General features: G+C 71.5%; 83 protein-coding genes and 1 riboswitch. Of the genes, 56 read left to right on the forward strand and 27 right to left on the reverse strand.

Features of this window, described 5'->3' with window-relative positions; genetic code table 11:
- Positions 1-510: 510 nt before the first annotated feature.
- Entirely contained in the window at positions 511-2,322 is a 1,812-nt protein-coding gene (locus tag ACZ63I_RS33825; protein WP_469343285.1) for an AMP-dependent synthetase/ligase, read from the reverse strand.
- Positions 2,323-2,554: 232 nt separating this feature from the next.
- Between ACZ63I_RS33825 and ACZ63I_RS33830 the strand changes: the two genes are divergently transcribed.
- The 6 genes from ACZ63I_RS33830 (at position 2,555) to ACZ63I_RS33855 (ending at position 7,470) form a co-directional block, all read left to right on the forward strand.
- Positions 2,555-3,322, forward strand: coding sequence for a metallophosphoesterase family protein (locus tag ACZ63I_RS33830; protein WP_469343286.1), 768 nt, complete (start codon positions 2,555-2,557; stop codon positions 3,320-3,322).
- 56 nt (positions 3,323-3,378) lie between these two features.
- Positions 3,379-3,825 carry an SRPBCC family protein gene (locus ACZ63I_RS33835; RefSeq protein ID WP_469343288.1) on the forward strand — a complete coding sequence of 149 codons (447 nt, stop codon included), beginning with the start codon at positions 3,379-3,381 and terminating at the stop codon, positions 3,823-3,825.
- A complete protein-coding gene (locus tag ACZ63I_RS33840; protein ID WP_469343289.1) occupies positions 3,825-5,012 on the forward strand; it encodes an ArsA family ATPase in 1,188 nt (395 codons plus the stop codon). Before ACZ63I_RS33835 ends, ACZ63I_RS33840 begins: the two co-directional genes overlap by 1 nt.
- A 90-nt stretch (positions 5,013-5,102) precedes the next feature.
- Entirely contained in the window at positions 5,103-5,585 is a 483-nt protein-coding gene (locus ACZ63I_RS33845) for a DUF5304 domain-containing protein (RefSeq protein ID WP_469343290.1), read from the forward strand.
- 65 nt (positions 5,586-5,650) lie between these two features.
- Positions 5,651-6,592, forward strand: coding sequence for an ROK family glucokinase (locus tag ACZ63I_RS33850; RefSeq protein ID WP_041990624.1), 942 nt, complete (start codon positions 5,651-5,653; stop codon positions 6,590-6,592).
- A 125-nt stretch (positions 6,593-6,717) separates the two neighbouring features.
- Positions 6,718-7,470 (forward strand): endonuclease/exonuclease/phosphatase family protein, encoded by a 753-nt coding sequence (locus ACZ63I_RS33855; protein ID WP_469343291.1) that lies wholly within the window; start codon positions 6,718-6,720, stop codon positions 7,468-7,470.
- Between the two features lie 32 nt (positions 7,471-7,502).
- Here the strand turns inward: ACZ63I_RS33855 and ACZ63I_RS33860 are convergent, their stop codons facing one another.
- Positions 7,503-8,150, reverse strand: a complete 648-nt coding sequence (locus ACZ63I_RS33860; RefSeq protein ID WP_469343293.1) for a hypothetical protein — start codon at positions 8,148-8,150, stop codon at positions 7,503-7,505.
- On the reverse strand, positions 8,143-8,922 hold the full coding sequence (locus ACZ63I_RS33865; protein ID WP_469343294.1) for an alpha/beta hydrolase: 780 nt from the start codon (positions 8,920-8,922) through the stop codon (positions 8,143-8,145). The genes ACZ63I_RS33860 and ACZ63I_RS33865 overlap by 8 nt, the downstream gene beginning before the upstream one ends.
- 194 nt (positions 8,923-9,116) lie before the next feature.
- On the opposite strand from ACZ63I_RS33865, the gene ACZ63I_RS33870 reads away from it, so the two are divergent.
- The 4 genes from ACZ63I_RS33870 to ACZ63I_RS33885 all read left to right on the forward strand — a co-directional run bounded on the left by ACZ63I_RS33870 (position 9,117) and on the right by ACZ63I_RS33885 (position 12,867).
- Positions 9,117-9,842 (forward strand): lysophospholipid acyltransferase family protein, encoded by a 726-nt coding sequence (locus ACZ63I_RS33870; protein WP_469343388.1) that lies wholly within the window; start codon positions 9,117-9,119, stop codon positions 9,840-9,842.
- A gap of 28 nt (positions 9,843-9,870) precedes the next feature.
- Positions 9,871-11,052: a MacS family sensor histidine kinase gene (macS, locus tag ACZ63I_RS33875; protein ID WP_469343296.1), complete on the forward strand. Its 1,182-nt coding sequence runs from the start codon at positions 9,871-9,873 to the stop codon at positions 11,050-11,052.
- Entirely contained in the window at positions 11,049-11,714 is a 666-nt protein-coding gene (locus ACZ63I_RS33880; RefSeq protein ID WP_469343298.1) for a response regulator, read from the forward strand. Before macS ends, ACZ63I_RS33880 begins: the two co-directional genes overlap by 4 nt.
- 124 nt (positions 11,715-11,838) lie before the next feature.
- Positions 11,839-12,867: a 6-phosphofructokinase gene (locus ACZ63I_RS33885; protein ID WP_041990636.1), complete on the forward strand. Its 1,029-nt coding sequence runs from the start codon at positions 11,839-11,841 to the stop codon at positions 12,865-12,867.
- Between the two features lie 111 nt (positions 12,868-12,978).
- On the opposite strand, the gene ACZ63I_RS33890 is transcribed toward ACZ63I_RS33885, so the two are convergent.
- The gene (locus ACZ63I_RS33890; RefSeq protein WP_469343299.1) at positions 12,979-14,922 is read right to left on the reverse strand and encodes an anthranilate synthase family protein; all 1,944 of its coding nucleotides are present in this window, start codon (positions 14,920-14,922) and stop codon (positions 12,979-12,981) included.
- Between the two features lie 267 nt (positions 14,923-15,189).
- Here ACZ63I_RS33890 and ACZ63I_RS33895 point away from each other — a divergent pair, with 267 nt between their 5' ends.
- Both ACZ63I_RS33895 and ACZ63I_RS33900 read left to right on the forward strand, forming a co-directional pair.
- Positions 15,190-16,551 carry a class II 3-deoxy-7-phosphoheptulonate synthase gene (locus ACZ63I_RS33895; RefSeq protein ID WP_469343389.1) on the forward strand — a complete coding sequence of 454 codons (1,362 nt, stop codon included), beginning with the start codon at positions 15,190-15,192 and terminating at the stop codon, positions 16,549-16,551.
- 179 nt (positions 16,552-16,730) lie between these two features.
- Positions 16,731-17,012, forward strand: coding sequence for a (2Fe-2S)-binding protein (locus ACZ63I_RS33900; protein WP_469343301.1), 282 nt, complete (start codon positions 16,731-16,733; stop codon positions 17,010-17,012).
- Between the two features lie 22 nt (positions 17,013-17,034).
- Here the strand turns inward: ACZ63I_RS33900 and bfr are convergent, their stop codons facing one another.
- Complete coding sequence (gene bfr, locus ACZ63I_RS33905; protein WP_469343302.1) at positions 17,035-17,514, reverse strand: bacterioferritin; 480 nt, start codon at positions 17,512-17,514, stop codon at positions 17,035-17,037.
- Between the two features lie 156 nt (positions 17,515-17,670).
- Here bfr and ACZ63I_RS33910 point away from each other — a divergent pair, with 156 nt between their 5' ends.
- Entirely contained in the window at positions 17,671-18,303 is a 633-nt protein-coding gene (locus ACZ63I_RS33910; RefSeq protein ID WP_469343303.1) for a sulfite oxidase-like oxidoreductase, read from the forward strand.
- A gap of 29 nt (positions 18,304-18,332) precedes the next feature.
- On the opposite strand, the gene ACZ63I_RS33915 is transcribed toward ACZ63I_RS33910, so the two are convergent.
- From ACZ63I_RS33915 to thiO, 6 genes are all read right to left on the reverse strand, one after another.
- The gene (locus tag ACZ63I_RS33915) at positions 18,333-18,830 is read right to left on the reverse strand and encodes a DUF4396 domain-containing protein (RefSeq protein ID WP_469343304.1); all 498 of its coding nucleotides are present in this window, start codon (positions 18,828-18,830) and stop codon (positions 18,333-18,335) included.
- 85 nt (positions 18,831-18,915) lie between these two features.
- A complete protein-coding gene (locus tag ACZ63I_RS33920) occupies positions 18,916-19,770 on the reverse strand; it encodes a deoxyribonuclease IV (RefSeq protein WP_469343305.1) in 855 nt (284 codons plus the stop codon).
- Between the two features lie 38 nt (positions 19,771-19,808).
- Complete coding sequence (gene pknB, locus ACZ63I_RS33925; protein ID WP_469343306.1) at positions 19,809-21,785, reverse strand: Stk1 family PASTA domain-containing Ser/Thr kinase; 1,977 nt, start codon at positions 21,783-21,785, stop codon at positions 19,809-19,811.
- A 534-nt stretch (positions 21,786-22,319) separates the two neighbouring features.
- Positions 22,320-23,117 carry a thiazole synthase gene (locus ACZ63I_RS33930; protein ID WP_469343308.1) on the reverse strand — a complete coding sequence of 266 codons (798 nt, stop codon included), beginning with the start codon at positions 23,115-23,117 and terminating at the stop codon, positions 22,320-22,322.
- 6 nt (positions 23,118-23,123) lie between these two features.
- Entirely contained in the window at positions 23,124-23,348 is a 225-nt protein-coding gene (gene thiS, locus ACZ63I_RS33935; protein ID WP_469343310.1) for a sulfur carrier protein ThiS, read from the reverse strand.
- Complete coding sequence (gene thiO, locus ACZ63I_RS33940; protein WP_469343312.1) at positions 23,345-24,544, reverse strand: glycine oxidase ThiO; 1,200 nt, start codon at positions 24,542-24,544, stop codon at positions 23,345-23,347. The genes thiS and thiO overlap by 4 nt, the downstream gene beginning before the upstream one ends.
- Positions 24,542-24,653: riboswitch (TPP riboswitch) on the reverse strand. Its footprint overlaps the gene before it by 3 nt.
- Before the next feature lie 651 nt (positions 24,654-25,304).
- Here thiO and ACZ63I_RS33945 point away from each other — a divergent pair.
- The 5 genes from ACZ63I_RS33945 (at position 25,305) to ACZ63I_RS33965 (ending at position 29,808) form a co-directional block, all read left to right on the forward strand.
- Positions 25,305-26,525, forward strand: a complete 1,221-nt coding sequence (locus ACZ63I_RS33945) for an NAD(P)/FAD-dependent oxidoreductase (RefSeq protein WP_469343314.1) — start codon at positions 25,305-25,307, stop codon at positions 26,523-26,525.
- A gap of 169 nt (positions 26,526-26,694) precedes the next feature.
- Positions 26,695-27,060, forward strand: coding sequence for an Rv2175c family DNA-binding protein (locus tag ACZ63I_RS33950; protein ID WP_041990658.1), 366 nt, complete (start codon positions 26,695-26,697; stop codon positions 27,058-27,060).
- 97 nt (positions 27,061-27,157) lie between these two features.
- Positions 27,158-27,808, forward strand: a complete 651-nt coding sequence (thiE, locus tag ACZ63I_RS33955; RefSeq protein ID WP_469343315.1) for a thiamine phosphate synthase — start codon at positions 27,158-27,160, stop codon at positions 27,806-27,808.
- A gap of 65 nt (positions 27,809-27,873) precedes the next feature.
- Complete coding sequence (metF, locus tag ACZ63I_RS33960) at positions 27,874-28,788, forward strand: methylenetetrahydrofolate reductase [NAD(P)H] (protein WP_469343316.1); 915 nt, start codon at positions 27,874-27,876, stop codon at positions 28,786-28,788.
- 51 nt (positions 28,789-28,839) lie between these two features.
- Positions 28,840-29,808, forward strand: a complete 969-nt coding sequence (locus ACZ63I_RS33965; protein WP_469343317.1) for a hypothetical protein — start codon at positions 28,840-28,842, stop codon at positions 29,806-29,808.
- Between the two features lie 220 nt (positions 29,809-30,028).
- Here ACZ63I_RS33965 and ACZ63I_RS33970 read toward each other — a convergent pair whose 3' ends face one another.
- Positions 30,029-31,540 carry a phytoene desaturase family protein gene (locus ACZ63I_RS33970; RefSeq protein WP_469343318.1) on the reverse strand — a complete coding sequence of 504 codons (1,512 nt, stop codon included), beginning with the start codon at positions 31,538-31,540 and terminating at the stop codon, positions 30,029-30,031.
- A gap of 10 nt (positions 31,541-31,550) precedes the next feature.
- Entirely contained in the window at positions 31,551-32,162 is a 612-nt protein-coding gene (locus ACZ63I_RS33975) for a DUF4126 domain-containing protein (RefSeq protein ID WP_469343320.1), read from the reverse strand.
- Between the two features lie 557 nt (positions 32,163-32,719).
- Here ACZ63I_RS33975 and ACZ63I_RS33980 point away from each other — a divergent pair.
- The 3 genes from ACZ63I_RS33980 (at position 32,720) to ACZ63I_RS33990 (ending at position 34,866) form a co-directional block, all read left to right on the forward strand.
- A complete protein-coding gene (locus tag ACZ63I_RS33980; RefSeq protein ID WP_469343322.1) occupies positions 32,720-33,262 on the forward strand; it encodes an SAV_6107 family HEPN domain-containing protein in 543 nt (180 codons plus the stop codon).
- Positions 33,263-33,407: 145 nt separating this feature from the next.
- The gene (locus tag ACZ63I_RS33985) at positions 33,408-34,193 is read left to right on the forward strand and encodes a methyltransferase (RefSeq protein ID WP_469343323.1); all 786 of its coding nucleotides are present in this window, start codon (positions 33,408-33,410) and stop codon (positions 34,191-34,193) included.
- Positions 34,194-34,467: 274 nt separating this feature from the next.
- On the forward strand, positions 34,468-34,866 hold the full coding sequence (locus ACZ63I_RS33990) for a DUF3040 domain-containing protein (RefSeq protein WP_469343325.1): 399 nt from the start codon (positions 34,468-34,470) through the stop codon (positions 34,864-34,866).
- 204 nt (positions 34,867-35,070) lie between these two features.
- Here the strand turns inward: ACZ63I_RS33990 and ACZ63I_RS33995 are convergent, their stop codons facing one another.
- The 4 genes from ACZ63I_RS33995 to ACZ63I_RS34010 all read right to left on the reverse strand — a co-directional run bounded on the left by ACZ63I_RS33995 (position 35,071) and on the right by ACZ63I_RS34010 (position 40,775).
- Positions 35,071-37,578, reverse strand: a complete 2,508-nt coding sequence (locus ACZ63I_RS33995; RefSeq protein ID WP_469343327.1) for a transglutaminase TgpA family protein — start codon at positions 37,576-37,578, stop codon at positions 35,071-35,073.
- Entirely contained in the window at positions 37,575-38,930 is a 1,356-nt protein-coding gene (locus ACZ63I_RS34000) for a DUF58 domain-containing protein (protein WP_469343329.1), read from the reverse strand. The genes ACZ63I_RS33995 and ACZ63I_RS34000 overlap by 4 nt, the downstream gene beginning before the upstream one ends.
- A complete protein-coding gene (locus ACZ63I_RS34005) occupies positions 38,930-39,976 on the reverse strand; it encodes an AAA family ATPase (RefSeq protein ID WP_469343330.1) in 1,047 nt (348 codons plus the stop codon). The genes ACZ63I_RS34000 and ACZ63I_RS34005 overlap by 1 nt, the downstream gene beginning before the upstream one ends.
- Positions 39,977-40,211: 235 nt before the next feature.
- The gene (locus tag ACZ63I_RS34010; RefSeq protein WP_469343331.1) at positions 40,212-40,775 is read right to left on the reverse strand and encodes a beta-class carbonic anhydrase; all 564 of its coding nucleotides are present in this window, start codon (positions 40,773-40,775) and stop codon (positions 40,212-40,214) included.
- Positions 40,776-41,199: 424 nt separating this feature from the next.
- Here ACZ63I_RS34010 and rsmH point away from each other — a divergent pair, with 424 nt between their 5' ends.
- The 16 genes from rsmH (at position 41,200) to ACZ63I_RS34090 (ending at position 59,078) form a co-directional block, all read left to right on the forward strand.
- The gene (gene rsmH / locus ACZ63I_RS34015; protein ID WP_469343332.1) at positions 41,200-42,129 is read left to right on the forward strand and encodes a 16S rRNA (cytosine(1402)-N(4))-methyltransferase RsmH; all 930 of its coding nucleotides are present in this window, start codon (positions 41,200-41,202) and stop codon (positions 42,127-42,129) included.
- A complete protein-coding gene (ftsL, locus tag ACZ63I_RS34020) occupies positions 42,126-42,707 on the forward strand; it encodes a cell division protein FtsL (RefSeq protein ID WP_469343333.1) in 582 nt (193 codons plus the stop codon). Before rsmH ends, ftsL begins: the two co-directional genes overlap by 4 nt.
- Positions 42,708-42,711: 4 nt before the next feature.
- Entirely contained in the window at positions 42,712-44,694 is a 1,983-nt protein-coding gene (locus ACZ63I_RS34025) for a peptidoglycan D,D-transpeptidase FtsI family protein (RefSeq protein WP_469343334.1), read from the forward strand.
- A 43-nt stretch (positions 44,695-44,737) separates the two neighbouring features.
- Entirely contained in the window at positions 44,738-46,447 is a 1,710-nt protein-coding gene (locus ACZ63I_RS34030; protein ID WP_469343336.1) for a UDP-N-acetylmuramoyl-L-alanyl-D-glutamate--2,6-diaminopimelate ligase, read from the forward strand.
- Positions 46,448-46,451: 4 nt separating this feature from the next.
- Positions 46,452-47,882 carry a UDP-N-acetylmuramoyl-tripeptide--D-alanyl-D-alanine ligase gene (locus tag ACZ63I_RS34035; RefSeq protein ID WP_469343337.1) on the forward strand — a complete coding sequence of 477 codons (1,431 nt, stop codon included), beginning with the start codon at positions 46,452-46,454 and terminating at the stop codon, positions 47,880-47,882.
- Entirely contained in the window at positions 47,879-48,949 is a 1,071-nt protein-coding gene (mraY, locus tag ACZ63I_RS34040) for a phospho-N-acetylmuramoyl-pentapeptide-transferase (RefSeq protein WP_469343339.1), read from the forward strand. Before ACZ63I_RS34035 ends, mraY begins: the two co-directional genes overlap by 4 nt.
- Positions 48,946-50,379: a UDP-N-acetylmuramoyl-L-alanine--D-glutamate ligase gene (gene murD / locus ACZ63I_RS34045; protein ID WP_469343341.1), complete on the forward strand. Its 1,434-nt coding sequence runs from the start codon at positions 48,946-48,948 to the stop codon at positions 50,377-50,379. The genes mraY and murD overlap by 4 nt, the downstream gene beginning before the upstream one ends.
- Positions 50,380-50,423: 44 nt before the next feature.
- Positions 50,424-51,827 carry a putative lipid II flippase FtsW gene (ftsW, locus tag ACZ63I_RS34050; RefSeq protein WP_469343343.1) on the forward strand — a complete coding sequence of 468 codons (1,404 nt, stop codon included), beginning with the start codon at positions 50,424-50,426 and terminating at the stop codon, positions 51,825-51,827.
- Positions 51,828-51,833: 6 nt separating this feature from the next.
- On the forward strand, positions 51,834-52,928 hold the full coding sequence (gene murG / locus ACZ63I_RS34055; protein ID WP_469343344.1) for an undecaprenyldiphospho-muramoylpentapeptide beta-N-acetylglucosaminyltransferase: 1,095 nt from the start codon (positions 51,834-51,836) through the stop codon (positions 52,926-52,928).
- Between the two features lie 20 nt (positions 52,929-52,948).
- Positions 52,949-53,740 carry a cell division protein FtsQ/DivIB gene (locus ACZ63I_RS34060; RefSeq protein WP_469343346.1) on the forward strand — a complete coding sequence of 264 codons (792 nt, stop codon included), beginning with the start codon at positions 52,949-52,951 and terminating at the stop codon, positions 53,738-53,740.
- Between the two features lie 276 nt (positions 53,741-54,016).
- On the forward strand, positions 54,017-55,225 hold the full coding sequence (gene ftsZ / locus ACZ63I_RS34065; protein ID WP_469343348.1) for a cell division protein FtsZ: 1,209 nt from the start codon (positions 54,017-54,019) through the stop codon (positions 55,223-55,225).
- Positions 55,222-55,968, forward strand: a complete 747-nt coding sequence (pgeF, locus tag ACZ63I_RS34070; protein WP_469343350.1) for a peptidoglycan editing factor PgeF — start codon at positions 55,222-55,224, stop codon at positions 55,966-55,968. The genes ftsZ and pgeF overlap by 4 nt, the downstream gene beginning before the upstream one ends.
- Before the next feature lie 7 nt (positions 55,969-55,975).
- Positions 55,976-56,695 (forward strand): YggS family pyridoxal phosphate-dependent enzyme, encoded by a 720-nt coding sequence (locus ACZ63I_RS34075; RefSeq protein ID WP_469343351.1) that lies wholly within the window; start codon positions 55,976-55,978, stop codon positions 56,693-56,695.
- A gap of 123 nt (positions 56,696-56,818) precedes the next feature.
- Positions 56,819-57,427, forward strand: a complete 609-nt coding sequence (locus ACZ63I_RS34080; RefSeq protein ID WP_469343353.1) for a cell division protein SepF — start codon at positions 56,819-56,821, stop codon at positions 57,425-57,427.
- Between the two features lie 69 nt (positions 57,428-57,496).
- A complete protein-coding gene (locus tag ACZ63I_RS34085) occupies positions 57,497-57,793 on the forward strand; it encodes a YggT family protein (protein WP_469343355.1) in 297 nt (98 codons plus the stop codon).
- Positions 57,794-57,842: 49 nt separating this feature from the next.
- Positions 57,843-59,078 (forward strand): DivIVA domain-containing protein, encoded by a 1,236-nt coding sequence (locus ACZ63I_RS34090; RefSeq protein WP_041990711.1) that lies wholly within the window; start codon positions 57,843-57,845, stop codon positions 59,076-59,078.
- 650 nt (positions 59,079-59,728) lie between these two features.
- On the opposite strand, the gene ileS is transcribed toward ACZ63I_RS34090, so the two are convergent.
- Positions 59,729-62,920 (reverse strand): isoleucine--tRNA ligase, encoded by a 3,192-nt coding sequence (ileS, locus tag ACZ63I_RS34095; RefSeq protein WP_469343356.1) that lies wholly within the window; start codon positions 62,918-62,920, stop codon positions 59,729-59,731.
- A gap of 1,164 nt (positions 62,921-64,084) precedes the next feature.
- Here ileS and ACZ63I_RS34100 point away from each other — a divergent pair.
- From ACZ63I_RS34100 to ACZ63I_RS34120, 5 genes are all read left to right on the forward strand, one after another.
- Positions 64,085-64,243 carry a TraR/DksA family transcriptional regulator gene (locus ACZ63I_RS34100; protein ID WP_469343390.1) on the forward strand — a complete coding sequence of 53 codons (159 nt, stop codon included), beginning with the start codon at positions 64,085-64,087 and terminating at the stop codon, positions 64,241-64,243.
- 103 nt (positions 64,244-64,346) lie between these two features.
- Positions 64,347-64,907, forward strand: coding sequence for a signal peptidase II (gene lspA, locus ACZ63I_RS34105; RefSeq protein WP_469343357.1), 561 nt, complete (start codon positions 64,347-64,349; stop codon positions 64,905-64,907).
- A 17-nt stretch (positions 64,908-64,924) separates the two neighbouring features.
- Positions 64,925-65,866, forward strand: a complete 942-nt coding sequence (locus tag ACZ63I_RS34110; protein WP_469343358.1) for an RluA family pseudouridine synthase — start codon at positions 64,925-64,927, stop codon at positions 65,864-65,866.
- Entirely contained in the window at positions 65,863-66,351 is a 489-nt protein-coding gene (locus ACZ63I_RS34115) for a GNAT family N-acetyltransferase (protein WP_469343359.1), read from the forward strand. The genes ACZ63I_RS34110 and ACZ63I_RS34115 overlap by 4 nt, the downstream gene beginning before the upstream one ends.
- Before the next feature lie 95 nt (positions 66,352-66,446).
- On the forward strand, positions 66,447-68,033 hold the full coding sequence (locus ACZ63I_RS34120) for a Na+/H+ antiporter (protein WP_469343361.1): 1,587 nt from the start codon (positions 66,447-66,449) through the stop codon (positions 68,031-68,033).
- Positions 68,034-68,325: 292 nt separating this feature from the next.
- Here ACZ63I_RS34120 and ACZ63I_RS34125 read toward each other — a convergent pair whose 3' ends face one another.
- Positions 68,326-69,462 (reverse strand): mechanosensitive ion channel family protein, encoded by a 1,137-nt coding sequence (locus tag ACZ63I_RS34125; protein WP_469343362.1) that lies wholly within the window; start codon positions 69,460-69,462, stop codon positions 68,326-68,328.
- Positions 69,463-69,508: 46 nt separating this feature from the next.
- On the opposite strand from ACZ63I_RS34125, the gene ACZ63I_RS34130 reads away from it, so the two are divergent.
- The gene (locus tag ACZ63I_RS34130) at positions 69,509-70,078 is read left to right on the forward strand and encodes a dienelactone hydrolase family protein (RefSeq protein WP_469343392.1); all 570 of its coding nucleotides are present in this window, start codon (positions 69,509-69,511) and stop codon (positions 70,076-70,078) included.
- A 58-nt stretch (positions 70,079-70,136) separates the two neighbouring features.
- Here the strand turns inward: ACZ63I_RS34130 and ACZ63I_RS34135 are convergent, their stop codons facing one another.
- The 3 genes from ACZ63I_RS34135 to ACZ63I_RS34145 form a co-directional block, all read right to left on the reverse strand.
- The gene (locus ACZ63I_RS34135) at positions 70,137-70,952 is read right to left on the reverse strand and encodes a thioredoxin domain-containing protein (protein ID WP_469343363.1); all 816 of its coding nucleotides are present in this window, start codon (positions 70,950-70,952) and stop codon (positions 70,137-70,139) included.
- Between the two features lie 80 nt (positions 70,953-71,032).
- Entirely contained in the window at positions 71,033-71,716 is a 684-nt protein-coding gene (locus tag ACZ63I_RS34140; protein WP_469343365.1) for a hypothetical protein, read from the reverse strand.
- Positions 71,717-71,803: 87 nt separating this feature from the next.
- The gene (locus ACZ63I_RS34145) at positions 71,804-73,147 is read right to left on the reverse strand and encodes a DUF2252 domain-containing protein (protein WP_469343366.1); all 1,344 of its coding nucleotides are present in this window, start codon (positions 73,145-73,147) and stop codon (positions 71,804-71,806) included.
- Between the two features lie 170 nt (positions 73,148-73,317).
- On the opposite strand from ACZ63I_RS34145, the gene dnaE reads away from it, so the two are divergent.
- On the forward strand, positions 73,318-76,854 hold the full coding sequence (dnaE, locus tag ACZ63I_RS34150; protein ID WP_469343368.1) for a DNA polymerase III subunit alpha: 3,537 nt from the start codon (positions 73,318-73,320) through the stop codon (positions 76,852-76,854).
- 88 nt (positions 76,855-76,942) lie between these two features.
- Here the strand turns inward: dnaE and ACZ63I_RS34155 are convergent, their stop codons facing one another.
- On the reverse strand, positions 76,943-77,122 hold the full coding sequence (locus ACZ63I_RS34155; RefSeq protein ID WP_469343369.1) for a hypothetical protein: 180 nt from the start codon (positions 77,120-77,122) through the stop codon (positions 76,943-76,945).
- A gap of 223 nt (positions 77,123-77,345) precedes the next feature.
- Here ACZ63I_RS34155 and ACZ63I_RS34160 point away from each other — a divergent pair, with 223 nt between their 5' ends.
- Genes ACZ63I_RS34160 through ACZ63I_RS34175 form a run of 4 tightly spaced genes read left to right on the forward strand, consistent with a single transcriptional unit; the run spans position 77,346 to position 81,247 of the window.
- Positions 77,346-78,611 (forward strand): NYN domain-containing protein, encoded by a 1,266-nt coding sequence (locus ACZ63I_RS34160; RefSeq protein WP_469343371.1) that lies wholly within the window; start codon positions 77,346-77,348, stop codon positions 78,609-78,611.
- 45 nt (positions 78,612-78,656) lie between these two features.
- Positions 78,657-79,628, forward strand: coding sequence for an ABC transporter ATP-binding protein (locus tag ACZ63I_RS34165; RefSeq protein ID WP_469343393.1), 972 nt, complete (start codon positions 78,657-78,659; stop codon positions 79,626-79,628).
- A gap of 22 nt (positions 79,629-79,650) precedes the next feature.
- On the forward strand, positions 79,651-80,487 hold the full coding sequence (locus ACZ63I_RS34170) for an ABC transporter permease (protein WP_469343372.1): 837 nt from the start codon (positions 79,651-79,653) through the stop codon (positions 80,485-80,487).
- 34 nt (positions 80,488-80,521) lie between these two features.
- Entirely contained in the window at positions 80,522-81,247 is a 726-nt protein-coding gene (locus ACZ63I_RS34175) for a hypothetical protein (RefSeq protein WP_469343373.1), read from the forward strand.
- Positions 81,248-81,413: 166 nt separating this feature from the next.
- Here ACZ63I_RS34175 and ybaK read toward each other — a convergent pair whose 3' ends face one another.
- The 4 genes from ybaK to ACZ63I_RS34195 all read right to left on the reverse strand — a co-directional run bounded on the left by ybaK (position 81,414) and on the right by ACZ63I_RS34195 (position 85,423).
- The gene (gene ybaK, locus ACZ63I_RS34180; protein WP_469343375.1) at positions 81,414-81,914 is read right to left on the reverse strand and encodes a Cys-tRNA(Pro) deacylase; all 501 of its coding nucleotides are present in this window, start codon (positions 81,912-81,914) and stop codon (positions 81,414-81,416) included.
- Positions 81,915-81,942: 28 nt separating this feature from the next.
- Positions 81,943-82,683: an LON peptidase substrate-binding domain-containing protein gene (locus tag ACZ63I_RS34185; RefSeq protein WP_469343376.1), complete on the reverse strand. Its 741-nt coding sequence runs from the start codon at positions 82,681-82,683 to the stop codon at positions 81,943-81,945.
- Between the two features lie 5 nt (positions 82,684-82,688).
- Complete coding sequence (locus tag ACZ63I_RS34190) at positions 82,689-83,717, reverse strand: hypothetical protein (RefSeq protein ID WP_469343377.1); 1,029 nt, start codon at positions 83,715-83,717, stop codon at positions 82,689-82,691.
- Between the two features lie 104 nt (positions 83,718-83,821).
- On the reverse strand, positions 83,822-85,423 hold the full coding sequence (locus ACZ63I_RS34195) for an oxidoreductase (RefSeq protein WP_469343378.1): 1,602 nt from the start codon (positions 85,421-85,423) through the stop codon (positions 83,822-83,824).
- A 137-nt stretch (positions 85,424-85,560) separates the two neighbouring features.
- Between ACZ63I_RS34195 and hisD the strand changes: the two genes are divergently transcribed.
- From hisD to hisF, 8 genes are read left to right on the forward strand one after another with little or no spacing between them, the layout of a single operon-like run.
- Entirely contained in the window at positions 85,561-86,892 is a 1,332-nt protein-coding gene (gene hisD / locus ACZ63I_RS34200) for a histidinol dehydrogenase (RefSeq protein ID WP_469343380.1), read from the forward strand.
- Positions 86,889-87,995: a histidinol-phosphate transaminase gene (locus tag ACZ63I_RS34205; RefSeq protein WP_469343381.1), complete on the forward strand. Its 1,107-nt coding sequence runs from the start codon at positions 86,889-86,891 to the stop codon at positions 87,993-87,995. Before hisD ends, ACZ63I_RS34205 begins: the two co-directional genes overlap by 4 nt.
- Positions 87,992-88,585: an imidazoleglycerol-phosphate dehydratase HisB gene (gene hisB / locus ACZ63I_RS34210; RefSeq protein WP_041990762.1), complete on the forward strand. Its 594-nt coding sequence runs from the start codon at positions 87,992-87,994 to the stop codon at positions 88,583-88,585. The genes ACZ63I_RS34205 and hisB overlap by 4 nt, the downstream gene beginning before the upstream one ends.
- The gene (locus ACZ63I_RS34215; RefSeq protein ID WP_041990764.1) at positions 88,582-88,752 is read left to right on the forward strand and encodes a hypothetical protein; all 171 of its coding nucleotides are present in this window, start codon (positions 88,582-88,584) and stop codon (positions 88,750-88,752) included. The genes hisB and ACZ63I_RS34215 overlap by 4 nt, the downstream gene beginning before the upstream one ends.
- Positions 88,749-89,384: an imidazole glycerol phosphate synthase subunit HisH gene (hisH, locus tag ACZ63I_RS34220; protein ID WP_469343382.1), complete on the forward strand. Its 636-nt coding sequence runs from the start codon at positions 88,749-88,751 to the stop codon at positions 89,382-89,384. The genes ACZ63I_RS34215 and hisH overlap by 4 nt, the downstream gene beginning before the upstream one ends.
- 27 nt (positions 89,385-89,411) lie before the next feature.
- Positions 89,412-90,146 (forward strand): bifunctional 1-(5-phosphoribosyl)-5-((5-phosphoribosylamino)methylideneamino)imidazole-4-carboxamide isomerase/phosphoribosylanthranilate isomerase PriA, encoded by a 735-nt coding sequence (gene priA, locus ACZ63I_RS34225; protein ID WP_469343383.1) that lies wholly within the window; start codon positions 89,412-89,414, stop codon positions 90,144-90,146.
- On the forward strand, positions 90,143-90,541 hold the full coding sequence (locus ACZ63I_RS34230) for a RidA family protein (RefSeq protein WP_469343384.1): 399 nt from the start codon (positions 90,143-90,145) through the stop codon (positions 90,539-90,541). The genes priA and ACZ63I_RS34230 overlap by 4 nt, the downstream gene beginning before the upstream one ends.
- On the forward strand, positions 90,538-91,293 hold the full coding sequence (gene hisF / locus ACZ63I_RS34235) for an imidazole glycerol phosphate synthase subunit HisF (RefSeq protein ID WP_469343386.1): 756 nt from the start codon (positions 90,538-90,540) through the stop codon (positions 91,291-91,293). Before ACZ63I_RS34230 ends, hisF begins: the two co-directional genes overlap by 4 nt.
- Positions 91,294-91,525: the final 232 nt, after the last annotated feature.

The raw sequence follows: 91,525 nt of genomic DNA on the forward strand, positions 1-91,525 counted from the left end.
CGGCGCATGTCCGGGTGCACCGCGTGTGGGACGAGTACGCGCCGTAAATCGTGCAGCGCAGGACACGACCCCGGAACGGCCCCCGGCGACAACCGCAACCCAGACCGGTCACCCCGGCCGCCCCCGCCGGACGGCGACACCGCCCCCGGCAACCACCGCAACCCAGACCGGTCACCCCGCCGGACGGCGACACCGCAGCGCAGGAGGCCACCCCGGAACGGCCCCCGGCGACAACCGCAACCAAGACCCGCAACCACAAACCGCGCCGGACGGCGACACCGCAGCGCAGGAGGCCACCCCGGAACGGCCCCCGGCGACCACCGCAACCACACCCCGCAACCCCGAACCGCGCCGGACGGCGACACCGCAGCGCAGGACACCATCCCGGAACGGCCCCCGGCGACAACCGCAACCAAGACACGTGAACCCCGCCGGACGGCGACACCGCAACCACGGCCGTCAGTCGACCACCGGCCGGACTGCAAACGTCCGCCGGGACAGTCCCCCGCGTCAGCCCTGATAGATCGCTTCGATTTCGTCGGCGAAATCCTTCGCCACCACGTTCCGCTTCAGCTTCAGCGACGGCGTGACGTGCCCCGACTCCTCCGTGAACCGCGCCGTCAGGATGCGGAACTTGCGTACCGACTCCGCCTTCGACACCGCCGCGTTCCCCTCGTCCACCGCCCGCTGCACCTCCGCCAGCAGCTCCGGGTCCAGCCGCAGCGTCGCCGGTGTCGAGCCCGGCTGCTTGCCGTGGTCGGTGGCCCAGCGGGTCAGGAACTCCTCGTCCAGGGTGATCAGCGCGCCCACGAACGGGCGGCCGTCGCCGACGACCATGCATTCGGCGACCAGGGCGTGCGCGCGGATCCGGTCCTCGATGACCGCGGGGGCGACGTTCTTGCCGCCGGCGGTGACCAGGATCTCCTTCTTCCTGCCGGTGATCGCGAGGTAGCCGTCCTCGTCCAGCGTGCCGATGTCGCCGGTGTGGAACCAGCCGTCCGCCAGCGCCTCGGCCGTCGCCGGTTCGTTGTTCCAGTAGCGGGTGAACAGGTGCTCGCCGTGCAGCAGCACCTCGCCGTCGTCGGCGATCCGTACGACGGAGCCCGGCAGGGGCTGGCCGACCGTGCCGATCTTCTGCCGGTCCCAGGGGTTGAAGGCGCTCGCCGCGCAGGACTCGGTGAGGCCGTAGCCCTCCAGGACCGTGAAGCCGATGCCCCGGTAGAAGTGGCCGAGCCGCTCGCCCAGCGGGGCGCCGCCGGAGATGGCGTACTCGCCGCGGCCGCCGAGCACCGCGCGGAGTTTGCCGTAGACGAGGCGGTCGAAGAGCTTGTGGCGGAGTCTGAGGCCGAGGGAGGGGCCCTGCGGGGTCGACAGGGCGCGGCTGTAGGCGATGGCGGTGTGCGCGGCCTGGTCGAAGACGCGGCCCTTGCCGTCCTCGTGGGCCTTGGCGCGGGCCGAGTTGTAGACCTTCTCGAAGACGCGCGGGACGCCCAGGATCAGCGTGGGCCGGAAGGCGGCCAGCTCGTCGGTGAGGTTCTTGATGTCGGGGACGCAGCCGAGCTTGATGGGCGCCATCACGGACGCCACCTCGACCAGCCGGCCGAAGACGTGCGCGGCCGGGAGGAAGAGCAGGACGGAGCACTCGCCCGTACGGAACAGCGGCTTGAGGCGCTCGACCACGTTGCCGCACTCGGCGAAGAAGCTGCGGTGGGTGAGCACGCAGCCCTTGGGGCGGCCCGTGGTGCCCGACGTGTAGACGATGGTCGCCGGGTCGTCCGCCTTCGCGGACGCGGACCGCTCGTCCACCGTCTCGTCGCTGACCCCGGCACCGGCCGAGGTGAGCTGGTCGACGGCGCCGTCGACGGCGGCGCCCCTGTCGATCTGCCACACGTCCCGCAGGGCCGGCAGCCCGTCCCGTACCGACTCGACCGAGGCCGCGTGCTCCGCGCTCTCCACGATCACGGCGACCGCGCCCGAGTCGCCCAGGATCCACTGGATCTGCTCGGCCGAGCTGGTTTCGTACACGGGGACCGTGACCGCGCCGGCGCTCCAGATCGCGAAGTCGAGCTGCACCCATTCGAAGCGGGTGCGCGACATCAGGCCCACCCGGTCGCCGGGGCCGATGCCCGCGGCGATCAGGCCCTTGGCCGCCGCCCGCACCTCGGCGAGGAACTGCTCGGCCGTGACATCCGTCCAGGTGCCGCCGACCTTTCGGGCGAGGACCGCCACCTCGGGGTGGTGCGTGGCGTTGCGGCGGATGAGATCCGTCAGATTGCCGTCCGAGGGGACCTCGTACAGGGCCGGAAGACTGAACTCGCGCAAGACTGCTGCTCCTCATCGGGCGCCGGCGCCACGGCTGTATGAGCACGGCTGGACTGCCCGGACGTTACCCATCGGTACTGGCGCACGATAGGGGGTCCAGACCAGATGTTTCCCGCGTCACACGATTCTTCACGTACTCCGCGCAGAGTAGTCCACCCCGCTGACACCCCGGCAGAAGTCGCAGGTCCGGAGGTCTCTACCCGGGTAGGGGAGGGGAGTTAGGCTGATCGTCATGCGGGTGAACGTGGTGAGTGACGTACACGGGAACGTGCGGGATCTCGCGCGGGCCGGCGAGGGTGCCGACGCGCTGATCTGTCTCGGCGACCTGGTTCTCTTCCTCGACTACGCGGACCACTCGCGCGGCATCTTCCCCGACCTCTTCGGCGTCGCGAACGCCGACCGGATCGTGGAGCTGCGCACCGCCCGCCGGTTCGAGGAGGCCAGGGAGTTCGGCCGCGGGCTGTGGGCGGAGCTGGGGGTCGAGCCGGCGGCCGCCATCGAGGGCGCCGTGCGCAGGCAGTACGCCGAGATGTTCGCCGTGCTGCCCACCCCGACGTACGCCACGTACGGAAACGTCGACATGCCGCCGCTCTGGCGGGAGTACGCCGGCCCCGGCACCACCGTCCTGGACGGCGAGCGCGTCGAGATCGGCGGCCTGGTGTTCGGCTTCGTCGGCGGCGGGCTGCGCACCGCCATGAGCACGCCGTACGAGATCTCCGACGAGGAGTTCGCCGCCAAGGTCGAGGCGCTCGGCGATGTCGACGTGCTCTGCTCGCACATCCCGCCGGAAGTACCCGAGTTGATCTACGACACGGTGGCCCGCCGCTTCGAGCGCGGCAGCCGCGCGCTGCTGGCCGCCGTGCGCCGTACGAAGCCGTGCTACGCCCTCTTCGGCCATGTCCATCAGCCGCTGGCGCGGCGGATGCGGGTCGGTGTGACGGAATGTGTGAACGTAGGACACTTCGCCTCGACAGGACGGCCGTGGGCCCTGGAATGGTGAGCCCCGCGCACGCGATAGCCTGCACGCGGCGTACCCAGTCCTGGAGGAGCACGGCGATGGCGGAACACACCAGTTCGAGCATCACGATCGAGGCGGCCCCGGCCGACGTCATGGGCGTGATCGCCGACTTCGCGCGCTATCCCGAATGGACCGGCGAGGTCAAAGAGGCCGAGGTGCTCGCCACCGACGCCGAGGGCCGCGCCGAGCAGGTCAGGCTGGTGCTCGACGCCGGGGCGATCAAGGACGACCACACCCTCGCCTACACCTGGACCGGCGCGCACGAGGTGAGCTGGACGCTGGTGAAGTCCCAGATGCTGCGCTCCCTCGACGGCTCGTACCTGCTGGCGCCGCTGGGCACCGACCGCACCGAGGTCACCTACCGGCTGGCCGTGGACGTGAAGATCCCGCTCCTCGGCATGATCAAGCGCAAGGCCGAGAAGGTCATCATCGACCGGGCACTCGCAGGCCTGAAGAAGCGCGTCGAATCCACCCCCGGAGTCTGATGCGTACGGTCCTGGTCACCGGCCCCGGCGGGGCCGGCCGGACCACCGTGGCCGCGGCGACCGCCCTGGCGGCGGCCCGGCGCGGCAGCCGTACGCTGCTGCTCTCCGCCGACCCCGAGGGCGAGCCGCTGCCGCTGCCCGCAGGGCCGCGGCCCGACGAGCCCGCCGAGGTCGCGGAAGGGCTGTGGGCGGCACGCACCGACTCGGCGGGGCACTTCCGCACCGAGCTGCTCACCCTCCAGGAGCGGGTGGGGGCCGGGCTCGATCTGCTCGGCGCCCGCAGGCTGGCCGGCGAGGAGCTGACCGAACTGCCCGGCAGCGAGCAGTTCGCCCTGCTGCACTCCCTGAGCGCGGCGGCGAAGGGGGACTGGGACGTCCTCGTCGTCGACATGCCGCCCCTGCGGGACGCCATCGCCGTACTGGCCCTGCCCGAGCAGCTCCGCCGCTACCTGCGCCGGCTGCTGCCTCCCGAGCGGCAGGCGGCCCGCGCGCTGCGGCCGATGATGGCCCAGCTCGCCGGCGTACCGATGCCCGCGCAGTGGCTGTACCGCACGGTCGAGCACCGGGACACGGAGCTGGCGGGGGTGCAGTCGCTGATCGAGGACAGGACGACGACGGTACGGCTCGTCGCGGAGCCAGGACCGGCCGCCGACGAGGCCCTGCGCTCGGCCCGGGTGGGGCTCGCCCTGTACGGGATCCGGGTCGAGACGCTCGTGGCGAACCGGCTGGTCCCCGGTGACCAGGCGGACCCGTGGGCGGCCGGGCTCGCCGCCCAGCAGCAGAAGAGCCTCGACGGCTGGCACAAGAGCTGGGCGCCCGACGTCCCCGTACGGGAGAGCGCGCATCTGGGCCGGGACCCGCACGGCACCGGCGATCTCGCCGCCCTCGACGTACCCGAGCCCGACGAGCGGCCCGAGGGCCGGGCGGCCGACCCCTGGTGGACCGAGGACCGGCTCGCCGACGACGGTCTGCTCGTGTGGAGCCTGCCGCTGCCCGGGGTGTCCAAGAAGGACGTCAACCTCGTGCGCAAGGACGACGAACTCCTGCTGACCGTCGGCCCGTTCCGCCGGATCGTGCCCCTGACCTCGGCACTGCGCCGCTGCACCGTCACCGGCGCCGCCCTCACCGACGAGGTGCTGCGGGTCAGATTCACCCCGGACCCCGCGGTCTGGCCGCACGCCGACTGAACGTAATACGGCCGTTCGGGTACCGTCGGATACAAGCACCCTTTCGCCGTGCTCGGTGAGAGGCCCCTGTCACTGACGCGGGAGTACCCCATGAGCGATGCAACCGAGCGCCCCGCCGCCGACTCGGACGCCTGGGCCACGGCATGCGCGGAAGACCTGGCCGCCGAGAAGGCCAGGCGCCGGGCCGTCTACGGACCGCCGCCCGCCTCCGCCTCCGACGAACTGCGTAAATTCGTCGACGCCGTCTCCGACAAGGTCTCCTCGCTGCAGACCCCGCTGTTCGGCATGGCCGCGCAGGGCGCCGTCCAGCAGTTCATCAACCAGGCCAGGTCGGCCGTCGAGCCCGTCATCGAGCGCAACCCCGGCGTCTTCGACCATCTCGCGGCAGCGGGCAACGAACTCCTCGCCGCGTACCGCTCGGCGGTCGAAGGCCAGGAGAGCCGCTGGACCCAGGGCCCGGTCACCCCGCCGACCGGCCCCGTCGACCTCTCGGCCGATCTGAAGAAGTCGGACGACCCCTCGGACCCCCGTGACGAACGGCCAGGTCCGGACGGTCATATCGACCTGGACTGAGGGGAGAAGCCCCGCCCTCGGGTACGGTTGCCCTTAGCGGGGCTCGACCGAAAACTGAGGGACACATGGGACTCACCATCGGCGTCGACATCGGCGGCACGAAGATCGCGGCCGGCGTGGTCGACGAAGAGGGCACCATTCGGGGGATGCACAAGGTGGCCACCCCGCAGACGGCCGAAGGAATTGTCGACGCGATTTGCGCTGCCGTATCGGGCGCGGGCGAGGGACACCAGATCGAGGCGGTCGGCATCGGCGCCGCCGGCTACGTCGACGACAAGCGCGCCACCGTCCTCTTCGCGCCGAACATCAACTGGCGGCACGAACCGCTCAAGGACAAGGTCGAACAGCGCATCGGCCTGCCCGTCGTCGTGGAGAACGACGCCAACGCGGCGGCGTGGGGCGAGTACAAGTTCGGGGCAGGACAGGGCCACGACGACGTCATCTGCATCACGCTCGGCACCGGACTCGGCGGCGGCATCATCATCGGCAACAAGCTGCGCCGCGGACGCTTCGGTGTGGCAGCCGAGTTCGGGCACATCCGGGTCGTGCCCGACGGGCTGCTGTGCGGTTGCGGCAGCCAGGGCTGCTGGGAGCAGTACGCCTCGGGGCGCGCCCTCGTCAGGTACGCGCGCCAGCGCGCGCACGCGACACCGGAGAACGCCGAGCGGCTGCTCGCGCTCGGCGACGGCACGGTGGAGGGCATAGAGGGCAGGCACATCAGTGCCGCGGCCCGCGACGGCGACCCCGTCGCCGTCGACTCCTTCCGGGAACTGGCCCGTTGGGCGGGTGCCGGGCTCGCCGACCTGGCGTCGCTCTTCGACCCTTCGGCCTTCATCGTCGGCGGCGGGGTGTCGGACGAGGGCGAGTTGGTCCTCGACCCGATCCGCAAGTCGTTCCGGCGCTGGCTGATCGGCGGCGAATGGCGTCCGCACGCCCAGGTGCTCGCGGCCAAACTCGGCGGTGAGGCAGGGCTGGTGGGAGCGGCCGACCTGGCCCGCCAGGGCTGACAGCGGCAGCAGGATTCACCGGCGGTGCCCGTCGTATCCCATGTCCGGGGTACGGCGGGCACAGCCGTTTCCGGGGGCACCGGGCGGTGCGCCGACACGCCGCCGGGCTCACGTATCGTGTGCGCATGGCGATGTCCCCACTGCCCGACTCCCGTACCGAGCCGGACGGTTCGGCCGTGATCCGGGTGCTCAGTTACAACATCCGCTCGATGCGCGACGACCGTGCGGCGCTGGCCCGGGTGATCCGGGCCTGCGCACCCGACCTGGTGTTCATCCAGGAGGCGCCGCGCTTCTTCCGCTGGCGCAAGAAGGCCTCACGGCTGGCGATGGCGACCGATCTCGTGGTGCTCGGCGGCGGTGCGACCGCCGCAGGACCGCTGCTGCTGTGCTCACTGCGCGCGACGGTGGAACACACCGAGGACGTCCTGCTGCCGCTCACCCCCGGACTGCACCGGCGCGGCTTCGCCACGGCGGTCGTACGGTTCGGCGGCGCCAGGCTCGGTGTCCTCAACTGCCATCTGAGCCTCCAGGACGACGAGCGGTACGCCCAGGCCGGGCAGGCGCTCGACCGGCTGAAGGCGCTGGACGCACCGCACGCGATCCTCGCGGGCGACCTCAACGAACCTCCGACGGGACGCGCCTTCCGGCTGCTCACCGGCACCCTGCGGGACACCTGGGCGGCGCGGCCCTGGGGCGGCGAACACACCTACCCGTCGACCGGGGCCCACCGCCGTATCGACGCGATCCTCGCCACCGAAGGCGTGGAAGTCCTCGGCTGCGGGGTGCCCCGCGACCTGCCGGGGCTCAGCGAGGCGGACCTGCGGGCGGCGACGGACCATCTGCCCGTACTCGCCGCCCTGCGCGTACCCGCCTCCTGACCCGGCCGGGCCGCTGACCCGGCCGCGCGGCGCTACACCACCGCGCCGCGCCCCGGGTCGTCGTGCTCGTCGTCCTCGTCATGCTGCATACGCGCCACCAGCGTGGCAAAGCCGCCGAGGAAGCCGCCGATGCTCAGCGTCGTCAGCCACCACGTCATGTCCCACTGCAACAGGATCACGATCAGCATCAGCAGCGGACCGCCGATCACGGCGAGCCACGCGAACCTCGTCGTGACGTCCGCCTCGGGCAGCGGCGGCGGCTCGGGCGGTACGAAATGGCCCTCGCCGTCGTCATCGTCGTCGATGCCGTCGTCATGGGGCTCGTCGAGCGCGTAGTCACGGGGGCCGCCCACACCCGGGGCGAACACCACCGAGCCGCCCAGCGGCGGCTTCACAGCCTCCGGCGCCGGGGCGGCAGGGGCGGCGTCGGCGGTATCGGCGGCCGGGCCCTCGGGCTCCGAGCCGGGCTCCGCCCCGGACTCCGGCTCACCGCCCTGCTCGCCGCCGGACCCCTTCGTCTTGTTGCGCTCACCCTCCAGCACCGCCAGACCGTCGACGGACTTGAAGGGCTTCGCGCCGGGCGGGTCGGCCGGCTCCTCGCCGTACCCCGCCACGATCGCCGCCCACGCGGCGTCCTCGTCGATCGGCTGCGGCTCGCGGTCCGCGTCATGCTCAGCCACCGGTGCTGCTCCCCTTCTTCCCGACGCTCGGAGCGAGGCGGCCGATGAACGCGTGACTCTCCTCGAAAATCCGCTCCGCGTCATGGTCCAACGTCGCCACGTGGTAGCTCTGTTCCAACAAGACCTCACGGACATCGAGCGACGAGACGCGCGCGAGCACCCGGGCCGAGTCGGCCGGCGGCACGACATGGTCCCGCACGCTGTGCAGCAACAGCAGCGGCTGCGTGACCTGCGGCAGCGCCGCGTCCACCAGCCGGAAGAACTTCCGCACCGAGTGCGCCGCGTGCAGCGGCACCCGGTCGTACCCGATCTCGTCACCGCCGGCCTTCGCGATGTCGTTCGTCAGGCCCTTCGTGCTGGGGATCAGATGACGGGCCACCGGAAGCGCGTGCGCCGCCAGTCCGTGCACCTTCAGACCGGGGTTGACCACGATCACCCCGCTGATCGCGGGTCCGTGCTTCGAAGCGAGCCGCAGCGCCAGCGACCCGCCCATCGAGAGCCCGGCCACGAAGACCTGCTCGCACCGGTCCAGGAGCTGCCGCAGCGCCAGGTCCACCTCCGCGTACCAGTCCTGCCAGCCGGTGACCTGCATGTCCTGCCAGCGGGTGCCGTGCCCCGGCAGCAGCGGCAGGGACACGGTCAGACCGCGCTCGGCCAGATACTCCGCCCACGGGCGCAGCGACTGCGGCGATCCGGTGAATCCATGACAGAGGAGGACGCCGACGTCACCGCCCTCATGGCGGTACGGCTCGGCTCCAGGAACGACCGGCACCGGGGTCTCCTGTTCGTAAGAGGGGGGTTCGGGCAGTAGAGGGGTGTGCGGCGACGCTCAGAAGGTGTACTTCACCGTACGCGACCGGACCGACACCGACCAGGTCCGTCGGACCCCCTACGCAGATGAGCGCAGGTCTCGTCGGCCCCCGCACGGGTTATGGTCAGTCGGAGCGCACACAGGAGGCAGTCGAGTTGATCTACGGCGCAATGAAGTTCTCCATCGGGGGGTCGTTGAAGCTCGCCTTCCGGCCCTGGGTGGAGGGCCTTGAGAACGTTCCCGCCGAGGGACCGGCGATCCTCGCGAGCAACCACCTGTCGTTCTCCGACTCCTTCTTCCTGCCGGCCGTCCTCGACCGCAAGGTCGTCTTCATCGCCAAGGCCGAGTACTTCACCTCCCCCGGAGTCAAGGGAAAGCTGACGGCGGCCTTCTTCAAGGGTGTCGGACAGCTCCCGGTCGACCGGTCGGGCGCGCGCGGCGCGGGCGAGGCCGCGATCAACAGCGGGGTCAAGGTGCTGGCCGGCGGCGAGCTGTTCGGCATCTACCCGGAGGGCACCCGCTCGCCCGACGGCCGGCTCTACCGGGGCAAACCCGGCGGCCTGGCGCGGGTGGCGCTCGCCAGCGGAGCGCCCGTCATCCCCGTCGCCATGATCGACACGGAGAAGATCCAGCCGCCAGGACAGGTGATGCCGAAGCTGATGCGGCCGGGGATCAGGATCGGCAAGCCGCTGGACTTCAGCCGCTACCGGGGCATGCAGGGCGACCGGTTCATCCTGCGGGCGGTCACCGACGAGGTCATGTACGAGATCATGAAGCTGTCCGGCCAGGAGTACGTGGACATCTACGCGACGGCGGCGAAGCGCCAGCTCGCCGAGGCGGGCAAGAACGCCGCCGAAGGGGCCGCGGCGCCCCGGGGGTAGCCGAGCGCGCACGGGGGAGCGGGGGACGATGAAGAGCGAGCGGGTCGTGAGGATGTCGGTCGAGCAGCCGCTGTGGCGCGCGCTGACCGCGTACCGGCTGCTGACCATGGTCTACGCCGCGCTGCTCTTCGTCTTCGAACGGGACAGGTTCGAGCGGGCCTGGGTGGCGGTGGCCTATCTCGCCGTGATGAGCGTGTGGACGCTGGTCACCCTCCCGAGGGTCGCCAACGCCGCGAAGTGCACCAGGCCCTTCCTGGCCTGCGACCTCGCCGTGGCGCTCGCCGGCATCCTGCTCACCCCGCTCGCCGACGAACAGGCCCAGCACATCGACGGGCCCACCCTGCCGTCGATATGGACTGCCGGTGTGGTGCTCGCCTTCGCGGTCAAGGGCGGCTGGCGGTGGGCCTGCGTCGCTTCGACCTTCGTCGCCGTCGCCAACCTCGTCGAACGCGGCAACCCCAGCAGGGACACGCTGCACAACGTGCTGCTGGTCTGGGTGGCCTCCATCGCCATCGGCTACGTCGTCGAGGTCGCCCGCGCGTCCGAGCGCACCCTCGCCCAGGCCATGGAGATCGAGGCGCGGACCAGGGAGCGGGAGCGGCTGGCCAGGGACATCCACGACAGCGTGCTCCAGGTGCTGGCGATGGTGCAGCGGCGCGGTACGGCGCTGGGCGGCGAGGCCGCCGAGCTCGGCCGGATGGCGGGCGAGCAGGAGGTCGCCCTGCGCACGCTGGTCTCCAGCGGTCTCGTACCGCCCGCGCGCACCGACGACGGCGGCCCCGGCGAGCCGCCCGGCGCGGCGGAACCGGCCGAGATCGATCTGCGGACGCTGCTCGCCCCGTACAGCGGGTCCAAGGTCAGCTTCGCCGAGCCGGGCGCCCCGGTGCCGCTGGCTCCGGCCGCCGCGCGGGAGACGGCGGCGGCTGTCAGCGCCGCCCTGGACAATGTCCGCAGGCATGCCGGCGCCGAAGCCAGCGCCTGGATCCTGGTCGAGGACTGGCCGGACGAAGTGGTCGTGACCGTACGGGACGACGGCCCCGGCATCCCGGAAGGCCGGCTCGCGCAGGCCGAGGGCGAGGGGCGGCTCGGCGTCGCCCTGTCGATCCGCGGCAGGCTGCGGGAGCTGGGCGGCACGGCTGAGTTGATCTCCGTGCCGGGGCAGGGCACAGAAGTCGAATTGCGGGTTCCACGGGGGAAGGCGGAGCGATGACCGAAGCGATCAGGGTGATGGTGGTCGACGACCATCCGATGTGGCGCGACGCGGTCGCCCGCGATCTCGCCGAATCGGGGTTCGACGTCGTCGCGACGGCGGGGGACGGCGCGCAGGCCGTAAGGCGCGCCAAGGCCACCGTCCCCGAGGTGCTCGTCCTCGACCTCAATCTGCCCGGCATGCCGGGCGTCCAGGTCTGCAAGGAACTCGTCGGCGCCTTCCCCGCCCTGCGGGTGCTCGTGCTGTCGGCGAGCGGGGAGCACGCCGATGTCCTGGAGGCGGTGAAGTCCGGCGCCACCGGCTATCTGCTCAAGTCGGCCAGCACGGCCGAGCTGATCGACGCGGTGCGCCGCACGGCGGCGGGCGACCCGGTGTTCACGCCCGGCCTCGCCGGGCTCGTCCTCGGCGAGTACCGGCGGCTGGCGTCCGACCCCGCTCCGGCGGCTCCCGACGAGCCCAAGGCGCCGCAACTCACCGACCGGGAGACCGAGGTGCTGCGGCTCGTCGCCAAGGGCCTCTCGTACAAGCAGATCGCCGAGCGGCTGGTCATCTCGCACCGCACCGTGCAGAACCATGTGCAGAACACGCTCGGCAAGCTCCAGCTCCACAACCGCGTCGAGCTGGTCCGTTACGCCATCGAGCGCGGCCTCGACGACGTCTGAGTTTCACCCGCTTCCAACCGCCCTCTGGCGCAACGGAATTCGGGCTGCGCACCATGCGGGAGTGACCTGTGTCACTTCACCGGTGGCCCGGGTACCTCACCGACGGCGAAGGGAAGTGTTTTCCATGCGAGTCGGAGTACTGACCGGGGGCGGCGACTGCCCCGGACTCAACGCGGTCATCCGAGGCATCGTGCGCAAGGGCGTCCAGGAATACGGGTACGCGTTCACCGGGTTCCGGGACGGCTGGCGCGGGCCGCTGGAAGACGACACCGTACGGCTCGACATCCCCGCCGTGCGCGGCATCCTGCCGCGCGGCGGGACCATTCTCGGATCTTCGCGCACCAATCCTCTCAAGGAGGAGGACGGGATACGGCGGATCAAGGAGACCCTGGCCGCCCACGAGGTCGATTCGCTGATCGTGATCGGCGGCGAGGACACGCTGGGTGTCGCCGCCACCCTCTCCGACGAGCAGGGCATCCCCTGCGTCGGAGTTCCCAAGACCATTGACAACGACCTCTCGGCCACCGACTACACCTTCGGCTTCGACACGGCGGTCGGTATCGCGACCGAGGCCATCGACCGGCTGCACACCACCGCCGAGTCCCATATGCGGGTCCTGGTCTGCGAGGTGATGGGCCGTCACGCCGGCTGGATCGCCATGCACTCGGGTCTGGCCGGCGGTGCCAATGTCATCCTCATCCCGGAGCAGCGCTTCGACGTCGAGCAGGTCTGCGCCTGGGTGACGTCACGGTTCAGAGCGTCGTACGCCCCCATCGTCGTCATCTCGGAAGGCGCGATGCCCAAGGACGGCGACCTGGTACTCAAGGACGGCACCCTCGACTCCTTCGGCCATGTCCGGCTCTCCGGCATCGGCGAGTGGCTGGCCAAGGAGATCGAGCGGCGCACCGGCAACGAGGCGCGGACGACCGTCCTCGGACATGTGCAGCGCGGCGGCACCCCGAGCGCCTTCGACCGGTGGCTGGCGACCCGGTTCGGGCTGCACGCCATCGAGGCCGTACGGGACGGCGACTTCGGCAAGATGGTCGCCCTGCGCGGGACGGACGTCGTACGGGTCCCCATCGCGGAGGCGGTCGCCGAGCTGAAGACGGTCCCGTCGGAACTGTACGAGGAGGTCAGTGTCTTCTTCGGCTGACGGAGTCCCGCTGACGAATTCCCCGGTCGGGCCGACCGGTTCGCCGGCCGGGCGGACCCGGCGCCCGGGATCACCACGGAAGGCTCGCGATGATCCCCGGCGCCCGGTGCCTCAGTTCCGCTCGATCCGCGCCCCCGCCCGCCGTTCCGACTGCGTCCCCTTCATCGCGTCGGCCAGCGACTCCCGTACGATCCGGGGCCCGTTGAGGGTCAGTACGGACTCCGCGTGGAACTGAAGCGAGGCGAACCCCGCGCCGCGCAGTGCGAACACCTCGTCGTTCGCCGCGTCCCTGCTCACCTCGATGCCGTGCGCGGCCAGTTCGCGCGCCGTCTCCTCGTCGCAGCGTGCGGTGAAGCTGTTGTAGAAACCGACCGTCTCCGCCCTGCCGAACAGCGGGATCCGCGTCTGCGCGCCCTGGTACGGGACCTGCTTGCGCACCGTCTCCAGGCCGAGTTCGGCGGCGATCAGCTCATGGCCGAGGCAGACCCCGAGCAGACCGTGCCGGTGGTCGCGGAGCAGCTCGGCGGTCAGCGCGCGCAGCAGCCGCATCTTCGGATCCGCCGCGTCGGCCGGGTCGCCGGGTCCCGGGCCCAGCACCACGGGACCCGGGTGCGCCAGCGCCGCTTCGCGCAGTCCCGGTGCGTCGAACCGCCGTACCGTCACGTCGAGTCCCGACGAGCGCAGCAGATGGGCGAGCATCGCGGTGAACGTGTCCTCGCCGTCGACGACCAGCGCATGGCCGGTGAGCGAGGCGGGATCGGTCTGCATCTTCAGCCAGAACGGCGCGAGCCCCGCCCGGCGTCCGTCCAGCGCCGCCCGCACCCGGGGGTCGTCGGCCAGCCGGGGACCGGCCGACTCGGCGCGCGGGCGGGCCGGCCGCACGCCGAGGGCCGCCAGCACCCCCGCCGCCTTGGCGTGCGTCTCGGCGACCTCGGCCGCCGGGTCGGAATGGCGTACGAGCGTGGCGCCGACCGGCATCCGCAGCCGGCCGTCGGCCGCGATGTCGGCGGTGCGGATCAGAATGGGCGAGTCGAGGGTCTGCGCCCCGCCGGCGTCGAGCCCGACGAGCGCCAGCGCCCCCGCGTAATAGCCGCGCCCCCGCCCGTCGGGCCCGAGCGGTTCGTGCCGCTCGATCACCCGGCAGGCGTTCTGCACGGGCGATCCGGTGACGGTCGCCGCGAACATCGTCTCCTTCAGCACCTCGCGCACATCCAGCGAGGACCGGCCGCGCAACTCGTACTCGGTGTGCGCGAGATGCGCCATCTCCTTGAGCCGGGGGCCGATCACCACCCCGCCCCTGTCCCCGACGGTGCACATCATCTTCAGCTCCTCGTCCACGACCATGGACAGTTCCTCGGTCTCCTTGCGGTCGGCGAGGAACGCCAGCAGCCCCTCCGGGGTGGGTCCCTCGGGCGGATAGCGGAACGTGCCGCTGATCGGATTCATCACGACCGTCCCGCCGCTCATCCGGACATGCACCTCGGGGCTCGCGCCGACCAGGGTGCGCTCCCCGGTGTGCACGGCGAACGTCCAGTAGGCGCCGCGCTCGGCGGTGAGCAGCCGCCGGAACAGGGCGAGCGCGTCGGCGCGGCCGAAGCCGGGGATGCGGCCCTCGAAGGTCCGCTTGATCACGAAGTTCGCGCCCTCGCCCCGGCCGATCTCGTCCTCGACGACCCGCCGCACGACGGCCGCGTACCGCTCGTCGCCGATGTCGAAGGCGCCGCCCTCGACCCGTACCGCGTGGTCGGGCAGCAGCGCGGTCAGTTCGGCCAGCGGCAGTTCGTACGTCTCGTCGGCGACCAGGACGGCCAGCGGCGTCCCGTCGTCGTGCGCGTCGAAGCCGCGCTCCCTGATCTGCCGGAACGGCACCAGGGCGAGCGAGGGACGGCTGCCGACCGGGATGTCGGCGAGCCGGTCCGCCTCGTGCACGGCTCCGATCAGCAGTTCCACGGTGTCGTGGTCGCGTCCGGGGGTGCGGCGGCGGAGCAGGGCGAAGGGCGGGCAGTCGGAGTCGAGGAGACGGGCGAGCAGGCTGCGCGCCGACGGCTGAGACATGGGCGGTGTTCCTTCCGGGGTGCGGGCGGGGGCGGAGCGGGAGGGCCGCCCCCGCTTCCCGCCCGGAGATCCCGGGCCCGGAAAACACCGAAGGCCGCCCTCGGGCGGCCTTCGCGATGCTGACGCTCGCGACGAATCAGGGGGCCGCCGGATGATCCGGCCACCACCAGCTCTGATTCGAATGCGCGAACATGGCTGGGACCTTACCGCACACGAGCCGTTCCACACTGTGAGCCGGGCGGTTGTCACGCGCCGCGAGCGCGTAATCTGGGCGCCGTGACCGTGAAAGCTGAGAACCCCGCGACCCCTGTGCCGACCTGGAAAGATCTTCCCGCTGCCCAGCAGCCGGAGTATCCCGACCGGGAAGCCCTGCGCGAGGTCGTGGCGGACCTGGAGTCCTTTCCGCCGCTGGTCTTCGCGGGCGAGTGCGACCAACTGCGCTCCCGGCTGGCCGCCGTCGCGAAGGGCGAGGCGTTCCTGCTCCAGGGCGGCGACTGCGCCGAGGCGTTCGACGCCGTGTCCGCCGAACACATCAGGGCGAAGCTGAAGACCCTGCTCCAGATGAGCGCGGTGCTCACCTACGCGGCGTCCGTGCCCGTGGTGAAGGTCGGCAGGATCGCCGGCCAGTACTCGAAGCCGCGCTCCAAGGGGACCGAGACCCGCGACGGTGTGACGCTGCCCACCTACCGGGGCGACTCCGTCAACGGCTTCGCCTTCGACGAGAAGTCCCGGATCCCGGACCCCGACCGGCTGAAGCGGATGTACCACGCGTCTGCCTCGACGCTCAACCTGGTCCGCGCCTTCACCACCGGCGGCTACGCGGACCTGCGCCAGGTGCACGCCTGGAACCAGGACTTCGTGAAGTCCTCCCCGTCCGGGCAGCGTTACGAGCAGCTCGCCCGCGAGATCGACAACGCGCTCAACTTCATGAAGGCGTGCGGCACCGACCCGGCCGAATTCCGCGCCGTCGAGTTCTTCGCGTCGCACGAGGCGCTGCTGCTGGACTACGAGTCGGCGCTGACCCGTACCGACTCGCGCACGAACAAGCTGTACGACACCTCGGGCCACATGGTCTGGGTCGGTGAGCGCACCCGACAGCTCGACGGCGCGCACATCGAGTTCGCCTCGAAGATCCGCAACCCCATCGGGGTCAAGCTCGGCCCGTCGACGACCGTGGACGACGCGCTCAGCTACATCGACCGGCTCGACCCGGACCGGGAGCCGGGCCGGCTGACCTTCATCGTCCGGATGGGCGCCGACAAGGTCAGGGACAAGCTGCCGCAGCTCGTCGACAAGGTCACCGCCTCGGGCGCGACGGTGGTCTGGGTGACGGACCCGATGCACGGCAACACCTTCGAGGCGGCCTCCGGGCACAAGACGCGCCGCTTCGACGACGTCCTGGACGAGGTCAAGGGCTTCTTCGAGGTGCACAAGGACCTCGGTACGCACCCGGGCGGCATCCATGTGGAGCTGACGGGTGACGACGTCACGGAGTGCGTGGGCGGCGGTGACGAGATCTTCGTGGACGATCTGCACCAGCGCTACGAGACGGCCTGCGACCCCAGGCTCAACCGCAGCCAGTCGCTCGACCTGGCCTTCCTGGTCGCGGAGATGTACCGGGACCAGTAGGGCCCTCGTGATCGGCGAGGGGATGGGGCGTGGATCCGTGTGATCCGCGCCCCATCGCCGTGCGCGGGGCTTCTGTGTGCGGAAGCCGGTGGGTAAGGTTAGGTTAGCCTCACCGATTCTTCGGGACGGCCCGCCGTCGCTACGGCCCCACCATCGATCCCGCCGGGAGGTGAACCCGCGTGTACGTCTGCTCGTGCTTCGGAATCACCGATAAGCAGATCAAGGAACACGCGGACGCCGGAGCGTGCACCCCCCGGCAGATAGCGTCGGCCAGCAAGGCCGGCACCGACTGCGGCTCGTGCGTACGCCACATCCAGTCGCTGCTCGGCCGGGGCGGCTGCCCGCGCCGCGAGCTGCTGGATTCGGTCGCACCGTCGGCGGGCAGCGTGGCCGCGCCTGCGGCCGCCTCTGTACTGCCGGGAGCGACGGCCGTGACCGTCGGTCTGGACGAGGCCGCCTAGCCCCTGCCGCTCGGATCGGGCCCTAGCTCTCCGGCTGCTCGATGAGCTGGGCGATGTACAGCGCCTCGCCGAGCTTCTCGACCAGATCGAGCTGGGTGTCGAGGTAGTCGATGTGGTGCTCCTCGTCCTCCAGGATCGATTCGAAGATCCGCCGGGACGTGTGGTCGCCCTTGCCCCGCATGACGTCGATACCGCGCTTGAGGCGGTCGATGGCCTCCACCTCGACCTCGCGGTCGGCCTTGAACATCTCCGTGACGGTCTGGCCCACCCGCACATGGAAGAGCCGCTGGTAGTTCGGCAGACCGTCCAGGAAGAGGATCCGGTCGGTGAGCAGCTCGGCGTGCCGCATCTCGTCGAACGACTCGGCGCGGGTGTTCTTCGCGAGTTTCGTCCAGCCGAAGTTCTCCTGCATCTTCGCGTGGAGAAAGTACTGGTTGATCGCGGTCAGCTCGGCGGTCAACTGCTCGTTGAGGAATTCGAGGACCTCGGGGTCGCCCTGCATCGCGGCGGCTCCTTCCAGGCGTGTGAGCGGGCAGAATGCTTCGGATCCTCGCACCGTGGTGATCAGCCGTCCAGTAAGGGGCTACTTAGTCACAGTTGCCCGAATCCGGGCAGACCTGGTCATGACCACCCCTCCCGGTCTGTCACCATTGACAGCATGGGTCAGCCGGAGAACCGGGGGTTTCGGGAGCCGGAGGAGTCCGAGCTTCCACCAGGTCAGCGCCTCCAGCGCGGCTGGCCGGTGACCCATTACGGACCGGTGCCCAAATTCAAACCGGATCGCTGGGAATTCCGGGTCTTCGGGGCCACGGCCGACGGTGAGAAGCACTGCTGGAATCACGAGCAGTTCTCGGCGCTGCCGTTCTCGACCGTCGTCGCCGATCTGCACTGCGTCACGAAGTTCTCCATGCGGGGAGCCGAATGGGGCGGCGTCCCCGCCCGTACGGTCCTGGATCTCGCCCCGCCCGCGCCGGGCGTCACGCATGCCATGGTCTGGGCCGAGTACGGCTACAGCGCCAATCTGCGGCTGGCCGACTTCGGCTCCGACCGGACGATATTCGCCACCCACCGGGACGGTGAGCTGCTCACCGCCGAGCACGGCTTCCCGCTGCGGCTCGTCGTGCCGCAGCTCTACGCCTGGAAGGGGCCCAAATGGGTCCGTGGCGTGGAGTACATGACAGCCGACCGCCGGGGTTTCTGGGAGGAGCGCGGCTACCACAACGTCGGCGACCCCTGGCGTGAGCAGCGCTACTCGTACCAGGAGCTGCCGGGGGACGGGCCGGAGCTGTAACCCGCCGAGATGGCCGGTGGTGGTGCTGGTCAGTGGTGGTACTGGTGCACGACGGCGTGGCCCTTGCCCCGGCCGATCAGCCACTTGTTGACGGGGGTGGTGACGACGAAGGCGATGACCAGCGAGAGCGCGAGGCTGACCCAGAACAGCAGATCGGCCAGACCCGCCTCCATCGCGCCGGGCCAGAGGGCGATCACGCCGTTGTCGATCAGTTCCATCACGGCGATCGAGAGCGTGTCGGCGGCGAGCGCCACCCGGAAGGCCGCCTTGAAGGCGACGCCGGCGGTGAGGATGCCGCGCAGGGTGAGCGCGTAGCCGAAGAAGAAGGCCAGGACGACGGCCAGGACCGTGGTCTCCACGTTGCCCCAGCCGAAGGCCGTGCCGATGACCATGCCGAGGATCTCGCCGATGGCGCAGCCGGTGAGGCAGTGCAGGGTCGCGCGGGCGGCCATGGGCCAGTCGGCGCGGGTGCGGCTGCCGGGCGGGTGCTGGCCGGTGTGCTGATCGGTGCCGTGATCGTGATCCATCGGAACCCCCGGTGACGGGACGACGTGCTCTGCCGACTCCTCGAACGGTATACCCTGGTGGGGTATTCCCTCTTGTGTGTCGCGGCTATCCGTCGCGCAGCTTCTTCAGCCGCTCCACATCCGCCGCGTGCCCCTCCTTGCCGCCCGGGGTCTCGATCACCAGCGGCACCCTCTCGGTCGCCGGATGCCGGAACAGCTCGCGGAACGGCTCCTCGCCGATCCGCCCGGAGCCGATGTTCTCGTGCCGGTCCTTGTGCGCCCCCGCCACGTCCTTGGAGTCGTTGGCGTGGATCAGCCGCAGCCGCCCGGGACCGACCGCGTGCACCAGCAGGTCCAGCGTCCGCCGCGTGCCGTGCGGGGCTGCGAGGTCGTGCCCGGCGGCGAAGATGTGGCAGGTGTCCAGGCAGATGCCCAGCTTGGGGTGTGAGTCGAGCGCGGCGAAGTACGCGGCGTAGTCGTCGGCCGTCGAGCAGAGCGAGAAGCCCTGGCCGGCCGTCGACTCCAGCAGCAGATACGGGTCGTCGTCATGGGTCAGCTCGTCCAGCAGCGGCAGCAGCAGCCGCCGTACCTGCGCGAGAGCCACCTCGCGCGCGCGGCCGCCGGTCGCCGAGCCGGTGTGCACCACCACGCCCCGCGCACCGATCTCCCGGCCCCGCCGCAGGCTGTGCCGCAGGGAGTCGACCGACATCCGCGCCGTCGCCTCGGTGTGCGAGCCGAAGTTGATCAAGTACGGCGCGTGGACGAACACCGGGATCGCGTCGGCGGCGCACCGGGCCCGGAACGCCTCGTCCTGGGCCGGGTTGCCGTCGGGGGTCGCCCAGCCGCGCGGGTTGGCGACGAAGACCTGCACGGCCTCGGCGGCCAGCTCGTCGGCGTACGCGAGCCCCACCTTGGCGAGACCGCCGGCCACAGGGACATGGGCGCCGACCGGGTTACGCATGTGGATCACGATACGTCGCTGCGGCGCGGACGCCCGACCTAGAGCCCCTCGGTCTTGATCGTGATCGTGCTGCCCTCGGGCGCCGTGTCGCCGCCCTCGACGGACTGCTCGGCGACGGTGTCGTCGATGAACGGGAAGCTGTGCTTGACGCGGACGTCGAAGCCCGCGCCCTCCAGCGTGCTCTGCGCTTCGTCGATCGACTGGCCCGTGACATCGGGGACGGTGATCAGCTTCGGCCCCTTGGAGAGCGTGAGCGTCACGGTGTCGCCCTCGGCGAGCTGAGCGCCCTCGCCGGGGGACTGCCGGGCCACCGCGCCCTCGTCGTCGTCCGAGTTGACCCGCTCCGCCGCGACCTTGACCTTGAGCCCGTTGTCCGCCAGCTCCGCCGTCGCGTCCTCGACGGACTCGCCGGTCACATCGCTGACGTCGATCGCGCTGCCCTTGCTGACGTTGATCGCGATGCCCTTGTCGGGCCGTACCTCCGTGCCCGGTTCGGGGTCCGAACCGATGACCGTGCCCTGGTCGTGGTCGTCGTCGAAGGACCGCGAGACGGTCCCCGAGGCCAGCCCCACCTTCTTCAGCGCCGCCCTGGCCTCGGCCAGGGTCATCCCCTCCAGGTCGGGGACGTCGACGATCTCCGGGCCGCGCGAGACGACGATCGTCACCGGGCCGTCACCGCGGATGCGCGAGCGCGGCTCCGGATCGCTCTTCATGACCGTGCCGCGCTTGAACGTGTCGCTGAAGTCCCGGTCGACCTTGGCGTCGAGCCCGGCGTCCGAGAGTCTGTTCTTCGCCGTCTGCTCGCTCTGGCCCAGCAGCGCGGGGACCCGGGTGAACTGGCCCGAGTTGATGTACCAGACACCGGCGCCCACCCCCACCACCAGCAGCGCGGCGACGATCATCGCGATCAGCCCGCGCCGGGGCACCCCGGCGCGGCCCGCCCGGCCCGCCCCGCCGCGACCGCGCCCCGCGCCACGGCCGCGCGGCGGCCGGGCCGGCGGCGGCCCCTCGGGGGACGCCATCTCCAGCCTGCTGGTCCGGTTGACCCCGCCGACGCCCGCGACACCGCCGGCCGGGAACGCGCGCGGCAGCACGGACGTACGGTTCTCGGCGCCCGACTGCCCGTCGGGCACCGGCCTGGCCCGCGGCGGTACGGCGTCGAGCTGCGCGTCGTCGAGCGCGGCACGCGCCTGCCGCACCAGCGCGAGCATCGCCACCGCGTCGGCCGGCCGGCCCCTCGGATCGCGGACGGTGGTGGCGGCGACCAGCTCGTCCAGCTCGACGGCGAGAGCCGGCACCAGCGCCGAAGGCGGCGGCACGTCCTCGTTCAGATGCTGGTACAGCACCTGCGCGGGCGACCCGCCGCCGTGCGGCTTCGCGCCGGTCAGCATCTCGTACAGGACCACCCCGCACGCGTACACGTCGACCCCGGCGTCGGACGCGTCCGACTCGATCTGCTCGGGAGCGAGATACGACACCGTGCCGAGCACGGTCCCGGTCGTGTTCGTCACGTCCCCCGCGGTCCTGACCAGACCGAAGTCGGCGACCTTCACCCGGCCATCGTCCCCGATCAGCACGTTCTCCGGCTTCATGTCCCGGTGCACGAACCCCGCGCGGTGCGCGGCCCCGAGCGCGGCGAGCACCGGCTCCAGGATGTCCAGCGCGGCCCGCGGCTGAAGCGCCCCGCGCTCCCGCAGGACGTCGCGCAGCGTGCACCCCGCGACGTACTCCATCGCCAGATACACGTACGCGCCCTCGGCGCCCTGGTCGAAGACGGCGACCACATTGGGATGCGCGAGCCGGGCCACGGACTTGGCCTCGCGGATGAAACGCTCCACGAACGTCACGTCGGTGGCGAGGGCCGGATGCATCACCTTGAGGGCGAGCACCCGGTCGAGCCGGGTGTCGACCGCACGGTAGACCGTCGCCATACCGCCGACGGCGATGCGCGCGTCGACGCGATAGCGGCCGTCGAGCACCTGTCCGACAATCGGGTCGTTGAGGGTCGTATCCACGCCGCGAGTCTACGATCAGGGCCGGACGAAGCCCCAGCCGCGCGCAAAGCGGTCGCAATACTGCAGCCGTCCCGTGACTGTATTTTTTGAGGCTCGGTTCGCCTCCGGGGCGCTGCAAGCCACTGTCGACGGTCGACCGTGCTCGCCCCGCTCGTTCCTCACGGGCCTGCGCGCGCTCTCTCTTACGACAGCGGCGCGCCCCTTTGGCTCACTCGCCGAGAACTGGGCCGGGGCGTTCAGCGGGCCTTTTGCGCCCCCTGCGGACGGTCGGCCGTGCTCGGTTCGCTCGTACCTCGCGGGCCTGCGCGCGCTCTCCCTTTCGACAGCGGCGCGCGCACCTCTTTTTTGGGGCTCGGTTCGCCTCCGGGGCGCTTTGAGCCCCTGTCGACGGTCGACCGTGCTCGGTTCGCTCGTTCCTCGCAAACCTGCGCGCGCTCTCCCTTTCGACAGCGGCGCGCCCCTTCGGCTCACTCGCCGGGGCGACCGGGACGGGGCTGGCCGGGGGGCAGGTGAACCACGGGGCGGGCCGGGGGGTCAGGTGAAGGCTGGGCGTTCTGGGTCGAGGGTTGCCCGGCCCGTTGTCGGGGACGACGCTTCGGCGAAGTGGCGGCGGGGGATGCGGCCCGCTCGGTGGGCCAGGCGGCCCGCTTCGACCGCGTGGCGCATCGCCTCCGCCATCAGCACCGGCTCGCGCGCGCGGGTCACCGCCGACGCCAGCATTACCGCCGCGCAGCCCAGTTCCATCGCCAGCGCCGCGTCGGACGCGGTTCCCGCGCCCGCGTCCAGGATGACCGGTACGCGCGCGTGCTCCACGATGAGCTGGAAGTTGTGCGGGTTGCGGATGCCGAGACCCGAGCCGATGGGCGAGCCGAGCGGCATGATCGCCGCGCAGCCCACGTCCTCCAGCTTCCGCGCCAGCACCGGGTCGTCGTTCGTGTACGGCAGGACGGTGAAACCGTCGTCCACCAACGTCTCGGCCGCTTCGAGCAGTTCGATCGGGTCGGGCAGCAGCGTGCGCTCGTCCGCGACGACCTCCACCTTCACCCAGTCCGTGCCCAGCGCCTCACGGGCCAGCCGGGCCGTCAGGACCGCCTCGCCCGCCGTGAAGCAGCCCGCCGTGTTCGGCAGCGCCCGGATGCCGAGGGAACGCAGCACGGACAGCACGGAACCCTGCACGGTCGGGTCGAGGCGGCGCATCGCGACCGTGGTCAGCTCCGTGCCCGAGGCGACCAGGGACCGTTCCAGGACGTCCAGGCTGGGCGCGCCGCCGGTGCCCATGATCAGGCGGGAGTTGAACGTGGTGCCGCCGATGGTGAGTTTGTCGTCCGCCATGTGCGATCAGCCTCCCTGGACGGCGGTGAGGATCTCGACCCGGTCGCCGTCTCCGAGGAGCGTGGACGACCACCGGCCGCGTGGCACCACCGTCTCGTTGACGGCGGCCGCCACACCGGACGGCGCTGTCGTGAAGCCGGCCACCAGCGCCGCGAGACTCATGGCGGCCGGGATGTCCCGCTGCTCGCCGTTGACGGAGACCGTGACGTCCGTTCGCGCGTCACCGCTCATGCGGGCTGCTCCTGACGTACGGCTGAGGCGGCCGGCGAGAACCGCAGCGGGGTGAACGGCGCCGCCTCGGGCGGCAGTTCACCCGTCGTCAGGGCGGCGGCCAGCGCGTCGCCGGTGACCGGCGCGAGGAGCACGCCGTTGCGGTAGTGCCCGGTGGCCAGATGCAGCCCCGGCAGCGCGGTCGGACCGAGCAGCGGCGCGTTGTCGGGGGACGCCGGCCGCAGACCCGCCCGGGTCTCGGTCAGCGGCAGTTCGGTGATGCCGGGGATCAGTTCGTGCGCGTCACGCAGCAGTTCGTACACCCCGCCCGCCGTGACCGTCGTGTCCCAGCCCTGCTCCTCGCTCGTCGCACCGACGACCAGCTCGCCGTTCTCACGCGGCACCAGATACACATCGCTGCCGCGCACCACGGCCCGTACGGTCCTGGACAGGAAGGGCGCGTACCGCTCCGGCACGGTCAGCCGCAGTATCTGGCCCTTGACCGGCCGCACCGGCGGCAGCACGTCCGCCGGGACCCCGGCGAGCCGCCCGCTGAGCGAGCCGGCCGCCAGGACCACCTGGTCGGCGGCGAGTTCGGTGCCGTCGTCCAGTACGGCGCCGACGGCCCGGTCGCCCGCCACCGCGAGCCGTTCGACCCAGCGGGGTCTGAAGACCACCCCGGCCCGCTCGCAGGCCGCCAGCAGCGCCGCGGTGAGCCGGCGGGGGTCGATCTGGTGGTCGCCGTCCACCCGCAGACCGCCCCGTACGCCCGGCGCGAGCATCGGTTCGAGGCGCCGGCACTCCCGGCCGCTGAGCCAGTCGGACGTCAGCCCCGAACCCTGCTGGAGCGCGTGCAGTTCCCGCAGATGGGCGCGGTCGTCGGCGTCGAGAGCGACGGCGAGCGTGCCGCAGGTGCGGTAACCGGTCTCCTGTCCGCTCGCCGCCTCCAGCTCGGCGACGAACTCCGGATAGCGCGCCACGGACGCCAGGTTGAGCCCGAGCAGCGTCTGCTCGCCGTAGTGGAGTTCGGTGACGGCGGCGAGCATCCCGGCGGCGACCTGCGCCGCGCCGCCGCCGGGGGCCGGATCGGCGACCGTGACACGCAGCCCGCGCTGCGCCGCGCGCCAGGCCGTGACCAGACCGATGACCCCGCCCCCGACGATCAGGACATCGGCACCGGCCGGGCAAATGGGGTGAGTTGGGTGAGACGACTGCATGGGCGTCCAGCCCCTCCCTTCGCCGGCATGACCCGGATCAGGTTCGTACGGTCGGAGGCCGCCAGCCTCCCTCTCAGCCCGATGCGTCCGGGCTCCCGCGAGGTAGTGTCAGCCGCCAGCCTAACCCCGCTCCGCCATACGTCGATAGGGAGCGCCTCGGTCGGCTCTGGTAGCCCCCGGTTGCCCCCTCCCGGTGCGCCCCGTGGTTCACCTGACCCTCCGGGCCAGCCCCGCCTCGGTCGCCCCGTGGTTCACCTGGCCGTCCGGGCCAGCCCCGTCCCGGTCGCCCCGTGGTTCACCTGGCCGTCCGGGCCAGCCCCGTCCCGGTCGCCCCGGCGAGTGAGCCGAAGGGGCGCGCCGCTGTCGAAAGGGAGAGCGCGCGGAGGCCCGTGAGGAACGAGCGGGCCGAGCACGGTCGACCGTCGACAGTGGCATAAGGCGCCCCGGAGGCGAACCGAGCCCCAAACAAGGAGGGGCGTGAGCCGAAGGGGCGCGCCGCTGTCGAAAGGGAGAGCGCGCGGAGGTTTGCGAGGAACGAGCGGGCCGAGCACGGTCGACCGTCGACAGGGGCTTAAAGCGCCCCGGAGGCGAACCGAGCCCTAAAAAAAGGGGCTTCGCGCGCCGCTGTCGAAAGGGAGAGCGCGCGTAGTTCCGTGAGGTACGAGCGAACCGAGCACGGTCGACCGTCCACAGTGGCTCAAAGCGCCCCGGAGGCGAACCGAGCCCAAAAAGAACGGGACCCAACTCGTAGGGTGACCGCGTGAGCGATGAGCAGAGACAGACCCAAGCGCCCCGCGTCGTCATCGTCGGTGCCGGCATGGCCGGCGTGCAGACCGCGGTCGCCCTGCGGGAGAGCGGCCACCGCGGTCCCGTCACGCTGATCGGCGCCGAGGCGCATCCGCCCTACGACCGGCCGCCGCTGTCCAAGGCGGTCCTGCTCGGCACCGCCGAAGGCTCCGCCTTCGACATCGACTTCGCCGCGCTCGGCGTCGACCTGCGGCTCGGCGTCGACGCCACCGGTGTACGGCCGCGGGAGCGCGAGGTCGACACGGCCGCCGGGCCCGTTCCGTACGACGTCCTCGTCATCGCCTGCGGGGCCGAGCCGATCGCCCTGCCCGGCACCGAGGGCGTGGCCGGTGTGCATACGCTGCGCACCCTGGACGACGCCGAGCGGCTGCGGCCCGTGCTCGCGCGGCAGCACGAGGTCGTGGTGGTCGGCGCAGGCTGGATCGGCGCCGAGTTCGCGACCGCCGCCCGCGAGGCCGGGTGTGTCGTGACGGTCGTCGAGGCGGCCGACCGGCCGCTGGCCGGGGTGCTGCCCGCCGAGGTCGCCACTCCGATGGCCGACTGGTACGCGGAGAGCGGCGCCGAGCTGCTGACCGGCACCCGGGTCACCGGCGTCGAACCGGGCACGGTGATCCTCGCCGACGGCCGCCGGCTCCCCGCGGGCGCGGTCGTCGTCGGCATCGGCGCGCGGCCCGCGACCGGCTGGCTGGCCGGCTCCGGCATCGCGCTCGGCCCCGACGGCGCGATCGTCGCCGACGAACGGCTGCGGGCCTCGGCGCCCGGTGTGTACGCGGTCGGCGACTGCGCCTCGTTCCCCTCCGCCCGCTACGGCGAGCGGCTGCTCGTCCACCACTGGGACAACGCCCTCCAGGGGCCGCGTACGGTCGCCGCGCAGATCGTCGGCGAGAGCGAGCGGGTCTACGACCCGGTGCCGTACTTCTGGTCCGAGCAGTTCGGCCGCTTCGTGCAGTACGCGGGCCATCACGCCGCCGCCGACACCCTGGTATGGCGCGGCGACGCGGCGACCGCCGCCTGGTCGGTGGTGTGGCTGCGGGACGGCGTCGCTGTCGCGCTGCTGGCCGTGGGCCGGCCGCGCGATCTGGCCCAGGGCCGCAAGCTGATCGAGGCGGGCGCCGCGTTTGATCCCGAACGGGTCGCCGATCCGGCCCTGCCCTTGAAGAAGGCCGTCCGATGAGCGCCCGCACGTGCGTCGTCGAGCGCCTTCAGACCGCCGCGCTGACGCCTCTCTGACGCCTCTCTGACGCCTCTCTGACGCCTCTCTGACGCCTCTCTGACGCCTCTCTGACGGGCCCGTCCGCCCTTTCCCGCTACCGTCTGTCAGTCCGGGATGGCAGGCTTGTCCTGTGACTGAGATTGACATGAAGATCGATGCGCTCGTCCCCGCCTGGCTCTACCTGCCGGACATCGCGGAAATGCTCGATGTCCAGGTGACGCGCGTGCGGCAGTTGGTGAAGGAAGGCCAGCTCATCGCCGTGCGCCGTGGTGAGAACCGGGCGCTCCAGGTGCCCGCCGCCTTCATCGACGGCGACAAGGTCGTCAAGGGCCTCGCCGGTACTCTGACGCTCCTGAAGGACGACAACTTCTCCGACGAAGAGATGCTGGAATGGCTCTTCACCCCCGACCCGAGCCTGCCGGGCACGCCCGCGCAGGCGCTCAGCGAGAATCGCGGCACGGAGGTGAAGCGCCGGGCCCAGGCGCTCGCCGTCTGACGACACCACGCGCGCTGCGCGGCGGCGCCGCGGTCGTCGCGGCCGCCGCGATGTGACGACGCCGCCGCGCAGCGCCGAACCAACGGGGGACCCCGGAATGCCCACTGCCCGCTCGACGCTGTCCGACGCCCGGCTGTATCTGTGCACGGACGCCCGCACGGGACAGGGGGACCTTCCGGAGTTCCTGGACGCCGTCCTCAGCTCCGGCGTGGACATCGTCCAACTGCGCGACAAGGGCCTGGAGGCCGCCGAGGAGCTCGACCACCTCCAGGTCTTCGCCGACGCCTGCCGCAGGCACGGCGCGCTGCTGGCGGTCAACGACCGCGCGGATGTGGCGCATGCCATCGGCGCCGACGTGCTGCATCTGGGCCAGGGCGACCTGCCCGTGCCTGCCGCCCGCGCGATCCTCGGCGCCGGACCGCTGATCGGCCGGTCCACCCACGCCGAGAGCGAGGCGGCCGCCGCCGCCGTCGAGCCGGGCGTCGACTACTTCTGCACAGGACCCTGCTGGCCCACCCCGACCAAGCCGGGCCGGCCCGCACCGGGCCTCGGCCTGGTGCGGTACGCGGCGGGGCTCGGCACGGACCGCCCCTGGTTCGCGATCGGCGGCATCGACGCCACCAACCTCGACGAGGTGCTGGCAGCGGGCGCCCGCAGGATCGTCGTCGTCCGGGCCGTCACGGACGCCGACGACCCGGCCGCAGCGGCGGCGGCGCTCGCCGAGCGCGTCAGGGAGTACCCGCTGTGACGGCCGTGCCCGCCGCCGTACGGCCGGGCCTGGGGTTGTCCGGCGGACGACGCTAACCTGCACGTATGGCCTTCGGTACACCATCGACCTGGACGACCCACGCGCCTGCGGTGCGTGAGCTGCTCGCGGCAGGACCGACGTACTCGTTCGAGTTCTGGGCGCCCAGAACCCCGAAGGGCGAGCGGAACCTCTGGAACGCGCTGCGCAGGATCGAGTCGGTCGCCCCGAGCTTCGTCTCCGTGACCTACGGCGCGGGCGGCTCCACCCGCGACGGCACGGTCAGGGCCACCCAGCAGATCGCCGCCGACACCACGCTCACGCCGGTCGCCCATCTGACCGCCGTCGGCCAGTCCGTCGCCGAACTGCGCAACATGATCGGCCAGTACGCCGACGCCGGGATCCGCAACATCCTGGCCGTACGGGGGGATCCGCCCGGCGACCCCATGGGCGAGTGGGTCGAGCACCCGCAAGGCATGCGGTACGCCGCCGAACTGGTCAGGCTTATCAAGGAGTCCGGCGACTTCTGCGTCGGTGTGGCGGCATTTCCGGAAATGCATCCGCGCTCGGCGGACTGGGAGAGCGACACCCGGCACTTCGTCGACAAGTGCCGGGCGGGCGCCGACTACGCCATCACCCAGATGTTCTTCGACCCCGAGGGATATCTGCGGTTGCGGGACCGGGTGGCCGCCGCGGGTTGCGCGACTCCGATCATTCCCGAGATCATGCCGGTCACCAGCGTCAGGCAGTTGGAGCGGCTGCGACAGCTCAGTACGGCGGTCTTCCCGGCGGAGTTGAAAGAGCGGATCCTCTCCGTCAAGGATGATCCCGCCGCTGTACGCTCCATTGGCATCGGGTTCGCGACGGAGTTCTGCGCGAGACTCCTCTCCGAGGGAGTTCCTGGGTTGCACTTCATTACACTCAACAACTCCACTGCGACGCTCGAAATTTACGAGAATCTCGGACTGCACGAGCAGTCGTGACCGGCCGCACCCGCCCTGTCCCGGGGCGGAGGCCGCAGGAGAGGGGCGGGCATGGGCTGGACGGTCCTCTACATCGCATTCGGCATCGTGGCGCTGTGGCTGCTCGGCGAGGTGCTGCTGCAGTACAAGGCGCGGCTGCGCTGGCGGTTGCTCGCCTTCACCGGATTCCTGGGCGTCGTCATCGGTGTGCTGATGCCGCAGATAGTCGTCATCGCCCTGGGCGCCGTCGCGTTCGCCATCGGTCAGACGTATGTGACGCTCTCCTTCCGCCGCGGCTTCTCGGCCGGCTGGGCGGTCGGCGGCAGCCCGCGCGAGAACCCCCGCCGCAGGGCGCAGGGTCCGGCGGCGGCGGCCGAACCCAGCCTGGAGGTCAGCGATCTCCAGTACTCCCCGGCCGATTACCCGCCTTACCCGCCCGTCGACGAGACGGCGCAGACGGCGCAGACGGCCGAGGCGACGGGACCCACCTCGATCTACGAACCGCAGCCGATGCCCGACGACACCGGCCAGTACGGGATCTACGACACCGGCACCGGCTACACGGTCAACTCCCCAGGCGCGCAGGGCGACTACGGCACCGGCTACGAGAACTACCCGGGCTACGGGCAGCAGCCGTACGCGGCGCAGGGCCCCTACCCGGCGCAGGAAGGCGCCGGCCAGGACGCCTACGCGCAGCAGGCGTACCCCACGGACCAGGCGGGTTACGGAACGCAGGGGACGCAGTACGACTACGGCACCGGACCGCAGCAGCAGTACGCCGCGTACTCCGACCCGTACGCCGGATCGGCCGACGACGGCCAGCAGTACGGCTCGTACGACCCCAACGGCGGCTACCAGGACCAGCAGCAGTACGCCGACCCGTATGCCGCTCAGCAGTACAACGACACACCGCCCGGCGGGGTGTGGGTACCGCAGCAACGAGAAGCGGACCAGCAGGTTCCGCCGATGCCGCAGGAAGACCCGCAGCAGCAGTACGGCTACGACCCGAACGCCTACAACGAGCAGCAGTACCGCTACTGAACCGCGCCGCCGCCCAGGCCGTTTCCGGCGGTCGCGCCCGGTGCGCGACGACGTGCGGCACGCTCGCCGCGCGCCGACAGGGTCGGCAGCTCCGGCCGCCACCGCACTTCCCGCGCCGCCAACTCCCCTGCACGCGCCGCCTGTCGCGGGTCCGTCCGGTCGGCGGGCGCCGGTACCTGACGGTCACTCACCAGCCGGAAGCCGCCCACCGCACGCCCCGTCACCGCGAGCCGCGGAAGTCCGCTCCCTCCACGATCAGACCCGCTGCCAGCGCGCCCGACATGCCCGCGTGGGGCAGGCCGCCGCCCGGGTGGGACCAGCCGCCTGCCAGGGTCAGCCCGCGCAGGCGCGTCGCGTTCGCGGGGCGCAGCAGGCGGCCGTTGGCTCCGGCCAGGGCCGGGGCCGGCACCGCGCCTCCGTCGGCGCCCGTCTGCTCCGCCGTGTCGGCCGGGGTGCGCACCTCGCGCCAGAGGGTTCGGGCCGCCAGGTCCGGTACGGCGGCGACGGCCGCCGCCGACAGTACGTCCGCGTACCGCTCGCGCAGCGCGCCGTCCGTCCAGTCGAGCCCGCCGCCGTGCGGGGCGACCGTCGCCGTCAGGGTCACGGCCTCGTGGTCGTCGTCGGGGCGGGTCGCCGGGTCGTCGGGGCGCAGCACCGTGACCGTGGGGTGCCCGGCCGTCCGGCCGGCGAAGAGGTCGGCGGCCTCGGCCGACCCGTCGGGGGAGTGCACCACCGTGCGGTGTGCCGTGCCCGCGGGGCGTGCGCCGCGCAGCGCGAGCAGGACCGTGAACCGGCCGGCCGCCGCCGGGCCCGCCGCGTCCGGGGGCCGTACGTCGCCGTCCGCCCACAGCGCCGACTCCACCAGCGCGGCGGGGGCGACCCCGGCCACCACTTGGTCGGCTTCGGCGACCGACCCGTCGGCCAGCTCGACGCCGACCGCCGCGCCGTCCTTCTCCACGATCCGGGTCACCTCGGCGTCGAAGACGAACCGCACCTTGCGGGCCACGCACCGCTCGTACACCGCGCGGGCCAACTCCCGCATCCCGCCGCGCACATACCAGCTACCGAAGGTCTGCTCCAGGTACGGCAGCACGGCGGCGCTCGCAGGGGCGGCGCGCGGGTCGAGCCCGTACGCCAGCGCGTACCCGTCGAGCAGGGCGGCGAGCCGGGGGTCCGCCAGCTCCCAGGCGCCGATCTCGGCGACGGTGGAGGCCAGCCGGGCGCCGCGCAGCAGCCGCTTCCGGGGCACGGCCGGATACGGGTCGCGGCCGAGCACCCGGTGCTCCGGCCACAGCGGCTCCTCCAGCAGCGGCCGCCGCGACCGCTCCCACGCCTCCCTGGCCCGACCGAGGAAGTCCGCCCAGCGCTCACCCGCGCCCGCGCCCAACGCCCCGTCCAGGGCGGTGACGACACCGGCCCGGGACGCGTTCGGCAGGAGCACGTCCGTGCCGTCGGCGAAGACATGCCGGCTCGCCGGGTCCACCGCGCCGACCTCGACGCACCGCTCCAGCGGCTCCTTGCCCGTCTTCACGAACAAGTCGCGGTAGACGGCGGGCAGATGCAGCAGACCGGGCCCCGTGTCGAACACGAAGCCGTCCCGCTCGAACCTGCCGACCGAGCCGCCGTACGTCGCCGCGCGCTCGTACACCGTCACCCGGTGGCCCGCCACGGCCAGCCGGGCGGCCGCCGCCATGGCGCCCATCCCGGCGCCGATCACCGCAATCCCCGCCATGCCCGTGATTTTAGACGGGGGGACCGACAGCCTGTCCCGCACGTCGCTCCGCCCTACGCTGCGCCCTGCGCCGCAGGAACGCGCGGATCCGCGAAACGAGGAACAGCGCGGTCACGGTGCCGAGCACCAGCAGCGTCCCCGCCACGACGGCGGCCCCGACCGGATGGAAGATCGCGAAGGTGATGATCCCGGCGACGCCCAGATCCTCGGCCGTGGACATGATGACGTTGCTGAACGGTTCGGGAGAGGTGTTGATCGCCATCCGGGTCCCGGCCTTCACCAGATGGCTGACCAGGGCCGTGGAACCGCCGACCGCGCCGGCCGCCAGCTCGGGGACCGAGCCGCTCTGCCCGGCGAGCAGCGCCCCGACGACGGCGCCCGCCACCGGTCTGATCGCGGTGTGCACCGAGTCCCAGAGCGAGTCGACGTACGGAATCTTGTCCGCCACCGCCTCGCAGAGGAACAGCACGCCGGCGGCTATCAGCACATCGGGGCGCTGCAGCGCTTCGGGTACCTGGTCGGTCAGCCCGGTCGCGCCGAACAGGCCGAACAGCAGGACGACGGCGTAGGCGTTGATCCCGCTGGCCCAGCCGCTGGTGAATATGAGAGGGAGTACGGACACGGAGGCGATGGTAGCCAGCCGGGGCGCCCCTGGGACGGGGTCGGGCACACAAGGCTGAGTAGGGGTACCTAGGCGCCCGGATGAGTAGCCGCACGGATAGGCCGCGAGCCGTCGGAACGGAAGAGTGGAGCTCACGGAAGGGGCGCGCGCACCGGTACCGCCGGCACGGGGCTGCGGAACGGTGCGGCTCCCCCGACGTAACGGGGGTGCACTCCGGAGGGCCCGGCCGACCACGGGGGACCGGGCCCTCCGGCTGTACCGGGGGCAACGGGGGACGCCCGGGGGCAACGGGGGACGCCCGGGGGATACGGGGGCAACGGGGGAAGACGCCGGTGCGGCGGGCTCGGAAGGACGAGCCCGCCGCACCGGCGTTCGTGCTGCCCGGCGGTAGGCGCCGTCCGAGCGGGCACCCGACAGCACAGGCAACAGCGCGCGCAACAGCGCGGGTATGAGCCGTAAACGAGAGAAAGGTGCAGGTCAGGGCCGATTGTCAGTGGTAGCCCCCAGGATGGACACATACGGCCACAGCGCCGTCACACGACGACAGGAGGTTCGTCATGGCCAGCTCCTACGCCGGCGCCGCACGCCGGCGACCGACAGGCGGCCCTGCCCCCTCGCTGACCGGTCCGCCCGGTGACGTCCACCCCGTCCTGCGACGGGCCACGGCGCCACCCGCCGCGCTCGATCTCCTCGCCCAGGCCCGCACGGGTCTCGACGAGGCGGCGACCCTGGACACTCCGAACGAGCGCTACGCCACCGCCCATCTCGCCGCGCTGCGCACCGCGGCTGCCGTCCTCGCCGCCCGCGGCCGCCCGGAGGCCACGTCGCAGCGCCGCCGCCGGATCCGCAGCGCCTGGGAGGTGCTGCCGGAGATCGCGCCCGAACTGTCCGAGTGGAGCGCCCTGTTCGCCTCCGGAGCCCAGCGCAGGGCGCTCGCGGAGGCGGGCATACAGGGCGCGGCGAGCAGCCGCGACGCCGACGATCTGCTGCGGGACACCGCCATGTTCCTGCGACTGGTCGAGCGGCTGCTGGTGCTGGAGCCGGTACTGCCGGCGCCGAGGCCCGAGCAGACCACCACGCAGGACGACGCCGCCGGGTGACGCCGGTGAGGTGAGGGCGGCGAGGTGAGGGCGGGCGGCGCGCTCCACGGGGCCGGGAGGTCCCGCCGAGGCAATAGGGTGGGCGGCAGCCTGCACCTTTCTTGTCCCGCCGCCAGCGCGGCACCGCGCCGAGGAGTCAACTGCCGTGTCGGACCCTTCCCCTGTCATCGGTGGAGAGACGCCATCGCGCCCCCGGGGTTCTCTCCGCACCGCCGTGGTCTGGGAGGTCCTGCGGGACGCCCTCGACCGCCGGGCCAAGTCCTCGCGGGAGAACAGCCTCGACGTGCTGGACACCGGCGGCGGCACGGGCAACTTCGCGGTCCCCGTCGCCCGGCTCGGCCATCGCGTCACCGTCGTCGACCCGAGCCCCAACGCCCTCTTCGCGCTGGAGCGCAGGGCCGCCGAGGCCGGTGTCGCCGAGCGGGTCAGGGGTGTCCAGGGCGACATCCTCGGCCTGTTCGACGTCGTCGGGCGCGGCGGCTTCGACGCCGTGCTGTGCCACGGCGTCCTGGAGTACGTGGACGACCCGGCCGAGGGCGTGCGCAACGCCGTGGACGCCCTGCGCCCCGCAGGCGCCCTCAGCCTGCTCGCCGCCGGCCTCGGCGGCGCCGTGCTCGCCAGGGCGCTCGCCGGTCATTTCAACGAGGCCCGGCAGGCGCTCACCGACCCGGCGGGACGCTGGGGCGAGGGTGACCCGGTGCCCCGGCGGTTCAGCGCCGAACAGCTCAGCGGACTGGTGGCGGACGCCGGGCTCGACGTCGCCTCCGTGCACGGCGTGCGGGTCTTCGCCGACCTGGTCCCCGGCGGTCTCGTGGACACCCAGCCGGGCGCCCTGGACGCCCTGCTGAGGCTGGAGGCAGCCGCGGCCGAGCTGCCTTCCTTCCACTCCATCGCCACCCAGTTGCACGTCCTGGGCGAGAAGCGGACCTGACGGACCGCTGACCGCCTGCTTGATCAGCGGTGCAGCGGCGCATGCAGTCCGCCACAGGCCACCCGGTAGCGCGCTTCGCGCCGTATGATCGGGGTACACCATCCGGCATGACGGATCGGTCGTTGGGGAATCAACGCCTCAGCACCCGAGCCCGCATGGCGGCCCGGAATGGCTAAATGGCGTTGAGGGCGGGTTTCACGGGGGCGAATCCCTGCCTATCCTTGAAGGGGCCGCATACCGGTCGCCCCCCGCGACCGACGACTAGGAGGACTCCGTGCCGCTCTCGGAGCACGAGCAGCGAATGCTCGAGCAAATGGAGCGAGCGCTGTACGCCGAAGATCCCAAGTTCGCGACAGCGCTTGAGGGAAGCGGGCTGCGTACATACACCCGGCGACGGGTCTATCAGGCGGTCGCAGGCTTCCTGGTGGGAATCGCGCTCCTCATGTCTGGAATGGTCGCCCAGCAGATCTGGATCAGCGTGGTGGGGTTTCTCGTCATGCTGGGCTGCGCGGTCCTGGCGGTCACCGGCTGGCGCAAGGCGCCCAGGCCGGGTGAGCAACAGGCCGCCGGTGGCGGCCCCCCGGCCGGCCGCCGACAACCCAAACCACGCCGTTCGGTGATGAACCGGATCGAAGAGCGGTGGCAGCGCCGCCGCGACGAACAGGGCCAGTAAGCCCGGCAGAGCGAATCCGGACAGATAGCAGGCGGCTCCGGACGGACGAACAGAGACCCGTACGGCTGAGGGGCGGACGCGATACGCGTCCGCCCCTCAGCCGTACCGGCAGGCAGCCCGCCCGGGAGCCCCGGGCCACGCCGCCAAGCGTGGCCCGGGGGCCCGGGAGCCCGAGGCTCAGCCCCGGGCCCGGGGCCCCGAGTCTCAGCCGCGCTGCCTGGCGGGCCGCAGCCGCGCCACGAAGGCCGTCCAGCGGTCCAGCCGCAGCCGGTGCACACCCCACCGGTCGGTGAAGACCGTCCAGCGCTCCGACAGTGCCCATATCACCCGAATGGACGAGCGAGGCGCGAGAACTGCCCGCAGCCGGGTCCAGCGGCCTGCGGACGCCCGCAGCCCGGCCCGCACCAGCCGGGTGTCCTCGGCGAGCCCCACGCCCGGCCGCGGCTCCGGCGCGTACAGCGCCTGCTCCACGGCCCCGGCCACCCGGTGCACCGCGTCGGCCGCCGGCTGCTCCAGCCTGCCGAGCCGTACGACCCGGTCCGCCGCCTTACGCGGGGTCTGCGACTCGTCGGGCGGGATGCCGTGGTCCCACGCCGTGTCGATCAGCTCCCGCCAGGCCGCGAGGGCACGCTCCGCCGCGACGGCCGGCGTCGGCGGCGCGCCGCCCCGGCCGGCGGCACCCGCGCCGTCCTCGTCGGCGTCCGCCGTCGCCCACGACGGGCCGTCCGCCGACGCGTGGTCGCCGTACCCGGACCTGAGCCGCCTGGCCCGTACCCGCACCCGCCACAGCAGCGGCAGCAGCGGGATCAGCAGGACCGCGAGCGCGGCCAGCGCGATCCCGACCAGCGTTCCCGTCGGGGTGCCCGAGTCGCCGGGCGGCTGGAGCCCCAGCGGGGCGGCGGCGTCGCACTCACCGATCCGGCGCGTCTGCTCGGCGCAACTGCTCGACGAGGACGGCGCGGCCGACGGCGCGCCCGAGGCCGCCGAGTCCGGCGCCTCCGTGCTGCTCGGCACCCCCGACGGGGTGTCGGCGACGGTGTAGTCCGGGATGCTGCCACGGCTCGGGGTCGGCTCGAAGCGCGTCCAGCCCACGCCTTCGAAGTACAACTCGGGCCACGCGTGGGCGTCGTTGAGACCGACGGACACGATGTCCCCCTCCGGGGTGCCGGGGGTGAAGCCCACGGCGACCCTGGCCGGGATGCCGAGCGTGCGGGCCATCGCCGCCATGGCGAAGGAGAAGTGGATGCAGAAGCCCCTCTTGTCCTGGAGGAACTTGGTGATCGCCGAGATCCCGGTGCCCGAGTTGACCGAGACGTCGTACTTGAAACCGCCGTCCATCGCGAACCAGTCCTGGAGCTTGACGGCCTTCGCGTAGTCGGTCGCCGCGCCCGCCGTCACGTCCTCGGCTGTCGCCTTCACCACGTCGGGCAGCCTGTCCGGCACCTTCGTGTACTCGTCGCGCAGCGCCTTGGACGCCTGCGGCGCCGAGGCGAGCTGCTCGCTGGTCGGATCCACCTCCAGGCTCTCGACCTGGTACTCGGCGCCACGGGTCGACTGCCCGCGGTCGCCGACGAGGGTGCGGCCCACCGGCTCGAAGCGCCAGCGGCCCTGGATCTTCACCTTCGTTGCCGGATAGGGCATCGGGAGGTAGTTCTGCCGGTACCAGCCGGCCGCCGTGATGTTGGTCGTGACCTTCGTGGTCCGCACGTCGGAGGAGAGGCCCGGCGGGTCGGGCAGCTCTTCCGGCACGTCGTCGACCTTGCGCTGCGAGAAGCGCCAGGACGTCCCGTCGAACGTGTCGAGGGCCATGATCCGCAGATACATGTCCGAGCCGATGGGCTGCGTCGTCCGGTAGCGCAGGGCCTCCCGGTCCTCCGGCTGGTTCAGGTTGTCCTGGAGGGAGACCAGGGGGTTCACCGCGGAGATCGTGCCCCCGCCGCCCACCCCCGAGCCGTTCCCCGTCCCCGCGCCGGACAGCAGCCCGTCGCCCATGGCGGGCAGGGCGGCCGGGACCACCAGGGCGATCCCGAGCGCCAGCACACCGATGCGGCGGCCCGTACGCGCGGGGGCCAGCGCGTGCCCCGGCGTTCTGGCCGCCCGGCCCTGGCCCGCAGGCGCACCGCCGAACACCCGGCCCCACTGCGACAGCCGGTCGCGGCCCTCGGCGAGCAGCAGCAGCAGATAGCCGCAGGAGGCCACCAGGAACCACAGCCAGCCGCCCGCCCCGCCGGACAGCCCGGCGGCCACGGAGTAGAGCGCGAGCAGCGGCAGCCCGGCGGGGGCGGCGCTGCGGAACGTCATAGCCAGCGCGTCCACGGCGAGGCCGATCACCAGCACGCCGCCGATCAGCATCAGCTTGATGCCGTCGGTCGCCGGCGCCGGTATGGCGAAGCGGCTGACGTCGTCGCTGCCCGCCGTCAGCAGCGTGCCGAACTGCCGGATGACATCAGGGGTGGGCAGCAGCCCGAGCGGCGCCTGGTCCCTGGCGAAGACGACCGTCAGCTCCAGCAGCCCGACGACGGCCTGCACCAGGATCGTCGCCAGCCTGGCCAGCGGTGCCCGCCTGGCCAGCGCGCCGACCCCGCTGATGACCGCCAGCAGGAAAGCGGCCTGGAACAGCCAGCCGACCGTGTCGACCAGCGGCAGCATCGAACCCGCCGCCATCAGCGTGGCGGCGAAGGCGCACAGCGCCAGCCTCCCGCGACCGCTCATGACCATCCTCCGGATGCTGTCGGCCCTGTGACGCCCGATGCGGAGCGCTCGCGCGCCGCCCGCCGCCACAGGTCGGGCAGGGACGCCCCGGCCGGTACGGCGAACGCCGTCCAGCCCGCCTCGCGCAGCAGCCGCAGCCGCTCGTCGCTCCGCTCCTCGGCCGGCGGGCTTCCCGTCCAGCCGTCACTGTCGAGGACGAAGGCGACGGCTGCGCCGCTGCGCTGCCTCATCCGGGCGACCACGGCGGCCTGTTCGTCGTCGAGGTCGCCGAAGAAGCCGATCAGCAGCCCCTCGGTGCCGCGGCGCAGGACGTCGTACGAAGGGAAGAGCCCCTCGCCCGGCGAGTGGTCGACGACGGCGAGGGTGTCCATCATCAGTCCCGCCGAGTCGGCCGACTCCTGCGTGGCGCCGGCGAAGCCGTCGGCGCCCTCGCCCGGCACCGAACTGCCCGTGTCCGTCAGCAGCCGTACGGCGAAGCCCCGTTCCAGCATGTGCACCAGCGCGGACGCCGCCCCCGACACGGCCCACTCGAAGGCCGAGTCGGGTCCCGCGCCCTGGTAGGCGACCCGTCTGGTGTCCAGCAGCACCGTGCACCGGGCGCGCTGCGGCTGCTCCTCGCGGCGCACCATCAGCTCGCCGTAGCGGGCGGTGGAGCGCCAGTGGACCCGGCGCAGGTCGTCGCCGTGCCGGTAGCCGCGGGGGATCACGTCGTCCTCGCCGGCCAGCGACAGGGACCGCTGCCTGCCGTCGCCGTACCCCGACGCCTCGCCGGCGAGCCGTACCGAAGGCAGCGGCTCGGTGCGGGGGATGACGGTCAGGGTGTCGTACGCGCTGAAGGAGCGGGTCAGTTCGCACATCCCGAACGGATCGCTCAGCCGCAGTTGCAGCGGGCCGAGCGGATAGCGCCCGCGCAGGTCGGAGCGGACGCGGTACGACACCTCGCGGCGCCCGCCCGCCTCCACCCGGTCGAGCACGAAGCGCGGGCGCGGGCCCAGCACGTACGGCACATGGTCCTGGAGCATCAGCAGCCCCGTGGGCAGCCGGGACACGTTGTCCATCCGCAGATGCACCCGCGCCTCCGACCCGGCGGGCACCCGGGAGGGCGTGAGCCTGCGGCTGCCCGCCACCCGGTAGCGGGTGCGGTAGAGCACGGCGACGCAGACCAGCGGCAGCACGGCGAGCAGCAGCCCCACGCGCAGCAGGTCGGACTGGCCGAGCACATAGGCGCAGACGGCCGCCGCGATGCCCGCGGCGAAGAACGACCGGCCCCGGGTGGTCAGTCCGCCCAGGGCCGCGCGCAGGCCGCCCTTGTCCTCCTCGCCCGCCGTCGTGACGGGCTCGGCCGACGTCATCACAACCGCCGTACGCCGGGCGGCTGCTGGCCGTAGGCCGGGCCCGGGGCGGCCGGTCTGCCCGCCGTCACCCGGCCGCCGTCGGCGGTGGGCACCGGCGTCTGCTGGAGGATCTCCAGCACGACCTGCTCGGCGGTCCTGCGGTTGAGCTGCGCCTGGGCCGTGGGCAGCAGCCGGTGCGCCAGCACGGCGACCGCCAGCGCCTGTACGTCGTCGGGCAGGGCGTAGTCCCGCCCGCTCAGCGCCGCCGACGCCTTCGCGGCGCGCAGCAGATGGAGCGTGGCGCGCGGTGAGGCCCCCAGCCGCAGATCGGGGTGGCTGCGGGTCGCCCCGACCAGCTCGACCGCGTAGCGCCGTACGGCGTCGGCCACATGGACCGTGCGCACCGCGTCGATCAGCTTCAGGATCTCGTGCGCGTGCGCCACCGGCTGGAGGTCGTCCAGCGGGGAGATCCCGCCGTGCGTGTCCAGCATCTGCAGCTCGGCCTCCGCGCTCGGGTAGCCGATCGACACCCGGGCCATGAAGCGGTCGCGCTGCGCCTCGGGCAGCGGGTACGTGCCCTCCATCTCCACCGGGTTCTGGGTGGCCACCACCATGAAGGGGCTGGGCAGTTCGTACGTCTGCCCGTCGATGGTGACCTGGCGCTCCTCCATGGACTCCAGCAGCGCCGACTGGGTCTTCGGCGAGGCGCGGTTGATCTCGTCGCCGATCACGATCTGCGCGAAGATCGCCCCCGGCTTGAACTCGAAGTCCCTGCGCTGCTGGTCGTAGATGGACACTCCCGTGATGTCCGAGGGCAGCAGGTCGGGGGTGAACTGAATACGCTGCACCGAACAGTCGATGGAACGTGCGAGCGCCTTCGCCAGCATGGTCTTGCCCACGCCGGGGACATCCTCGATCAATAGATGTCCCTCGGCGAGCAGCACGGTCAGCGAAAGCCGTACGACCTCTGGCTTGCCCTCGATCACACCCTCCACCGATGTGCGGACACGCTCCGCTGTGGTGGTCAGATCAGTGAGGCTCGCTCGATCGTCATAGGTCGTCACCCGGCCCTCCTCGGCCCGTTCATACGGACCGGAGCTCAACAGACGGCCCGGCCCACCCCAAGATACGGACGCCGGCCCCGGAATGTTCCGGAGCGGCTGTCACACACGCATTCTTGTTGCCGTTACCGCTTCGTGTCACTCGCCTGTGGATAAAAGAGGGGGATTTGTCGATTTCGCCGCTTTTTTGGTGCCACGGGAATGCTTCCCCGGCGCAGGAAGGGAATGCCTTCCCGGCTCACTCGGCCGGATCGACCTCCGTCATGAGCCCCGTCGTGACGTCGAAGACGAAGCCGCGCACATCGTCCGTGTGCGGCAGGAACGGCGAGGTCCGTACGCGCTGCATCGACTGCCGGACGTCCTGTTCCACGTCCGCGAACGCCTCGACGGCCCAGACCGGCCGCTGGCCGACCTCCAGCTCCAGCTCGTGCCGGAACTCCTCGGTGATGGTCTGCATGCCGCAGCCGGTGTGGTGGATGAGCGCCACGCTGCGCGTCCCGAGGGCCCGCTGGCTGATGGTGAGGGACCGGATGACGTCGTCGGTCACCACGCCGCCGGCGTTGCGGATCGTGTGGCAGTCGCCCAGTTCCAGGCCGAGGGCGGCGTGCAGGTCGATCCTGGCGTCCATGCAGGCCACCACGGCGACCCGCAGCACGGGCCGGGCGTCCATGCCGGGGTCCTGGAACCTGGCGGCGTAGTGGTTGTTCGCCTCTATGAGCCGGTCGGTGACCGTACCGCCGGTGCGGGTCGCGCCGGCGGACGTGTCAGGGGTCTCTGCGGGCAGGTGCGCGGAAGTCGACATACCCATGACGGTAATGGTCGTCGGGGGTCGAAGCCCGCTGTGGGACCAGGACAAAGAACGTCAACGGGCCTTGTTGTGACCTAACCCACAAGGCCGAGCGCCACTCATCCGAACGGGTGATAAAGGCCTTTTGTTCGGTTGTGGCGCGTGACCCGTGTGACGCGCTGGCCGGTTGATTGACCGGAAGGACGAGTGGACTAAAGTGACGCGAAGTTCACGGACACATCCCGAACACATCCCGATTGTCCCCGCGTGTGCGGCGTACGTGCGGCTCGGCCCTCTCCCGCTCGGCGGTCGGCCGACGCCCTTTGCGGCGCCGGCGGATCACTCCCCTTCTGAGCGGGCGGGGACCCGGCGGCACGTACGACCGCGCCGGACCTGAGAGGGCGCATTGAGCGAGCGCAGCGAGCGACACGTCCCAGTGATGCTCCGGCGGTGCCTTGACCTGCTGGCCCCCGCTCTCGCCCAGCCGGGCGCGGTCGTCGTCGACTGCACCCTCGGCCTCGGCGGCCACAGCGAGGCGCTGCTTGCCACCTTCCCCGCCGCCCGGCTCGTCGCCCTCGACCGCGACAAGGAGGCGCTGCGGCTCTCCGGCGAGCGGCTCGCCCCGTACGGCGAACGGGCCACCCTCGTGCACGCCGTCTACGACGAGCTGCCCGACGTGCTCGACCGGCTGGGCATCCCGCGCGTCCAGGGCGTCCTGTTCGACCTGGGCGTCTCCTCCATGCAGCTCGACGAGGCCGACCGCGGCTTCGCCTACGCGCACGACGCGCCGCTCGACATGCGCATGGACCAGACGACGGGGCCCGGCGCCGCCGAGGTGCTCAACACCTACCCGCCCGGCGAACTCGTGCGGATCCTGCGCCAGTACGGCGAGGAGAAGCAGGCCAAGCGGATCGTTTCCGCGGTCGTACGCGAACGCGACAAGGAACCCTTCACCCGCAGCGCCCGGCTGGTCGAGCTGATCCGCGACGCCCTGCCGCAGGCCGCCAAGCGCACCGGCGGCAACCCCGCCAAGCGCACCTTCCAGGCGCTGCGCATCGAGGTCAACGGCGAGCTGTCCGTACTGGAACGGGCCGTGCCCGCGGCGGTGAAGACCCTCGCCGTCGGCGGCCGGATCGCCGTCCTGTCGTACCACTCGCTGGAGGACCGGCTGGTCAAGCAGGTCTTCGCCGCGGGCGCGGCCAACACGGCGCCGCCGGGGCTGCCGGTGGTCCCCGAGCGCTACCAGCCCCGCCTCAAACTGCTCACCCGCGGCGCCGAACTGCCGACGGAGGAAGAGGTCGCCGAGAACCGCAGGGCGGCCCCCGCCCGGCTGCGGGGGGCGCAGCGGATCCGGGAGGACGCACTGTGAGCGGAGCTGCCAGGCAACTGCGGGGGCGGGCGGGCCGGCTCGCCCGGATGCTGCCGGCCGGCTCGGGACAGGCGGCGCGCACCCCCTTCGTCCTGCTGGTCGTCCTGCTGCTGGGCGGCGGTCTGATCGCCCTGCTGCTGCTGAACTCCTCCCTCAACGAAGGATCGTTCAGGCTGAGCAAGCTCAAGAAGCAGACCACCGACCTCACCGACGAGCAGCAGGCGCTCCAGCGCGACGTGGACGACTACTCGGCGCCCGACGCGCTGGCCCGCAGGGCGCGCGAACTGGGCATGGTGCCCGGCGGCAGCCCCGCCTTCCTCGGCCCCGACGGCAAGGTCCACGGGGTGCCGGGCAAGGCCACCGCGCTGCCGCCCGTCCAGCAGTCCGTCGTGGTGCAGGCCCCGCCGGCCCCCCTTGCCCCGTCCGCGCCCACCGCGAGCCCGTCAGTCCCGGCCAGGACCGCCGCCCCGCCCCCAGGGCAGGCCGTATCCCCGACGGCCACCGTCTCCCCGTCAGCCACCGGCCAGGGCCAACCGCTGAAACCGGCAGCCCCGGCCCCGACGACCTCCGGCAGGTGACGCAGTGCCCTCCAAGGAACCACCGCGCCGCAGGGTGCCAGGACCCGCACGGCCACGGGGCGGCGCGCGCCCCGTCGGCGGCGCCCGCCCGACGGCCAGGCCCGCGGCCCGCCCGGCGGCCCGCCAGGCCGGCCGGCCGCGCCAGGGAAGCCGCGCCCCGCGCCGTATCCAGCTCGGCAGCCCGCGCCCCCGGCTGCGGCTCGTCAGCCTCGGCCTGACACTCGTGATGCTGGTCTTCGTCGTACGGCTGCTCCAGGTGCAGGCCGTCGACGCCAGCGCGTACGCGGCCAAGGCCGACAAGAACCGCTTCCTGCACCACACGATCGCCGCCGAGCGCGGCGAGATCACCGACCGCTCCGGGGTCCCGCTCGCCACCAGCGACGACGCGTACGACATCACCGCCGACCCGTCGATGTTCACCCCCAAGGCCAGCAAGGCGCCGGACGCCCCCGAGCAGGCGGCGGCGCTGCTCGCCCCGATCCTGGGCGCCGACCCCACCGAGATGGTGAAGAAGCTCAAGGCGCCCAAGTCCCGCTACACCGTGCTCGCCCGCCGGCAGACCCCGCAGGTCTGGAACCAGATCAGCGACCTCAAGGGCGTCCTGGCCGAGAAGGCGAGCAAGGACGCGCTCTCCGGCCGCCCCGCGGTGAACGTACTGGCCGGCGTCCTCCAGGAGCCGACCACGAAGCGCGTGTACCCCAACGGCGATCTCGCCGCCGGGATACTGGGTTTCGTCAACGCGTCAGGACACGGCGGCGGCGGTGTGGAGTCCATGCTGGACAAGCAGTTGGCCGGCGCCGACGGCGAGGTCACCTACACCCAGTCGGGCGGCCGCCGGGTGCCCACCGGCAGTTCGCGTGAGAAGCCCGCCGTGCCGGGCTCCGACGTCGAGCTGACCATCGACAGGGACATCCAGTGGGAGGCCCAGCGGGCCATCAGCGACCAGGTGAGGAAGTCCAAGGCCGACCGGGGCTACGTGATGGTCCAGAACACCAGGACCGGGGAAGTCCTCGCGATGGCCAACGCCCCCGGGTTCGACCCCAACGACCTCTCCCAGGCCAGCTCGGCCGCCATGGGCAACGCCGCGCTCCAGGACGCCTACGAGCCCGGCTCCACCAGCAAGGTCATGTCGATGTCGGCGGTCATCGAGGAGAAGAAGGCCACCCCGCTCACCCATGTCGTCGTACCCAACCGGCTGCACCGCGGCGACCGGCTCTTCCACGACGACATCGACCACCCCACCTGGAACCTGACGCTCAACGGCGTCCTCGCCAAGTCCAGCAACATCGGCACCATCGAGGCGTCAGGACACCTCGGCGACACCCAGCCCGAGGCGAACAAGGTCCTCTACAGGTACCTGACCAAGTTCGGCATCGGCCGGCCCACCGGGCTCGGCTACCCCGGCGAGACCCAGGGGCTGCTCGCCAAGCCGCAGGACTGGTCCACCTCGCAGCAGTACACGATCCCGTTCGGCCAGGGCCTGTCGCTCAGCGCCATGCAGGCCGCGTCCGTGTACTCGACCATCGCCAACGGCGGCGTACGGATCGCCCCCACCCTGATCCGGGGCACCCGGGGGCCGGACGGGCGCTTCACCCCCGCGCCCGCGCCCAAGAAGACCCGCGTCGTCAGCGACAGCACCGCCAAGACCGTCTCCACGATGCTCGAATCGGTCGTCGGCGACCAGGAGGGCACCGGTACGGCCGCGAAGATCCCCGGCTACCGGGTGGCGGGCAAGACCGGAACCGCCAACAGGGTGGATCCCAAACTCGGCATCTACAAGGGCTACACCGCGTCCTTCGCCGGCTTCGCCCCCGCCGACAACCCGCAGATCACCGTCTACTGCGCGATCCAGAACCCCACCAGCGGCGCGTACTTCGGCGGATCGATCTGCGGTCCCATCTACAAGAAGGTCATGGAGTTCTCGCTCAAGACCCTGCAGGTCCCCCCGACCGGCAGCAAACCAGTCCGCCTGCCGGTCACCTTCTAGACCGGCGGACCCCCACCCGGCCAGTGACTCCAGGGAATGCCCAGTGACAACCATCACCTCCGATTCCGGGAACCGACCCGACCCGACCGAGACCGCCCGGGGCGCGCTTGGCCCAGGGGCGGCAGCGCCCGGTACGCTCACCGCCGTGCCACACGCTGATCAGCTTCGAACCGCCCCGAAGGACACCCTTGTGAGCCATCCCGGGACGCCTCGTCCTGACAGGGTCCACCCCACCCCGCTCGCGGAACTGGCCGCCCGACTGGGCGTCGCAGCCGAGTTCGGCGAAGGGGAGGTCACCGGCATCACCCACGACTCGCGGGCGGTACGCCCGGGGGACGTGTACGCGGCGCTGCCCGGCGCCCGCTTCCACGGCGCCGACTTCGCCGCCCAGGCCGCCGACCTCGGCGCCACCGCCGTACTGACCGACCCGGCGGGCGCCGAGCGCGCCGCGGCGACCGGGCTGCCGGTCCTGGTCGTTCCCGACCCCCGGGGCAGCATGGGCGAACTCGCCGCCGGGATCTACGGGCACCCCGGCCGCGACCTGCTCCAGATCGGCATCACCGGCACCTCCGGCAAGACCACGACGGCGTACCTCGTCGAAGGCGGTCTGCGCGGGGCCGGCCACCGCACCGGGCTGATCGGCACCGTCGAGATGCGGATCGACGACGAGGCCATCAAGTCCGAGCGCACCACCCCCGAAGCCACCGACCTGCAGGCGCTCTTCGCCGTCATGCGCGAGCGCGGGGTCGACTCCGTCGCCATGGAGGTCTCCAGCCACGCGCTGGTGCTCGGCCGGGTCGACGGCTGCGTCTTCGACGTCGCCGTCTTCAACAACCTCAGCCCCGAGCACATGGAGTTCCACTCCGGCATGGAGGACTACTTCCAGGCCAAGGCCCAGCTCTTCACCCCCCGGCTCAGCAAGGTCGGCGTGGTCAACTACGACGACGAGTACGGCCGCAGGCTCGTCGACGAGGCGACCGTGCCCGTCACGACCTTCTCGGCCGAGGGCCACCCGGACGCCGACTGGCGCGCGGAGAAGGTCGAAGTGGGCTCCCACCGCTCGGCCTTCACCGTCGTCGGACCCAAGGGCGAGCGGATCAGCGCCGAGGCCCCGCTGCCCGGCCCCTTCAACGTCGCGAACACCCTCGCCGCCGTGGTCACCCTGGCCGTCGCCGGGATCGACCCACAGACGGCCGCCGACGGCGTCGCCGCCGTCCCCGGCGTACCGGGCCGGCTGGAGCGCGTGGACGCGGGGCAGCCGTACCTCGCGGTCGTCGACTACGCGCACAAGACGGACGCCGTCGAGTCCGTCCTGCGCTCCCTGCGCAAGGTCACCGAGGGCAAGCTGCACATCGTCCTCGGCTGCGGCGGCGACCGCGACCAGTACAAGCGCGGCGCCATGGGCGCGGCAGCCGCCCGGCTCGCCGACACCGCCGTACTGACCTCCGACAACCCGCGCTCCGAGGACCCCCTCGCGATCATCGCGGCGATGCTCGCAGGCGCGGCCGAAGTACCCATCCACGAACGCGGCTCCGTCCTGGTCGACGCCGAACGGGAATCAGCCATCACCGCGGTGGTGACACTCGCCGAAGCCGGCGACACCGTACTGGTCGCGGGCAAGGGCCACGAGCAGGGCCAGGACATCGCCGGAGTGGTACGCCCCTTCGACGACCGCCAGGTCCTGCGCGCCGCCATCGAGAACTCTCTCCGTCACGAGAACCACCGTCGTCACGAGAACAACAGTCAGGGATGACCCAGTGATCGCCCTCTCCATCGCCGAGATCGCCGCCATCGTCGGCGGGCAGTCCCACGACATACCGGATCCGGCCGTACGCGTCACGGGACCCGTCGTCTACGACTCCCGAAAGGTGGAGAGCGGCAGCCTGTTCGCCGCCTTCGCCGGGGAGCGGGTCGACGGCCACGACTACGCGCGCGGCGCCGTCGAGGCGGGCGCGGTGGCCGTGCTGGCCACCCGGCCCGTCGGGGTGCCCGCCATCGTCGTGGACGACGTCGTACAGGCCCTCGGCGCCCTCGCCAACACCGTGGTGGAACGCCTCGGTGCCACCGTCGTCGCCCTCACCGGGTCCGCCGGCAAGACCAGCACCAAGGACCTGATCGCCCAGCTCCTCCAGCGGAGCGGGCCCACGGTCTTTCCCGAGGGCAACCTCAACAACGAGATCGGGCTGCCGATCACCGCCCTGCGGGCCGTCGAGGACACCCGCTACCTCGTCCTGGAGATGGGCGCGCGCTACATCGGGGACATCCGCTACCTCACCGGCCTCGTCCCGCCGCGCATCGGCCTCGTCCTGAACGTCGGCAGCGCCCACATCGGCGAGTTCGGCAGCCGCGAGAACATCGCCGTCGCGAAGGGCGAGATGGTCGAGGCGCTGCCGGCCGCCGAGGCGGGCGGAGTTGCCGTACTGAACGCCGACGACCCGCTCGTCCGCGCGATGAAATCCCGCACCAAGGCTCGAACAGTCTTCTTCGGAGAGTCCGACGAAGCAGACGTACGGGCAGAGAACGTCCGGCTCACACCCACCGGACAGGCCGCGTTCCTGCTTCGAACACCCTCCGGGTGCAGGGACGTGACGCTGCGGCTGTACGGTGAGCACCACGTGTCGAACGCGCTCGCCGCGGCCGCCGTCGCCCATGAGTTGGGCATGTCCGTCGACGAGATCGCAGATGCGCTCTCCGAGGCGGGATCCCTCTCCCGCTGGCGTATGGAGGTCACCGAGCGCGCGGACGGCGTGACGATCGTCAACGACGCCTACAACGCGAACCCCGAATCCATGAAAGCGGCGCTCCGTGCGCTGGCCGCCATGGGCGGCGCCTCAACGGCATCGGGGGGACGTACCTGGGCGGTGCTCGGCCCGATGGCCGAGCTGGGTGACGACGCGCTCGCCGAGCACGACGCGGTCGGACGGCTCGCCGTCCGGCTCAACGTCAGCAAGCTCGTGGCAGTCGGGGGCCGGGAGGCGTCCTGGCTGCGACTGGGCGCTTACAACGAGGGTTCGTGGGGTGAGGAGTCGGTGCACGTGTCCGACGCGCGGGCGGCGGTCGACCTGTTGCGCAGTGAACTGCGTCCGGGAGATGTCGTGCTGGTGAAGGCGTCCAGGTCGGCCGGTCTTGAGCAGGTGGCCCTGGCACTGCTGGAGACGACCTCCGAGGGTGAGGTTGCCGGCCGATGAGGCAGATCCTCTTCGCGGGAGCCATCGGGCTCTTCCTGACCCTGATCGGCACGCCGCTGCTGATCAAGCTGCTGGCCCGCAAGGGATACGGCCAGTTCATCAGGGACGACGGCCCGCGCACCCACGGCAGCAAGAAGGGGACGCCCACCATGGGCGGCATCGCCTTCATCCTCGCCACCCTGATCGCCTACATCCTGGCGAAGGTGATCACCGGCGAGGACATGCGGTTCTCGGGCGTGCTGGTCCTGTTCCTGATGACCGGCATGGGGGTCGTCGGCTTCCTCGACGACTACATCAAGATCGTGAAGCAGCGCTCGCTGGGGCTGCGGGCCAAGGCGAAGATGGCGGGCCAGCTCATCGTCGGCGTCGCCTTCGCCGTCCTCTCGCTCCAGTTCGCCGACGCCCGCGGCAACACCCCCGCGTCGACCCGGCTGTCGTTCGTCTCGGACTTCGGCTGGTCGATCGGGCCGGTGATCTTCGTGGTCTGGGCGCTGTTCATGATCCTCGCGATGTCGAACGGGGTGAACCTCACCGACGGCCTCGACGGCCTCGCGACCGGCGCCTCCGTGATGGTCTTCGGCGCCTACACCTTCATCGGCCTCTGGCAGTTCCAGGAGTCCTGCGCCAACGCGGCGACGCTGACCAATCCCAACGCCTGTTTCCAGGTACGAGATCCGCTGGACCTGGCGGTGGTCGCCTCCGCCCTGATGGGCTCCTGCTTCGGCTTCCTGTGGTGGAACACCTCACCGGCCAAGATCTTCATGGGCGACACCGGATCGCTGGCGCTCGGCGGCGCGCTCGCCGGCCTCGCCATCTGCTCCCGCACCGAGTTCCTGATCGCCCTGCTCGGCGGTCTCTTCGTCCTGATCACCATGTCCGTGGTCATCCAGGTCGGTTCGTTCAAGACCACCGGCAGGCGGGTCTTCCGGATGGCGCCGCTCCAGCACCACTTCGAACTCAAGGGGTGGTCCGAAGTCCTTGTCGTGGTCCGCTTCTGGATCATCCAGGGCATGTGCGTGATCGTCGGCCTCGGCCTCTTCTACGCCGGCTGGGCGGCCCAGAAGTGACCGCGCCGCAACCTGAGCCGGCGGACTGGCACGGCAAGCGGGTCACCGTCGCCGGACTCGGCGTCTCCGGACTGCCCGCGGCCCGGGTGCTGCGCGGACTCGGCGCCGACGTCACCGTCGTCAACGACAGCGACGACGAACGCGCGCGCGCCCAGGCCGCCGAACTCGAACCGCTCGGCGTCACCGTGCGCCTCGGCGACGGCGACACCCTGCCCGCGGGCACCGAACTCGTCGTCACCGCCCCCGGCTGGCAGCCGGACAAGCCGCTCTTCGCCGCGGCAGCCGCCGCGGGCGTGGAGATCTGGGGCGACGTCGAGCTGGCGTGGCGGCTGCGCGGCCCCGACGCGGCCCCCTGGCTGGCCGTCACAGGCACCAACGGCAAGACGACGACCGTCAGGATGCTCGCCGCCATCCTGGCCGCGGCCGGGCTGCGTACGGCCGCCGTCGGCAACATCGGCGTCTCGCTGCTCGACGCGGTCACCGGCGACGAGACGTACGACGTCCTCGCCGTCGAACTCTCCAGCTACCAGCTCCACTGGGCGCCGAGCCTGCGCGTCCACTCGGCCGCCGTACTCAACCTCGCCCCCGACCATCTCGACTGGCACGGCTCCATGGAGGCGTACGCGGCCGACAAGGGCCGCGTCTACGAGGGCAACCGCGTCGCCTGCGTCTACAACGCCGCCGACCCGGCCACCGAGGACCTGGTGCGCGCCGCCGACGTCGAAGAGGGCTGCCGGGCCGTCGGATTCACCCTCGGCACCCCCGCGCCCTCCCAACTCGGCGTCGTGGACGGGATCCTGGTCGACCGCGCGTTCGTCGACAACCGCAGGGAGCAGGCGCAGGAACTGGCCCACGTCTCCGACGTCGACCCGCCGGCCCCGCACAACATCGCCAACGCCCTCGCGGCCGCAGCCCTCGCCCGCGCCTACGGCGTCGAACCCACCGCCGTACGCGACGGACTGCGCGCGTTCCGCCCCGACGCGCACCGCATCGAGCATGTCGCCGACGTCGCCGGCGTGAGCTTCGTGGACGACTCCAAGGCCACCAACACCCATGCGGCCGAGGCGTCCCTGGCGGCCTACGAGCCGATCGTGTGGATCGCCGGCGGCCTCGCCAAGGGCGCGACCTTCGACGAACTCGTCGCCCGCTCGGCGAAGCGGCTGCGCGGTGCGGTGCTGATCGGCGCCGACCGGGCGCTCATCCGCGAAGCCCTCGCGCGACACGCCCCCGAAGTCCCTGTCGTGGACGTCGAACGGACCGACACTGGTGCGATGTCGGCCGCGGTACGCGAAGCGGCGCGGCTCGCACAGCCGGGGGACACCGTACTGATGGCCCCGGCCTGCGCCTCGATGGACATGTTCGCCAATTACAACAAGCGGGGCGAGGCGTTCACTGACGCGGTCCGCGCACTCGCCGCCGAGCACGCCTGACACCAGCGGCCGCACCGCAGGCCCGACCGGAGGGGACAGCGACGATGCCGGCTGACGACAGTGCGGGACCCGACATCGCCGCAGGGCGCAGGCTCGCACTGCGCAGCCGCTCGGCGGGTGCGGCCGTCCGCCGCCCGCCGAGCGCCCGCCGCGGCGGCGCGAGCGGCAGCAGGCCCCGCCCGCCGCGCGGCGGCGGGGTACGCGGCTTCTACGAGAACGCCCGCCGCACCTGGGACCGGCCGCTCACCGCGTACTACCTGATCCTCGGCAGCGCCTCGCTGATCACCGTGCTGGGTCTGGTGATGGTCTACAGCGCCTCGATGATCAAGGCACTTGAGCTGTCGCTGCCCGCCTCGTACTTCTTCCGCAAACAACTGCTCGCCGCCCTCATCGGCGGCGGGCTGCTGCTCGTCGCCTCCCGGATGCCCGCCAAACTCCACCGGGCGCTGGCCTATCCGCTGCTCGCAGGCACGGTCTTCCTGATGGCGCTCGTACAGGTCCCGGGGATAGGGCAGTCGGTCAACGGAAACCAGAACTGGCTCTCCCTGGGCGGCCCTTTCCAGCTCCAGCCCAGCGAGTTCGGCAAGCTGGCGCTGATCCTGTGGGGAGCGGATCTGCTCACCCGCAAACAGGACAAGAACCTGCTGACCCAGTGGAAGCACCTGCTGGTGCCGCTCGTCCCCGTCGCCTTCATGCTGCTCGGTCTGATCATGCTCGGCGGCGACATGGGTACGGCGATCATCCTGACCGCCATCCTCTTCGGCCTGCTGTGGCTGGCAGGCGCGCCCACCCGGCTGTTCGGGGCCGTGCTGGCCGTGGCCCTCGCGGTCGGGGCCATGCTCATCAAGACCAGCCCCAACCGGATGGGCAGGCTCGGCTGCATCGGCGCCAGCGAGTCCGGTCCCGACGACCAGTGCTGGCAGGCCGTCCACGGCATCTATGCTCTGGCATCAGGCGGATGGTTCGGTTCCGGTCTCGGTGCGAGTGTGGAGAAGTGGGGCCAACTGCCCGAACCGCACACCGACTTCATTTTCGCCATCACCGGGGAGGAACTGGGTCTTGCGGGGACGCTGTCGGTGCTCGCCCTCTTCGCGGCTCTAGGCTATGCGGGTATCCGCGTGGCCGGACGCACGGAGGACCCCTTCGTGAGGTACGCGGCAGGAGGTGTGACCACCTGGATCACGGCTCAGGCCGTGGTGAACATCGGTGCGGTGCTCGGCCTTCTGCCGATCGCCGGGGTCCCGCTGCCGCTGTTCTCCTACGGAGGGTCGGCCCTGCTGCCGACGATGTTCGCCGTCGGGCTGCTGATCGCCTTCGCGCGAGAGGATCCCGCGGCGAAGGCGGCCCTGGCCATGCGGCAGCCTGTCTTCGGCAGGAACAAGCGTGCCGGGGCGAGATGGAAGACGATGAGACGGCGCGTCAAGAAGCGTCCGTCCGGAGAGCGGTGAATTTCGGTGCATGTCGTACTCGCAGGTGGGGGGACCGCCGGTCATATCGAGCCGGCGCTCGCCCTCGCGGATGCCCTGCGCAGGCAGGACCCCACCGTGGGGATCACGGCCCTCGGTACGGAACGCGGGCTCGAGACCAGGCTCGTACCCGAGCGCGGGTACGAACTGGGGCTGATCCCCGCCGTACCGCTGCCCCGCAGGCCAACACCCGAGCTGATCACCGTCCCCGGGCGGCTGCGCGGCACGATCAAGGCCGCCGAGCAGATCCTGGAACGCACCAAAGCCGACTGCGTCGTGGGCTTCGGCGGCTATGTGGCGCTGCCCGGCTATCTCGCCGCCAAGCGGCTCGGTGTGCCGATCATCGTCCACGAGGCCAACGCGCGGCCCGGCCTGGCCAACAAGATCGGCTCCCGGTACGCGGCGGCCGTGGCCGTCTCGACCCCGGACAGCAAGCTGCGGGGCGCCCGTTACATCGGCATCCCGCTGCGCCGTACGATCGCGATCCTCGACCGCGCCAAGGTGCGGCCCGAGGCGCGCGCCGCCTTCGGGCTCGACCCCAACCTGCCGACGCTGCTCGTCTCCGGCGGTTCGCAGGGCGCGCGCCGGCTCAACGAGGTCGTCCAGCAGATCGCGCCGACGCTCCAGCGCTCCGGGATCCAGATCCTGCACGCGGTCGGTCCGAAGAACGAATTGCCGCATGTGGACAACATGCCGGGGATGCCGCCCTATGTCCCGGTACCGTATGTGGACCGGATGGATCTCGCGTACGCCGCTGCCGACATGATGCTCTGCCGCGCGGGCGCGATGACCGTCGCCGAACTCTCGGCGGTCGGGCTGCCCGCCGCCTACGTCCCGTTGCCGATCGGCAACGGCGAACAGCGGCTCAACGCCCAGCCGCTGGTGAAGGCCGGCGGCGGGCTGCTGGTCGACGACGCCGATCTCACTCCCGAGTGGGTGCAGGGCAATGTGCTCCCGGTGCTCGCCGATCCGCACCGGCTGTACGAGATGTCCCGCGCGGCCTCCGAGTTCGGCCGCAGGGACGCCGACGACCTGCTCGTCGGCATGGTGTACGAGGCGATCGCCGCACGCCGTCAGGCGTAGGAGGCGGAGAGGCAGGGAGCATGGCCGGACCGTCGACCGCCGAGCGCGGCGCGCGACCGCAGTCGGAGTCCGGCCGCCCCGACGGGGGGCCGGAGGGGCCCGCCAGGCGGATTCCCAGCCGTCGTGTGATCGTCGTATTGATTGCCGCGGTTCTGGTTCTCGCCGGCGGAATCTGGCTGCTTTACGGTTCTTCGTGGCTGCGGGTCGACCGGGTGAAGACTTCCGGCACCGAAGTGCTGACTCCCGGCCAGGTCGCCGAAGCGGCGGCCGTACCGATGGGATCGCCGCTGATTTCCGTCGACACGGACGCGATTGAGGCCAGGGTCCGGCAGAAGCTGCCGCGTATCGACTCCGTGGCGGCCGAACGTTCTTGGCCGCACGGCATCACGCTGAATGTGGTCGAACGAAAGCCCGCACTGCTCATCGAAAAGAGCGCAAAGTTCATCGAAGTGGACGCCGGGGGAGTGCGTTTCGCCACTGTGGAGAAGGCGCCCAAGGGCGTACCGCTGCTCGAATTGACGGTGGCTCAGTCGACGGCCCAACAGCGCTTCACCAGCACCCGGCTGGTCCGTGAGGCGGTCGCGATCCGCCGGGCGCTGCCCGGCAAGGTCGCGGCGGACACCAGGACTTTGCACGTGCGTTCGTACGACTCGATCTCTCTTGAGTTGAGCGGGGGCCGTACGGTGATGTGGGGAAGCAGCGAGGACGGTGCGGCCAAGGCGCGTGCGCTCACCGCGTTGATGAAAGCAGTTCCGAAGGCTGATCACTTCGATGTGAGCGCGCCCACCGCGCCTGCCGCGTCAGGGAGTTGACGGGTATATGTGCTGGCCACCACCCTGGTTGGTCAGCGCTATGGGTGATCACATAGGGTGAAAAGAAAAACGGGAGGTTCGGCGTGTTCGTTGAACGTGCGCCACTTGTCGACTTAGTGTCCTGTTCGGAAGAGTCAAAGAAGCAGACACACTGGTAACCCTAAACTTCAACGTTAGGGTTTGGGTCGGCGTTTCGGACCGTCCCATCGGCATCAGTCGTCGCGGCGCCACATCGGCGGAGCGACGACACGTAACTTGAGGCGAGAGGCCTTCGACGTGGCAGCACCGCAGAACTACCTCGCAGTCATCAAGGTCATCGGTGTCGGCGGCGGTGGTGTCAATGCCATCAACCGAATGATCGAGGTCGGCCTCAAGGGTGTCGAGTTCATCGCGATCAACACGGACGCGCAAGCCCTGTTGATGAGCGACGCCGACGTCAAGCTCGACGTCGGCAGGGAACTCACCCGTGGCCTCGGCGCCGGAGCCAATCCGGCAGTCGGTCGTAAGGCGGCAGAAGACCACCGTGAGGAGATCGAGGAGGTCCTCAAGGGGGCCGACATGGTCTTCGTCACCGCAGGCGAAGGTGGCGGCACAGGCACCGGCGGCGCACCCGTCGTCGCCAACATCGCACGCTCGCTCGGCGCGCTCACGATCGGTGTGGTCACCCGGCCGTTCACCTTCGAGGGCCGGCGCAGGGCGAACCAGGCGGAGGACGGCATCGCCGAACTCCGCGAAGAGGTCGACACCCTCATCGTCATCCCCAACGACCGGCTGCTGTCCATCTCGGACCGTCAGGTCAGCGTCCTCGACGCGTTCAAGTCGGCCGACCAGGTGCTGCTGTCGGGTGTTCAGGGCATCACCGACCTCATCACCACGCCCGGTCTGATCAACCTCGACTTCGCCGACGTCAAGTCCGTGATGTCGGAGGCCGGCTCGGCGCTCATGGGTATCGGCTCGGCGCGCGGCGACGACCGCGCGGTGGCCGCAGCCGAGATGGCGATCTCCTCGCCGCTCCTCGAAGCGTCCATCGACGGCGCGCGCGGCGTGCTGCTCTCCATCTCCGGCGGCAGCGACCTCGGTCTCTTCGAGATCAACGAGGCGGCGCAGTTGGTGAGCGAGGCGGCCCACCCCGAGGCCAACATCATCTTCGGCGCCGTCATCGACGACGCCCTGGGCGACGAGGTGCGGGTCACCGTGATCGCGGCGGGCTTCGACGGCGGACAGCCGCCGACCCGGCGCGAGACCGTGCTCGGTGCCTCGGGCAAGCGCGACGAGCAGCCGGCCCCGGTCAGGAGCACGGACGGCGGCCGCTCCACGAGCGGGCTCGGCACGGTGCCGCCGCGCGAGGAGAAGCCGGTCCAGGCCGACCCCGCGCCGGTCAACGAGAAGCCGCTCCCGCCGGTCAGCTCGCCCCAGGTCCCGCCGGCCCGTCCGTACCAGGACAGCCAGGCCGAAGAGCTGGACGTCCCGGACTTCTTGAAGTGATAAGTCCGATCACCGACGTCAGTTCGAAGGGCGGCGCGCACTTCGCCTTCACCGACAGGTGGGGCGGGGTGAGCGCCGCTCCGTACGAGGAGCTCAACCTCGGCGGCGCGGTCGGCGACGACCCCGCCGCCGTCCTGGCGAACCGCGAGACGGCGGCGAAGTCCCTCGGGCTCGACCCCGCGCTGGTCGTCTGGATGAACCAGGTGCACGGCAGGGACGTCGCCGTGGTCGACGAGCCGTGGCAGTCCGCCGCCGACGGCGAGATCCCGGCGGTCGACGCGCTCGTCACCCGGCGGCGCGGTCTCGCCCTCGCGGTGCTCACCGCGGACTGCGTGCCCGTCCTGCTGGCCGATCCGGTCGCCGGGATCGCGGCCGCGGCGCATGCCGGCCGGCCCGGACTGGTCGCCGGAGTCGTTCCCGCCACCGTCGAGAAGATGATCACACTGGGCGCGGATCCGGCCCGGATCACCGCGCGTACCGGACCCGCGGTCTGCGGGCGCTGCTACGAGGTGCCGGAGCAGATGCGGGCCGAGGTGGCGCGGACGGTCCCCGCCGCCTGGGCCGAGACCAGTTGGGGCACCCCGGCCGTCGATGTGACCGAGGGTGTGCACGCGCAACTCGACGCGCTCGGCGTCCAGGACCGCGGGCGCTCCGCGTTCTGCACCCGGGAGTCGGCCGATCACTACTCGTACCGCCGCGACCGCACGACCGGGCGGCTCGCCGGCTATGTCTGGCTGGACTGATACCGCGATGACCGACCGAAGAGCCGAACTCACCAGGAACCTCGCCACGGTGGAGGAACGTATCTCCACCGCCTGCGCCGAAGCCGGCCGGCGGCGGGACGAGGTGACCTTGATCGTCGTGACCAAGACCTACCCCGCGAGCGACGTCCGACTCCTGCACGAGCTGGGGGTCCGGCACGTCGCCGAGAACCGCGACCAGGACGCCGCCCCGAAAGCCGCCGCTTGTTCGGATTTGTCGCTCACTTGGCACTTCGTCGGCCAATTGCAGACGAACAAGGTCCGTTCCGTAGCCAGTTACGCCGACGTGGTGCAGTCTGTCGATCGGCTCAAGCTTGTCACGGCGCTGTCGGGGGCCGCGGTACGCACCGGGCGCGAACTCGGCTGCCTGATCCAGGTCGCACTCGACGCCGAGTCCGGCGCGCGCGGATCGCGCGGCGGCGTGGCGCCCGACGGGATCGAGGAGTTGGCCACCGCGGTGGCCGAAGCCCCGGGACTGCGGCTCGGCGGTCTGATGACCGTCGCGCCGCTCGCCGGACCGTACGCGGGTCGGCAACGGGCCGCGTTCGAGCGCCTGCTGGAATTGTCATCCGGCCTGCGCGCGGCCCTTCCGGCTGCGAACATGGTCTCAGCAGGGATGAGCGCGGACCTCGAAGAAGCCGTGAAGGCGGGTGCGACACATGTGCGCGTCGGTACGGCGGTACTCGGAGTCCGACCCCTGCTCGGGTAACGTCGCGAAGCAAGTCGGACCACAGTAGAAAATATGGTCATTTCGCCGTAAGGCGGATGGACCGAGTGGATCGAGGGCACTTGGTGACGAGGCCGATCCACCACAGAGCGGAGGACCCAGAGCATGGCCGGCGCGATGCGCAAGATGGCGGTCTACCTCGGCCTCGTGGAGGACGATGGGTACGACGGCCGGGGTTTCGACCCCGACGACGACTTCGAACCCGAGCCGGAACCCGAGCGGGAGCATCGGCGCCACCAGCCGGTGCACCAGGAGCGGGATGAACCGGTGCGCATGGCCCAACCACCCGCCCAGCGCGAGCGGGAGTCGGTGCCGCTAGCGGCAGAAAGCGGACGTCCGGCACGAATCGCCCCCGTGGCATCCATCACACCTGAACGCCCGAGCCTGGAGAAGAACGCACCGGTGATCATGCCCAAGGTCGTGTCCGAGCGGGAGCCCTATCGCATCACCACACTGCACCCGCGGACCTACAACGAGGCCCGTACCATCGGGGAACACTTCCGCGAAGGCACGCCGGTGATCATGAACTTGACCGAGATGGACGACACCGACGCGAAGCGACTTGTCGACTTTGCCGCGGGTCTCGTCTTCGGTCTTCATGGCAGCATTGAGCGGGTGACGCAGAAGGTGTTCCTGCTGTCTCCTGCTAACGTCGATGTCACGGCGGAGGACAAGGCCCGCATCGCAGAGGGCGGATTCTTCAACCAGAGCTGAGAACCACACCGGGAACGACCCGGCCGCGAGGCCGGGCCAAGGCAGAGCCAGGGGAGAGGGAAGCGCGGGATGGGCGTAGCGCTGCAGGTGGTCTACATCGCGCTGATGTGCTTCCTCATCGTGCTGATTTTCCGGCTGGTCATGGACTACGTCTTCCAGTTCGCGCGTTCATGGCAACCAGGCAAGGCGATGGTGGTCGTTCTTGAGGCCACCTACACTGTCACCGATCCACCGCTCAAGCTTCTGCGGCGGTTCATTCCGCCGTTGCGTCTCGGGGGCGTGGCACTCGACCTGTCCTTCTTCGTTCTGATGATCATCGTGTACATCCTGATCTCGCTCGTAAGCAGTCTTGCGAGCAGCGTGTGAACGATACGGTCTTGCCGACTGCCGACGACTACGTAGAGGTGAAGAAGAGATGCCGCTGACCCCCGAGGACGTGCGGAACAAGCAGTTCACGACCGTCCGCCTCCGAGAAGGCTATGACGAGGACGAGGTCGATGCCTTCCTCGACGAGGTCGAGGCCGAACTGACCCGCCTGCTCCGCGAGAACGAGGATCTGCGCGCCAAGCTGGCCGCCGCGACGCGTGCCGCCGCGCAGAACCAACAGCAGCAGGGCATGCGAAAGCCGCCAGAACCGCAGGATCGCACCGGCGGTCCCGTTCCAGCGGCCATATCCGGCCCGCCGGTCCAGCAGCAGCCCCCGCAGATGGGTCCGCCCCAGTTGCCCGGCGGTGCCCCGCAGCTCCCGGCAGGCCCGAGTGCCCACGGTCCGCAGGGCCATGGACCCCAGGGCCACGACCCGCGCGGCCAGCAGCAGCACGGCCCCGGTCCGATGCAGGGCGGCCCGATGCAGGGTGGACCCATGCAGGGCGGCCCGATGCAGGGCGGTCCCATGCAGGGTGGACCCATGCAGGGCGGCCCGATGCAGGGCGGTCCCATGCAAGGCGGCCCCATGCAGGGCCAGCAGATGCAGGGCGGTCCCATGGGTGGACCGATGGGCGGCCCCATGGGCGGCCACCCGGGAATGGGCCAGCCAGGACAGGGCCCCGGCGGCGACAGCGCTGCCCGAGTCCTCTCGCTCGCCCAGCAGACAGCGGACCAGGCGATCGCCGAGGCGCGCTCCGAAGCCAACAAGATCGTCGGCGAGGCGCGCAGCCGCGCCGAGGGCCTGGAGCGTGACGCCCGCGCCAAGGCGGACGCGCTGGAGCGGGACGCGCAGGAGAAGCACCGCGTGGCGATGGGCTCGCTGGAGTCCGCCCGCGCGACGCTTGAGCGCAAGGTCGAGGACCTGCGCGGGTTCGAGCGCGAGTACCGCACCCGTCTGAAGTCCTACCTGGAAAGCCAGTTGCGCCAGCTCGAAACCCAGGCCGACGACTCCCTGGCCCCGCCGCGCGCCCCCGCTGCCGCGTCGCTGCCGCCGTCGCCGTCCATGGCTCCGGCCGGTGCGGGTGCGATGGGTCACACCATGGGCGGCAACCCGTCCATGGGCGGCGGCCACGGTCCGGGCCCCGGCCCGTCGTACGGCGGCCAGCAGCAGATGTCGCCGGCGATGACCCAGCCGATGGCCCCGGTACGGCCGCAGGCCCCGCAGCCGATGCAGCAGGCCCCGTCGCCGATGCGCGGCTTCTTGATCGACGAGGACGACAACTGACGGGGGTGCGCGCGTAGCGCGTAGCCGTCGGCAGGCAAAGGGCCGGGCCCGAGGTGAAAACCTCGGGCCCGGCCCTTTGCGGTGCCCGCTGCGCGGGGCGTTCCCCTCCCCGCCCCTTCCCGAAACCGGGGCAAGCCCCGGACCCCGTCCCGCAGGCGCACCGCGGCTGCGCCGCTCGCGCCGGCGGCGGAAACCGGGGCAAGCCCCTGGCCCCCAACGACAGCCGGGGGGAGGTCCCGAACCCCCGCCGCAGGCGCGGCTGCGCCGCTTGCGGCGGGGTGGGGGTGGGAACCGGGGTCGGCCCCGGGCCCCCCGGCCGGGAACAGCCGGGGGCCCGGGGCGCGGCGCGCGGGCACGCGCGTTGCGGGGGCCGCGTCCTGACGGACCGGGGCCCCGGCAACGAACCCGGGGCGGGCCCCGGGCTCCCGCCGCAGGCGGGGCGGAAACGGCCCGCGCGCCGCGCGGCAACGCCGCGTCGGCGCCGTGGGGGTCCGGGGGCTTGCCCCCGGTTTCGGGAAGGGGCGGGGTAGGGGAATGGCCCCGCGCAGCGGGACCGCCCCGCGGGGTCCGGGGGCCTGCCCCCGGTTTCGGGAAGGGGCGGGTAGGGGAACTGCCCGCGCAGCGCCCCCGACCGCCCGCCCCTCTGCCCGTTACACCTTGTGCAGGTGGAACGTCAGCGACAGCCCCTCGTCCGTGAACGGCTCACCGTACGACGCGTCGTCCGGCGCCCCCGCCGCGAAGTCCAGCGCCAGGACCTCGTCCGCGATCAGGTCCGCGTGGGCGCGGAGGGCCTCTTCTGTTGGGGACGACTCGGACGTCCAGCGGACCGCGATCCGGTCCGCCACGTCCAGGCCGCTGTTCTTGCGGGCCTCCTGGATCAGGCGGATCGCGTCGCGGGCCAGGCCCGCCAGGCGGAGTTCCGGGGTGATCTCCAGGTCCAGGGCGACCGTCGCGCCCGAGTCGGACGCCACCGACCAGCCCTCGCGGGGGGTTTCGGTGATGATGACCTCGTCCGGGGCCAGCGAGACCTCGGCGCCGTCGACCGTCACCGTCGCCGTGCCCTCGCGCAGCGCCGCCGACAGGGCCGCGGCGTCCGCCGCGGCGACGGCCGCGGCCACCGCCTGGACGCCCTTGCCGAAGCGCTTGCCCAGGGCGCGGAAGTTGGCCTTCGCCGTCGTGTCGACCAGCGAGCCGCCGACCTCCGACAGCGTCGCGAGGCCCGCCACGTTCAGCTCCTCGGTGATCTGGGCGCGCAGCTCGTCGGAGAGCGCGTCGAAGCCCGTCGCCGCGATCAGCGCGCGCGACAGCGGCTGACGGGTCTTCACCCCCGACTCCGCACGTGTCGCGCGGCCCAGCTCCACCAGGCGGCGGACGAGCAGCATCTGCTTCGACAGCTCCGGGTCGATCGCCGCCAGGTCCGCCTCCGGCCAGGCCGACAGGTGGACGGACTCGGGCGCGTCCGGGGTCACCGGGACGACCACGTCCTGCCAGACCCGCTCCGTGATGAACGGGGTCAGCGGCGCCATCAGCCGGGTCACCGTCTCGACCACGTCGTGCAGCGTCCGCAGCGCCGCCTTGTCGCCCTGCCAGAACCGGCGGCGCGAGCGGCGCACGTACCAGTTCGACAGGTCGTCGACGAACGCCGACAGCAGCTTGCCGGCGCGCTGCGTGTCGTACGCCTCCAGCGCCTGCGTCGACTGGTCGACCAGCGCGTGCAGTTCGCTCAGCAGCCAGCGGTCCAGCAGCGGCCGGTCGGCCGGCGTCGGGTCGGCGTCCGAGGGGGCCCACAGCGACGTACGGGCGTAGAGCGCCTGGAAGGCGACCGTGTTCCAGTACGTCAGCAGCGTCTTGCGCACGACCTCCTGGATCGTGCCGTCACCGACGCGCCGCGCCGACCACGGCGAGCCGCCCGCCGCCATGAACCACCGCACCGCGTCCGCGCCGTGCTGGTCCATCAGCGGGATCGGCTGCAGGATGTTGCCGAGGTGCTTGGACATCTTGCGGCCGTCCTCGGCGAGGATGTGGCCGAGGCAGACCACGTTCTCGTACGACGACTTGTCGAAGACCAGCGTGCCGACCGCCATCAGCGTGTAGAACCAGCCACGCGTCTGGTCGATCGCCTCCGAGATGAACTGCGCCGGGTAGCGCTTCTCGAACAGGTCCTTGTTCTTGTGCGGGTAGCCCCACTGCGCGAACGGCATCGAACCCGAGTCGTACCAGGCGTCGATGACCTCGGGCACGCGCGTCGCCGTCAGTTCGCAGCCGGACTCCGGGCAGCCGAAGACGACCTCGTCGATGTACGGGCGGTGCGGGTCGAGCGACGACTGGTCGGTGCCGGTCAGCTCGGTCAGCTCGGCGCGCGAGCCCACGCAGGTGAGGTGGTTGTCGGCGCAGCGCCAGATCGGCAGCGGCGTGCCCCAGTAACGGCTGCGCGACAGCGCCCAGTCGACGTTGTTGTCCAGCCAGTCGCCGTACCGGCCGTGCTTGACCGAGTCGGGGAACCAGTTCGTCTTCTCGTTCTCCGCCAGCAGCCGCTCCTTGACCGCGGTCGTCCTGATGTACCAGGACGGCTGCGCGTAATAGAGGAGCGCGGTGTGGCAGCGCCAGCAGTGCGGGTAGCTGTGCTCGTACGGCACATGACGCAGCAGCAGTCCGCGCGCGCGCAGATCCTCGGTCAGCGCCTCGTCGGCCTTCTTGAAGAAGACGCCGCCGACGAGCGGCACGCTCTCCTCGAACGTGCCGTTCGGCCGGATCGGGTTGACCACCGGCAGACCGTACGAGCGGCAGACCTTCAGGTCGTCCTCGCCGAAGGCGGGGGACTGGTGCACCAGGCCCGTGCCGTCCTCCGTCGTCACGTACTCGGCGTTGACGACGTAGTGCGCCGGGCTGTCGGCGGGGAAGTCGATGAGCGTGAAGGGGCGCTGGTACGTCCAGCGCTCCATCTGGCGGCCGGTGAAGGACTGCCCGGTGCGCTCCCAGCCCTCGCCCAGCGCCTTCTCCAGCAGCGGCTCGGCGACGACCAGGCGCTCCGTGCCGTCCGTCGCGACGACATACGTGACGTCGGGGTGCGCGGCGACGGCGGTGTTGGACACCAGCGTCCACGGGGTGGTCGTCCAGACGAGCAGCGCGGCGTCGCCGGCGAGCGGGCCCGAGGTCAGCGGGAAGCGGACGAAGACGGAGGGGTCGACGATCGTCTCGTACCCCTGCGCCAGCTCGTGGTCGGACAGCCCCGTCTCGTCGCGCGGGCACCAGGGGGAGACCCGGTAGTCCTGGGTCAGCAGGCCCTTGTCGAAGATCTCCTTCAGCGACCACCAGACGGAGTCGACGTACTCCGGGTCCATCGTCCGGTACGCGTCGTCGAGGTCGGTCCAGTACCCCATGCGGGTCGTCAGCTCGGCGAAGGCGTCCGTGTGCCGGGTGACCGACTCGCGGCACTTGGCGTTGAACTCGGCGATGCCGTACGCCTCGATGTCCTTCTTGCCGTTGAAGCCCAGTTCCTTCTCGACGGCCAGCTCGACCGGCAGCCCGTGGCAGTCCCAGCCGGCCTTGCGCGCGACGTGGTAGCCGCGCATGGTGCGGAAGCGCGGGAAGACGTCCTTGAAGACGCGGGCCTCGATGTGGTGCGCGCCCGGCATGCCGTTGGCGGTGGGCGGGCCCTCGTAGAAGACCCACTCGGGGCGGCCCTCCGACTGGTCGAGGCTCTTGGCGAACACCTTGGCGTCGCGCCAGAAGTCGAGTACGGCGTGCTCAAGGGCGGGCAGGTCGACCTGCGCGGGCACCTGGCGGTAGAGCGGCGGCGTCGGCGGGGTCAGGGGTGTCGCGGGTGTCGCTGGCGTGGTCATCGGTCGCTTCCTCCGGCGGAACTGCGTCGTCTCCGTCGAAGGGACGAGAGCTGGGCTCCCGCGGTACCACCCTCCTTGGCCCCGGGCGTACGCCGCCCGCAGCCCCCTCATTGGGGTCGCGCTGCCGGTTCTACTCGCGCCTGTCCACCGAGGACCGGCACTTTCTTCCGGCGGCTCCGGGGTGATCCTTCACTTCGCGCTGTGCCCCCGGGCTCGCACCGTCCCCGGGTCGCTCATGGCCGCTTACGACGCTACTCGTCCCCATCCACGCCTTTCGCTGAGGCCAGTGTACGGTCCCGCGCGGCGCGGGCAGACCCGATTTTTCCGGCCGGCGGCGAGGCCGGCGGCGGGCCCGGCCCCAGGTCGGCATACGGCGCAGCGCGTGACCCGAACGGTCATGACGTAGCAGGTCGCTCCCGGCAGCCGCGTGGCGGCGGATTACCGGGCGGGGAGCTGGGCACAACGCTTGGAGGCGTGTCTTGTCACGACAGGGGGAGGCCCGTGGCGGCGGCGTGCCCCGTTGCCGCGGGGGCGATGTCGATTTATCGTCCCAACACGATTTGCGCGCAAGATCACAAAATGTGAAGGGGCCGCGGCATGGTGGCGAAGAAGTCCGCCGCGAACGACTCAGCCGCGAGCAAGGCGGCGGCGAAGAAGGCGGCGAAGAAGCCGCCGTCCGAGCGGTCGCCTGAGGGCACGGCACCGGCGGACAAGACGCCGGCGAAGAAGAAGCGGCCGGCGAGGAAAGCCGCGGCGAAGAAGGCCGCACCAGCGGCCGAGGGGGCGGCCCAGGCCGCGGAACAGACAGGAGCCAAGACGGTGGGAGCCAAGAAGACTGCGGGCGGCAGCGGGACCACAGCCGCCACCGAGGGCGCCGCGACCGCGACAGCGGTCCCGCCGGCACCCGTCGCCGCGGCGACACCTCCGGGGGAGCTGGCGGTACGCCCGGGTGAGGACCCGTGGACACCGGAGGAGGTCGCCGAGGCGCGGGCCGGCCTGGAGGGCGAGGTGACGCGGCTGGCGCACGAGATCAGCTCGTCCGAGCAGGCCCTCGCCGGGCTGATGCGGGACTCCGGGGACGGCGCGGGTGACGACGACGCCGACACCGGCACCAAGAACATCACCCGCGAACACGAGATGTCCCTCAACGCCAACGCCAGGGAGATGCTCGAACAGACCGAACGGGCGCTCCAGCGCCTCGACGCGGGCACGTACGGCCTGTGCGAGGTCTGCGGGCAGCCGATCGGCAAGGCGAGGATGCAGGCGTTTCCCCGGGCCACGCTGTGCGTCGAGGACAAGCAGAAGCAGGAGCGCCGCGGCTAGGGTCCGTACGGATCTGTCCGGCGGATCGCCCCTGGGCGGCGGCTGACCTGGGGAGCGCCGTGTCGTATCCTCGGCGTCAAAGCATCTAGGTTGAGGGACTCACGTGACAGAGGCGGAGCGCATCATCGGTACGCCGGATGTCGACGACGAGGCAGCGGCGCCCGCCGAGCGGCCCAAGGGGCGGCGCAAGATCGTCGCCCTGTTCGTCGTCGCCCTCCTCGCCTACCTGCTGGACCTCGGCAGCAAGACGCTGGTCGTGGCCAAGCTGGAGAACGAGGCCCCGGTCGACGTCTTCGGCGACGTGCTGAAGTTCCGGGTGATCAGGAACGCCGGCGCCGCGTTCGGTCTCGGCGCCGCGTACACCGTGATCTTCACGGTCATCGCGGCCGCCGTGATCCTGGTCATCGCCCGGCTCGCCCGCAAGCTGCACAGCCTGCCCTGGGCCATCGCCCTCGGCCTGCTGCTCGGCGGCGCGCTCGGCAATCTCACGGACCGGATCTTCCGGGCCCCCTCCGTCTTCCAGGGCGCGGTCGTCGACTTCATCGCGCCCTGGCACTTCGCCGTCTTCAATCTCGCCGACTCCGCGATCTGCTGCGGCGGCGTCCTCATCGTGATCCTGTCCTTCCGTGGGCTGGACCCGGACGGCACAGTCCACAAGGACTGACAAGGCATACTCGACGGGTGAGCTTCCCCGAGATCAGAACGCTGCCCGTGCCCGATGGACTGGAAGGCGAGCGCGTCGACGCCGCCATAGCCCGTATGTTCGGGTTCTCCCGTACGAAGGCGGCCGAGCTGGCCGCGTCAGGGAAGGTCCAGGTCGACGGCTCCGTCGTCGGGAAGTCCGAGCGGGTGAACGGCGGCGCCTGGCTCGAAGTGGAGATGCCGGCCCCCGCGGTGCCGGTGAAGATCGTCGCCGAGCCGGTCGAGGGCATGGAGATCGTCCACGACGACGACGACATCGTCGTGATCGTCAAGCCGGTCGGAGTCGCCGCCCACCCGAGCCCCGGCTGGACGGGCACCACCGTCATCGGCGGCCTGGCCGCCGCCGGATTCCGTATCTCGACCTCCGGCGCCGCCGAGCGCCAGGGCATCGTGCACCGGCTGGACGTCGGCACGTCCGGGCTGATGGTGGTGGCCAAGTCGGAGCGGGCGTACACGCTGCTGAAGGCCCAGTTCAAGGAGCGCGTCGTCGACAAGCGCTACCACGCGCTGGTGCAGGGGCACCCGGACCCGATGAGCGGGACGATCGACGCCCCCATCGGCCGCCACCCGCACCACGACTACAAATGGGCGGTCACCGCCGACGGCAAGCCGTCCGTGACGCACTACGACCTGATCGAGGCGTTCCGCTCGGCCTCGCTGCTGGACATCAAGCTGGAGACGGGCCGTACGCACCAGATCCGCGTGCACATGTCGGCCCACCGGCACCCCTGCGTGGGCGACCTGACCTACGGCGCCGACCCGACCCTGGCCAAGCGCCTCGGCCTGACCCGGCAGTGGCTGCACGCGATGCGGCTCGGCTTCGAGCACCCCTCGGACGGGCGCTGGGTGGAATTCGAGAGCACGTACCCGGCCGATCTGCAGGGTGCGCTGGACAAGGTGAGGGCGGAGAGCAACGCATGACCGGGGCAGCGGCGGGCGGCGGCCCCGCGTACCGGATACGGGTCGCGGTCGACCCGGCCGACCGCGAGGCGTGCTTCGGCATCCGCAAGGACGTCTTCGTCGCCGAGCAGCGGGTGCCCGAGGACATCGAGTACGACAGCCACGACGCGACGGCCGTCCATGTGCTCGCGGTACGCGACGACGGACTGCCGCTCGGCACAGGACGGCTGCTGTACGGGGCCGACGCGGCCGGCAGCACCGGCGGGGCGCCCGGCGTCGGCTCGCTCGGCCGGCTCGCCGTGACCAGGGCCGCCCGCGGCCTGGGCGTCGGCGCGGCGCTGGTGCGCGCCATCGAGGACGCGGCGCGCGAGCGCGGTCTGACCGCCGTCGACCTGCACGCGCAGACGCACGCCATGGGCTTCTACCAGAAGCTGGGCTACGAGCCGTACGGACCCGAGTTCCAGGACGCGGGCATCGCGCACCGCTCGATGCGGCGGGGGCTGTAAAAGCGCCGGTCGGAGCACGTGGCACTCTGGTGTCTTGATCGTCCGATCCCCGCCCCAACCCCTGTGGCGGCTGTCGACCGCCGGAGGACGCACCCGTGGACCAGTTGGCGTTGCTCTTCGCGCTGTTGCTCGGCGCGGTGGTCATGGTGCCGCTCGGCGAGCGCATCGGGCTGCCGCCGCCGGTCCTGATGACCCTGCTCGGGGTCGTCCTCGCGCTGCTGCCGTTCGTGCCGAACGTCGAGGTACCGCCGGACTTCATCCTGCCGGTGCTGCTGCCGCCGCTGCTGTACGCGGCCGTGCAGCGCACCTCATGGCGGCAGTTCGCCGCCAACCGGCGCCCCATCTTCCTGCTCGCCGTCGCGCTGGTGTTCGTCACGACGGCGGCGGTCGCCGCGGTCGCCGGGTCCGTCGTACCGGGACTGCCGATCGCCGCCGCCGTCGCGCTGGGCGCGCTCGTCGCACCGCCCGACCCGGTCGCCGCGACCGCCGTCGCCGGGGCGCTGGGGCTGCCGCGCCGGCTCGTGTCGATCCTGGAGGGCGAGGGGCTCTTCAACGACGTCACGGCGATCGTGCTCTACCACGTGGCGGTCCTGGCGGCCGTCAGCGGCAGCTTCTCCTGGCCGCACGCCGTGGGGTCGCTGGTGCTCTCCGCCGTGGTGGCCGTCGCCGTCGGGCTCGTGCTCGGCTGGCTCTCCAACAAGCTCATGGCGCTGCTCGGCGACGCGACCCTGCAGATCGGGCTCACGCTGCTGGTGCCGTTCATCAGCTACGTACTCGCCGAGGAGCTGAGCGGCTCCGGCGTGCTGGCCGTGCTGACCGTCGCGCTGTTCCTCGCCGAGCACACGGCGGACGCGGACGACGTGATGGGCCGGCTCGCCGGCAACTCCTTCTGGGAGATCGTCGACACGCTCGTCACCGGCGTCGCCTTCGGCCTGATCGGCCTCGAACTGCACAACGCGCTCGGCACCGCCGACAGCCACATGGCGGAGATGCTCGGCTGGGGCGGCGCCGTCGTCGTGGTCGTCGTCGGCGTACGGCTGCTGTATCTGCTGCCGGCCACCTGGCTCGCCAAACGGCTGCACAAGCTGCGCGACTACGACGAGGACATCCCCGTCGGCTGGCGCGAGACGGTCGTCATGTGGTGGGCCGGTATGCGCGGTGTCGCCTCGGTCGCGCTGGCGCTCGCCATCCCGCTCAAGACCGACGACGGCAAACCGTTCCCGGGCCGGGACGAGATCATCTTCATCGCGTTCGTCGTCATCATGGCCACGCTCGTCATTCAGGGGCTCACCCTGCCCTGGCTGGTACGGAAGCTCGGCGTGCGCGCCGACACGGACGCCGAGCGGGAGCTGGAGCACTCGCTGGCGATCCGGGCGGCGAGGGCGGCGCGGCGCAGGCTCCGGGAGATCGACGCCGCAGAGGAACTGCCGGAGGAGATCAGCGAACGGCTGGCGCGCGCCGCGATCGACATCGGGGCGCGGATCAGCCCGCTGGTCGTCGACGACGAGCGGCGCGAGTGGTTCGCGAAGCGGCAGGACTACCTGAAGACGCTCCAGCGCGTCCAGCGGGACATGATGTCGGCGGCCCGCCACGAGATCCTGGCGGCCCGCAACGAACCGGGCGCGAACCCGGAGGTCGTGGACAAGGTGCTGAGACACCTGGACGTCCGCAGCATGCGCTGACGCCTGCGGCGCGCCCGCCCGGCCTCGCCTTCGGTGCGCGGGCGGGCGGCGCCTGGCGGTCGATGTCCTGCTCCAGCCGTCCCGGGCGCAGGCGGCCAGGCGCTCGCCGCCGCCTGCGCGCGGCGCCCGCCGACGGCTGCCGCGAGGCGTTTCGTGCCCCTGCCAAGCCGGGTCCGGCGCTCGGCGCCCGCGGCGCGCGTGTGCCTGGTGCCCGCCCGGTTCCTGCGCGCGGAACGGGCCTCCCCGCCGCCTGCTCGGCGCCGCGCGCCGGGGGGAGTCCCCGCCGTTCTCGTCAGCCGCGGCCGGTGTCCGGGGCCTGGGCGTCGACGCTTTCGCGGGCCTCCTGGGGCTGGGGCTCTCGCTGCCGCGACGGGAACTGGCCGGCCGGGGACGGCACGGGGGCCGCCGCCATCGCGACCCTCGGCAGGGCGTACGGGTGGTCCTCCGCCAGCCAGGCGATGAGCTGCTCCCGTACCGCGCAGCGGACCGTCCAGATGTCGTCGGCGTCCTTCGCCGTGACGACCGCCCGGACCTCGATCGTCGTCGGGCCCGTGTCGGTGACGGCCAGGCTCCAGGTGCGGCCGTCCCAGGCCTCGCAGCCGAGCAGGATCTCCTCCAGTTTGTCCCGCATCAGCGGCACCGGGGCCGAGTGGTCGAGCTGGAAGAAGACCGTGCCGGTCATCTGCACCCCGCCGCGCGACCAGTTCTCGAACGGCTGGCTGGTGAAGTACGACACCGGCATCGTGATGCGCCGCTCGTCCCAGGTCCGCACCGTGAGGAAGGTCAGCGTGACCTCCTCGACGACGCCCCACTCGCCGTTCACGACCACCGTGTCGCCGATCCGCACCATGTCGCCGAAGGCGATCTGGAAGCCGGCGAAGAGATTGCCGAGGGTCGCCTGCGCCGCGACACCGGCGACGATGCCGATGATCCCGGCCGACGCCAGCATCGACGTACCGATCGCCCGCATGCCGGGGAAGGTGAGCAGGATCGCCGCGACCGCCACGATCACCACGACGGCGGTGACGATCCGCATGATCAGCGTCACCTGGGTCCGCACCCGGCGCACCCGGGCCGGGTCGCGCGTCGCCGACGCGTAGCGCGTGTACGAGGACTGGACGACGGCGGACACGATCCGCACCACCAGCCAGGCGCTCGCGCCGATCAGCACCAGCGTCAGCAACTGGCCGAGGTGCGCCTTGTGGTCCTGGATGACCTCCCACCTGACCGCGCGGTACGTACCGCGCAGCAGCGAGGTGATCAGGACGACCAGGAGCGGTGGCTGGCAGCGGCGCAGGAGCCCCCACAGCGGGGTCTCGCGGTGCCGCTCGTCCGCGCGGCGCAGCAGGACGTCCACGCCCCAGCCGAGCAGCAGTGCGAGCACGACGGACCCGCCGATCACGGCCAGCGGTCGCAGTACGTTCTCCATGTCTCCCTCGATCATCGTCCCCGTTCCGGGCTGGCAGGATGGCCGGATGGACATCATGCTCTTCCATTCGGCCCTCGGGCTGCGCCCGGCCGTGCACACGGCAGCCGAGCGGCTGCGCGGGGCCGGGCATTACGTGCGCGTGCCCGACCTGTACGAAGGACAAACCGCCGGGACCGTCGAGGACGGTATGGCGCTGAAGGACAAGATCGGCAAGGAGGAGCTGCTGCGGCGGGCCGTGCTGGCCGCCGCGCCGTACTCCGAGCGGGGTCTCGTCTACGCGGGGTTCTCGCTCGGCGGTTCGATCGCGCAGAACCTCGCGCTCGGCGACGACAAGGCGCGCGGCCTGCTCCTGCTGCACGGCACGTCCGACATCGCGGAGAACGCGTCGGTGGACGACCTGCCCGTGCAACTGCACGTCGCCGACCCGGACCCCTTCGAGACGGACGACTGGCTGAACGCCTGGTATCTGCGCATGGGGCAGATCGGCGCCGATGTGGAGATCTACCGGTACCCGGGGGCCGGCCATCTGTACACCGACCCCGAGCTGCCCGACCACGACGCCGAGGCGGCCGAGCAGACCTGGCGGGTCGCGCTGGGCTTCGTCGAGTCGCTCTGAGCGACCCCGAAGGAGCGGCCCGCCAGGGCCCGTCCGGCCGAAGGCTCGGCCCGGGCCCTCAGCCCAGGGCCTTCGTCAGCGCCGCGTTGAAGTCCGCCACCGTCATCGGCGGATTCTGGCTGCCGTCCGAAGCGGTGAGCGTCTTGCCGTCCATCTTGAAGGTCGGGGTGCCCTGCACCCCGCTCTTGTCGAAGGCCGCCGACATCTTCATCGCCCAGGCGTCGTACTTCCCGTCCTTGACGGCCTTCTGGAACGCCGCGTTGCCCTTCAGCTCCGGCACCGTGTTGGCCACCTGGATCAGATAGCTGTCCTTGGCGAACTTGTCCTGCGTCTCCTCGGGGTGGTACTTCGCCGAGTAGAGGGCCGTCTTGTAGTGCATGAAGGCGTCCGTGCTGACGTTGAGCGCGGCGCCCATCGCCGACAGCGCGTTCTTCGAGCCGACGCCGTTGCTGCTGTTGTCGATGAACGTGGCGCCGACGTACTGGATCTTGAACTTGCCCGCGTCGAGGTCGTTCTGGACGGTCGGGCCGACCGTCTGCTCGAAGCTCGCGCAGATCGGGCAGCGCGGGTCCTCGAACGTCTGGAGGGTCTTCTTGGCGGTGGACTTGCCGATGACGACGGTCGTGCCGTCCGTGCCCGAGGTGTGGGCGGGCGCGACGACGTTCGTCACCTTCTTCGCCGCCTCCCAGTGGTCGGGCTTGTTCGACTGCACGACGGCGAAGCCGACACCGGCGGCTATCGCGAGGACCACGACGACCGAGCCGCCGACGATGGACTGCCTGCGGACCTTGTCCTTGCGCGCCTGCCGCTCGCGCTCCTGGCGCAGCCGCTCGCGGGCGGCAGCCTTGTTGGACTGGTTGTTGCGTGTGCTCATGGGGGTTCACTCCGGGTGAAGTACTGCGGTACTGGCGTACTGACGTACCGGGAAAGGACGGACGGCGGGGGAGGCGCGGCTCAGACAGAGCCGAGCGCGAGACGCGGAGGTCCCCGCCGTCCTACGGAGTGCACGAGAAGCCGGGTACGGGAGAAGCGCGGGCGGTCGGCCGGGCGCGCCCCGCGCCGGACGGCGCCGCGCACCGTGCCCGCCACGCCCGCGGCGGTCAGCAGCGGCCGGAAGGCGAAAGCGGCGACGGTGCGTACCAGCGAGGCCAGGGCCGACTCGCCGTGCCGCAGCCAGTAGGCGGCGAGCAGGCCGACCGAGACATGCACGGCGAGCAGCAGCCAGGGCAGCGCCGGGTCGGGCGAGCTGAGCAGCGCGGCGATGCTGCCGCCGGGGGAGGCCACGCCCGGCAGCGGGGTGCCGACGGCGCCGCCGCACAGGACGTCGAAGCCGACCGAGCGCAGCGACCCGGCGACGGGCCCGCCCGCCGGGCCGTAACAGACGTGCTGGCCCGCGGTGAAGACGGTGTCGGCGGCCAGTTCGAGCGGGACGAGCAGCGCCGCCGTGCGGCCGTAGCTCCGCTCACGGCCGCCGGTCGCGTAGGCGAGGGCGAAGACCGCGGCGCTCAGCCCGGCGACGACGGACAGCGGGAGCGGCGCCCGGGACAGCAGCACGTGCGAGCCGGCGGACAGCGTCACGACCAGTGCCGTGAAGAGTGCTGCCCGCGCCGCCCTGAGCTGCGTCCCGGATATGTCCATCGTCGCCGAGTGTGCCACGGCGCCCTGTATGCCCGCCCTAAAGGAGCGGGTGAGAAATGGCTGAGAGATTCGGCGCCCGGCAGGCCGTTACGGGGCCAGCCGGCCGTTGCGGAAGAGGTCCACGAAGATCTGGTGGTCCGCCCTGGCCCGCGCTCCGTAGGCGTGGGCGAACTCCACCAGCAGCCGGGAGAAGTTCTCCTCGTCGCCCGCGATGGCCGCGTCGATGGCGCGCTCGGTGGAGAACGGCACCAGAGTGTGACCACTCTCATCGTCGGCGGCGGCGTGCATCGTGGCCGTGGCCCTGCCGAGGTCGGCGACGACCGCGGCGATCTCCTCCGGGTCGTCCAGGTCCGACCAGTCGAGATCGACCGCGTACGGGGAGATCTCCGCCACGAGCTGGCCCGCGCCGTCCAGCTCGGTCCAGCCGAGCCACGGGTCGGCGTGCGCCTGCAGGGCCCGCTGGGAGATGACCGTGCGGTGGCCCTCGTGCTGGAAGTAGTCCCGCACGGCGGCGTCGGTGATGTGCCGGGAGACCGCCGGGGTCTGCGCCTGCTTCATGTAGATCACGACGTCGTTCTCCAGCGCGTCGCTGTTGCCCTCCAGCAGGATGTTGTACGAGGGCAGCCCCGCCGAGCCGATGCCGATGCCGCGCCGCCCCACCACGTCCTTGACGCGGTAGGAGTCGGGCCGGGTCAGGCTGGAGTCCGGCAGGGTCTCCAGATAGCCGTCGAAGGCGGCCAGGATCTTGTAGCGGGTCGCCGCGTCCAGCTCGACCGAGCTGCCGCCGGGGGAGAACCGCCGCTCCCACTCGCGGATCTCGGTCATCGAGTCGAGCAGTCCGAAGCGGGTCAGCGAGCGGGCCGAGCGCAGCACGCCGAGCAGCGGTCCCTCGGCCGTGTCCAGCGTGAAGGGCGGCACCTCGTCGTTCTTGGCGCCGGTGGCCAGGGCGTGGATCCGCTCCCGGTAGGCGCCCGCGTAGATCTCCACCAGCTCGGTGATCTGCTCGTCGCTGAACGCCTTCGTGTAGCCGATCAGCGCCAGTGACGCGGCGAGCCGCTGGAGGTCCCAGGTGAACGGGCCGACGTACGCCTCGTCGAAGTCGTTGACGTTGAAGATCAGCCGGCCGTTGGCGTCCATGTACGTGCCGAAGTTCTCCGCGTGCAGATCGCCGTGGATCCACACCCGGGCGGTCCGCTCGTCGAGGAAGGGGCCGGCCGCCCTGCTGCCCGCGCCGTCCTTCTCCAGGTCGTTGTAGAACAGGCACGCCGTGCCCCGGTAGAAGGCGAAGGCCGAGGCGGCCATCTTGCGGAACTTCACCTGGAAGGCTGCTGGATCGGCCGCCAGAAGCTCGCCGAACGCGGTGTGGAACACGGCGAGGATCTCCTCGCCGCGTCCCTCGTCAGCTACTTCAACGGGTCGCGGGACCGACATCGCTGGGTGCCTCCTGGGCGGGAATGGTGAGTGTGACGGGCCCGGCAAGGGCCCCCGGAATGCGCAACGCACGACGGTACTCGCGAGTGCCCGGGAGTGCCCGCGTCTGTCGGTCCCGAGTCGTAGACTTCCACGCTGTTCCCCCCTGCCGTTCGTTGGAGGCCAGCACCGTGACAAAGCCGCCGTTCACGCACCTGCACGTGCACACCCAGTACTCGCTCCTGGACGGTGCCGCGCGGCTCGGCGACATGTTCAACGCGTGCAAGGAGATGGGGATGTCGCACATCGCCATGACGGACCACGGGAATCTCCATGGCGCGTACGACTTCTTCCACCAGGCGAAGAAGGCGGACGTGACGCCGATCATCGGCATCGAGGCGTACGTGGCGCCCGAGTCGCGGCGCAACAAGCGCAAGGTGCAGTGGGGCCAGCCGCACCAGAAGCGTGACGATGTGTCGGGTTCGGGCGGTTACACGCACAAGACGATCTGGGCGTCGAACGCGACGGGGCTGCACAACATCTTCCGGCTCTCCTCCGACGCGTACGCGGAGGGCTGGCTGCAGAAGTGGCCGCGGATGGACAAGGAGACCATCGCCAAGTGGTCCGAAGGCCTCATCGCGTCCACCGGCTGCCCCTCGGGCGAGTTGCAGACCCGGCTGCGGCTCGGCCAGTTCGACGAGGCGCTGAAGGCCGCCTCCGAGTACCAGGACATCTTCGGCAAGGACCGGTACTTCCTTGAGCTGATGGACCACGGGATCGAGATCGAGCGGCGCGTGCGCGACGGGCTGCTCGAAGTGGGCAAGAAGCTCGGCATCCCGCCGCTGGTCACCAACGACTCGCACTACACGTACGCCAACGAGGCGACGGCGCACGACGCGCTGCTGTGCATCCAGACCGGCAAGAACCTCTCGGACCCGGACCGCTTCCGGTTCGACGGCACGGGCTACTACCTGAAGTCGACCGACGAGATGTACGCGGTGGACTCTTCCGACGCCTGGCAGGAAGGGTGCGCCAACACCCTGCTGGTGGCGCAGCAGATCGACACCGAGGGCATGTTCCAGGAGAAGAACCTGATGCCCAGGTTCGACGTGCCGGAGGGCTTCACCGAGGTCACCTGGTTCAAGGAAGAGACGATGCGGGGGATGGCCCGCCGCTACCCGAACGGCATCCCCGAGGACCGGCAGAAGCAGGTCGAGTACGAGATGGGGATCATCATCGAGATGGGCTTCCCCGGGTACTTCCTGGTGGTCGCCGACTTCATCATGTGGGCCAAGAACAACGGCATCGCTGTCGGCCCCGGCCGCGGCTCGGCGGCCGGCTCGATCGTCTCGTACGCGATGGGCATCACCGACCTCGACCCGATCGAGCACGGGCTGATCTTCGAGCGGTTCCTCAACCCCGAGCGCATCTCCATGCCGGACGTCGACATCGACTTCGACGAACGCCGGCGCGGTGAGGTCATCCGGTACGTGACGGAGAAGTACGGCGCCGACAAGGTCGCCATGATCGGCACGTACGGCAAGATCAAGGCGAAGAACGCGATCAAGGACTCGGCCCGCGTGCTGGGCTACCCGTACGCGATGGGCGACCGGCTCACGAAGGCGATGCCCGCCGACGTCCTCGGCAAGGGCATCGACCTCAACGGCATCACCGACCCCAAGCACCCGCGCTACGGCGAGGCGGGCGAGATCCGGGGGATGTACGAGAACGAGCCGGACGTGAAGAAGGTCATCGACACGGCGAAGGGCGTCGAGGGCCTGGTCCGGCAGATGGGGGTGCACGCGGCCGGCGTGATCATGTCCAGCGAGACGATCACCGACCACGTCCCGGTGTGGGTGCGCCACACCGACCAGGTGACGATCACCCAGTGGGACTACCCGAGCTGCGAGTCGCTCGGCCTGCTGAAGATGGACTTCCTGGGCCTGCGCAACCTGACGATCATGGACGACGCCGTCAAGATGGTGAAGGCCAACAAGGGCGTCGACCTGGACCTGCTGGCCCTCCCGCTGGACGACCCGACGACGTACGAGCTGCTGTGCAGGGGCGACACGCTCGGTGTCTTCCAGTTCGACGGCGGCCCGATGCGCTCGCTGCTGCGGCTGATGAAGCCCGACAACTTCGAGGACATTTCCGCCGTCTCGGCCCTGTACCGGCCGGGCCCGATGGGCATGAACTCGCACACGAACTACGCCCTGCGCAAGAACGGCCAGCAGGAGATCACCCCGATCCACCCGGAGCTGGAAGAGCCACTGCGCGAGGTGCTCGGGCTGACCCACGGCCTGATCGTGTACCAGGAGCAGGTGCAGAAGGCCGCCCAGATCATCGCGGGGTACTCGCTCGGCGAGGCCGACATCCTCCGCCGCGTGATGGGCAAGAAGAAGGCCGACGAGCTGGCCAAGAACTTCGTCCTGTTCCAGGCCGGCGCCAAGAAGAACAACTACTCGGACGAGGCCATCAAGGCCCTGTGGGACGTGCTGGTCCCGTTCGCCGGCTACGCCTTCAACAAGGCGCACTCGTCCGCGTACGGCCTGGTCACGTACTGGACCGCGTATCTGAAGGCGAACTACCCCGCCGAGTACATGGCCGCGCTGCTGACGTCAGTGAAGGACGACAAGGACAAGTCGGCGGTCTACCTCAACGAGTGCCGCCGGATGGGCATCAAGGTCCTGCCGCCGAACGTGAACGAGTCCCAGTCGAACTTCGCCGCGCAGGGCGACGACGTGATCCTCTTCGGCCTGACCGCCGTCAGGAACGTCGGCACGAACGTGGTGGACTCGATCATCCGGTGCCGCAAGGCCAAGGGGAAGTACGCCTCCTTCCCGGACTTCCTCGACAAGGTCGAGGCGGTCGTCTGCAACAAGCGCACGGTGGAGTCGCTGATCAAGGCAGGCGCCTTCGACGAGATGGGGCACACCCGCAAGGGCCTGGTCGCCCATCACGAGCCGATGATCGACAACGTGGTCCAGGTCAAGCGCAAGGAGGCCGAGGGCCAGTTCGACCTGTTCGGCAGCGGCGAGGAGGAGAGCAGCGAGCCGGGCTTCGGGCTCGACGTCGAGTTCTCCGACATCGAGTGGGACAAGTCGTATCTGCTCGCCCAGGAGCGGGAGATGCTCGGGCTCTATGTCTCCGACCACCCGCTGTTCGGTATCGAGCATGTGCTCTCCGACAAGTCGGACGCGGCGATCTCGCAGCTCACGGGCGGTGAGCACGCGGACGGCGCGGTGGTGACCATCGGCGGGATCATCTCCGGGCTCCAGCGCAAGATGACCAAGCAGGGCAACGCCTGGGCCATCGCCACCGTCGAGGACCTGGCGGGCTCCATCGAGTGCATGTTCTTCCCGGCGACCTATCAGCTCGTCTCGACCCAGCTCGTCGAGGACACCGTCGTCTTCGTGAAGGGCCGGCTCGACAAGCGCGAGGACGTCCCCCGGCTTGTCGCCATGGAACTCCAGGTCCCCGACGTGTCGTCGGCGGGCACCGACGCGCCCGTCACCATCACCATCCCCACCGTGAAGGTCACCCCGCCGATGGTCAGCAGGCTCGGCGAGATCCTCGGCAGCCACCGGGGCAACTCCGAGGTCCGGATCAAACTCCAGGGCGCCCGCAAGACCACGGTGCTCCGGCTCGACCGGCACCGCGTCCAGCCCGACCCCGCCCTGTTCGGCGATCTGAAGGTGCTGCTCGGCCCGGCCTGCCTGGCCGGCTAGGGCGCCGTCCGGACGGACACGCGTGAGGGGCACGCCCGGTCACCCGGGCGTGCCCCTCACGCGTGTGTCACGCGTCGGCGCTGCGGCGTCAGTTGTGGCCGAAGCGCTTCTCCCGGCCCTTGTGGGGCGTGTCCGACGGGGTTATCCGCGACTGGACCTGCTCCGTGCGGTCCTCCATGGACGACGACCGGTCCTGCTCGGTGGAGCGGTCCGACGACGGGGCCTGCTGCTTGCTGCGGTCGCGGTCGCGGTTCTTGTTCTTGGCCATGGCGATGCCTCCTGTAGGAGTAGCTGGGGCGGATCGCGTTCAGACTCACATACCGGGCATATAGCCGCATTTTGGATCATTGCCGTGTGTAGTGGTGCCTCGTCAGCGGCCTGTCCCGGGATACGCCACGCCGATGATCGAGTTCCGGACGTTAACGCTCACGTGGTCGGGCAGACTCGAAGGAAACCCTTCACCATCCCGATCCCGAGGTTCCCGAGAGAAGGTGGAACACGTGGACCGCTGCGTTGTCCTGGTGGACGCCGGCTATCTGCTGGGCGCCGCCGCGAGTCTCCTCGCCGGAGAACCGGCCCGCTCCCGCATCACCGTGGACCACTCCGCCCTCATCCAGGGCCTGCGCGAACGGGCAGAGCACGACACCGAACAGCCGCTGCTGCGGATCTACTGGTTCGACGGCGCCCCCGACCGGGTCCCGCAGCCCGAGCACCGGCGGCTGCGCGTCATGCCCCGGGTCACGGTCAGGCTGGGCGCCCTCACCCGCAGCGACGGGCGCTGGGCGCAGAAGGGCGTCGACGCGGCGATGCACGCCGAACTCACCGAACTGGCCAGAAACCGCGCCTGCTCCGACGTCGTACTTGTCACCGGCGACGGTGATCTGCTTCCCGGGCTGATGTCGGCCAAGGAGCACGGCGTCGCCGTCCACCTCTGGGCCGTCCAGGCCGCCGACGGCGACTACAACCAGTCGGAGGACCTGGTCGCCGAGGCCGACGAGCGGCGGGTGCTCGACCGGGCGTGGATCACCAAGGCCGTACGCGCCAAGGATTTCGGCGGGGTCTGCGCGCCCACCCCCGGGACCCGCCCCGACATCGCGGCGATCCTCTCGGCGCCGCTGCCCGAGTCGGCGCTCGCCGCGTCGGCCGAACGGGCCGCCGAGGCGCGGACGGCGGCCGGGCAGAACGGCTCGCCCGCGCCCGCCGCCGAACGCCCCCACGACCACGAGAGCGCCCAGCCGCATCCCGGCACCAAGGGCGTCCCCACCCCCAAGGACCTGGCGAGCCTGCGCGCCCCCGGCGTCCAGCCCCCTGCCGAGCGCGGCCCGGCCGGTGCGACGCTGCGCTGGTCCTCCGACAAGGGCTGGGTCGAACGCCCCGGCGGCGGCCCCTCGGGCGAGCCGCCCGAGACCGCGTCGCTGCCCACCCTCGCCCAGCTCACCAGCGCCGAACAGCGCTGGGCCGACCGCGAGGAGGACATCACCACCGTCGGCGGCGACCCCTTCGAGGTCGGCCAGGTCTTCGCCCGCCGCTGGATGGCCCGGCTGCCCGAGACGGCCCACGTGCAGAAGCTGTCCGTGATGTACCCGCGCATCCCGCACCGCATCGACGGCGAACTGCTCAGGTACGCGGCGCGGTTCGGGCTGCTCGCCCACAAGGACGACCAGATCGACGAGCACGACCGCTACGCCATCCGGGCGGGCTTCTGGCGGGAGATCGACGTCAGGGCCGCCGCCGAGCACGGGTCAGCACCCGAGTAGGAGCGGTACGCGGCGGACCACGTAGGCTCGTGCCTCGTGAGTACGGTGTGCGTGGTGCGCGATCTGGTGAAGACGTACCCCGCCGCGCGCGGCGGCCGGGGCACCCCGGCGACGCCCGAGGTGCGCGCCACCGACGGGATCAGCCTCGACGTGCGGCGCGGTGAGATCTTCGGCCTGCTCGGACCCAACGGCGCCGGCAAGTCCACCCTCGTACGCCAGCTCACCGGGCTGATGCGGCCCGACTCCGGCAGTGTCGAGATGCTCGGCCACGACCTGGTACGCCACCCCGAACTGGCGTCGCGGCTCGTCGGCTACCTCGGCCAGGAGTCCACGGCCCTGGACGAACTGACCGTAGCCCTCGCCGCCGAGACCACCGGCCGGCTGCGCGGTCTCACGCTGCGCGAGGCCCGTAAGGCCCGGGACGCCGTCCTGGACGAACTGGGCCTGACCGAGATCGCCGGACGGCCCCTGAAGAAGCTCTCGGGCGGCCAGCGGCGGCTGGCGTGCTTCGCCACCGTGCTGGTCGGCGAGCGGCCCGTGCTGGTCCTCGACGAGCCCACCACCGGCATGGACCCGGTCGCCCGGCGCGCCGTGTGGGCCGCCGTCGACCGCAGGCGCGTCGAGCAGGGCGCGACCGTCCTGCTCGTCACCCACAACGTCATCGAGGCGGAGACCGTGCTCGACCGGGTCGCCGTCCTGGAACGCGGCAAGGTCATCGCCTGCGACACCCCGGCCGGGCTCAAGGAACAGGTCGCGGGCGAGGTCAGGGTCGAGCTGGTGTGGCGCGAGCGCGCCCCGCTCGACGTGCCCGAGGTGGCGGCCCTGCGCGACTCGGCGCAGGAGTCGGGGCGCCGCTGGGTGCTGCGGCTCGCGCCCGACGAGGCACGGGCCGCCGTCGCCGCCGTGACCGGCGGCGCCGCCTTCGCGGCCCTGGACGACTTCAGCCTGGCGACGCCGAGCCTGGAGGACGTCTATCTCGCGCTCGGCGGACAGACGAAGGGGCTGGTCAAGGCATGACCGACGACAGGAGCAGTGGCAGGTGAGCATCGTGCCAGCGGAGGCCGTGTCCGGACGGGCCGAACCGGCCGCCACGACCCGGGGGGAGCCCGCCAGGTCCGTACCCGCGCCGCTCGCCCCGCGCGCCCGGCTGCTGCCCTCGCTCGCCGCCGTCTACCGGGCGCAGCTCTCCCGGGCCCGGGTCGCCCGGATCCCGCTGCTGTTCGTCGCGACCTTCCAGTCCGTCGGGATCATGGTCCTGATGCGGGGCGTCGTCGAGGGCGGCTCGGAGGCGCGGGCCGTCGTCGCGGGGGCGAGCGTGCTCGTCGTCGCTTTCGTCGCGCTCAACCTGCTCGCCCAGTACTTCGGCCAGTTGCGGGCGAGCGGCGGTCTCGACCACTACGCCACCCTGCCGGTGCCGCCCGCCGCCGTCGTGCTCGGCGCCGCCGCCGCGTACGCCTCCTTCACCGTGCCGGGCACGGTCGTCACCGCTGTCGCGGGCAGCGCCATGTTCCAGTTGCCGCTCGCCCATCTGTGGATCCTGCTCGCCGTCGTACCGCTGTCCGGGGCCGCCCTGTCGGGTCTGGGCGCCGCGTGCGGGCTGCTGGCACCCCGGCAGGAGATCGCCACCCTGCTGGGCCAGCTCGGCATGTCGGCGGCGCTGCTGCTGGGCGTCCTGCCCGCCGACCGGCTGCCGGGCCCGGTCGGCTGGCTGCGCGATCTGCTGCCGTCGACGTACGGCGTCGAAGCGCTCGCCCGGTCGTTCGACTCGCACCCGGACTGGTCGGCCGTCTGCGTCGACCTGGGGGTGTGCGCCGGCGTCGGTGTCGTCTCGCTGGCCGTCGCCACGTGGGCGTACCGGCGTGCGGCGGTCCGGTGAGGCGGCCTTCGAACAGGCCTGGCACGATGGCACAGTGACCGCTCCTCTGACGCCGCCGCACCAGCCGCCGCCGAATCACGACCCCTGGCAGATGCCGCAGGCCGGCGCTTCGCCCTACGCGGGGGACAAAGCGGAGGAAGGGCCCGATATGACCAAGGAGCTGCGCCAGGCCGCCGTGGTGTTCGCCGCGACCGCCGTCTCCGGCGTGCTGCTGGGGCTGCTGTGGCTCTGGCTCGCGCCGCGCATCCCGCTGATCTCCGACAGCACCGCCGTCTTCCTCAAGGACACCGAGGGCGAGGAGGCGATCGGCGCCGACGGAACGTTTGTCCTGCTCGCCCTGGCCTTCGGCCTGGTCACCTCGGCGCTGGTGTTCTTCTTCCGCAGGCGCGGCGGCGTCCCGCTGGTCGTCGCGCTGGCGCTGGGCGGGCTGCTCGGCGCCGTCATCGCCTGGAAGGTGGGCGGCTGGCTCGGCCCCACGTCGGACGTGGTGGCGCACGCGCGCGCCGCGGGAAAGGGCGTCACCTTCGACGCGCCGCTCGAACTGAACATGAAGGGCGCGCTGCTCGCCTGGCCGGTCGCCGCCATGGTCGTCCATCTGGCGCTGACGGCGCTGTTCGCGCCGCGCGACCCGGAGCCCGACTGGGGAGCGATGTACGCGCAGCCGCAGAGCGGCGGCGGTGACGGCGGTACGGGGCAGCAGAACGGCCACCAGGACCGGTCGGGGCCCTCCGGCCAGGTGTGGGGCGGGCCCGACAACTAGGTCCTGCCCGGCCGGTCTTCGCGGGCCCGCGACGCCTGGCACGGCACCTCGCCGCGTTGTCGGACCGATCCTCGTACAACCAGTACGGGGATGATCCTCCGCCTTGCGATGCACCGCACCAGACGCCGCAGGCTGATCCGCGAAGACCGGCCGGACAGGACCTGGCTCAGCCGGCGCGGCCGATCGGGGCCAGGACCGCCGACGTCAGCGCCGCCAGGTCGGCGGGTGCCAGCTCGACCTCCAGGCCGCGGCGGCCCGCCGAGACGCAGATCGTCGGATGGCCGTCCGCCGACGCGTCCAGCACCGTACGCAGCCGCTTGCGCTGCCCGAGCGGCGAGATGCCGCCCCGTACGTAGCCGGTGGTGCGCTCGGCCGCCGCAGGGTCGGCCATCGCGGCGCGCTTGCCGCCGACGGCCGCCGCCAGCGCCTTGAGATCGAGCGAGCCCGCCACCGGTACGACGGCGACCGTCAGCTCGCCGTCGACGTCGGCGACCAGCGTCTTGAAGACCCGCTCGGGGGAGACGCCCAGCGCACGCGCCGCCTCCTCGCCGTACGACGGCGACGCCGGGTCGTGCGCGTACTCGTGCAGGGTGTAGGCGGTGCCGGCGGCGGTCAGCGCGACCGTCGCCGGGGTGCCGCCGGTCTGCTTCCTGGCCTTCTTCGCCATCGGTTCCCGTACGTCGGTCGGAGTCGGGTCAGTTGGGGTTGGTGCGGGTCTGCGTCAGCTCGGCGGCCGGCAGCGACGGCAGATGCCGGATCACGGCGGTCTCGGCCCGCAGCAGTTTCAGCTCCTGGCGCAGCCGGTCCGCCGTGTCGGCCGCTTCGAGCAGTCGCTGCCTCGTCGGGATGTCCAGCACGGCAGCCGCAGCGACCAGGTACGACACCACGGACGGCTCGTCCGGCAGCTCGGTCTCCGTGGAGAGCGTGCGCTCCCTGGCCCCGGCCAGCCGCTTCTGGTAGCTCTGGAAGGCCCGCAGCACCCCCTCGGCGAGCGCGCCGGCCCCTTCGCCCTCCTCCTCGGGCAGCTCCTCCACCTCGGCCGTCAGGAAGGCGCCGCTCGCCTCGACCGACAGGAGCCGGACCCGGGTGGTGCCGGTGACGACGACCTCGAAGGTGCCGTCGGAGCGTTCGCGGATCGTCGCGGCGTCGGCGACGCACCCCACGGGGTGGAAGGCGTCGAGCGGTTCGGGGCCGAACCCTTCGGCGGGACCGCGTTCGGGCACGGCCGCCTGGTCCGGCATGCCGGAGGCGGTCGGCGCCAGTTCGCGCCCGTCGCGGATGGCGACCACGACGAAGCGCCGCCCCTCGGACTCGTCGGTCTTCAGCAGCTCACGCATCAAGGCGCGGTAGCGCTCCTCGAAGACGTTCAGCGGCAGGACGAGGCCGGGGAACAGCACCGCGTTCAGCGGGAAGAGAGGGAGGCGAGCGGTGGTCACAACGGTCAAGCGTAATGGCCGCGGGCACCTCTCCGGTCTGCGCGGTTGCGCAAAGGCGTCGCCGAGGCCACCTGGATCCGCAGACCGTCGCGCGTTTCCAGGAACTGACCCAGCGGATCGTCGGTGAAACACGTCCACGGGAAGGACGTCGCATGCGGTCCGATCAGCCGGAACTGCTCCAGCGCCTCCGCCCATCTGCCGCGCGCCAGCAGGACGTACGCCAGCAGGTTGCGGACCTCGGCGGGCCACGGGTCGGCGGCCTCGTACCGGGCCGAGACGGCGACGGCGAGATCGGCCGCCCGGTCGATCCGGTCCGCCTGTACGGAGGTGGGGGTGCCGCTGAGCAGTTGGGTGAAGGCGGCCCGTACCGGCAGCGCCTGCACCAGCGATCCCGGCAGCGCGTCCTGCGCCGCCTGCTCGGCGAAGTCGAAGCACTCGCTGTGCGAGCCGTACCACTGCGCCGACAGGTAGAGCAGGGCGGCGACATGGACGCCGTAGTGGTGCGAGGCCCGCCGCACCGCCTGCTCCCACAGCGACTCGAAGGCGGTGTGCGGCGCGTGCGTGCCGCGCGCGTGGTCCAGCGCGATACGCCAGGGCACCGGGTCGCGCGGGTCCGCCTCGGCCGCCGCGTCGATCAGCGGGCCGCTCTCGCGCAGCCGCTCGGCCCTGGCCGGTGACTCCCAGGCCCTGCGGACCGTCAGCTCCGCCATGACGACGAGCGCGTCGGGGTCGCCCGGCGCCGCGCGCAGCCAGGCGGCCAGCCACTCGTCGCGGCGGTGGGCGAAGGCGGCGAGCCGCGTCACGTAGCGGTCGCGGTTCTCCCACTCGGCCGACTCCCGGGTGGTGGCGAGCAGTTTCGCCGCGCGCTCGTACTCGCCGAGTGCGGCGGAGACCAGCGCGGGGGCGAGCCGCTCGTCGGGGGCATCGAGCAGTACCGCGTCGTCCGGAGGCAGCCCCGTGGCGAGCAGCGGGGTGTGCCGGACCATGCGCGCGGTGCTGATCAGAGCGCGAAGCAATGACATGGTGCGGACCATTGAAAGCCGCAGGTCGTAGACGCGCCAGAGGGCGGCTGTGAAGCTTTGGTGGCGGCCGGGAAGGTTGTCCTGGCGCAAGTAAAGGCAAGGCAAAGAAAGGTGGGTCAGCCGCGGCGCAGGAGGCGCGAGGCACCTGCGGCGACAGTCGTGGCGAGTATCCAGCCGAGCACGATCAGCGCCGCCGAAGCCCACTGCCAGCCGCCCGCCGGGCGCCAGTAGCCGTCCTGCCCGAGATTGACCACCGGGATCAGCAGATCGAGGGCGTACAGCGCCGGGTTCCACTGCGGATGCGAGTCGGCCTGGAGCGGCGCCGGCGCGTGCCGGGAGAAGGCGACGGCGCCCGCCGCCCACAGGACCGCCATCCACAGCGCGGCCCGCCCCGGCCGGTAGCCGTAGGCCACGGTCCAGTCCTGCAAGTAGCCCCAGACCTTCGCCGCCAGCGGCAGCGTCTCGCGCCGTCTGCGCTGCTTGGCCAGCAGCACCTCACGGGCGTCGGCGTCCTCGCCGCCCGTCCGCAGCACCTGCGCGAGGCGCTCGTACGGCTCGGGGGAGTACTCCGGCGTGGCGGCGGCCAGCCAGTCGAGCCGCCGCACCAGCGGGAAGTGCCCGTACGGGACGAGGTTCTCGTACAGGAAACCGCCCATCGCGAGCCCGCCGGGACCCGGCCAGGCCGTCGAGATGTCGACCAGCGTGACGATCTTCGCGCCGTTCAGCACGACCCGGCCGTCCAGCGGGGCCTCGCAGGTGAACCGCAGCTCGGGCGTGACGATCCGGCGCAGCGACAACTCCTCGTCGGCGGCCAGGAAGAACCGCGCCTGGCCCAGGTCGACGGCGTCACCGAACCGGCCGTCGTCGAGCCGTACCCCGCCGTGGCACTCGAAGCGCCGCAGCTCGGTGCCGGGCACCGGCTCGGGGACGTGCCCGATCCCGTACGGCGGTGTCGCGCCGGCGCTGCCCGTCGCCTCGGTCACCCACACGCTCCCCAGATGGCACGACCGCTCCACCGAGAGCTGCGGCGCGTTCAGCGCGCGCCGGCCGGGCGCGGCGCGCAGCTTGCTGCCGCGCATGCTCATCGACACCCCGACGCTCGCGCCGCGCAGGCTGATCTCGCCGTATGTCTCGATCTGGTCGGCCTGCAGATCCTGCCCGACCGACATCCCGTCGGCGACGATCGCCCGGCCCCGCCGGTCGGGCCGCACATCGATCTGGCTGATCAGCAGATCCGTACCGATCCGGGCGTCCGTCAGCCGGATGCCGTGCTCGATCCGGCAGCCCGGCAGATGCAGGTCCCCCTCGGTGTGCAGCCGGGCGGCGTCCAGCCGGGGCAGCGCGCAGCGCGCGATACGCACCGTGGTGAAGTGCGCCTCCGGCAGCACCACCTCGTTCTCGAAGCGGCAGCGCGTCAGCTCCACGAACGGCGCGACGATGCCGCCCGCCAGCGTGAGCGTGCCGGTGATCTGCACCCCGCGCAGCTTCAGCGCCGAGACCCGGCCCGGCAGCGCGGGCGGCCCGGAGAGCAGCAGCAGCGCCACGACCCTGGCCCGCACGGACCGCTCGACCGGCCAGGCGCGGGCCGAGAAGGGGTCGTCCAGCACCGGGTCGGAGGTCGACAGGTCGTACGTGCTCCCGTTGCGGAACGCCTGCCACATGCCCAGTTCCGTTGCGCTGAGCCAGTCCGGAGCCTCGCCGTCGCCCTGGTCGCTCACTCCGTCCTCCCCCTCCTCGCGCTTCCCGCCGGTAACAGTGGGCCCAGAGAGTAGCCGTCCCGTGCGGCGCCCGGGACATGTATCAGCCAGTGATACGGGCGACCGGAGCGCTGATCCGGTCTGCGAGAATTGACCACGTGATCTCACGAATCGATCTGCGCGGCGACACCCTCCCCGAGGGCGGCGCCCTGCGTGACCTGCTGCCCCGAGCCGAGTTCGACGTGGAAGCCGCCCTGGAGAAGGTGCGGCCCCTCTGCGAGGACGTACGCCATCGGGGCACGGCGGCGCTGATCGAGTCGGCGGCGAAGTTCGACGGGGTCACGCTGGAGCGCGTCCGGGTGCCGGCCGAGGCCATCGACGCGGCCCTGGCTCAGCTCGATCCGGCCGTACGGGCCGCCCTTGAGGAGTCGATCAGACGCGCCAGGCTGGTCCACCGCGCGCAGCGGCGCTCCGCGCACACCACCCAGGTCGTCCCCGGCGGCACGGTCACCGAGAAGTGGGTGCCCGTCGAGCGCGTCGGGCTGTACGCACCGGGCGGCCGGTCCGTCTACCCGTCGTCCGTGATCATGAACGTGGTCCCCGCGCAGGAAGCCGGCGTCGAGTCGATCGCGCTCGCCTCCCCGGCGCAGCGGGAGTTCGGCGGCCTGCCGCACCCCACGATCCTCGCCGCCTGCGCGCTGCTCGGCGTGGACGAGGTCTACGCGGCCGGAGGCGCGAGCGCCGTCGCCATGTTCGCGTACGGCGTCCCGGGCCCCGACGGCTGCCCGCCCGCCAACATGGTCACAGGACCCGGCAACATCTGGGTCGCGGCGGCCAAGCGCTACTTCACCGGCCGCATCGGCATCGACGCCGAGGCGGGCCCCACCGAGATCGCCGTCCTCGCCGACGCGACCGCCGACCCCGTACACGTCGCCGCCGACCTGATCAGCCAGGCCGAGCACGACCCGCTGGCCGCAGCCGTCCTCGTCACCGACTCGGCCGACCTCGCCGCCGCCGTGGAGAAGGAACTGGCACCGCAGGTCGCCGCCGCCAAGCACAGCGCCGAGCGGATCGGCCCCGCCCTCGCGGGCCGGCAGTCCGCGATCGTCCTCGTCGACTCCGTCGAGGACGGGCTGCGGGTGGTCGACGCGTACGGCGCCGAGCACCTGGAGATCCAGACCGCCGACGCCGCCGCCGTCGCCGACCGGGTCCGCAACGCGGGCGCGATCTTCGTCGGCCCGTACGCGCCCGTCTCCCTCGGCGACTACGCGGCAGGCTCCAACCACGTCCTGCCCACCGGCGGCTGCGCCTGCCACTCCTCCGGCCTGTCCGTCCAGTCGTTCCTGCGCGGCATCCACGTCGTGGACTACAGCCGCGACGCCCTCGCCGAGGTCGCCCACCACGTGGTCACCCTGGCCGAGGCCGAGGACCTGCCGGCGCACGGCGCAGCGCTCAAGGCGCGGTTCGGATGGAAGGTGCCGGTCGCATGACGGACATCGACGACCTGCCGATCCGCGACGAACTGCGCGGCAAGTCCCCGTACGGCGCGCCCCACCCGGACGTGCCCGTCCAGCTCAACGTCAACGAGAACCCGTACCCGCTGCCCGAACCGCTCGTGGAGCGGATCGCCGAGCGGGTGCGCGAAGCCGCCCGCGGCCTCAACCGCTACCCCGACAGGGACGCGGTCGAGCTGCGCACCGAACTCGCCGGCTACCTCACCCGTACCGGCAAGTACCCGCTGACCGCGGCCCAGGTGTGGGCGGCCAACGGCTCCAACGAGGTGCTCCAGCAGCTCCTGCAGGCCTTCGGCGGACCCGGCCGTACCGCCATCGGCTTCGAGCCGTCGTACTCGATGCACAGCCTCATCGCGCGCGGCACCAGCACCGGCTGGATCTCGGGACCCCGGCACGACGACTTCACCATCGACGTCGCCGCCGCCAGTGCCGCCATCGCCGAGCACCGCCCCGAGGTCGTCTTCATCACCACGCCCAACAACCCCACCGGCACCGCCGTCGGCGCCGGCACCGTCCTCGCGCTGTACGAGGCCGCCCAGGCGGCCCGGCCCTCGCTGGTCGTCGTGGACGAGGCGTACGTCGAATTCAGCCACCACCCCTCGCTGCTCCCGCTCATCGAAGGCCGGCCGAACCTCGTCGTCTCCCGCACGATGTCCAAGGCGTTCGGCGCGGCAGGGCTGCGGCTCGGCTACTTCGCCGCCGACCCCGCCGTCGTGGACGCCGTCCAGCTCGTCCGGCTGCCGTACCACCTGTCGGCCGTCACCCAGGCCACCGCGCTCGCCGCGCTCGAACACACCGATACGCTGCTCGGGTACGTCGAGCAGTTGAAGACCGAGCGTGACCGCCTGGTCGTCGAGTTGCGGGCCCTCGGCTTCGAGGTCACCGACTCGGACGCGAACTTCGTACAGTTCGGCCGCTTCGAGGACGCCCACGCGGCCTGGCAGCAGATCCTCGACCGGGGCGTCCTGATCCGGGACAACGGCGTGCCTGGCCGGCTGCGGGTCACCGCAGGCACCCCCTCCGAGAACGACGCGTTCCTCGACGCGGTACGTGAATTGACGAAGGAGCAGAGCGCATGAGCCGCATCGGCCGCGTGGAACGCAGTACGAAGGAAACCTCCGTCGTGGTCGAGATCGACCTCGACGGCCGGGGCGAGGTGGACGTGTCGACCGGAGTCGGTTTCTTCGACCACATGCTCGACCAGCTCGGCCGGCACGGTCTGTTCGACCTCACGGTCAAGACCGAGGGCGATCTGCACATCGACTCCCACCACACCATCGAGGACACCGCCCTCGCCCTCGGCGCCGCCTTCCGGCAGGCGCTCGGCGACAAGGTCGGCCTCTACCGCTTCGGCAACTGCACGGTCCCGCTGGACGAATCGCTCGCCGAGGTGACCGTCGACCTCTCGGGCCGCCCGTACCTCGTGCACACCGAGCCCGACAACATGGCGCCGATGATCGGCAGCTACGACACGACGATGACCCGGCACATCCTGGAGTCGTTCGTCGCCCAGGCCAGGGTCGCGCTGCACGTGAACGTCCCGTACGGACGCAACGCGCACCACATCGTCGAGTGCCAGTTCAAGGCACTCGCGCGCGCTCTGCGCTACGCCTCCGAGCGCGACCCGCGCGCGGTGGGAATCCTCCCCTCGACCAAGGGCGCGCTGTGACCGGCCTCAACACCCTGCTCATCCTGGCGGGGCTCTTCCTCGCCGGCGGCGTCTACTCGTTCATCAAGCAGAAGCTGCCCGTGGGCGTGATCGTCCTGGTGGCACTCTGCTCGGTGTTCTGCCTGGTGGCCGGCATCCTGCGCATCAAGGGGCTGTGGGGCGGATGACCAAGCGAGTCGTCGTCTTCGACTACGGATTCGGCAATGTGCGCTCCGCCGAGCGCGCTGTCGCGCGTACCGGGGCCGAGGTCGAGATCACCCGCGACTTCGACCGGGCGATGAACGCCGACGGGCTGCTCGTCCCCGGCGTCGGCGCCTTCGCCGCCTGCATGGAGGGGCTCACCGCCGCACGCGGCGAGTGGATCATCGGCCGCAGGCTCGCCGGCGGCCGGCCCGTGCTCGGCGTCTGCGTCGGCATGCAGATCCTCTTCGCCCGCGGCATCGAGCACGGCGTGGAGACCGAGGGCCTGGACGAGTGGCCCGGCAGCGTCGAGCCGCTGAAGGCGCCGATCGTGCCGCACATGGGGTGGAACACCGTCACGGCGCCCGGCGACAGCGAACTGTTCGCCGGACTCGACGCCGAGGCCCGCTTCTACTTCGTGCACTCCTACGCGGTGCACCGGTGGGACCTTGAGGTCACCAACCCCAAGATCCGTGTCCCCAAGGTGAGCTGGACCACCCACGGCGAGCCGTTCGTGGCCGCCGTGGAGAACGGCAGCCTGTGGGCGACCCAGTTCCACCCGGAGAAGTCCGGCGACGCCGGCGCCCAGCTCCTCACCAACTGGATCGGAACCCTCTGAATGCCTCCTGTGCCTTCCGTGCCGCCTGTGCCTTCCGCGCCGAAGCTCGAACTCCTCCCCGCGGTGGACGTACGCGACGGCCAGGCCGTCCGGCTCGTCCACGGCGAATCGGGCTCCGAGACGTCGTACGGCTCGCCCCTCGAAGCGGCCCTCTCCTGGCAGCGGTCGGGCGCCGAATGGCTGCATCTGGTCGACCTGGACGCGGCCTTCGGCACCGGTGACAACCGCACGCTGATCGCCGAGGTCGCCGAGGCGATGGACATCAAGGTGGAACTGTCCGGCGGCATCCGCGACGACGCCTCGCTCGCCGCCGCCCTCGCCACCGGCTGCACCCGGGTCAACCTCGGCACGGCCGCGCTGGAGACCCCCGAGTGGGTCGCGAAGATCATCGCCGAGCACGGCGACAAGATCGCCGTCGGGCTCGACGTACGCGGCACGACACTGCGCGGCCGGGGCTGGACCCGCGACGGCGGCGACCTGTACGAGACGCTGGCCCGCCTCGACTCGGAGGGCTGCGCGCGCTACGTCGTCACCGACATCGCCAAGGACGGCACGCTCCAGGGCCCCAACCTGGACCTGCTGAAGAACGTCTGCGCGGCCACCGACAAGCCCGTCGTCGCGTCCGGCGGCGTCTCCTCCCTCCAGGACCTGCGCGCCATCGCCGCGCTCGTCCCCGCGGGAGTCGAAGGCGCGATCGTCGGGAAGGCGCTGTACGCCAACGCGTTCACCCTCGAAGAAGCACTTGCGGAGGTATCCCGATGAGCGGCGTACGCAGGATCTCGTCCACCAACCCGTGGGAGGACTCGATCGGTTACTCCCGCGCGGTGGAACTCCCCAACGGCCTGGTGCTCGTCTCGGGCTGCACCTCGGTCATCGACGGCCGCATCGCCGAAGGCAGCCCGTACGAGCAGGCCAAGACGGCGTTCGGCGTCGCGGTGACGGCCCTGCGCGAACTGGACCTCGAAGTCTCCGACGTGGTGCGCACCCGCATGTACATCACCCACGCCAGGGACGCTGACGACGTGGGCCGCGCCCACCACGAACTGTTCCACGACGTACGGCCCGCGGCCTCGATGATCGTCGTGGCCGGCTTCATCGACCCGAGCCTGGTCGTCGAGGTCGAGGTGGAGGCGTACCGCTCGGGAGCGGACGCATGAGCCTCGCCGTACGGGTCATCCCCTGCCTCGACGTGGACAACGGCCGCGTGGTCAAGGGCGTCAACTTCCAGAACCTGCGCGACGCGGGCGACCCGGTCGAGATGGCCAAGCTCTACGACGCCGAGGGCGCGGACGAGTTGACCTTCCTCGACATCACCGCGTCGTCCGGCGACCGCGAGACGACGTACGACGTGGTGCGCAGGACCGCCGAGCAGGTCTTCATCCCGCTCACGGTCGGCGGCGGCGTCCGTACGACGGAGGACGTCGACAAACTGCTGCGCGCGGGCGCCGACAAGGTCGGCGTGAACACCGCCGCCATCGCGCGCCCCGAACTGATCCGCGAGATCGCGCAGCGCTTCGGCCGCCAGGTGCTGGTCCTGTCGGTCGACGCGCGCCGCACCCCGGCCGGGACCTTCGAGGTCACCACGCACGGCGGCCGTACGGGCACGGGCATCGACGCGGTCGAATGGGCGCGGCGCGCGGCGGAGTTGGGGGCGGGGGAGATCCTGCTCAACTCGATGGACGCGGACGGTACGAAGGACGGCTACGACGTCGAGATGATCGCGGCCGTACGCAAGCACGTCACGATCCCGGTCGTGGCATCGGGCGGCGCGGGCCGCCTGGCGGACTTCCCGCCGGCGATCGAGGCGGGAGCGGACGCGGTGCTGGCGGCGTCGGTGTTCCACTTCGGGGATTTGCGGATCGCGGAGGTCAAGTCAACGCTACGGATGGCGGGGCACCCGGTCCGCTGAGTCGCCGTCCGGCGGGGCTTGCGTGACCGGGTCTTGGTTGCGGTGTCGCCGTCCGGCGGGGGCGGCCGGGGTGCGGTGTCGCCGTCCGGCGCGGTTTGTGGTTGGCGTGTCTTGGTTGCGGTGGCGCCGGTCTGGTTCCGGGGTCCGGGGCCTCCGGAGGGGGGTGTCCGGACTGCTCGATCGCTAGAACTCCTACGCTTTACGTCCGGACACCCCCCTCCTGCGGCCCCGG

Source organism: Streptomyces sp. NPDC087906, assembly GCF_055584925.1.

Bases quoted from the DNA above. Each gene is read 5' to 3' on its own strand.
- ACZ63I_RS33830 (WP_469343286.1), top strand. From the start codon at position 2,555: ATGCGGGTGAACGTGGTGAGTGACGTACACGGGAACGTGCGGGATCTC.
- ACZ63I_RS33835 (WP_469343288.1), top strand. From the start codon at position 3,379: ATGGCGGAACACACCAGTTCGAGCATCACGATCGAGGCGGCCCCGGCC.
- ACZ63I_RS33840 (WP_469343289.1), top strand. From the start codon at position 3,825: ATGCGTACGGTCCTGGTCACCGGCCCCGGCGGGGCCGGCCGGACCACC.
- ACZ63I_RS33845 (WP_469343290.1), top strand. From the start codon at position 5,103: ATGAGCGATGCAACCGAGCGCCCCGCCGCCGACTCGGACGCCTGGGCC.
- ACZ63I_RS33850 (WP_041990624.1), top strand. From the start codon at position 5,651: ATGGGACTCACCATCGGCGTCGACATCGGCGGCACGAAGATCGCGGCC.
- ACZ63I_RS33855 (WP_469343291.1), top strand. From the start codon at position 6,718: ATGGCGATGTCCCCACTGCCCGACTCCCGTACCGAGCCGGACGGTTCG.
- macS (WP_469343296.1), top strand. From the start codon at position 9,871: ATGAAGAGCGAGCGGGTCGTGAGGATGTCGGTCGAGCAGCCGCTGTGG.
- ACZ63I_RS33880 (WP_469343298.1), top strand. From the start codon at position 11,049: ATGACCGAAGCGATCAGGGTGATGGTGGTCGACGACCATCCGATGTGG.
- ACZ63I_RS33885 (WP_041990636.1), top strand. From the start codon at position 11,839: ATGCGAGTCGGAGTACTGACCGGGGGCGGCGACTGCCCCGGACTCAAC.
- ACZ63I_RS33890 (WP_469343299.1), bottom strand. From the start codon at position 14,922: ATGTCTCAGCCGTCGGCGCGCAGCCTGCTCGCCCGTCTCCTCGACTCC.
- bfr (WP_469343302.1), bottom strand. From the start codon at position 17,514: ATGCAGGGCGACCCCGAGGTCCTCGAATTCCTCAACGAGCAGTTGACC.
- ACZ63I_RS33910 (WP_469343303.1), top strand. From the start codon at position 17,671: ATGGGTCAGCCGGAGAACCGGGGGTTTCGGGAGCCGGAGGAGTCCGAG.
- ACZ63I_RS33915 (WP_469343304.1), bottom strand. From the start codon at position 18,830: ATGGATCACGATCACGGCACCGATCAGCACACCGGCCAGCACCCGCCC.
- ACZ63I_RS33920 (WP_469343305.1), bottom strand. From the start codon at position 19,770: ATGCGTAACCCGGTCGGCGCCCATGTCCCTGTGGCCGGCGGTCTCGCC.
- ACZ63I_RS33930 (WP_469343308.1), bottom strand. From the start codon at position 23,117: ATGGCGGACGACAAACTCACCATCGGCGGCACCACGTTCAACTCCCGC.
- thiS (WP_469343310.1), bottom strand. From the start codon at position 23,348: ATGAGCGGTGACGCGCGAACGGACGTCACGGTCTCCGTCAACGGCGAG.
- thiO (WP_469343312.1), bottom strand. From the start codon at position 24,544: ATGCAGTCGTCTCACCCAACTCACCCCATTTGCCCGGCCGGTGCCGAT.
- thiE (WP_469343315.1), top strand. From the start codon at position 27,158: ATGCCCACTGCCCGCTCGACGCTGTCCGACGCCCGGCTGTATCTGTGC.
- metF (WP_469343316.1), top strand. From the start codon at position 27,874: ATGGCCTTCGGTACACCATCGACCTGGACGACCCACGCGCCTGCGGTG.
- ACZ63I_RS33965 (WP_469343317.1), top strand. From the start codon at position 28,840: ATGGGCTGGACGGTCCTCTACATCGCATTCGGCATCGTGGCGCTGTGG.
- ACZ63I_RS33970 (WP_469343318.1), bottom strand. From the start codon at position 31,540: ATGGCGGGGATTGCGGTGATCGGCGCCGGGATGGGCGCCATGGCGGCG.
- ACZ63I_RS33980 (WP_469343322.1), top strand. From the start codon at position 32,720: ATGGCCAGCTCCTACGCCGGCGCCGCACGCCGGCGACCGACAGGCGGC.
- ACZ63I_RS33995 (WP_469343327.1), bottom strand. From the start codon at position 37,578: ATGAGCGGTCGCGGGAGGCTGGCGCTGTGCGCCTTCGCCGCCACGCTG.
- ACZ63I_RS34000 (WP_469343329.1), bottom strand. From the start codon at position 38,930: ATGACGTCGGCCGAGCCCGTCACGACGGCGGGCGAGGAGGACAAGGGC.
- ACZ63I_RS34010 (WP_469343331.1), bottom strand. From the start codon at position 40,775: ATGTCGACTTCCGCGCACCTGCCCGCAGAGACCCCTGACACGTCCGCC.
- rsmH (WP_469343332.1), top strand. From the start codon at position 41,200: ATGCTCCGGCGGTGCCTTGACCTGCTGGCCCCCGCTCTCGCCCAGCCG.
- mraY (WP_469343339.1), top strand. From the start codon at position 47,879: ATGAGGCAGATCCTCTTCGCGGGAGCCATCGGGCTCTTCCTGACCCTG.
- ftsW (WP_469343343.1), top strand. From the start codon at position 50,424: ATGCCGGCTGACGACAGTGCGGGACCCGACATCGCCGCAGGGCGCAGG.
- ACZ63I_RS34060 (WP_469343346.1), top strand. From the start codon at position 52,949: ATGGCCGGACCGTCGACCGCCGAGCGCGGCGCGCGACCGCAGTCGGAG.
- ACZ63I_RS34075 (WP_469343351.1), top strand. From the start codon at position 55,976: ATGACCGACCGAAGAGCCGAACTCACCAGGAACCTCGCCACGGTGGAG.
- ACZ63I_RS34080 (WP_469343353.1), top strand. From the start codon at position 56,819: ATGGCCGGCGCGATGCGCAAGATGGCGGTCTACCTCGGCCTCGTGGAG.
- ACZ63I_RS34085 (WP_469343355.1), top strand. From the start codon at position 57,497: ATGGGCGTAGCGCTGCAGGTGGTCTACATCGCGCTGATGTGCTTCCTC.
- ACZ63I_RS34090 (WP_041990711.1), top strand. From the start codon at position 57,843: ATGCCGCTGACCCCCGAGGACGTGCGGAACAAGCAGTTCACGACCGTC.
- ileS (WP_469343356.1), bottom strand. From the start codon at position 62,920: ATGACCACGCCAGCGACACCCGCGACACCCCTGACCCCGCCGACGCCG.
- ACZ63I_RS34100 (WP_469343390.1), top strand. From the start codon at position 64,085: ATGCTCGAACAGACCGAACGGGCGCTCCAGCGCCTCGACGCGGGCACG.
- ACZ63I_RS34115 (WP_469343359.1), top strand. From the start codon at position 65,863: ATGACCGGGGCAGCGGCGGGCGGCGGCCCCGCGTACCGGATACGGGTC.
- ACZ63I_RS34125 (WP_469343362.1), bottom strand. From the start codon at position 69,462: ATGGAGAACGTACTGCGACCGCTGGCCGTGATCGGCGGGTCCGTCGTG.
- ACZ63I_RS34130 (WP_469343392.1), top strand. From the start codon at position 69,509: ATGGACATCATGCTCTTCCATTCGGCCCTCGGGCTGCGCCCGGCCGTG.
- ACZ63I_RS34135 (WP_469343363.1), bottom strand. From the start codon at position 70,952: ATGAGCACACGCAACAACCAGTCCAACAAGGCTGCCGCCCGCGAGCGG.
- ACZ63I_RS34140 (WP_469343365.1), bottom strand. From the start codon at position 71,716: ATGGACATATCCGGGACGCAGCTCAGGGCGGCGCGGGCAGCACTCTTC.
- ACZ63I_RS34145 (WP_469343366.1), bottom strand. From the start codon at position 73,147: ATGTCGGTCCCGCGACCCGTTGAAGTAGCTGACGAGGGACGCGGCGAG.
- ACZ63I_RS34155 (WP_469343369.1), bottom strand. From the start codon at position 77,122: ATGGCCAAGAACAAGAACCGCGACCGCGACCGCAGCAAGCAGCAGGCC.
- ybaK (WP_469343375.1), bottom strand. From the start codon at position 81,914: ATGGCGAAGAAGGCCAGGAAGCAGACCGGCGGCACCCCGGCGACGGTC.
- ACZ63I_RS34190 (WP_469343377.1), bottom strand. From the start codon at position 83,717: ATGGTCCGCACCATGTCATTGCTTCGCGCTCTGATCAGCACCGCGCGC.
- ACZ63I_RS34205 (WP_469343381.1), top strand. From the start codon at position 86,889: ATGACGGACATCGACGACCTGCCGATCCGCGACGAACTGCGCGGCAAG.
- hisB (WP_041990762.1), top strand. From the start codon at position 87,992: ATGAGCCGCATCGGCCGCGTGGAACGCAGTACGAAGGAAACCTCCGTC.
- hisH (WP_469343382.1), top strand. From the start codon at position 88,749: ATGACCAAGCGAGTCGTCGTCTTCGACTACGGATTCGGCAATGTGCGC.
- ACZ63I_RS34230 (WP_469343384.1), top strand. From the start codon at position 90,143: ATGAGCGGCGTACGCAGGATCTCGTCCACCAACCCGTGGGAGGACTCG.
- hisF (WP_469343386.1), top strand. From the start codon at position 90,538: ATGAGCCTCGCCGTACGGGTCATCCCCTGCCTCGACGTGGACAACGGC.